Below are 115343 nucleotides of genomic sequence, written 5' to 3'. Positions count from 1 at the left end.
CCCTGGCCATGCTCGGCGCCTGGGCCACAGGCGATCTGCTCACGGCGGCGTTGCTGCCGATCATCATGATCTTCGGTCACGTGCTGGAAGAGCGCAGCGTAATCGGTTCCCAGGAAGCGATTCATGCCCTCGGCAAACTGACTCGCAGCCATGCACGCAAGATTCAGGCTGACGGTTCCGTCGTTGAAGTCGACAACGGCACCCTCAAGTCCGGCGACCTCGTGGAGGTGCGTGCCGGTGATCGCGTGCCGGCGGATGGCCGGGTGTTGTCCGGTCAGGCAAGCCTCGACACCGCCTCGATCACCGGTGAGTCGGTGCCAATAGAAGCCGGCGTGGGCATGCCGGTGTTCGGCGGGGCGATCAATCTCGATGGCCTGCTGCGCATTGAAGTGACCCGCACCGGTAACGAATCGACGCTGGGTAAAGTCATCGCGCTGATGCAAAGCGCCGAACGTTCCAAGCCGCCGATCACCCGTTTGCTCGAACGCTATGCCGGCAGCTACATGGTGTTGGTGTTGTTGCTGGCGGCTGTGACCTGGTTCGTTACCAATGATGCCCAAGCGATGCTTGCAGTGTTGGTCGCGGCTTGCCCTTGCGCGCTGGTGTTGTCGGCACCGGCCACGGCGATTGCCGGGGTGGCGGTGGCGGCTCGGCACGGGATTCTGATTCGCAGCTCGGCGTTCCTCGAAGAGTTGGCTGACCTGACGTCGTTGGTGGTCGACAAGACCGGAACCCTGACGTTCGGCACCTTGCGCCTGCAATCCATCGACAGTCCACTGGAAGATCGCAGTCACGTACTGAAACTCGCCGCCAGCCTCGGTTCCGCCAGCAGCCACCCGGTCAGCCGTGCCTTGGCCGGGTTGGTCACTCAGGAACACTTTCTGCTGCTCTCTGACATTCATGAGCGTCAGGGGCTGGGAGTCGTGGCGATGACCGAGCAGGGCGAAGCGGCCCTCGGTCGTCCGGAGCTGTTCGCGCAACTGGGCATCGCCACATCAGCGGTGCCCGAACACGACGGCCCGATTGCCGGGCTGGCACTCAACGGTGAATTTCTCGCCTGGCTGTTGCTCGCTGACAGTGTCAAACCCGAGGCGCGGTTTGCCCTGAGCGAATTGCGTGAATTGGGTTTGGGTCGTCAGTTGTTGCTCACCGGGGATCGGCAGAGTGTTGCGCACACGCTGGCCCGGGATGTGGGCATCAGTGATGTCGAAGCTCAGGCCTTGCCCGAGGACAAACTCAATCGTGTACTGAAAGAAATCGGCAGCGGTTTCCGGCCAATGGTGGTGGGAGACGGTATCAACGATTCCCTGGCGCTCAAGGCCGGTGTGGTCGGTGTGGCCATGGGCGCAGGCGGTGCGGACATCGCGTTGGCTTCGGCCGATATCGTACTGATCGGCAGCGACCTGCGCCGGCTCGGAACCTGTGTGCGCTTGAGTCGCCAATGTCGGCAGACCTTGCAGGTCAACGTGATTATCGGGTTGGGCTGGACCTTGGCCATCGTTGCGTTCGCCGCATTCGGCTGGCTCGGCGCGGCAGGGGCGATGATTGCCGCGCTGTTGCACAACTTGAGCACGTTATTAGTGCTCGGTAATGCCGGGCGTTTGCTACGCTTTCAGGAACCCCTACTCAAGCTTAAGGATGAGGTGTGAGCGTCTACAACTTTTCAGAACTGAGTGCCGGATTTGTAGTCATCTAGGGTAAGGCGGTCATTTTCAACGATCGCCCGTTGGATGGTTTCAGTGTTGCAGGCAACATCGGGAATAGAAAAAGGCTATTAATTCGATAGCCTGCTATTTTTCAGGGATGGTCTACCCTCAGATTTGACGTCTGAAACAAGGGGGACTTTTCATGCTCGCGCAACTTCCACCGGCCTTACAGAATCTGCAATTACCGCTTCGCTTGCGACTCTGGGACGGCCATGAGTTCAATCTGGGGCCGACGCCCAGCGTCACCATTGTGGTCAAGGACCCCCACATGGTTACCCAGTTCACCCATCCCAGCCTCGACGCGTTGGGGGCGGCGTTTGTCGAAGGCAAGCTAGAGCTGGAAGGCTCCATCAGCGACGTGATTCGTGTCTGCGATGAATGGAGTCAGGCGCTGATCAACGAAGACGAAGATGAGCAACCGGTGCGCTCGGTTCACGATAAGGAAACCGACGCCAAAGCCATCTCCTACCATTACGACCTTTCCAACGCGTTTTACCAACTGTGGCTCGACAGCGACATGGCGTATTCCTGCGCCTATTTCGAAACCGGCAGTGAAACCCTCGAACAAGCTCAACAAGCCAAGTTTCGTCACCTGTGCCGCAAGCTGCGGTTGCAACCAGGCGAGTATCTGCTGGATGTCGGTTGCGGTTGGGGCGGGTTGGCGCGGTATGCGGCTCGTGAGTTCGGCGCGAAGGTGTTCGGGATCACGCTCAGTAAGGAGCAATTGGAACTGGCTCGCGAACGGGTGAAAGCCGAAGGTCTGGAGGATCAGATCGAACTGCAACTGCTCGACTACCGCGATTTGCCTCAGGACGGGCGTTTCGACAAGGTGGTCAGCGTCGGCATGTTCGAACACGTTGGCCATGCGAATCTTGCCGAGTACTGCAAAACCTTGTTCGGCGCGGTGAAAGAGGGTGGCTTGGTGATGAACCACGGGATCACCGCCAAACACATCGACGGTCGTCCGGTCGGGCGCGGTGCCGGTGAGTTCATCGAGAAATACGTGTTCCCCAACGGCGAACTGCCGCACCTGTCGATGATCTCGGCCGAGATCAGCGACGCGGGGTTGGAGATCGTCGACGTCGAGAGCCTGCGCCTGCATTACGCGCGGACCCTGGACCACTGGAGCGAACGCCTGGAGGACAATCTGGAAGCTGCCGGCAAACTGGTGCCAGAACAGGCTTTACGGATCTGGCGGTTGTACCTGGCGGGATGCGCCTATGCCTTCGCCAGAGGCTGGATCAACCTGCATCAAATCCTCGCGGTGAAAGCCCATCCCGATGGCAGCCATGAACTGCCCTGGACCCGCGACGACATTTACAACCCTTAAAGAATCGGTGAAATAAGCCGGGCGATCCGCATGCCGATCTGTTGCAGACGGTGGGTCTCCCGGCTTTCTTCTTTGGCGATTTCGTGAGCCTGGGCGAAGTCATCGTTGAGCATCTGTTCCACTTCGGCAGCAAACGCACTGTCGACCGTCAGCAACATCACTTCGAAATTCAGCCGGAACGAACGGTTGTCCATGTTGGCGCTGCCAATGGCGCTGATTTCGCTGTCGATCAGCACCACTTTCTGATGCATGAACCCCGGCTGGTAACGGAACACGCGCACCCCGGCACGTACTGCTTCGAAAGCATAAAGGCTGGAAGCGGCGTAGACGATCCGGTGATCGGGTCGCGACGGCAACAAAATCCGTACATCCACACCGCGCAACACCGCCAGTCGCAACGCGGCGAATACCGCTTCGTCGGGGATGAAGTAAGGGCTGGTGATCCACACCCGTTCCGTCGCCGCATGGATGGCTTCGACGAAGAACAGCGAACAGGTTTCGTAGGAATCCGCCGGACCGGTGGCCAGCAATTGGCAGAGCACGCCGTCATCCGGATAAACCTCCGGCAGGATCAACGGCGGCAGCGAACGGGCCGCCCAGAACCAGTCTTCGGCAAAGGATTCCTGCATGCAGGCCACCACCGGCCCGCGCACTTGCACATGGGTGTCGCGCCAGGGTGCCAGGGGTGGTTTCTCGCCCATGTATTCGTCGCCGACGTTGAGCCCGCCGACAAAACCGACAATCCCGTCGACCACGACGATCTTGCGGTGGTTACGAAAATTGACCTGAAAGCGGTTGAGCCAGCCGCTGCGGGTAGCGAAGGCTTTGACCTCGATACCGGCATCGCGCAACGGTTGCACGTAACTGTGGGGCAGGGAGTGGCTGCCGATGCGATCGTAGAGCAAGTAAATCGCCACGCCCTCTGCAGCTTTCCTGGTCAGCAAGGTGTGCAGGCGTTGGCCGAGGCGGTCATCGTGGATGATGAAGAACTGGATCAGCACCGCTTGCCGGGCGTTGCTGATGGCGTCGAAAATCGCATCGAAGGTGGCTTGGCCATCGATCAGCAAGCGCACTTCATTATTCGCCAGGCACGGCATGCGTCCCAGTTTCGGCATGGCCCTCAAAGACGCATAGGCGCTGGAGGCACGAGCAGCCAGTGCCTCTTCTACCCAGGGGCGCCAGTTCAGCTCGGAGATGGCCTTGCGCATTTCCTCGTTGGCTTGCCGCCGGGCCTTGATATAGCCATCGAAGGTGCTGCGGCCGAAGACCAGATAAGGGATAAGCGTGAGGTAGGGAATGAACATCAGTGACAGAGCCCAGGCGATCGAGCCCTGAGCGGTCCGAACGGTCAATACGGCATGGATGGCGGCAATCGAACCCAGCGTGTGCAGTATTGCGATCAGATAACCGAAAACATGCGGTCCAAAATAATCCATGGGGCAGCCTTGCTCCTGAAGATTCAATGCTTAACAGACCATGTTCCGGGCAGAATGTCGCTATTTAATTGGCCCATGAACCGAAGCCCGTGGCTGACGTCTAACGGCCACTAATGATCAGGAGTTACTCGATGAACGTTCGTCTGCTGGGTTTGGCCATTGCGTTTGGTTTGACACTTCCTGTGGCTGCTCAGGCGCAGATGTTGCAACCGGGTTTGTGGGAAATGACTTCAAGCAACATGAAGGTCGATGACCAGAACCTGCCCGACCTGCAATTGATCCTCGGTCAGATTCAGAGTCAGATGACCCCTGAACAGCGCGCGCAGCTGGAGAAGCAGGGCATCACCATGGGTGGCAAAGGGATTCGGGCTTGCCTGACTCCTGAGCAGGTGAAGACTGACAACATTCCACTGACGGACCCGCAATCGGGCTGCAAGCAGCAAATTACCGAACGCACCGGCAACCAGTGGAAATTCCGTTTCAGCTGTCCGAAAGCGCAAGGTGCGGGTGTCGCCACATTCCTCAGCGATCGTGAGTTCACGACCAAGGTCAACGGTACCTTCAACGCCACCGGCATTCAGCAGAAGGGTAGCCTCGATACTCGCGCTGTGTGGTTGGGGCAGGATTGCGGGACCGTTAAACCACGGGCCTAAAAGCTTCGCGGGCAAGCCTCGCTCCTACAGGGCATCAATGTCGTTTCGTGATCGTGCGAACACCACAAATCCTGTAGGAGCGAGGCTTGCTCGCGAAAGCGTCCGCTCAGGCACCTCCGGTCTTGGGCGGATTCAACAATTCACACACCGCCTCAATCCTTTTCTCCCCGAAGTTCTCTCCGCTGCCGCTGCGCATACTGACAAACCCGCCTTCCTTTTCCTTCTCACCCACTACCAACAGATACGGCACTTTCTGGCTGTGCTGGCGAATCTTGTGGCTGATTTTCTCGTTACGCAGATCCGAGTTGGCCCTCAGTTCGCGGCGGCGCAGTGCCTGGGTCACTGAGTGCGCATAAGCGGTCTGACGTTCATCGATGTTCACGACCATCACCTGCGGCGGCGCTCGCCAGGTGTCCAGCTCCTGTTGGCTGGACCAGCACGTTCCGTAGATCCGTTGCTGCGACGTGCCGCTGATATGGTCCAGAGTGAACGCTTGCAATACCTTGGTGGTGGGAACATGCGGGCCTGCTGCGAAACTTTCAAAATCCCCCAAGCGATACAGCGATAACCGTTCGGTTGACGTCGCCTGGGGAGCTGGTTCCCGGCGGATCGAATGGTTGGTCGTCGCCAGTGCATGCATGCGCGCTTCGATAACTGGCAGCTCGGCCAGAGTTAAAGAGCGCTGGAAAGCAAACTCATAAAAGAAACCATCACCCAGCGACGATCCGGCTCGCAACTGCGCATTCGGATGGAGCTGTTTGACGGCCATGGCCAGCATCAGCGCGCAGGAACGGCGAAGGATCTCCAGGCCATCGGGTTCCTGGGGCGTGACGATACTGACCCGGGCATCGCCCTCGATCAGGAACCCACAGTCCACCAACACGCCGTCGACGCGACCGGCCACCGCCGCGTTGGCCAACCCGAGACTGATAGTTGCAGCGACTTCATACACAGTCAGCGGCTGATCGTACTCACGCAATGAACCATCGGGCAGGGTGATGTGGATCATGATCGTGTTCTCGAAAGTTTTCGATAACGCGCGCTAGCGCATAAACCGTAGGGCTAAACCCTGGCAGCTGTCATTAAGACGTTGGTCGTGCCAGGCAATTTGCCCCGACACCACCGTGGTTCTGACGCTGTGGCGAAAACGACGGTGGATGAAAGGCGTCCAGCCGCATTGAGAGAGGATCGGTTGCCGGGAAACGGCAAGGCCGTCGGGCTCGGGTTTGATCAATACCAGGTCGGCCCAGTAGCCTTCGCGCAGGTAGCCGCGGTCGGGGATGGCAAACAGATCGGCGACCCGGTGACTGGTCTTGGTCACGAGGGTGGTGATCGGCAGTATCTCATCGGACACCAGCTCCAGCAACGCGGGCAGGGCGTGTTGCACCAACGGCAAACCGGATGGCGCCTGACAGTAGGGCTGCTGCTTTTCGGCCCAGGTATGAGGCGCGTGATCACTGCCGATCACATCCAGTCGATTGCTCAACAATGCTTTGCGCAAGGCATCGCGGTCGGTCTGAGTCTTGATCGCCGGGTTGCACTTGATCAGGTTGCCAAGGCTCGGGTAGTCGCGATCATCGAACAGCAAGTGATGCAGACAGACTTCGGCGGTGATGCGTTTCTGTGCCAGCGGCTGGTCTTCGAACAGCGCCAGTTCGCGGGCCGTGCTCAAGTGTAAAACGTGAAGTCGGGTGCCGTGTTGCCTGGCCAGATCAACGGCCATTGAGGAGGAGCGAAAGCACGCTTCGGCGTTGCGGATCAGCGGGTGAGCGGCGGGCGGAAGGTGCTCGCCGAACAGCTCTCGCAGATTCGCGGCATTGGCTTGGATGCTGGGTGTGTGTTCGCAGTGAGCCAACAGAATGGTCGGCACCTCGGCGAAGAGCCGCTCGAGAATCCGTGGATCGTCCACCAGCATGTTGCCGGTGGAGGCGCCCATGAACACTTTGACTCCGGCCACCTCACAAGGATTGAGCGCGGCGACGGTATCGAGATTGTCGTTGCTCACGCCGAAATGAAAACCGTAATTGGCCACTGAGCTGGTCGCCGCCCGACGCTTCTTGTCGGCCAGCGCGGCGAGGGTCAGGGTGGCCGGGGAGGTGTTGGGCATGTCCATGAAGCTGGTGATTCCGCCAGCCACTGCCGCCCTGGATTCGGTATGGAAGCTGCCCTTGTCCGGCGCTCCGGGATCGCGGAAATGCACCTGGTCATCGATCATGCCCGGCAACAGCCATTGACCGTTGGCGTCGATTTCCACGGCGGCCGTTTCACCTTCGATACTGCTGGCGATCTTGACGATGCGGCCGTGGCTTACCAGCAAATCACCGTCGAATTCACGACCTTCATTGACCAGCCGGGCGTTGCGAATCAACACGCTGCTCATGGTCAGAATTCGTTTTGCAGGGCTTTGTAGCCCCGCACCAAATCAACGTTGGTGCGCGCCACATCCTCGGAAAACTCCGAGGCGCTGACGCTCACCGGTGGGAACTGCGACAGGTCAGTGTTGGGGCCGATGCGCGTGGTGGAGGGCACGTAGAAGTCTTCAGGCAAGTCACGACCGTCGACCACCGAGTTGTGCCGCACCACGCAACCGTCGCCCACCGCGCAGTTGAACAGCACGCTGTTGAACCCGATGAACACGCGGTTACCGACGGTGCAGGGGCCATGCACGATGGAGCGGTGGGCGATAGAGCTGAACTCGCCAATGGTCACCGCGGCACCGGACTTGGAGTGGATCACCACGCCGTCCTGGATGTTCGAATTGGCGCCGATGGTGATCGCTTCCATCTCGCCCGAGTCGTCCACTTCGTCGGCGCGAATCACCGCATAGGGACCGACGAAAACGTTCTCGCCGATCACCACTTTGCCGCAGATGATGGCGGTTTTATCCACGTACGCCGACTCTGCAATCAACGGCAGATCACCCGAAGGATTCTTGCGGATCATGGCTTGCTCAACGCCTCATACAAGGTGTTGAGGTTGTATTCGAACAACCCGGCGAATGTGCTGGCCGGGCCGGTCGCCGCGAGGGCATCGGAGTACAGCGTGCCGCCGATATGCGCGCCGCTTTCATCGGCGATTTGTTTGAGCAGGCGTGCGTCCTTGATGTTTTCCATGAACACCGCTTTGACCTTGGCCTGACGGATCTGCGTGATCAGCGCAGCGACTTCGGCGGCCGACGGTTCACGTTCGGTAGACAGTCCTTGAGGTGCCATGAAGTCGATGCCGTAAGCCTGACCGAGATAGCCGAAGGCGTCATGGGAGGTCACGATTTTGCGATTACCCGGCGGCAGCGAACCGAGCTTGGCTTTGGCCTCGGCGAGCAAGGCATAGATTTTTTTCAGGTAGGCCTGGCTGTTGTGTTCGTAGTCGGTTTTGTTGGCAGGGTCGGCGGCGATCAGCGCTTTGGTGATGTTGCTGATGTACAGCTCGGTGTTCGCCAGGTTGTGCCAGGCGTGTGGATCGGGAATGGTTTCGCCATCTTCATCCAGCGAGCGTGGGATGACACCGTGGCTGGCACTGATGATCGCGGCTTTGGTCTCGGTGCTGGTCACCAGACGGTCCAGCCATGGCTCGAAACCTAGCCCGTTCTTGATGATCAATCTGGCCTTGAGCAATGCCTTGGCATCGTCCGGAGTTGGCTCGTAGGTATGGGCATCGGCGTCCGGCCCGACCATGTTGGTGATCTGGATATGGTCGCCGCCGACCTGATGGGTCATGTCGGCGAGGATGCTGAAGCTGGTGACTACCTGGAGTTTTTCCGCGGCAGACAGCGACATCGACAGCATCAAACTGAACAGCACGAGTAAAGCGCGCATCGGGTAACACCTCATTGGGATGTGAGCAAAGGCGGGCGGCGCAGCAAACCGTGCACCGGACCGAACACCACGGACAGCAAATACAAAGCGCCAGCCACCAGCACGATCGCCGGGCCGCTGGGTAGCGAGTAGTAAAACGACAGCAACAAGCCGAACCAGACCGAGAGGCAGCCGAGCAGCGCGGCGATGACCATCAGTACCGGCAAGCGGCGACTCCAGAAGCGAGAAGCCGCGGCCGGCAACATCATCAAACCGACCACCATCAGGGCACCGATGGCCTGGAAACCGATCACCAGATTCAGTACCACCAGAGTCAGAAATACCCCGTGAGCCAGTGGCCCGAGGCGGCTGACGGTTTGCAGAAAGAGCGGGTCGAGGGTGTCCAGCAACAGGGGTTTGTAGATGAGGGCCATGGCGATCAGGCTGAAACCCGAGACCCAAATCATGCCGGTCAAGGTCGGCCCATCGACCGCGAGCGCCGAGCCGAACAACAGGTGCAACAGGTCCAGTCGCTTACCGGCAATGCCGAGGATCAGCACGCCGCTGGCCAGCGATATCGGGTAGATCGCGGCCAGGCTCGCGTCTTCCCTCAGGCCGGTGCGGCGGGTGATCCAGGCGGCCAGTCCGGCCATGCTCAGGCCAGCGCCGAGGCCACCAATGGTCAACGCGGGCAGACTCAACCCGGCGAACCAGAAGCCCAATGCGGCGCCGGGCAAGATGCCGTGAGCCACCGCGTCACCGATCAGGCTCATGCGCCGTAGAATCAAAAACACCCCAAGCGGTGCCGTGCTGCACGCCAGAACGAGACCACCAAGCAACGCCCGGCGCATGAATACGAATTCGTGGAACGGTTGCCAAAGCTGAGTGGCAGCGATCATCAAGCCACCTGCGTCTGGGGTTGTTGGCGAATCAGATCGGTACTGGGGCCGAGGACGCAGCCGCTGCTTTTGATCAATAGGGCTTGGGGGATGTGTTGGCGCACGGCGGCCAGGTCATGACACACCACGACCAGGGTTCGGCCTTCGGCATGCCAGGCATAGATGTGTTTCCAGAGCAGCGCCTGGCCGAGTTCGTCGAGCGCGGCGTGGGGTTCGTCGAGCAACAACAAGGGGGCCTCGGCGAGACTCAACCGGGCGAGCAGGGCACGTTGCAATTCGCCCCCGGAGAGGGCCATCAATGGGCGATGTTCCAGGCCGGTCAGACACCAGTCTTCCAACGCCGACTTGAGGTGCTGGCTGCGAATCTCCGGAGCATGCTTGCTGCCCCAGAAACCAGCGGCCACTAACTCTTGCAGGCTGATGGGGAATTGCCGGTCCAGGTGTTGTTGCTGAGGCAGGAACGAAAGGCCACCTTTGCGTGGAACATCAATGATGATTTTTCCAGCCAGTGGCTTTTGCAGACCGGCGATGACTTTCAGCAGGCTGCTTTTACCCGAGCCGTTGGCACCGATGACAGCGGTCAGACTTCCTTTGGGTAACTGGCAATCCACCGACGGAGTGAGCGGTTGACCGGGTGCACCCCAGCGCAAGGCTTGGCATTGGATCATGCGGCCTCCCAATTCCAGCGACTTTCGGCGACAGCATCGTGGGCATGAAGACTTTCGGCGTGAACGACTCGCACGTGAAAGGCGTTGATGCCTGGAGAGCGTTTCAGGGCCAGGTTCAAGCGTCGGGCAGCGTCTTCGCAGAACATCAGGTTCTGGCCGTTGGCGAGGGCGAAGGCTTGTTCATCGGCGCGTTTCACGGCGGTTTGCACAGCGGTGCCGAGGGCTGCTTCCGCATCGTTGATCGCGGCGATCAGCGGCAGGTCATCCAGATAGTCGTCCAGACGAAGCTGCAATTGCGCATTGCTGCGTTGGCTATGCGGCGTGGCGACGATGCCTTTCGTGGAGCCGAGCCAAGCCAGAACGTCAGCGTGTTGCAATGACCGATTGGCAAAGTCATCAACGAATTGTTGCTGAATCAACTGCCGCGAAAGTGCTGCTGAGCACGGGCAGGTTGAGGAATAAGCAACGTCGATTTTTAGTTCCACGTGGAACATCGCGTTTTTCAAACTGGCTTCGATGCTCACCGGATAAGTTTTCCAGCCGGCCAGTGGACTGACGAGCGCAGGTCTTTTGAGCAATAGTTCGGTGTGAATTTTCAGGTAAGCGTTGTGGGAAAGCCCTTCATGGGTTTCGAGAAAATTCTGCAAGACTCGCCGCAATAACGCCGGCGAAAGGTTTTCCTGCTCAAGCATTTCCAACGCCAGATACAGCCGCGACATATGGATTCCACGCGCCTCTCCATCGTCGAGACTAACGCCAGCGTCGGCCTTTGCGCTCAGTCGCTGGCCATCGAATAAAACAGGAAGAGCAATGCCGCACATGCCCACCCAATCAAGTGGCAGGGCTTGGCGTGAGGCCTGCGCGGCGATATCCGGCAGAGTCAGCGCATTCATGAGCAGGTCCATCGTGGGAGTTGATTTGGCATGTTATATTATAACAATCAAATCGACGATGCCTTTTTCGTGAGCGGGCCTTCACCATGCACAGACGTCACTTGCTCAACCTGATTCTGGCCAGCGCGGCCTTCGCTTTTCCCTTTAGTGCGTCGGCCACGCAAATTCGCAATGCACGACTGTGGCGTTCGGACGACAAGCTGCGATTGGTGTTCGATCTGAGCGGGCCGGTGCAATACAAGACATTTTCCTTGAGCGCTCCGCAGCGGCTGATCATCGATCTGAGTGGCGCCAATCTCAGCGGCGACCTCAGTCAGTTGGCACTCAGCAACACGGTGATCCGCTCAATTCGCTCCGGACATTTCGGCCAGGGTGATACGCGGATCGTCCTCGACCTCAGCGGCCCGGTGCAGCTCAACAGTTTCCTGCTGGCGCCACAGGACGGGCAGGGGCACCGATTGGTGCTCGATCTGAAGACCGCTGCGCCGCTACAGATCGCGGCGGTGCCGTCGGAAAAACCTGAACCCGTCACCGACAAGGCCCACCCCAAGCGCGACATCATCGTAGTGGTCGACCCGGGTCACGGCGGCAAAGACCCGGGCGCGGTCGGTGCCAAAGGTGAGCGGGAAAAAGACGTGGTGCTGTCGATCGCCCAATTGCTGGCCAAGCGGCTGAAGCGCGAGAAGGGCTTCGACGTGAAACTGGTGCGCAACGACGACTTCTTCGTCCCGCTGCGTAAACGCGTGGAGATCGCCCGCAAGCACAATGCCGACATGTTCATCTCGGTTCATGCGGATGCGGCGCCGCGCCTCACCGCTTCAGGTGCGTCGGTGTACTGCCTGTCCGAAGGTGGCGCGACCTCGGCCACGGCGCGCTTCATGGCGCAACGGGAGAACGGTGCAGACCTGCTGGGTGCCACCAGCCTGCTCAATCTCAAGGATAAGGATCCGATGCTCGCCGGGGTGATTCTCGACATGTCGATGAATGCCACCATCGCCGCCAGCTTGCAGCTGGGCAGCACGGTGCTCGGCAGCCTCGCGGGCATCACCACGCTGCATCAGAAGCGCGTGGAACAAGCGGGATTCGCTGTATTGAAGTCGCCGGATGTGCCGTCGATTCTGGTGGAAACCGGCTTCATCTCAAACGCCCGCGACAGTCAGCGACTGGTGACTGCCCGCCATCAGCAAGCCGTGGCGGATGGTTTGTTCGAAGGTTTGCAGCGCTATTTTCAGAAGAACCCACCGATGAACAGCTACATCGCCTGGCAGCAGGAACAGAAAAAGACGCAGGCCTAGCAGCCGGTCATCCGGCTACACGTGAACTTGCCGCTACTGCCGCCGGAACTGGAAAAACGATTGATGGTTGTCCAGCCAACCCGGCGGTTGTAGCCGACCCAGGCCTCGCCATCGGACGCGATGCCCGTGAAGAATGTCAGTTGCCCGTAGCGGCTGTTGGTTTGCGCCCATTGGCGTTTGCCGGCTACTTCGAAGCCGCGCAGATAGATCGTGCTACCGACGGTGTTAACGCTGTAGGCATTGCCATCGGCATCTACGCAGGCCAGCAGATTGGCGCTACGGGTGCAGTTGGCCAGGCTCGGGATTTGTCCCCAGGCATCGACCGCGATCAGCAGCGAAAGGCTCAACAGCGAGAATTTCAGAGCGTTTCCCATGGCATTTCTCAAGGGGGCGGACGGGCTAAAGCATCGTGCCCTTTGTCGTGGGGAACAAGAGGGGAGTGGCTTATTTGCGTTGTTATACTATAACATAAAAATACACCCGCTCTGATGATCCACCGCCATGACTGAACTAGAACTCCTCGCTCAACCCGCCGCCGATTACATGAATGACGCCCAGCAAGGCTTCTTTCGCGACCTGTTGCTGGCTCAGCGCAGCGACCTGCAGGAGCGCATTAGCGGCGAGTTCGACGCGTTGCGCGAGCAGGAACCCCACAGCGATCCCGCCGACATCGGCAGCGCCGAAGAACAGCGCCAGTGGCAACTGCGCCTGCTGGAGCGGGAAAAGAAGCTCCTGGACAAGATTGACGAAGCCCTCGAGCACCTGGCTCGCGGTGAGTACGGCTGGTGTCGCGAAACCGGTGAGCCGATCGGCCTCAAACGCCTGCTGCTGCGACCCACCGCCACTCTGTGTATTGAAGCCAAAGAACGTGAAGAGCTGCGCGAACGCCATCAACGGGCGATTTGACCGGCCACATCCGATGAGGAATACCTGATGCCCAATCGTCTCCCCGTGACCGTCCTGTCGGGCTTTCTCGGTGCCGGAAAAAGTACACTGCTTAATTACGTACTACGTAATCGCGAAAATTTGCGAGTGGCGGTGATCGTCAATGACATGAGTGAGATCAACATTGATGGCAGCGAAGTTCAACGCGATGTGAGCCTGAACCGGGCCGAAGAAAAACTCGTGGAAATGAGCAACGGCTGCATCTGCTGCACCTTGCGCGAAGATTTGCTCGAAGAGGTCAGCAAACTCGCCAAGGACGGTCGTTTCGATTACCTGTTGATCGAGTCCACAGGCATTTCCGAGCCTCTACCCGTGGCGGAAACCTTCACGTTTCGCGATGAAGAAGGGCAGAGCCTGGCGGACATCGCGCGGCTCGACACTATGGTTACCGTGGTCGACGGCATGAATTTCCTGCTCGACTATCAGGCTGCCGAAAGCCTCGCATCCCGTGGCGAAACGCTGGGGGAGGAGGACGAACGCTCGATCACCGACCTGTTGATCGAGCAGATCGAATTCGCCGACGTGATCCTGATCAGCAAGATCGATTTGATCAGCAGTAGCGAGCGCAAGGAGTTGATCGCGATCCTCGAACGGCTCAACTCCCAGGCGGAAATCATTCCGATGGTCATGGGCGAAGTGCCGCTCAAGAGAATCCTCAATACCGGGCGCTTCGACTTCGAAAAGGCCGCTCAGGCACCGGGATGGTTACAGGAACTGCGCGGTGAACACGTGCCGGAAACCGAGGAATACGGTATCGCCTCCACGGCTTATCGAGCGCGGCGACCGTTTCATCCACAGCGTTTCTTCAGCTTCATCGACCGTCCGTGGGTGAACGGCAAATTGCTGCGTTCCAAAGGCTTTTTCTGGCTGGCCAGCAAACACAGGGACGCTGGCAGCTGGTCCCAGGCCGGCGGCTTGATGCGCCACGGTTTTGCCGGGCGCTGGTGGCGTTTCGTGCCAAAAAACCAGTGGCCGCAAGACGAAGAAAGTACCGCCGGGATCATGGAAAACTGGACGGCGGCCACCGGTGATTGCCGCCAGGAACTGGTGTTTATCGGCCAGAACATCGACTTCGCGCAACTCACCGTCGAACTCGATAACTGCCTGCTGACGGACGATGAAATGGCCTTGGGCGTCGAGGGCTGGCAGTTACTGCCCGATCCGTTCGGTCCTTGGCACGAAGAGGCGGCCGCCTGATGTTGGTGCCCAGTCTTAAGCTGCGACCGGTCATTCGCCAGGTTCAAGGTGATACGCCAAAAGCGCTGACCGGAATTCTGGACGACGGCGTAAACCTCGCCCTCTGGCAACGCCAACTCCCGGCGCACATTGCTGATTTCGGTCGTTTGTTGTTGTCCCTGAACGAGCCGCTGGCCGAGTCGCTGTCCCTGGAAATGCCCGGCGATGACGCCGAACCCAATCTTCACGGTTTAGCCTCAGGCTTCAGCGATCTGGAAGGCTACGAAGGCTTTATCGCCGATGTTTCATGGCTGGTCAGCGCCTTCGCCTGCTTGTTGGGCGCCCAGCGTATCGGCCTGCGCCTGCGGGTTCTGGACACAGCCATGTGCCCGCGTTTCCACGTCGATCATGTGCCGGTGCGGTTGATCACCACCTACGCAGGTATCGGCAGCCAGTGGCTGAAAGAAGGGGCAATCGATCGCCGGCAATTAGGCAAACCTGACGCCGAACCGCAGGACGAGTCGCTGGTCCAGCAAATCACCAGCGGCGAAGTGGCGTTGCTAAAAGGGGAGAAGTGGCACGGCAACGAAGGCTTCGGTTTGATCCACCGTTCGCCGCAACCGGCGCCGGGCGAGCGTCGTTTGATTCTGACCCTCGACTGGCTGAGTTAACGGCTCAAGGTTTGAGCCAGGTTCCCTGGCTCTGCGCTTCGCAAAACGGCTTCAAATATGCCGCATCGGTGGCCACGCCGTAATAGTGAATATCCTGCCGGTAAGGCATATTGGCGACTTGAGCGTTGCTGCACACCCCGAACGCGCCGGCAGGGCATTGGTCGACGTACTGCACCTCGACTTTCTGCCCGGGCAGATTCGGCTGGCAGAAACCATCGGCGAACAGTTTTTCCGGGATGTTGCGGTTTTGCTGGCAAACCTTCACGTCGAGCCGCGCAGCCGTGCTGTGCACCACGCAGGCCTGGGCCAGCGCTTCGCCCGATGTGAGCGCCAGCAGCAACGACCATCCCATCAACCGCATTCTTTACCTCCTCAGAAAACCTCGACCATGTTGCAGAACATTCCCACCCACGTCATTGCCGGCCCGTTGGGGGCCGGCAAGACCAGCCTGATCAAGCACCTGTTGGCGCAACGGCCCGCGGGTGAGCGTTGGGCGGTGTTGATCAATGAGTTCGGCCAGATCGGTCTGGATGCCGCGCTGTTGACCCAGGATGCCGATGGTATCGCACTGGGGGAAGTGGCCGGGGGCTGTTTGTGTTGCGTCAATGGTGCACCGTTTCAGATCGGCCTCGGGCGGTTGCTGCGCAAGGCACGACCGGATCGACTGTTCATCGAACCCTCCGGGCTGGGACATCCGGCGCAGTTACTCCGGCAATTGAGGGAGGCGCCGTGGCAAGGTGTCCTGGCGGTGCAACCGTGCGTGCTGGTGTTGGATGCCCAAGCGCTCGTGGCCGGAAAACCGCTACCTGCGGCGCAGCAGCAAGCGTTGGACAGTGCCGGGTTGCTGTTGCTGAACAAGGCAGAAGGCCTCGACGACAGTGATCGCCAGCGAATCGCCGCGCGGTTGCCGAAACGTCCCTTGTACTGGACGCAGCAAGCCGTCTTGCCATTGAGTGAGTTGCCGGGGCTCGGGGCTCAGGCTGTCGGGGGGGTGGATAACTTTGTCATGCCCAAGGGATTGGCGCAGATGCCGGCCATCTGGACCGACCCCACACTGCCGATTTGCTTGAGTCAGGCGCAAGAGGGCGGCTGGAGTGTTGGATGGCGGTGGCATCCGAGTCAGATATTCGACTCCGTATTGATCGGGGAGTGGCTTGAGCGTCTTGAATGGCGGCGGGCGAAATTGGTTATCCACAGCGTCGAGGGTTGGGTGTCGGCGAATGCGCTGGATAACTCGTTGTTGGATTGGCAACTCAGCGAATGGCGTCGGGATTCGCGTATTGAGCTGATTTTCAGTGAGCAGCAGGCTGTCCCAGAACTGCAGGAAGGTTTGGCGGGGTGCCGCACTTAGGCAAATTAGCGAGTTTTTGTGCCGTTTTTGAAGGCCTCATCGCGGGCAAGCCCGCTCCCACAGGTACAGTGTGAACCTTGTGGGGGCGGGCTTGCTCGCGAATGGATTTAACTGACAACAACTACCTTCAAGGCCGCCACTTGGTGTGTTCTTGCCGCCACTGGCTCAGTTCAATCACCTCGGCTCTGGGCCTCTCGATATCGACCACCGGCGGAGTGTCGTCGAACGGCATCGGGTAGGGTGCGAGCTCGATCTGTGCGCTGTGGGCGCCGAACTGAGTGATGGTGCCGGTGTGGCGGGTTTCGCCGGTCACGGTGAATTCGAAGTTATACACACGGGCCAGGCGCCGACGGCCGTTGGCGTCTTTAATGAAAGCGATCTTCTTCAAGGCTACGTTGCCGTCCAGCAGCTCGATCCGCAGCTTGGCGCAATGCTGCATGGCCCGCTCCAGCGCGCGTTCGCGCAAGCCGTGGTTGTGCCACAACCACGCGCCACCGGTGGCGAGCAGCATCAGCACGAAGATATTTCCGAGGGTCAGCATCAACAGGGTGCTCCAACAAGATAGTGCCAGCTTAACTGCGTCGCCGGTCTGTCGTACAGGCTGTGTTTAGTCGCATACTGCGCGGCTCCAATTTCAATCGTTTGACGGAAAACTCACCGAATGAAGCGTACGCCCCATCTGCTCGCCATCCAGTCCCACGTGGTGTTCGGCCACGCTGGCAACAGCGCCGCGGTTTTCCCGATGCAGCGGGTCGGGGTGAACGTCTGGCCGCTCAATACCGTGCAGTTCTCCAACCACACGCAATATGGCCAGTGGGCGGGTGAAGTGCTGGCCCCGCATCAGATTCCGGAATTGGTGGAAGGCATCGCGGCGATTGGCGAGCTGGGCAACTGCGATGCCGTGTTGTCCGGTTACCTCGGTAGTGCGGCCCAGGGCCGAGCGATTCTCGCGGGCGTGGAACGAATCAAATCGATCAATCCCAAAGCGGTATACCTCTGCGACCCCGTGATGGGGCATCCGGAGAAGGGCTGCACCGTTCCAGCCGAGGTCAGCGATTTTCTGCTGGAAGAGGCGGCAGCGGTGGCCGACTTCATGTGCCCGAACCAGTTGGAGCTGAACAGCTTCTCGGGGCGCAAGGCGCAGTCATTGTTCGATTGCCTGGCCATGGCGCGAGCGCTGCTGGCGCGCGGTCCGAAGGCGGTGCTGGTCAAGCATCTGGACTATCCCGGCAAATTGGCGGATGGCTTCGAGATGTTGCTGGTGACCGCTGAAGGCAGCTGGCACCTGCGTCGGCCGCTGCTGGCGTTTCCGCGTCAGCCGGTGGGCGTTGGCGATCTGACTGCCGGGCTGTTCCTGGCACGCGTGCTGTTGGGTGACAGTCTGGTGAGTGCCTTCGAATTCACCGCGGCGGCGGTGCATGAAGTGATGCTGGAAACCCAGGCCTGCGCCAGCTATGAGCTGGAACTGGTGCGGGCGCAGGACCGGATTGCCCATCCGCGGGTGCGGTTCGAAGCGACGGCGATCAGCCTTTAAAAAGCTTCGCGGGCAAGCCTTGCTCCTACACAGGGATGGCGCATTACCCGTAGGAGCGAGGCTTGCCCGCGAAAGCGATCTAAAGACCGAACACGTCAGGCGTCGCCCTTGATGTCCTGATAACGCTTTTCCAGTTCCTGACGAATCTGCCGACGCTGCTGGGCCTGCATGTACCGACGCTTGTCTTCACTGTTCTGCGGTTGCAGCGGCGGGACTGCGGCCGGTTTGCGCTGGTCATCCACCGCGACCATGGTGAAGAAGCAGCTGTTGGTATGGCGCACCGAGCGCTCGCGGATGTTCTCGGTCACGACCTTGATGCCCACCTCCATCGAGGTGTTGCCGGTGTAGTTGACCGAGGCCAGAAAAGTCACCAGTTCGCCGACGTGAATCGGCTCGCGGAAGATCACCTGATCCACTGACAAGGTCACCACATAGCGACCGGCATAGCGGCTGGCGCAGGCGTAGGCCACTTCATCGAGGTATTTGAGCAGGGTGCCGCCGTGGACATTGCCAGAGAAGTTGGCCATGTCGGGGGTCATCAATACCGTCATCGACAGCTGGGCGTTTCCGGGTTCCATAACGTACTCACGGGTTCAAGGCAGGATTCGGGGTTACACCTCTGTGGGTGCTTGGTTTTTCAAACCAACAGTTATCGGGACGCCGGGCGGATGGTCGCCGTCACGCCCGGATCGATCTGTTTCCATATATTGCACCGCCTTTCTGCCAGAAGTCGCGGTGTTACCCTTCGAAAGGCCACTCCAAGGAGCCTACGCCATGCATGCCATCAGTTTCATTCAGGATCTGGCAGTGATCATGTTGATCGCGGGTGTGGTGACCGTGCTCTTTCATCGTCTCAAACAACCGGTGGTGCTCGGCTACATCGTCGCCGGCTTCATCATCGGCCCGCACACGCCGCCGTTCAGCCTGATCCACGATGAAGCAACCATCAAGACCCTCGCCGAGCTCGGGGTGATTTTCCTGATGTTCTGCCTGGGGCTGGAGTTCAGCCTGCGCAAGCTGTTCAAGGTCGGCGCCACGGCGTTCATCGCAGCGTTCCTGGAAATCGTCCTGATGATCTGGATCGGCTATGAAATCGGCCGCTGGTTCGACTGGAATACCATGGATTCGCTGTTCCTCGGCGCGATCCTGGCGATTTCCTCGACCACCATCATCGTCAAGGCGCTCAACGATCTGAAGATGAAGAACGAGCGTTTTGCACAGCTGATCTTCGGCGTGCTGATCGTCGAAGACATCCTCGGCATTGGCATCATCGCGTTGCTGTCGAGCATCGCGGTCAGCGGCACAGTCAGTTCCGGCGAGGTCTTTTCCACGGTCGGCAAGCTTTCACTGTTCATGATTGTCGCACTGGTTATCGGCATTCTGCTGGTGCCCCGACTGCTGGCCTATGTGGCCAAATTCGACAGCAACGAGATGCTGCTGATCACCGTACTGGGCCTGTGTTTCGGCTTCTGCCTGCTGGTGGTCAAACTTGAATACAGCATGGTCCTCGGCGCGTTCCTGATTGGCGCGATCATGGCTGAATCGCGGCAACTGCTGAAGATCGAGCAGTTGATCGAGCCGGTTCGCGACTTGTTCAGTGCGATTTTCTTCGTCGCCATCGGCCTGATGCTCGACCCGATGATCCTGCTGCAATACGCCTGGCCGATCGCGGTGATCACCGTGGCTGTGGTGCTGGGCAAGATGCTGTCCTGCGGCCTCGGCGCTTTTATCGCCGGCAATGACGGACGCACCTCACTGCGAGTGGGGATGGGGCTTTCACAGATTGGCGAATTCTCTTTCATCATCGCGGCGTTGGGCATGACGCTGCAGGTCACCAGCAACTTTCTCTACCCGGTGGCGGTGGCCGTTTCGGTGATCACCACGCTGTTGACGCCGTATCTGATCCGCGCGGCCGACCCGCTGTCGATCAAGCTTGCTGCGGTGATGCCGCAACGTCTGGGCCGTGTGCTGGGGATGTATGGCGAATGGCTGCGCAGCATTCAGCCTCAGGGCGAGGGTGCACTGCTGGCGTCGATGATTCGGCGGATTCTGTTGCAGGTAGGGGTCAATCTGGCGCTGGTGGTTGCGATCTTTCTCTCGGGCGCGTTCTTCGCCGAGCGCATGTCCGTTTACCTGCAAGCCTGGGTCAGCGACCCGAGCTGGCAGAAAGCGTTGATCTGGGGCGGGGCGTTGCTGTTGTCGCTGCCGTTCCTGATCGCCGCCTATCGCAAGCTCAAGGCGCTGTCTATGCTGCTGGCAGAGATGGGTGTGAAGCCGGAAATGGCCGGTCGCCACACACAACGAGTACGTCGGGTGATCGCCGAAGTGATCCCGATACTCTCATTGTTAGTGATTTTCCTGCTGCTGGCAGCCTTGTCGGCCAGTATTCTGCCGACCAACAAGTTGCTGGTGCTGATCGTCATAGTCGCGGCCGCGGTGGCGGCGCTGCTCTGGCGCTGGTTCATCCGCGTGCATACGCGGATGCAGGTGGCCTTGCTGGAAACGCTGGACAATCACAAGGACTCGTCCGGGCATTGAACACGCGATGCATCAGGGCGGATCAGCTTTCCAGCCAGACGTCCCGCGCCCAGTGCCATACCGATTCCCAGGTTTCTTCGGCGATCAGCTCTTCTTCGGCCAGCCACAGCACCACGGTGCCGTCTTCTTCGACCAGGTAGTAATTGTCACCGTCCTGGCAGATCGGAATCATGCTGCGATCGACGCCAGCATCCCAGGCGTTGGCGGCAACGTCCGGCAGGTAGGTGTGGGACTGCGGATCGGTGACGGTCACCGGCTCCAGGCTGCCGTAGACCACGTCGCTTACGGTCAGCAAAAATTCTCTGAAGACGAACGGGATGTCGATGAACAGTTGCTCTTCGATTTCCACAATCTGATCTTCGTCAGGCAATTCCAAGGGGACCGGTACCGGTTCGTTGGCTTCACGTAGTTGTTCGATGATTTCTTCCACGTCCGGGATCCTCTTGCTTGATGGCGCGGTTTAGTTGGGGCGGTTTATACAGTAGCTCGCTATAGATGCAACCGCGAAATAGAAAACCCCGGCCGAGGCCGGGGTTTTATTACAACAGGTGAAACGCGGGAAGTGATCAGCCGTTCTGGCGGATACCGGCCACCAGCCAAGGCTGGTTTTCGCCCTGTGGACGTTCCATGTTCCAGCTTTCGCTGAAAACTTCGCCTTGATCGAAGCGCGAGGACTTCGACACGCCGCTGAAGGTCAGGGTGGCGATAGTCTTGTCCGCACGGTCATCAACGCCGTCCAGTTGTACCTGGAGGTTATCGATGTAGGTCGACTGGAAGCCGTCACCCAGATCGGCACGTTCGCGTTTGAGGAACTCCAGCAGTTGCGGAGTCACGAACTCGGCGATCTTGTCCATTTCGTTGGCGTCCCAATGCTGCTGCAGGGACTGGAAGTGGTTGCGGGCCGCTTCAATGAAGTTGTGTTCATTGAACCAGGCTGGCGCGTTGATCACCGGACGAGCGGCTACTGGTGCTGCCGAGCCGCCGAAGATCGAACCCATGGCTGTTGGTTTCTGTTCGAACACTTCACGCTGCATCGGTGCGCCGGCTGGAGCCATGTGCTCCTGCTGCTTGCGACGACGGGCGGCGATGAAGCGGAAGACCAGGAAGGCGATGACCGCCATGATCAGGATGTCGAAGATCTGCATGCCCTGGAAGCCGCCGCCCATGAACATGGAGGCCAGCAGGCCACCCGCCGCGATACCGGCCAGAGGGCCGAGCCAGCGCGAAGCACCGCCGGCCTTGGCAGCGGCGCCAGCAGCACCGGCCGCACCCGCAGTGGCAGCAGCGCCGCCAGCAGCAGAAGAAGGAGCCATTTGGCTGGTCTGGTGAGTCGGCGCAGCGCCGGAGCTCTTGCCGCCACCAAAGCGCTTGGCGGCATTGGCGTCGAGGCTCATCGTCAGGCCAATGCACAACGCCATGGCGATGCTAAGAAAACGTTTCATAAAGGGAATTCCCATTTGTGGATGGCACGCGCGCCATGTTGCACAGCTGAAGTGTTGCTGGCTAGCGGCAGAGTGTTTCGGGCTTTTGCCTGACAGGTTGTGTTCAGCTTCAGTCAGCGCAATAAGGCCTGTTGGCTTGGGTCTGTAGGACGAGTGGATGGGTTCTGTAGGAAAAGCGACAAATGCCGCTGCGTGATCAAACTGTGGGAGCGAGCCTGCTCGCGATAGTTGCAGCGCGGAATAGCAGAAACACCGCGTCATCGTTCATCGCGAGCAGGCTCGCTCCCACAGAAATGTCCCTGACGGTCGCTTTTAGATGGCTTCCAGCTTGGCGTAACCCAGCATCAACCACTTGCTGCCTTCGCTGAAGTTCACCTGCACCCGCGCCTGAGCGCCAGCGCCTTCGAAATTCAGGATCACCCCATCGCCGAATACTGAATGCCGCACGGTCTGGCCAAGGCTGAACCCGGTGTCCGGGATCTCGCTGCCGCCGAACAGGCTGCTGGAGCTCTGCTGCTGGCCGCCGCCGAACGGACGGCTGACGCTGTTGGACAGCCGCACTTCCTGAATCAGGCCTTTGGGCACTTCACGTACGAAACGCGACACTTTGTTGTAGGTCTCGCTGCCGTACAAACGTCGGGTTTCCGCATAGGTCAGCACCAGGTTCTGCATTGCCCGGGTGATCCCGACGTAGGCCAGACGGCGTTCCTCTTCAAGACGGCCGGGTTCTTCAAGGCTCATCTTGTGCGGAAACAGGCCTTCTTCCATGCCCACCAGGAACACGTAAGGGAATTCCAGGCCCTTGGCACTGTGCAGGGTCATCAACTGAATGCTGTCTTCGTGTTCGTCGGCCTGGGTATCTCCGGCCTCCAGCGAGGCGTGACCGAGGAACGCCGCCAATGGCGACTGCTCTTCATCCTCTTCCGGGTTTTCGAAGTTACGTGCGGCGCTGACCAGTTCCTCAAGGTTTTCTACCCGGGCCTGGCCTTTCTCGCCTTTTTCCGCCTGGTGGTAGGCGATTAACCCCGACTGCTCGATGACGGTCTGAGTCATCAGGTGCAGCGGCATTTCCAGGCACTTGGCGGCGAGGTTCTCGATCAGCTCGATAAACGCGCCAAGAGCACCGGCAGCACGACCGGTCAGACCCTTGTTGGCCACCAGCTGACGCATGGCTTCCCACATCGACACGTCGCTATGGCGCGCATGATCGCGGATCGCTTCGACGGTTTTTTCGCCGATGCCACGGGCCGGAACGTTAATTACCCGCTCGAGGGCCGCATCGTTGCCACGGCCTTCCAGCAAACGCATGTATGCCATGGCGTTTTTGATTTCAGCCCGTTCGAAGAAGCGCTGACCGCCATAAATGCGGTATGGAATGCGTTCGCGCAGCAAGGCTTCTTCCAAAACGCGCGACTGGGCGTTGGAGCGGTACAAAATCGCGATATCGCTACGAGCCAAGCCGGTTTTCAGCGCGCTTTCAATGGTTTCAACCACGTAGCGTGCTTCGTCGTGTTCGTTGAACGCCGCATACAGATTGATTGCTTCGCCTTCGCCGCCATCGGTCCACAGCTCTTTGCCCATGCGCCCGGTATTGTTGGCGATCAGGGCGTTCGCGGCTTTGAGGATCCCGGCTGTGGAGCGGTAGTTTTGCTCCAGACGAATGATCTGGGCATCCGGGAAGTCGTCGGAATACTGATAAATGTTCTCGATTTTCGCGCCACGCCAGCCATAGATCGACTGATCATCGTCGCCGACCACCATCAGGCTGTCGCCACCCTTGGCCAGCAGACGCAACCAGGCGTACTGCACGGCGTTGGTGTCCTGGAATTCGTCCACCAGAATGTGTCGGAAGCGCTTCTGATAATGGGCGAGCAGGCCCGGGTTATCGCGCCACAGATCGAGGGCGCGCAACAGCAGTTCAGAGAAATCGATGACGCCGGCACGCAGGCACGCGGCCTCGTAGGCTTCATAAATGCTGCGCATGGTCGCCAGGAACAGATCGCCGCTGGCTTGAATATGTTGCGGACGCAGACCTTCGTCTTTCTGCCCGTTGATGAACCACTGGGCCTGTCGGACCGGCCAGCGTTGCTCGTCCAGGCCCAGCTCGCGGATCACCCGCTTGACCAGCCGTTGCTGGTCGTCGCTGTCGAGAATCTGGAAGGTCTGGCTCAGGCCGGCTTCCTGCCAGTGCGCCCGCAATAAGCGGTGCGCGAGGCCGTGGAAGGTGCCAACCCACATGCCGGCCGGGTTGATACCCATCAGCTGCTCGATGCGGTGACGCATCTCGGCTGCGGCCTTGTTGGTGAAGGTCACCGACAGAATGGAGTGGGGCGAAGCGTTTTCGACCTGGATCAACCAGGCGATACGGTGCACCAGCACTCGGGTTTTACCGGAACCAGCACCGGCCAGGACCAACTGACGACCCACGGAGGCAGCTACGGCCTGACGTTGGGCATCGTTGAGGGAGTTCAGCAGAAGGGAGAGATCATCGCGCATCGGGGCATTCTAGGGTGCGCCGTCACACCGGGCAAACCGAGCTTTGCATTAGCCGATGAAAGAAGCACCGATGACGACCGGTCGGTCACTGGCTGCGAGCAGGGGCGGGGCTCGTCTGGATGCTTTTGCGCCGGATGCGGGCGACTAAAACTTTTGTCTATTTTATGACCTGAGGCAGTTTGGTCCGGGCATTTGCTTGTGTATGCTCCGTTCACAATTCGGGCTCGCATGCTCACTAATAAGAACAAGAACACTGCCTATGACCCTCAGCTCCGACCTGTCGGGCCCTTCTGTGGAGCCCCGGGTTATCCGCAAACAGTACGCCATGGAAATGGCGGTCGAACGCACGCGTCTGCTGTACCAGGGCTCGCTATTGCCGACGCTGTTCATGCTGATCAACGGTCTGGTGTGCGCCGGTTTGCTCTGGAGCCCGCAACGTTACTTCGTGGTCAGCGTCTGGCTGATCTGGTTATTGTCGCTGGTGGCGTTGCGGGTGATTCAGGTCGCGGCCTTCGATTCGGCGATTCCCAATCGTCAGGCCCATCCGGTCTGGCGTCGCATGTTCATGCTCGGCTCTGCGATGACTGGCCTGACCCTGGCCGGTGCCGGCATCGCGTTGGTGCCCGCTGACAATTTCATGCAGCAAGCCTGGGTGTTCGGCCTGATCGGCGCCGCAGCCCTCTCGGCCAGCGTCGCTTATGCCGTCAGCCTGCCGGCTTTTCTGTCCTTTACCTTGCCCTGTCTGTTGCCGGCCATCGGCTATCTGTTCTGGGGCGGGGATGAGCAGGAACAGGGCTGGGGCTGGTTCGGGCTGATTCTGCTGGGCTCGTTGAGCGTGGTCGCCTGGCAGGTCAATCGGCTGATCGATCAGGGGCTGCTGCGGCGCTTTCAAAATCAGGCACTGATCGAGCACTTGCAGCAGGCGCAAAGCCGCAGCGACCAGCTCAACCACGAGCTGGCCCGGGAAATCGATCAGCGCCGCCGTGCCGAAGACGAGTTACGCGAAACCCAGGTCGACCTCGAAAACCGGGTCGCCCAACGCAGTCTGGAACTGGACGCCGCCAGCCAGGCCTTGAGCAAGAGCGAAGCGCGACTGGCGCTGGCGTTGAAGGCGAGCGAACTTGGGCTGTGGGACTGGAACCTGCAAACCGACGAAGTCCATCACACTCAGCTTCAGGAGTTGTTCGGGCTGGAGCCGGAATACGTAACGGCGATGCTCCGCCACCTCAAGCCACGGCTGCACCCCGACGACTTGCCAGCGCTGAAGCGGGCGCTGGTCGAACACTTGAAGGGCCGCAGCGAGGATTATCAGATCGAGTATCGGGTACGGCATGGCGATGGCCATTGGGTCTGGATCGAGGACCGTGGCCGAGCGGTTGAGCGCAGCGAAAGCGGCCGGGTGATTCGCATGGTCGGCACCCGCCGCGATATCAGCGCCAGCAAGGGCCTGGAAGAACAGCGCCAACTGGCGGCAACGGTGTTCGAGGCGGCCAGCGAAGGCATTGTGATTTTCGACCCGAATTACGCGCTCATTGCCGTCAATCAAGCCTTCAGTCGGGTGACTGGCTACGACATCGACGACATGCTCGGGCGCAACGTGGTCGATTTGCCCTGCAGCCGCGACGCCCGTCGGCATTACGCGGCGATTCGTCAGGCGCTGGAGCTGCGCGGTAGTTGGCAGGGCGAGCTGGTGGAAACGCGCAAGAATGGCGAGTTGTATCCGCAATGGCTGCAATTGAATGCCGTGCGCGATACGCGGGGAAATGTGAGTCATATTGTCGGCTTCTTCGCCGATCTGTCTGCTCGGCGTGAATCCGAAGAGCGCATGCGCTACCTCACCCATTACGACGAGCTCACAGGATTGGCCAACCGCTCGTTGTTCCACGAACGACTGCGCGAGGCTCATCAGCGGGTGCGTCAGGGCGGTCGGCGCAGCCTGGCATTGCTGCACATCAATCTGGACCGATTCAAGCTGCTCAACGACAGCCTCGGCCACGAAATCGCCGATCAGCTGTTGCAGAAAATGGCTCGGCGCCTGGTCAATGCGCTGCCGGAAGCGGACACCATCGCCCGATTGTCCGGCGATGAATTCGCGGTGCTGTTCGATGCCTATGGCAACTTGTCGAGCCTGGCGCGCGTAGCGACCCGATTGTCGGCCAAGCTGCGTTTGCCAGTCACTGTCGAGGGTCATGAATTGGTGGTCAGTGCGTCCATGGGTATCAGTTTGTTGCCGGACACCGCGCGGGAAATTTCCGCGCTGGTCAGCCAGTCGAACATGGCCATGCAGCATGCCAAACACTTGGGCGGCAACAACTTCCAGTTCTACACCGACAGTCTGCAAGCCAGCACGATTGAGCGTCTACAACTTGAGAACCAGTTGCGCAAAGCCATCGAAGAAAAGCAGCTGAAAGTCTTCTATCAACCGAAACTCTGTCTCGCCACCGGCCGGCTGAATGCCGCCGAGGCGTTGGTACGCTGGAATCACCCGACCCTGGGCCAAGTGCCGCCGGGGAATTTCATCGGCCTGGCCGAGGAAACCGGGCTGATCGGCGCTATCGGCGAGTTCGTTTTGCGCCAGGCCTGTTGGCAAGCCTGCGAGTGGCAACGTCAGGGACTGGAGCCGATTCGGGTGTCGGTCAACCTGTCGGTGCATCAATTGCGTTCAGGGAAACTGGTCAGCCTGGTGCGTCAGGTGCTGGAGGAAACCGGCCTGGCGCCGCACTACCTGGAACTGGAGCTCACCGAAAGCCAGCTGCTGGACAGCGTCGAGCACATCATCGCGACCTTCCAGCAGTTGCGCGATCTTGGCGTGAAACTGGCGATCGACGATTTTGGCACTGGCTATTCGTCACTGAGCTATCTCAAACGCATCCCTGTGGACTACGTGAAAATCGATCAGGCGTTTATCCGTGGTCTGGGGGAGAGCAGCGAGGATGCGGCGATCACCCGGGCGATCATCGCCATGGCCCACGGCCTGTCGTTGAAGGTGGTGGCTGAAGGGGTGGAGCGGCCGGAGCAGTTGGAATTTCTGAGGGCCGAGCGTTGTGATGAAGTGCAGGGGTATTGGGTCAGTCGTCCGGTCGAGGCCGTCGACCTGGCCGAGCTTTTACGTCGCGATGCCGATCCTTTGTAGCCGCTGGCGAAGGCTGCGTTCGGCGGCGAAGCAGTCGTAAAACCTGCTTGCTGGATTTTTCCTGTTAAAGCGTATTCATCTTCACGACGGCTTCGCAGCCGAACGCAGGCTTCGCCAGCCGCTACAAGGACCGAGAGGGCTACATGGAGCGCATGTCGCATGAAATGGGGACATTGAGTTACGCATTGAGCAGGCAAAAAGCCGATTCATGTAGTATAACTACAAGCGTGCTACATCCCCGGCACCTGCCAATAACAAAGAGTCCAGCCCTTTGAATCTGCTGCAACACATCGCCCAGTCACGCCACCTGTTACGCAAGTCGGAGCTCAAGGTCGCCGACCACGTGCTGCTTGATCCTGCGGCGGTGATGCACAGCTCCATGGCCGACCTGGCCCACAGCGTAGGCATCAGCGAACCGACCATCGTGCGCTTTTGCCGCGCCATCGGTTGCTCCGGGTTTCAGGATTTGAAGCTGAAACTGGCGCAGAGCCTGGCGGCTGGCGCGAGCTTCGGGCAATTTGCGATCCATGAAGACGATTCAGTCGCCGATTACAGCCTGAAAATCTTCGACACCACCCTGCATACGCTGATGGAGGTTCGCGAGAAACTCGATCCGGTGGAGTTGCAGAGGGCTGTGTCGCTCATGTCTCAGGCCCAGCGTGTCGAGTTCTATGGATTCGGTGCTTCGGGCGCCGTGGCGGCGGATGCCCAGCATAAATTTTTCCGTTTACTGCTGACTGCGGCGGCGTATTCCGACCCGCACATGCAGGCGATGTCGGCGGTCACTTTGAAGCCGAGCGACGTGGCGATTTGTATTTCCCAATCAGGGCGTTCCAAGGACCTGCTGATCACCGCCAATCTGGTGCGCGAGAGCGGCGCTTCGTTGATCACGTTGTGCCCGAGCCAGACACCGTTGGCCGAGTTGTCGACCGTTAATCTGGCGATCGATGTGCACGAAGACACCGAAATCTATACGCCGCTGACGTCGCGCATTGCGCACCTGGTGGTGATCGATGTGCTGGCGATGGGCGTGGCCATGGCCCGCGGTCCGAGCCTGGTCAATCACCTGAAAAGCGTCAAACGCAGCCTTCGCAGCTTGCGGCTGTCGCCAAAATCGGTGAAAGCGCTGGACGATTGATTCAAGACTGTCACGGACCTTGTGGCGAGGGGGCTTGCCCCCGTTCGGCTGCGCAGCAGTCGCAAACGCTTTGGGGCCGCTACGCGACCCAACGGGGGCAAGCCCCCTCGCCACAGGTACAGTGTCGTCTGATGAATTTCATCAGTCTGTAACCTACAAGCCGCCAAACCGTCATCCCTCGCACCTATCTTGTAACTCCCGTACTCGCCTTGGGAGACTCGAAATGGCTCAGCCCTACGAAGAACGCAACAGCGCCGTCAAAACCCGTCGTCAGCAAGAAGATCAGCGCCGCATGGAATTTCGCCGCGCCATCGAAGATCGCTGCGAACGCCGCCAGCTACAGGCCGAAATTGGCGATTTTCCTGACGATCTCGAACTCAACTACTGGCAGGCGGCACCGGCAACTTCCCGTCGAAACGCTCAACCAGCGCGCTGATCTGCACCCGCTCGCTGCGAATAAACGCAAGGAACGCGTGCGCCACCGGTGACAGCCGTTTCGCCTTGGCTTGCACCAGGCACCAGCTGCGGTACAACGGCAGCTCTTCGACCGGCAACTCGATCAATCCGCCGGTCGCCAACTCAAGGTTCAGGGCGTGACGCGTCAACAGCGCCACGCCCAGACCCGCCAGCACACATTCACGCTGTGCTTCGGCTGACGAGACTTCCTGGGTCTGGTTGAAGTGCACGCGCTTCTCTTTGAAATATTCTTCGCAAGCCAGCCGAGTCCCGGAGCCGGATTCGCGCATCAGCAGTGTGTAGGGTTCAAGATCCTGCAAACGCAGCGGGCCCATGTGGCACAGCGGATGATCCGGTGGCGCCACGGCAACGATCGGGTTGTTGAGGAATGGCAAGAATTCCAGCCCCATGTCCTGCGGCACCATGGACATGATCACCAGGTCGTCGCGGTTGTCCGACAGTCGTCGAATGACCTGCCCGCGATTGACCACCGTCAGTTGCAGGTTTACTTCTGGATGTTGGCGCTTGAACGCGGCAAACAGATGCGGCACGAAATACTTGGCGCTGGATTCCACCGCCAGTTTCAGCTGGCCCTGCAATGAGCCTTGCATGTCCGACAGCTGCATATCGAGGTTTTCCAGGCGCCCGAAAATGTCCCGGCTGGCGCGCTGCAGTGCTTCGGCCGCCTCGGTCATGTAGAGTTTTTTGCCGACATAATCGAACAAGGGTTGGCCGATCAGCTCTTCGAGTTGACGAATCTGTAGGCTCACGGCAGGTTGTGTGAGAGACATTTCGTCGGCAGCGCGGCTGTAGGACCTTAAGTCGCACACCTCATTGAAGATCTGCAATTGACGCAAGGTCATACGCATCAATGACTTACGCATTTTCTAGAGGTCCTGAGCGAAGGCTGATGTCTCAACTATAAGTCTTTGCTTATGTGTAACCCAATTATTATTCATTTTTGTTAATCCCTTGCGAAGGCTAGTGTGGAGCTGCGACTGAATCGAAACATTTGGTCACGCGTCGACCTGGTGTGACAGGTCGTGGGTACCACCGGCTCAAGGGAACCTCCAAGTGATAAAAAAGATCCTGATCGCCAACCGTGGTGAGATTGCCGTACGAATCGTGCGTGCCTGCGCGGAGATGGGCATTCGCTCCGTCGCGATCTATTCCGACGCCGATCGTCATGCGTTGCATGTGAAGCGAGCGGACGAGGCCCACAGCATCGGTGCCGAGCCACTGGCCGGCTACCTGAACCCGCGCAAGCTGGTGAACCTGGCGGTGGAAACCGGTTGCGATGCATTGCACCCTGGCTACGGCTTCCTTTCGGAAAATGCCGAGCTGGCGGACATCTGCGCCGAACGCGGTATCAAATTCATTGGTCCATCGGCTGAAGTGATTCGCCGCATGGGCGACAAGACCGAAGCGCGCCGCAGCATGATCAAGGCTGGCGTACCGGTCACCCCGGGCACCGAGGGCAACGTGTCGGGCATCGAAGAAGCCCTGACCGAAGGTGACCGTATCGGTTACCCGGTGATGCTCAAGGCCACCTCCGGTGGTGGCGGCCGCGGCATTCGTCGTTGCAACAGCCGCGAAGAACTCGAACAAGCCTTTCCACGGGTGATTTCCGAGGCCACCAAGGCTTTCGGTTCGGCGGAAGTGTTCCTGGAAAAATGCATCGTCAATCCGAAACACATCGAAGCGCAGATCCTCGGTGACAGCTTTGGTAACGTGGTGCACCTGTTTGAGCGTGATTGCTCGATCCAGCGGCGCAACCAGAAGCTGATCGAGATCGCTCCGAGCCCGCAACTGACCCCGGAACAGCGTGCCTACATCGGCGACCTGTCGGTGCGTGCGGCCAAGGCCGTGGGTTACGAGAACGCCGGCACTGTGGAGTTCCTGCTCGCCGAGGGCGAGGTGTACTTCATGGAGATGAACACCCGGGTGCAGGTGGAACACACCATCACCGAAGAAATTACCGGCATCGACATTGTTCGCGAGCAGATCCGCATCGCGTCCGGCCTGCCGCTTTCGGTGAAACAGGAAGACATCCAGCACCGCGGTTTCGCGCTGCAGTTCCGGATCAACGCCGAAGACCCGAAAAACAACTTCCTGCCGAGCTTCGGCAAGATCACCCGTTACTACGCGCCCGGCGGCCCCGGCGTGCGCACCGACACAGCGATCTATACCGGCTACACCATTCCGCCGTTCTACGATTCGATGTGCCTGAAACTGGTGGTCTGGGCGCTGACCTGGGAAGAGGCGATGGACCGTGGCTTGCGAGCTTTGGACGACATGCGTCTGCAAGGGGTCAAGACCACCGCCGCGTACTACCAGGAAATCCTGCGTAACCCGGAATTCCGTAGCGGCCAGTTCAACACCAGCTTCGTTGAAAGCCACCCTGAACTGACCAACTACTCGATCAAGCGCAAACCCGAAGAGCTGGCCCTGGCCATCGCCGCCGCCATCGCCGCCCACGCAGGCCTGTGAGGAATAGAACAATGAGCAAGCAAATCCACGTTACCGACACAATCCTGCGCGACGCCCACCAATCGCTGCTCGCCACCCGCATGCGCACCGAAGACATGCTGCCAATCTGCGACAAGCTCGACAAAGTCGGCTACTGGTCGCTGGAATGCTGGGGCGGCGCGACCTTCGACGCCTGCGTACGCTTCCTCAAAGAAGACCCGTGGGAGCGCCTGCGTCAACTGCGCGCGGCCTTGCCTAACACGCGTCTGCAAATGCTCCTGCGTGGCCAGAACCTGCTGGGCTACCGCCATTACAGCGACGACGTGGTCAAAGCCTTCGTTGCCAAGGCGGCAGTCAACGGCATCGACGTGTTCCGCATTTTCGATGCGATGAACGACGTGCGTAACCTGCGAGTCGCCATCGAAGCCGTGAAGGCCGCCGGTAAACACGCCCAGGGCACCATCGCCTACACCACCAGCCCGGTGCACACCATCGAGGCGTTCGTGGCCCAAGCCAAACAAATGGAAGCCATGGGTTGCGACTCCGTGGCGATCAAGGACATGGCCGGCCTGTTGACCCCGTACGCCACTGGCGAGTTGGTCAAGGCTCTGAAAAGCGAGCAATCGCTGCCCGTGTTCATTCACTCCCACGACACCGCCGGTCTGGCCGCGATGTGCCAACTCAAGGCCATCGAAAACGGCGCCGACCACATCGACACCGCAATCTCCAGCTTCGCTTGGGGCACCAGCCACCCGGGTACCGAGTCGATGGTCGCCGCCCTTAAAGGCAGCGAGTTCGACACCGGCTTGAACCTGGAGCTGCTGCAAGAGATCGGTCTGTACTTCTACGCCGTGCGTAAGAAGTACCACCAGTTTGAAAGCGAATTCACCGCCGTCGACACCCGCGTTCAAGTCAACCAGGTACCGGGCGGGATGATTTCCAACCTGGCCAACCAGTTGAAAGAGCAGGGCGCGCTGAACCGCATGAGCGAAGTGCTGGCGGAAATCCCTCGCGTTCGCGAAGACCTCGGCTTCCCGCCGCTGGTGACCCCGACCTCGCAAATCGTCGGCACCCAGGCGTTCTTCAACGTGCTGGCCGGCGAGCGCTACAAGACCATCACCAACGAAGTGAAGCTCTACCTGCAAGGCGGCTACGGCAAAGCGCCGGGCACCGTGAACGAAAAACTGCGTCGCCAGGCGATCGGCAGCGAAGAAGTCATCGACGTCCGTCCAGCTGACCTGCTCAAGCCGGAAATGACCAAGCTGCGTGCCGAAATCGGCGCCGTGGCCAAGTCTGAAGAAGACGTGCTGACCTACGCCATGTTCCCGGACATCGGCCGCAAGTTCCTCGAAGAACGTGCAGCCGGCACCCTCACGCCAGAAGTGCTGTTGCCGATTCCGGAAGCGGGCGGCGTGGCATCGGCCGGCGGCGAAGGCGTGCCGACTGAGTTCGTCATCGACGTTCACGGCGAAACCTACCGCGTCGACATCACCGGTGTCGGCGTCAAGTCGGAAGGCAAGCGCCACTTCTATCTGTCCATCGACGGCATGCCGGAAGAAGTGGTGTTCGAACCGCTCAACGAGTTCGTCAGTGGTGGCAGCAGCAAGCGCAAGCAAGCCACTGCACCGGGCCACGTCAGCACCACCATGCCGGGCAACATCGTCGATGTGCTGGTCAAGGAAGGCGACACCGTGAAAGCCGGCCAGGCCGTGCTGATCACCGAAGCGATGAAGATGGAAACCGAAGTCCAATCGGCCATCGCCGGCAAAGTCACCGCCATCCATGTGGCCAAGGGCGACCGGGTAAACCCGGGCGAGATACTGATCGAGATCGAAGGCTGAGTTAACAGCCTCGATATACCGTTTTAAACCTCGGGGGGGCATGTGCTCCCCTTTTTTTTGCGCGGTATTTGGGAGTGTCACAATCCTTGTGTGGGAGCGGGCTTGCTCGCGAAGAGGGAGTGTCAGTCGACATCAATGTTGCCTGGCACACCGCCTTCGCGAGCAAGCCCGCTCCCACAAAGTACTGTGCTGAGTCAGTGAGAGTGGGGCGGTTTTATCAGAATGCCATCCGCCACTGCCCCATTACGCCATGACTGCGGCTGTCACTGGCGATCTCGCCGGTGAGGCCAACGCCCACTGTATGGTTCGTCGAAACCCCAAGATCCAGTCCCGCATCGAGCATCAAGCTGTTGCGATCCAGCTCCGCACCGTAAACGGTGTAGTCGTTGCCGCCATTAACCAGCTGCTGGCGGGTTTTGGTGTAGACCTCACCGTACGTGTGTTTCCAGCCAGCACTGAATCGCGGCGTCAGTTGCATACCGTTATCCAGCGTGTTGATCTTCGCCAGACGCAGGCCAAAGGTGCTGTTCATGTTGCTTTGGGCTTGCTCATGTACTTTCAGCGCCGCTGCACCGCCTTTTTCGGTATAGCTGTCGCGCTGATAGCGTTGGTAGCCGAGGCTGGCGAACGGTTCGATGCTGACGTTAGCGCGGCCCAGGTTGTAACCTACCTCGGCGAAGGCTTGCTGGGTGCTGGCATCGTAGCTGCCCTTGGGGCGGTCGCTGAAGCCAGCGAAGGCTATCCGGCGTGCGTTGTTGCCGTCGTGGTTGCTGTAAGTCGCGCCAAGGCGCAGTGACATCGGACCATTCTGACGCAACGCATAGACACCCAAGTGCCAGCTGTCGAGATCTCCGTCGAGTTCGCTGCTCTCCAGCCGAGTCCGCGATTTGCCGCCCATCAGCCCCAAGCGCCATTCCTCATCGATTCTCCAATCCGCTCCCAGCAACAGGCCCTCGGTTGTGTGCTGCAGGGGATAAACGTCGCGATCCAGTTTCCCTTTATGCCCAAGCGCTTGTAGCCAGACTCTGCCGTTGTCTTTGCCGCCGCCGGCCAAGCGTGGTGCGTTGCTTCGCCTGCCGGGATTGCTGTAGGCACTGGCGGTATCCAGCTGGCGCATGGCCGAGAGCATGCTCGCGCTGATTGGGCTGTCACTGTTCAGAGTTGCCTTGGCGAGATTGGCGTTCTGGCTGCCATCCAGTTGGTCGATGGCCGGGGAGGCTATTTCGGAGGTGGACGCGGGCGGGGACGTGACTGCGGCATTCGTGGTGCTGGATGGCGTCTGCGCCGCTGGGCTGGCTTTGAGCTCTTCAAGGGCAGGCGGTTTAGTTGTTACAGGCTGAACTGTCTGTCTTTCACTCAACCGGTTTGTGGGCTGGTCAGCGTTTTTATGTGGATCGATAACCTCCTTGGTCGCCGGAAGATCAACGATGCGCTCATTTAGCTTGGGGGTTTTTTTACGAGACTTGGCAGTCGGCGCGTCGGAAATGACTTGAGGCTCCGGTTGTTGCGCCATGGAGGTTTCTATGCAACCCATTGCAAGCGCAATGGCCAGCGCCAGATGTTGTGGTCGGAATTTGTATTGAACGGGCATCGAGTACAGCCTCTTTGACATGAGGCCAAACTCTAAGAGGGAGGCTATAGGTGCCGATGTCAGCTGCGTCCGACGGGCTTGCGGGGAGTGTCAGATGGTTGTGTAGAAAATGGCCAATTATTTGAGGGGGGCTATTTTTACCCGTTTGAGCTGATGCTTTTTCTGACAACGAATCAAGACAAGAGGGCTATCGCATCGCCGCATATTAAAGATCAAAAGATCGCAGCTTTCGGCAGCTCCTAGGGTTGCGAGCCGGCCCAATGGAGCTGCCGAAGGCTGCGATCTTTTGGTTTTTAACCTAGCTACGGCTCAAATACGCCTTCCCATAATGCCGCTCCATCCGCGCCTGAATCAGCTCCAGTCCAATCGACATCAGCCAATAAATAATCGCCGCCGTCGTCAGCATTTCGATATAGCGATAGCTCGAGCGCCCGTACGATTGCGCCAGGAACATCACTTCCCAAACCCCCATCACCGAAATCAGTGACGAGTCTTTGAGCATGGAGATGAACTGGTTGGTGGTGGGCGGGATGATGGTGCGCATGGCCTGGGGCAGGGTGACGCGCCAGAAGATCACGGTTTCGCGCATGCCCAGCGCCAATGATGCTTCGCGTTGGCCATGGGGGACGCCGAGGATGCCGGCGCGGAAGATTTCGCTCAGGTAGGCGCCGTAGTTCAGCGACAGGGCGATGATGCCGGCGGCAATGGCGCCGGGCACGATGCCGAGTTGTGGCAAGCCGAGGTAGATCAGCAGGATCTGGATCAGCAGCGGTGTACCGCGAAAGAACGAGGCATAGAAGCTCGCGATGCCGAACGCCACGGCACTTTTCGACAACCGGGCCAGGGCGGTGATGAAGCCCAGCAGCGATGACGCCACGATCGAGCACAGGCACAAGAACAGCGTCAGCGCTGCGCCTTGCAGAAAGCCGTTGGGCGCCAGGTGCAGGCCTATCAGGTTCGGCAGTTTGTCGAGGATGATCGAGAACTTCAGATCGAAGCTCAGGAAAAAACTCGCAAACAAGCCGAACATCGCTGCCCAGGTCAGGTACAGCCGTGTGCGGAAACCGAAAATCCGTTGCAGCATCGACTCAGCCACCGGTTGCGGCGGCTGAGGTGGTTTGGGGAAAGAAGTCATTTGCTGATGTCGGCGCCGATCCATTTTTGCGACAGCTTGCTCAAGGTGCCGTCCTGTTTCAACTGGGCAAACACATCACGTACTTTGGCGTCCCACTGGGCGTCGCCTTTTTCGATGGCCACCGAGTTCGGCTCCGAGTACAGCGGCTCACCGGCGAGCTTGAAGCGCTTGTCTTCGTTCAGGCGTGGTTGCGCGGTCACCAGGTTGGTGAGAATCGCGTCCAGACGAACGCCAGCGCCCAGGCCCAAATCCTGGAACGCGACGTTGTCGGTGTCATACGGAGCGATCTGCACATTCTCGAACGGGTATTGCAGTTGGGTGTCTTCGGCGCCTTCGATCACCAGGTTTTTGTTCAGGTAGCTTTCATAGCTGGAGGCGCTGGTGAGGCCGACTTTCTTGCCACTAAGGTCCTTGGCTCCGTGAATGCTGTCGTTCTTGGCGTTGACCACAATCACCGCAGGGGAGGCGTAATACTCCACCGGGAAGTCGAAGACTTCGGCGCGAGCTTTGCTCGGGGTCATGGAGCAGATGCAGATGTCGTAACGCCCGCTCCAGCGGCCGGCGGCGATCACGTCCCAGGACGGTGTTTCGAGGCGCAGCTTGACGCCCAGTTTGTTCGCCACGGCCTTGGCCACGTCGACGTCGAAACCGTCGAGCTGGTTTTGATCGTTGAGGAACGAGAAGGGCGGATAGCTTTCCATCAACACGCCCACCAGTTCTTTCTTTTGCTCGATGCGATCCAGAGTAGCGCCCGCAAAGGCTTGGGTAGAGGCAGCCAAAATCGTCAGGCCCAGGGCCAGCAGTGGTTGAAATTTCACAGTTGATCCCTGAAAAAAAAGAGGTTGTTATTAACCGGGTGGTGCGTATTAAATAGTTATAAGAAAGACTCTGATAGTGAGTTATTTTCATAAGCTTATGAGTGAAAAGAATATGGGCGCAGGCAGCACGGTAATTCTGGATGGCGGCATGGGTCGTGAGCTGCAACGCCGAGGGGCGCCGTTCAGGCAGCCTGAATGGTCGGCGCTGGCCTTGAGCGAAGCGCCGCAAGCGGTGGAGGCGGTGCACGCGGCTTATATAGAGAGCGGTGCCAACGTGATCACCAGCAACAGTTACGCGGTGGTGCCGTTCCATATTGGCGAAGAGCGTTTCGCCGCTGAGGGCCAGGCGCTCGCGGCATTGGCCGGTGAGCTGGCTCGGCGTGCAGTCGATGCGGCGGGCAAACCGGTGCGCGTAGCCGGTTCATTGCCGCCGTTGTTCGGCTCCTATCGCCCGGACCTGTTCGATGCCGCGCGGGTGACTGAGCTGCTGACCCCTCTGGTCAATGGCCTGGCACCGCATATCGACCTGTGGCTGGCGGAAACCCAGAGCTCGATCGTCGAGGCACGGGCGATCCATGCCGGTCTGCCGAAGGACGGCAAGCCGTTCTGGCTGTCGTTTACTCTGAAGGATGAAGACACCGACGAAGTGCCGCGTTTGCGCTCCGGTGAGCCTGTGGCTGAGGCCGCTGCGGTGGCGGCGGAGTTGGGTGTCGAGACCTTGCTGTTCAACTGCAGCCAGCCAGAAGTGATCGGCGCGGCGATTGATGCGGCGCGGGAAACCTTCGAACGCTTGGGTGCGAAGATCCACATCGGCGCGTACGCCAACGCCTTCCCGCCGCAACCGAAAGAGGCCACGGCCAACGACGGTCTGGACCCGTTGCGCGACGATCTCGACCCGCCGGGTTATCTGCAATGGGCTGCTGATTGGCAGAAGCGTGGGGCCAGCCATTTGGGCGGTTGCTGCGGGATCGGGCCGGAGCATATTGCGGTGTTGGCCCAGAAATTAGCGTGATGCCAATCGCGAGCAGGCTCGCTCCCACAAGGGTATTGCGTTGATTTTTGATCAACCGAAAACCTGTAGGAGCGAGGCTTGCCCGCGAAGGCGTCCTGCCAGGCGCCGAAGATTACTGGCGGCACTCCACCAACGTTTTCACCTGCCCCGACCCCGTCTGGTTCTCATCAGACAGCCACCGCTCGAACCCCGCGCCAATCGCCGGCCATTCCGAATCCAGAATCGAATACCACGCCGTGTCACGGTTCTGCCCCTTGACCACCATGTGCTGACGGAACACCCCTTCAAAACTGAACCCCAACCGCTGCGCCGCATACTTGGAACGGGCATTGCCGTTGTTGCATTTCCATTCCAGACGCCGGTAACCCAAGGCAAAGGATTCCCTGGCCAGCAGGTAAACCGCTTCGGTGCTTTTTGGCGAGCGCTGCATCGGTGCGCCGAAGGTCACATGGCCGATCTCGATGCGACCCTGAGCAGGGACAATCGACATCAGGCTGAGGATGCCCTGGACGTCGCCGCTGGCACGGTCGATCACCGTGAAGAAATACGGATCGCTGTTGGCCGCGTGATTGTTCAGCCAGTCGTTGAAAGCGCTGCGTTCCGGGAAAGGACCGTAAGGCAAATAATCCCAGAGCTTCGGATCCGCGCCCGGGCCTTCCAGGGCTTCCCACAAACCGTCGGCGTGACGCGCCGGGTCAAGTTTTTCCAGGCGGATGAAACGCCCTTCGATCAGTTGAACCGAGGGTGGCGGAACACCTTTCCAGTCGGCGAGTGAAGTCGACATGCTGCTCTCCTTGAACCTTAAAGGCCTTTGCGGAACTGGATGAAACCGGGGCGTTCGGCGATGCGCTCGTAGAGCTGGATCGCGGTGGCGTTGGTTTCGTGGGTCAGCCAATGAACCTTGCAGCACCCATCGGCCTTGGCCGTGGTGTAGACGAATTCAATCAGTTGCCGACCGACACCGGTGCCGCGGGTTTCTGGCGTCACCAGCAAGTCTTGCAGGTAGCAGGAGTTTTCGATGCTCCAGTTCGAGCGGTGATAGATGAAATGCACCATGCCCACCGCTTTGCCATCGGCCCAGGCCAGCGCCCCATGGGTCGGTTCGCTCGGATCGAGCAGGCGCTGCCAGGTGCTTTGGGTCACCGCCTCGGGCAGTTCGGTGTTGTAGAAACGCAGGTAGGCTTGCCACAGCGGCAGCCAGGCAGCGTGATCGTCGGCGGTGACCTGGCGGATGTCGATCTGACTCATATTGATTCCTTAACGCATCAAGTGGGCGAGGGCCTGGTCGTGCACATCAGGGCTGGCGGCCAGCCCCTCGCGCACACCGGCGATGTCTGCAGCATTGCGGTTCTGGCTGAGCTTGCGCTTGCCCTCCAGACGCTGGATAGGCAGGGCAAAACCGACGATGGCCTTGAGCATGCCATCAATGTAGTCGGTGGGGGCATCAGCGACTTTCCATGGATTGATGCGACCCGCTTCATGACGATCAGTCAGAGCGCTGACCAGATTGCGCAGGCGATCGGCGTCGGTGAAAACTTCGGCCGTGCCATAGGCATGTACGGCGACGTAGTTCCAGGTCGGCACGACTTTGCCGTGCTCGGCTTTGCTCGGGTAAAACCCCGGGCTGACGTAAGCATCGATACCGGCAAAAATCACTAGCGCCTCGGCGCCGTTCTGCAATTCCTTCCATTGCGGATTGGCTTTGGCGAAGTGGCCGTAGAGGGTTCCATGGGTGCCATGGTCGACGTTCAGCAGCAGTGGCAAATGACTGGCTTGCAGGCCTTGCTCACCGTGGGTGACCAAAACGCCAAGGCGAGTGCCGAGTATCTGCTGATGCAGTTCATTCAAATCATCGATGGCGAAATTGCTGGGCGTGTACATGGAAATTTTCCTTGGCGAATGCGTTCATCCTAGGCAGGCTATTGGTCTGTTGTAAGAGCCATTAATGACCAATTTCATAGGTCCATTACCATGCCGAATCCGCCGCTTCCCTCGTCGTTCAATCCGGCGGGTATCGAACTCGACCGCCGTCAGGGCCTGAGTCGTCAGCTCTATCAAGCGCTGCGGGTGCGAGTGCTCGACGGACGATTGGCCAGCGGCACACGACTGCCGGCCAGTCGCGATCTGGCGGCGGCGTTATCGATTTCTCGCAACAGCGTGGTTCGGGCCTACGATCAGCTTTACGCCGAAGGCTTCATCGAGGGGCGTGTTGGCGACGGGACTTACGTCGCGCAATTGCCTCAAGCCGCATTGCCGGTGAAAAAATTATCCACAAAAGTATCCACAGGGTTTTCAACAGGGTTACCCACAGCCTTATCCACAAATTGGCTGGATTTACCTGTGGTTTCATCCAGTAAAGTTATCCACAGCAGCGCTTTGGGGCGCGTTGAAAAGAACCATCTGGCCTTGCCTCCCAGTGGTCCGCCTCGGGCATTTCGGGTCGGCGTTCCAGCCTTCGATCTGTTTCCTTTCGAGGTCTGGGCCAAGCTGAATGCGGCTTTCTGGCGTAAGCCGGATTTACAGCAACTGTGTTATGGCAATCCGGCGGGTGATGAACGCTTGCGCGGATTGATTGCGGCCTATTTGCGCAGCTCGAGGGGCATGCAGTGCACGGCTGAGCAAATTGTGATCACCAGTGGCGCGCAGCAGGGGATCAGCCTTTGTGCACAGTTGCTGGTGGAGCCTGGTGATGGGGTGGGGATCGAAAATCCGGGTTATCGCGCCGCCGGTCATGCCTTTGCGGTAGCCGGTGCACGGTTGCATGGTGTGCCGGTGGACGAGGAGGGAATCGATTGCAACACGCTCGGGCAGTTGAGCGATTGCCGGTTGGCCTACGTCACGCCTTCCCATCAGTACCCGACCGGTGTGGTCATGAGCCTGGCCCGACGTCTGGATTTGCTCGCCTGGGCCGAGCGCAACCAGGGCTGGATCATCGAGGACGATTACGATGGCGAGTACCGTTACAGTGGCGCACCGCTCGCGCCGTTGGCGGCACTCGATCGCCATGGGCGGGTACTGTATGTCGGCACCTTCGGCAAGGTCGCTTTTCCAGCGTTGCGACTGGGTTATCTGGTATTGCCACCGGGGCTGGTGGAGGCGTTCGCCCAACGTCGAGCGGTGGATGTACGGCATTCCGAGGTGAGCACCCAAGCGGTGATGGCCGAGTTCATGGCGGCCGGGCATTTCCAGCGCCATATCCGTCGCATGCGCCGCGCCGCCCTGAGTCGACGCAATTGTCTGTTGGCCCATTGGCCGACGAACATTGAGGGCGTTGGAAGCGTGCCGAGTGTGGCAGCGGGGCTGCATCTGACAGTCCCGGTGAGCAGCGTGGCTCGTGAGCGCGAGTTGATCGATCAAGCTGAAAGCGTCGGGGTCGAGGTCAACGGTTTGAGCAGCTACTGGTTGCCCGACTCGCAGACGCCGCTGGATCAGCGAGCCGGGTTGGTGTTGGGTTTTGCTGCCGTACCAGAGCCGGCGATCGAAGCGGCTCTGGCCCGTTTGCGCAAGGTCTGGGGCGGCTGACTACTCTTGCGGTTCAGGCTTGAGAAACAGATCCAGAACCACCGGACTGACGACCCGGCGCAGCGCGTTGTCCACCGCATCGAACGTGTTCAGTTCCTGACGTGTCTTGGCAGGCAGCTCTTGCAGATACTCATCGGCGAACTTGAGATGGGCCGCCGTGAACTGATCATCCGGATCGGTCAATTTATCGTAGTGAAAGTGCGCGACCCACAACGGTCTGTTGTGGCGTGTCTTGTCGACGATTTTGTATTCCTGGAAGTAGTCCTTGCGCTGTTTGGTCTTGATGCGGCCGCGCTGGTCTTTGATGATCTCGACCTGGCTGTGTTCCTGCAGCCATTTCAGATAAGCCTCCCGGGGTTTGCGCCCCATGAGCATGGTGCCGTAGACGCTGATGCCTTCGCCTCGCACTCTTGTGGCACCCTCGCGTAGTTCGGTGTTCAAGCTCCCCACTGGAAAATCGGCGCGTCTGCGAGCAAATACCGCATCAACGTCATTGGCGGCTTGTTCGAGACGGGACGCCTGTTGATCGAACAGGTCTTTCATGTCCGCCGGAATGCGCGAGGGACGCTGTGCGTCCGTGCGCAGACGTTTGATGAACGCATCGAGTTCAGCGATCAGAGAAAGCCCGTTGGCGACGATACCTTGATCGTCCAGTGCCGCCGGCTGCGCCGCACGCCTGGTCGCCGCCTTGACGATGGGGACCTCTTCGACAGGCTCCGGTTTTTCGGTAGACGGGGTCTTTTGCGCGTCACCCCCCCGTGGCCGGGATTTGCTCACCTTGATGATGGCTCGTGAAGTGGAGGGCGCCGGCTCGAGCCTGGCCATCGCGGTGACCGGTACTTCTTCAGGTTCCGGAAGCAGCTTGAGCAGACGGTTGCGCGCCAGTTGATGTAAGTCTGCGACCAGCGTCTGAATGCGCTTGAATCGGACCGGCTCCAAATGATTGGACCAGGCGAGGGAGAGCTCCTGCAGACGCCGTTCGGAATCTGCCAGGTGATCGACGAGGGCGGTGAGCTGATCTACATTCGCTGCCTCGGAGTCAGCAGACCTCAAGTCATGGCCTGCGTCAGCCGCATTGTCGAAAATCTGTTCGACAAGCTCACGTACCTGACTCATGTCGCTGCCGGGCACTTCACGCAGGCAAAGCTCGGTGGACAGGCCGATTTCATTGGCTTCAAGGTCGTAGCGGGAGAATGACGGCAGTAACTTTCTCAGATCGCCGGCGACCTTGCGGGCAACGCCGGTATTGGTCATCAACCTGTCCAATGAGGTGTGCAGGTGAGCGAGGCAGTCAATCATTTCATCGCTCACGGCGATGGCCTTTTGTGCAGCTTCCATTTGCACGGCCCGAGGCATCACTGTCGCAGTTTCCGACTGGCTGACCAGGGGCACGACGATTTGCGCGTATTCGCGCAACTTCATTCTCAGCCAGCCGCTGAGGTAGCGATGCTGCTCAACGGTGAACCGCATCAGCTGAGACTGATAAAAAATGCCTGCGCCCCCCGCTTCGCGCCACTTTTCGAGGTCTTCCAGTGCCTGGCGATATCCGTTGGCCAGCTCCTCGGACTTTGAGAGGTAAGTGGCTATGGCTTCGTCGGACATCGTGGCCGATACGTCGTTGGTCTCCAAGCGTTTCAGGGCCTCGTCCAGAGTGGCTTTTCGAGTGGCTTCCTGTGCAATGAACTGACGCAGTGCTGCCCATGCAGCATCCCTTCCTTTGGTTTTTTCGCGCTGCAGGGCTGCGATCCGGCCGGTCGGGCCGCCGCCGCGTAAACGCAGTTTCAGATCCCAGTGCCATCGACCTTCGCCCTCGTCGAACCGCACACTAAAGCCGGACCGCAACGGATCGTTCGGGTCAACGATGAGCACCGGTTCGTCCGTTTCGGCACTGACCTGAAACCATCGCTCACCGACCTTGGCGTACAGCTTTCCCGCCAGTTCATGGAGATGATTGGCATTGGGCTGCGCACCGTCCGGCAGATTCGGCGCCGGTACCTGGAATCGATTGATCCGTTGTAGAAATTGCGCCTCTGCATTGATACGGCCCGGCGGGACGGGCGCCAGGCTCGAGAGATGAGTCTCGGGCAGTTCGGCACTCAGCGCAGTCGTGTCATGTATGACCGTCGGCGGCTTTGTGGAGGAGGGTGTAATGAACAAAGGCTCATCCATGGGCAGCCGTTTTGGCGAGGCGTTTTCGCCGAATGGGCTTGAGAGCCGAATGCGCCGTGTCGCGACCCGTTGCGTGAGCAGGATGCCCATAGTCAACAGGACGTCGCCGGTCGAGGACCACTCGATGATGGTGTCGCCGTGCTCATGGGCATCCAGCGCCTGCTGGATCTGATTGATGCTTTGCCAGACCCAGACGGCGCTGCCCGCCGACCCGCTGAGAAAATTGGTGGCTACGCTGAACACCGCCCAGCCGCTGTCGGCCAGCAGCGCCCAGCGACGCTCGGCGTTGGAGGTGGATTGTCGGTCGGCGAGCCTGGTCATGGCCTCGCTGTTGTGGGTGAACAGGGCCGAGAGAATGTTGCCGCTCAGGGGGGTATTCGCCAGGTCGATGGAAGCGGTCAGGTCGAGATGGATAAACGGCTCGAAAGCCAGTTCGGTAATCGTCCAGGGCGAAGGTATTCCGTTGGAAAACACATACTGGGCGTATTCGAAACTCAACGCGCTGGTGGGCAGCCAGGCCAGAATCGAGTCGCGCAGTTCGCCCGACTGGTAAAACGCGTACAGCATGTTCTGCTCGGAAGGGAATTGGCGCAGCGGTTGATCCAGCAAGGGTTGATAAAGCAGGCAAGGGCCGCTCAAGCCCTCGCGCGGGCCGATGATGTACATGTTCGCGACAATGTCCGGCGTGCTGCCGAGACGATAGCGGGGCATGAACGCCAGCGGGCGAATCTGCACCGACCACTCTGCGGATGGCGAGTTGTTTTCGATCGACTCCATCAGTTGGCAGACCTGGCGGTAGCCCTGCTCATCGACACCACACTGACGCTTGAGCTTGTACTCCAGCGCCAGCAACGGCAACAGCAATGGCAGCTGACGGCAGTAGCGGGCCTTGTGGCGCAGGGCCTGCACCGGGTCGTCGATGAGTGTGCGCTTGATCAACTGCGGATAGGTTTCGCCGATGTTGACCTCGTTGGCCATGCGCAACAGAAAAGTGACAGTCATCCAGTCTGGTACAGCTGTGCCATCGGCGTAGGCCACCGTCGCGCTGTACGGTCGGGTATTGCTCAGCGCAAATTCGGCCAGGGTTTCGACGCTGGGGTTGCGCGGGTCGGGCAGGGTAAAGCCACCGGCTTCGAAGCTGTGGGTAATGGTGATCCGAATATCGTTCAGTGGTAGTAAGGCGGCGCCTTCGTCGGTTTTGTCGGCGACGATGGCATCGCGCATTTGCTGCTGGGCGTAAGTATGAATGAGGGGGATGTCTTCGACATTGAAGACGTCACTGTCGGCCTCGCCTCTGAGGGTTCCCAGATCGGTCAGGTAGCGGCCGTAGGCTTGAATATCGTCAAGCGATCCCGTCGATAGCCACTCGGGTATGGCGTTTGTCAGCTGTTCCACATGCGCACGTTCTTTGGCGCTGATAGTGCCACTGGCGTCCTGTCGAGGGGCGGTGTGGGCCAATGGAGAGCGGCTGACCGGGTCGAGTGCATCGATGGCGTCGAGCTGAGAGCCCACCAATGCCCAGACCATGGCATCGAAAATGTTTTCCTCGGGCTCGTAGAGTCGCCACTTCAGGCTCTGGCCTCTCAGATCGATGTCGATTCGCCCGGGGAGGGCTGCGCCCAGTTGCTCCAGGGAGTTGAACGATTCGTAGCCGCCGGTGATGGTGTACATCACGATCAGTTCACGGGTACCAACGGTCGCAGTCAGCACCAGCGCGCCCGGCAGTATCAAGTGCCGGGTGATATTGCCCTCGGCCATCTCGAAGTTGAGGTCGATATCGAGCAGGCAGGCGTGGACAGCTGATAGCCCACTGCCGCTGCTCTGCCGCTGCGCCTTGTCGGGGTATAGCGAAACGAGCCGTCCAAGGGTGCACTGTTCCGCGTCCCAGCCAGTGACCGACTGAACGTCGAGCGCCTCTTTCAGGGTGTCGGACAGAATCTGCCAGCGCGGCAGTGGGCCGACGGTTTTATTCCAGTAGTCCAGCTGGCTTTGTTCGAAGGCCACAAACAGTAACGGCGCGTGTTCATTGAGCAGGCTGGTGATCGCATCCATGCTGACCGGTAAGTGGATGGGGTCGCTGGCATGGGATGTCAGGGTCAGGAAATGTTCGCCTTCGATATAGTTGGCTGTTGTTTTCGTGAAGCCCAAACGTGCCAGTGCGTGGGTCAGCGATTCGAAGTGGTTGCCATGGGTGACCAGAGCCCCTCCGTGTGGGTGCCATACCGGCGACGCGAGCATGGCTTTGTCGGGGTCGAGGTCTTGTTCGGGAAAGCGTTTCTTCAAGGCTTTTTGCAGAAGCTGCGCGGCGGCATCATGGAGTGTAGGACCGCCGCTGGTTTGATCGACCAGGCGACTTTTTTTCAGCAGCGGTGATGAAGTGTTTGTTCGGATGTTTTCAGTCATGGACAGGAACCGGTTGGCGGATGGGGGCAGGTACTGCCGTCTCGAACCGACAGTACCCAGGCGCAAACCGGGCCAGGTGGTAGATAAATATCGCAGACAAAAAAAGACCCGCGATGGTGCGGGTCTTTGGTTTGCGCGGTGTTTCAAGTGCCGGACTTGATCTTGGTCCAGGCGCGGGTGCGCGCACGTTCTGCATCACGAGGCAACGGTTGCAGGGTGTAGAGCGTGCTCATCGCCGTTTCGGTAGGGTACAGGTTAGGGTTGTTGCGGATCGCTGGGTCGACCATTTCCGTGGCGTCCTTGTTCGGGTTCGGGTAGCCGACGAAATCGCTGACCGGCGCGATGACCTGAGGTTGCAGCAGGTAGTTGATGAAGGTGTAGGCGTCTTGCGGGTTCTTCGCGCCTTTGGGGATCGCGAGCATGTCGAACCAGATCGGTGCGCCTTCTTTGGGCAGGCGCATGTCGACGATCACGCCATTCTTGGCTTCCTTGGCGCGGTTGGCAGCCTGGGAGAAGCTGCCGGAGTAACCGACCGCCACGCAGATGTCACCGTTGGCGATGTCGGCCATGTACTTGGACGAATGGAAGTAGGTGATGTACGGACGGATCTTCATCAGCAGCGCTTCAGCCTTGGCGTAGTCCGCCGGCTTCTTGCTGTTGGGGTCCAGGCCCAGGTGTTGCAGGGCCAGCGGCAGGATCTCTGACGGCGAGTCGAGCAGGGCCACGCCGCACTGCTTGAGCTTGCTGATGTTCTCTTCCTTGAAGATCAGGTCCCAGCTGTCCACCGGTGCGTTATCGCCCAGCGCAGCTTTGACCTTGTCCGGGTTGAAGCCGATCAGGATGGTCCCGTACATGTACGGCACGGCGAATTTGTTGCCCGGGTCGTTGGCTTCGATCAACTTCATCAGCTTGGGATCGAGGTGGTTCCAGTTTGGCAGTTTGCTGCGGTCCAGTGGCTGGAACACCCCGGCTTCGATCTGCTTGGCGAGGAACACGTTGGACGGCACCACCACGTCGTAGCCGGAGTTGCCGGTCAGCAACTTGGCTTCCAGGGCTTCGTTGGTGTCGAAGATGTCGTAGACCAGTTTGGTCTGAGTGTTCTGGGCCTTGAAGTCTTCCAGCGCTTTGGGGGTGATGTAGTCGAACCAGTTGTATACCCGCAAAGTCCGTTCTTCAGCGTGAACGGCACCACTGAGCAGCGTGGCGCATAACACTGGAGCGATAAAACGCTTGAGTCGGTTCATTTGTTCTAATTCCTCATTGGGCGCTTTCAAAACCTTCGAGAACGTTCACGGCATTGATGCCGATTTCTTCTACCGCGTAACCGCCTTCCATCACGAACAGCGTCGGCTTGCCGAGGCCCGCGATGCGCGCGCCCATCGCCAGGTAATCCGGGCTGTCGAGTTTGAATTGGGAGATCGGGTCGTCCTTGAACGTATCGACGCCCAAGGACACGACGACGATGTCGGCGCCGTACTGATCGATCTCTTTGCAGGCCTGCTCCAGCGCCGCGCTCCAACGGTCCCAGCCTGACCCGGCGGGCAAAGGGTAGTTGAAGTTGAACCCTTCGCCTGCGCCTTCACCGTGTTCGTCTTCGTAGCCGAGGAAGAACGGAAACTCGGCTTCCGGATGGCCGTGGATCGAGGTGAACAGCACGTCGCTGCGCTCGTAGAAAATCGATTGGGTGCCGTTGCCGTGGTGGTAATCGACATCGAGGATCGCGACCTTTTTGTGGCCCTGATCGAGGAATGCCTGGGCGGCGATGGCAGCGTTGTTGAGGTAGCAATAACCGCCCATCAAATCGCTGGCGGCATGGTGTCCCGGTGGACGGCACAAGGCGAAAGCACTGCGGGCACCGCGCTGAATCACCGCTTGGGCCGTGAGGGCAACTTGCGCCGCGCTATACGCCGCTTGCCAGGTGCCGGCGGTAATCGGTGCGCCGCCGTCGAAGCTGTAATAGCCGAGTTGGCCGTGCAGGCTGGTGGGCATGACCCGGCGTAAGGTGCGGGCCGGCCAGGTGTAGGGCAGCAAGTCGCCGTCGGTATTGAATTCGGTCCAGCGCGCCCAGGCCCCTTTGAAGAAGTCGAGGTAGTCGCGGCTGTGGATGCGCTCGATCGGCCCGAGACCGAAATCCTGCGGCGCCTCGACCGGGCCCAGACGGCGGTACTGTACGCGTGCCAGTACATGGTCGGCCCGCGAGGGCATTTCGAAGCAGGGCATCAATTGCCCGTCCATCAATTCACAACGGCCATGATGCAGGTGGTGATCGTTCGAATAGATCGTCAGCATTCTTGTTCTCCGCAGGCTGATTCGGTTGCACACAGTCTTGCGGCGGGCGGCGTTTGGGAGAACGGCAGGAAAGGCCAAAAGGGGATCGATACGGCCAATAGATTTGACCGAAATTCGCCCCTTAAAGGAACACAGGCGCCCTCGAATGACGCACCTGACCCCTGTAGGAGCAAGGCTTGCCCGCGAAGCTTTTGGCGTATTTGAAGACGCCTTCGCGAGCAAGCCCGCTCCCACAGTGGATTTGCGTCGTGCGTCGATACAGTGTTCGCTGAAGGTCAAATGTGGGAGCGGGCTTGCTCGCGAAGACGGCCTGAAGAACGCCGCCATTCCTTAAGGCCTGAACTGGCTGGGCGCCACGCCACTCCAGCGCACAAACGCATGGCGGAAACTTGCGGTCTCGCTGAACCCCAACGCCTCGGCAATCCGATAGATCGGCAATTGATCTTCGCAGAGCAGGCGCTTGGCCTGCTCGAAGCGCAATTCATCGAGCAGTTCCTGATAGCTGCAGCCCAGGTCCTTCAGATGTCGGCGCAGGGTGCGCGCCGAGCAGTTCAACTGTTTGGCCAGCCCATCCAGGCCCGGCGCCGCGCTCAGTTGCGCAGCGAGTAGTTGGCGGATACGCCCGAGCCAGGCCTGACGCCCGGTGAATTCGGTGTTTTGCTTGCGACAACGCTCGGCCATGGCCTGGTGCGTGATGGCGTCGGCCAGTGGCAGGGGTTGTTCGAGCCAGCGTTTGTCGAAAGCAAAGGCATTGGACACAGCATCGAACTGCAAGGGGCAGTCGAAACGCTCGGCGTAGCGCGCCTGATAATCCGGCGCCGGGTGTTCGAAGCGGGCGCCGAGCAGAGGCAGAGGGTGGCCGAGCAAGTCTTCGCAGGTGACTTTCATCGAGACCAGGCAAAACTCGACATTGAACGGTGCCAGCGCCGGATTCTCCCGATAATCGCCCGCGGTGAGCCAGATGCGCTCGTCCTCTTCCTCCAGGCTCAACTCGAACAGTGTTCCCAATAGCGCCGGATAGTGCAGCGCCAACCGCAAGGCGTCACCTAAAGTGGCGCTGGTGAGTAAGGCGTACCCGAGCATGCCGTAGGAAGAAACGTGCATCCGCCGGCCCAACTCCAGGCCGATATCACGGCGTAGCGCGACAGCGTTGGCACAAACCAGCATCTCTTGATTGGTGGTGATGCGCGTATCCGCCCGGCTCAGATCCGCCGCGCTGATGCCGCTGCCGGCCAGTAACGCCTCGCTGGACAGGCCTTCGGCCTTGAAGGTGTTAAGCACCAGGGAAACGGCATTGAGGGTGGTGAGATGGGAGTGGAGCATGGGTGCTTCCAGCGTTGGGCATACCGGAAGGGGAGCAAGTTATATGCCGGTTATGACCAGCCCTGTAGGAGCGAGGCTTGCCCGCGAAGCTTTTGGCGTACTTGAGGACGCCTTCGCGGGCAAGCCTCGCTCCTACAAGGTTTTGTGTTGTGTCAGCTGAGTTCGCCGCACAGGTCGAGCTCAACCAACCGCCGAACTTCAGCGGTCTCAAGCCCTGCGCCGAGCAGCGCATGCAATTTGCCGAATACCGCCTCGCGGGTCATGCCGCCACCGGACAACACACCGGCGTCACGCAAGCGGCTACCCGCCTCGTACACGTCGAGCTGCACGCCACCTTCATGACATTGCGTGACCGCGACCACCACCACACCTTTGTCCCGCGCCCGTTCCAGGCTGGCGAGAAACGCGGGGTTGTCGCTTGGTCCGGTGCCGCTGCCATAACATTCCAGCACCAGACCCTGAATATCGCTATTGAGCAGGCCATCCAATTGATCGGCACCGATGCCAGGGAACAGCGGCAGCACAGCGACCTTCGCCAACTGCTTAGGCTGGTTGTAGTTCAATTGCGCCGGCACGGAAGTCGCTTTCACGCCGCCGCCCTGACGCTCCAGCCGTTTGAACGGATGGCGGTCGAAACTGCGAACCTTGGCGCAACGGGTCGGGTCGAGCAGTTCACCGTGGAAGTACAGATGAACACCCGGTGCCAGGCCCTGGCCAAGGGCAACCAGCGCGCCGCTGAGGTTTTCCCAGGCATCGCTGTCGGTCACGCCGGCCGGCAGCATGGAGCCGGTGAACACCACGCGGGCATGCAGGCCGAGCAACTGAAAGTTCATGGCCGCGGCGCTGTAGGCCAGGGTATCGGTGCCATGCAGGATCAACACACTGTCGCAGCCCTGGACATCCACGGCGTCGACCACCGCTTCACGCAGTTGCTGCCAGTAGGCGGGCGTCATGTTGGCGCTGTCGATCAGCGGCGACATCTCGCGAAAGCGCCACTGCGGTACCACCAGTTCGGGTTGGCTGTGCAGATACTCGCGCATCCGCGCTTCGAAACCGGACGCCGGCGCCAGGCCGTGGGCACTGGCTTGCATGCCGATGGTGCCGCCGGTGTAGAGCACCATGACGTGCTGGGCGGCAGGAAAAGTCGAGGAATTCATGGAGGTTCTCCGAAAACGATGTGGGAGCGAGCCTGCTCGCGATGGCAGCGATGTGGTCTCAAGCTCGAACCAGAACGGCAGCATCAAAAAAGCTGCCACAACCTACGACCGAGCATGACGCCGGTCGCAAGCTGTGTCACGCCGGGCGCAGGGGATGCGCCCGGTTTTTTACCGATCAGCGTTGCGCTGCGGTCACGCCTTGCGGCTCGGCTGCGGCCGTAGGAGCGGCGGCTTGTGGATTGGCTGGCCAGGCTTTCAGGTCCAGGTCCAGATCCGGGAACTTGCTCGAATCGAACACCGGGGTCTTGATGCCGGCAGCACGCTGGTCATCGTAGTCACGCAGGATGCGCATGCCGACCTTGAACAGCAGGAACAGCGCGATCAGGTTCACGAACGCCAGCAGAGTCATGGTGATGTCAGCGAAGGCGAACACCGTGCTCAGGTTCTCGATGGCACCCCAGAAGATCAATACCAGTACCAATGCGCGGTAGGCGATCAGCGCCTTGCGGTTTTCACCGATCATGAAGCGCAGGTTGTTTTCGCCCAGATAGTAGTTGTAGAGAATCGAGGTGAATACGAACAGCGCCAAGGCGACGGAGATGAACATCCGGCCCCAGTCACCGACCACGGCAGCCAGGGAGTTCTGGGTCAGGGCAATGCCGTCGCCTTCGAAACCCGGGGTGTAGAAGCCCGACAGCAGGATCAGCAACGCGGTGCAGGTGCAAATCACGAAGGTATCGAGGAACACGCTGAACGCTTGAACCACGCCTTGCGAGACAGGGTGCTCGACCGAGGCCACTGCGGCCACGTTCGGCGCACTGCCCAGGCCTGCTTCGTTGGCGAACACGCCGCGCTTCACACCCATGACGATGGCGCTGCCGATCAGGCCGCCGAACGCCTGGTCCAGACCGAAGGCGCTTTTGACGATGGTCATCAACATGCCCGGAACGTGATCGAACTGCAGCACGATCACGTAGATGGTCACGCCGATGTACACCAGGGTTTTCACCGGTACCAGCAGGTCAGCGACCTTGGCGATCCGCTTGATACCGCCGATGAACACCAGACCCAGCAATACCGCCAGGCCCAGCCCGGTGTAAGTGGTGTCGAGGCCGAAGGCATTGTTCAGCGAGTGGGTTACGGCGTGGGCTTGCAGGCCGTTGAAGGCGAAGCCGAAGGTGATCAGCAGCAGGAACGCCATGATCATGCCCAACCAGCGCTTCTGCAGGCCGTGCTGAATGTAAAAGGACGGGCCGCCACGGAACTGGCCTTCGGAGTCGCAGCGCTTGTAGAGCTGGCCGAGGGAGCATTCGAAGAAGCTGCTGGACATGCCGACCAGCGCGGTCACCCACATCCAGAACACGGCACCGGGGCCACCAAGGGTCACGGCGATGCCGACACCGGCGATGTTACCCGCACCGACGCGGCCGGCGAGGCTGAGCATCAGGGCCTGGAACGAGCTGAGTTGACCGGCGCTGCTGCGCAGGCTGTCACGGAACACCGCGAACATGTGGAAGAAATGACGGAACTGGACGAAACGCGAGCGGATCGTGAAGTAGCTACCGAGCCCGACAATGAGCACGATCAGTACTTTCCCTGAGAGGAAGTCGTTGATGACTTCGAGCATGGATTATTCCTCGCTATTTTTTGTGTGTGCGAATGCTGGGTGGTTGACACATCGCGTTACACCCGATTGTGCTCGGCACAACAGGTTAGGCGAAGGTTCGTCCCGGTTCCATTTCGCGGGTTTGTTATTAGTTCGGGTTCGCATGGGTTTGGGCCTCGTTACCGACGACCGCTCACGCGAAGAGGGCCGGCACTATACATAGGAGCGTGCCATCCGTCTGCACGGTTGTGGTGCAAGCGACGAAACGAAGCTTTGAAACACCCGACGTTACCGGCGTCGGGCTTATGTAGAAGCTGTTCTTTTGTGGGAGCGGGCTTGCTCGCGAAGGCGGTCTGATTTCCACACACCGCCTTCGCGAGCAAGCCCGCTCCTACATTTTTCAGCTTCCAGACATTCTGTTTGTGGCTGCCAAAGGGTTAAAAAAAAGGGCTTGGGGGAATAAATCCCCAAGCCCTCAAAAGGTGAGAGGTGTCTAGTCCCTCGACCTGGTGAGCGTGCTCTTCAAAAGAGCCAGCGTTTGGTTAAGCCTTCAAAGGCACCAGACGCGGAGCAATCATGTTTTCCGGGCGCAGGATGTCGGCGAGCATTTCTTCGTCGAGCAAGCCTTCTTCACGCACCAGTTCCAGCACGCCACGGCCGCTTTCGAGGGCGACACGGGCAATGCGGGTGGCGTTTTCATAGCCGATGTACGGGTTCAGTGCGGTGACCAGGCCGATCGAGTGTTCGACCAGCTCACGGCAGCGCTCTTCGTTGGCGGTGATGCCGACGATGCAGTGCTCGCGCAGCATGTCCATGGCGCGCTGCAGCAGGCGGATCGAGTCGAAGATCTTGAAGGCGATCAGCGGCTCCATCACGTTCAGTTGCAGCTGGCCGCCTTCGGCCGCGATGGTCAGGGCCAGGTCGTTGCCGATGATCTGGAACGCAACCTGGTTCACGGCTTCCGGAATTACCGGGTTGACCTTGCCTGGCATGATCGAGCTGCCTGGCTGACGCGCTGGCAGGTTGATTTCGTTGATGCCGGTGCGTGGGCCGCTGGACAGCAGGCGCAGGTCGTTGCAGATCTTCGACAGCTTGACCGCAGTGCGCTTGAGCATGCCGGAGAACAGCACGAAGGCGCCCATGTCGGAGGTGGCTTCGATCAGGTCGGCGGCCGGTACCAGCGGTTGACCGCTGATAGTTGCCAGGCGCTGAACGGCCAGGGCCTGGTAACGCGGGTCGGCGTTGATGCCAGTACCAATCGCGGTGCCGCCCAGGTTCACTTCGGTCAGCAGCTCAGGTGCCAGGGTCTTCAGGCGCGCCAGGTCTTCGCTCAGGGTGGTGGCGAAGGCGCGGAATTCCTGGCCCAGGGTCATCGGCACGGCGTCTTGCAGCTGGGTACGACCCATCTTCAGAACGTGGCTGAACTCTTCACCTTTGGCGGCGAACGACTGGATCAGGCTGTCGAGGCTGGCCAGCAGTGCGTCGTGACCCAGCAGCAGACCCAGGCGGATCGCGGTCGGGTAGGCGTCGTTGGTCGACTGCGCCATGTTCACGTCGTTGTTCGGGTGCAGGTATTGGTATTCGCCTTTGCTGTGGCCCATGGCCTCCAGCGCGATGTTGGCGATGACTTCGTTGGCATTCATGTTGGTCGAAGTGCCAGCGCCGCCTTGAATCATGTCCACCACGAATTCTTCGTGGAAATCGCCGCGGATCAATCGGGCACAGGCTTCGCTGATGGCAGCGTGCTTGGCTTCGCTCAGGTGACCCAGCTCCCGGTTGGCGTCAGCAGCGGCCTGTTTGACCATTGCCAGACCGACAACCAGTTTCGGGTAATGCGAAATCGGAACACCGGAGAGACGGAAGTTGTTCACCGCTCGCAGGGTCTGGATGCCGTAATACGCTTGAGCAGGTACTTCGAGTACGCCAAGCAGGTCTTTTTCTGTGCGGAAAGATGCAGCGGAGGACATGATAGAAATCATCTCGATATGGACCCGGTCTGTGCCGGAACACTGCAAATGCTAGGCTTGTGAAGAATTTTGGGCCAATGCTGTTAAACACTAGCCTATGCACATTCGGCATAATGCCCATGTGACGCCGCGCGCGCGGCGAACGTGTGACCTAAATTGGTGCGTGTCCGGGAGGGCGTGATGAATCTGGAAAGCAAATGGCTCGAGGACTTCAGTGCTCTGGCCGCTACCCGCAGCTTCTCCCAGGCGGCCGAGCGCCGCTTCGTGACCCAGCCGGCATTCAGCCGGCGGATCCGCAGCCTCGAAGCTGCTCTGGGGCTGACCTTGGTCAATCGCTCCCGCACACCGGTCGAGTTGACGGCGGCGGGACAGCTGTTTCTCGTCACCGCGCGAACCGTGGTCGAACAGCTGGGCGAAGTACTGCGTCATCTTCATCACCTGGAAGGCGGGCAGGGCGAGGTGATGCAGGTTGCCGCCGCTCACTCCCTGGCGCTGGGTTTCTTCCCGCGCTGGATTGCGCAATTACGTAATGAAGGGCTGAACATCGCCACGCGACTGGTGGCGACCAACGTTGGTGATGCCGTGCATGCGTTGCGCGAAGGCGGCTGCGATCTGATGCTGGCGTTTTACGACCCGGATGCGGCCATGCAAATGGACCCGGAGATTTTCCCCTCGCTGCATCTGGGGGATACCGAAATGCTCCCGGTCTGCGCCGCCGATGCCGATGGCAAACCGTTGTTCGACCTGGAAGGCGAGGCCAGTGTGCCGCTATTGGCCTACAGCGCCGGTGCGTTTCTTGGACGCTCGGTGAACATGCTGTTGCGCCAGCGGGCGCTGCGATTCACCACTATTTACGAAACCGCCATGGCCGACAGCCTGAAAAGCATGGCGCTGGAAGGCCTGGGCATCGCCTGGGTACCGCAACTGAGCGTGCGCGCCGAACTGGCTCGCGGTGAGTTGGTGGTCTGCGGCGGTCCGCAATGGCATGTGCCACTGGAGATTCGTCTGTATCGCTGCGCGCTGGTGCGCAAGGCCAATGTGCGGTTGCTCTGGCGCAAACTGGAGGGCAGCGCAGCCCAAGGTACGACGGGTATCTGAGATCAATGAAAATCCCCACAGGGGGATTAGTGTTGATCTTTCGCTGACCTTGAAGTCAATAAAACCGGCACTTTGCGCCGTATGACAGATGGTCGCATCGGGGGCTGTTTATCTGCTTCATTGAGGTATACTGCGCGGCCTTCGGCCGGTTTTACCTGGCCTTAATTCGTACAATCAAGCCACGCATTCTGCGTGGCTTGTTGTTTTTTGACGCGCCTGCGGGCGCCCAGAGAGAAGAGGCACGACGATGAGCGCACTGGTTGGCGTGATCATGGGCTCCAAGTCCGATTGGTCCACCCTTAGCCACACCGCCGATATGCTGGAAAAGCTCGGCATTCCTTACGAGGTGAAGGTGGTCTCTGCCCACCGCACCCCGGACCTGCTGTTCCAGTACGCCGAAGAGGCCGAGGCCCGTGGCATCGAGGTGATCATCGCCGGTGCCGGTGGCGCGGCCCACCTGCCAGGCATGTGTGCGGCCAAGACCCACCTGCCGGTGCTGGGCGTGCCGGTGCAGTCTTCGATGCTCTCGGGCGTCGATTCGCTGCTGTCTATCGTGCAGATGCCCGCGGGCATTCCGGTCGCCACCCTGGCCATCGGCAAAGCTGGTGCGATCAACGCAGCGCTGCTCTCGGCGAGCATCCTGGGCGCCAAGCATCCGCAATTTCATACCGTGTTGAAGAAATTCCGCGCTGAGCAGACAGACAGCGTCCTGGACAATCCAGACCCACGCATCGCCTGAGGTTGTTGACGATGAAAATCGGTGTAATCGGTGGCGGCCAGTTGGGTCGCATGTTGGCGCTGGCGGGCACTCCGCTGGGCATGAACTTCGCTTTCCTGGACCCGGCGCCGGATGCTTGCGCAGCCGCGTTGGGCGAACACCTGCGGGCCGATTACGGCGATCAGGATCACCTGCGTCAACTGGCCGATGAAGTCGATCTGGTGACCTTCGAGTTCGAAAGCGTCCCGGCTGAAACCGTGGCATTCCTGTCGCAATTCGTCCCGGTGTACCCGAGCGCCGAAGCGCTGCGCATCGCTCGTGATCGCTGGTTCGAAAAGAGCATGTTCAAGGACCTGGGGATTCCGACTCCCGCGTTCGCCGACATCCAGTCGCAAGCCGACCTGGACGCCGCCGTGGCTTCGATAGGTCTGCCGGCCGTGCTGAAAACCCGCACCCTGGGTTACGACGGCAAGGGCCAGAAAGTCCTGCGCAAGCCTGAAGACGTGGTCGGCACTTTCGCCGAGCTGGGCAGCGTTGCCTGCCTGCTGGAAGGTTTCGTGCCGTTCACTGGCGAAGTCTCGCTGATTGCCGTGCGTGCCCGCGATGGCGAAACCAGGTTCTATCCGCTGGTTCACAACACCCACGACAGCGGCATTCTCAAGCTGTCCGTGGCCAGCACCGATCACCCGCTGCAAGCGTTGGCTGAAGATTACTCCAGCCGGGTACTCAAGCAGCTGGAGTACGTCGGCGTGATGGCGTTCGAGTTCTTTGAAGTCGACGGTGGCCTCAAGGCCAACGAAATCGCCCCGCGCGTGCACAACTCCGGGCACTGGACCACCGAAGGCGCCGAGTGCAGCCAGTTCGAAAACCACCTGCGGGCCGTTGCCGGTTTGCCGCTGGGTTCGACTGCCAAGGTCGGCGAGAGCGCGATGCTCAACTTCATCGGTGTCGTGCCGCCAGTAGAGAAAGTGATTGCGATCGACGATTGCCATCTGCATCACTACGGCAAGGCTTTCAAGGTCGGCCGCAAGGTCGGGCACGCCAACCTGCGTTGTGCAGACCGTGAAACGTTGGCTGCGCAGATCCTCAAGGTCGAAGCGCTCATCGCCGAATAGTTTCATGTGGCAGCGGCGGAACCTTCAGGGGCCGCCGTTCTCTGATGGCAGGATGCCAAAGTCTGTCTAGGCTTTGACATAGCCAACTTAATCAGAGGGAAATGCCATGGGAATTATCGGAACCATCTTTATCGGCTTGATCGTCGGCCTGCTGGCTCGGTTTCTGAAACCGGGCGATGACAGCATGGGCTGGATCATGACCATCCTGCTCGGTATCGGCGGTTCGCTGGCGGCCACTTACGGCGGCCAGGCCCTGGGCATTTACCACGCAGGCGAAGGTGCGGGTTTCATCGGTGCGCTGGTGGGCGCGGTGGTATTGCTGGTGATCTACGGTCTGATCAAAAAAAGAACCTGATTGAAGTGACAAAGCCCTCTCTGCGCCATCGCCGGAGAGGGCTAGAATGCTCGGCGTTGCCATCGTCACATTGTCCTATCCTTTGCCGAGCACTTTCATGCGCCGTCTTCTGTTGACTCTTCTCTTCCTGGGCAGTGGCTTGGCCCATGCCGGCGAACTGCCGGAAACCGACTGGCTCGAACTGATGCCCAAGTCGGACCAGAAAGCCCTCGAGGCCATGCCCGAAATCGACCACAACTCCCCGGAAGCCAACGGCACCTTTACCCAAAAGGGTGGCATGAAGCAGAGCAAGGGCTTGCCGGCGGTGATGTACTCGACCAAAACCGTGCCGTCGATGAACGACAAGCACATCCGTATTGGCGGTTATCCGGTACCGCTGGAATCCGACGCCAAGGGCCGCAGCACGTTGTTCTTCCTCGTGCCGTACCCGGGCGCTTGTATCCACGTGCCGCCACCGCCACCAAACCAGTTGGTGCTGGTGCGTTATCCAAAAGGCTTGAAGCTGAATGATATCTACACGCCGTTGTGGGTGACGGGCACGCTGAAGATCGAGAAGGTCAACAACGACCTGGCGGATGCGGCGTATGCGCTGGATGCAGCGCAGGTGCGGGTGGTCAAAGAGTCTGATCTCTAGCAGCCACCCGAAATAACTGTGGGAGCCAGCCTGCTGGCGATAGCGGTCCGTCAGATACTTTCAATTTGACTGACATGACGCCATCGCCAGCAGGCTGGCTCCCACATTTCGTATTGCGGTATGGCTTAGAGCGGTTTTGCGCCGACACTGACGCCGAGGGTATGACTGGCACCCGGTGCCAGCGTCACCACATCCCCCATCACATTCGCCGTTTCAATGCACAGCATGCGCTGCCAGCCATCGTCGGCCATGTCGCTGAACGCCGCAGCACGGTCGACCCAGGGGTTCCAGATCACCGCCGAACGCGAACCGCTGCTGGTCAGTTCTATGCGTCGTTCCCAGTGTGGGTCAACAATGCTCAGCTTCGGCGGGGTATTGAGATAGATGCGGTCAGTCTCGCCGGTAAAATGCAGATCACCGGTCTGGGTGACGGTTTTCCAGTCGTCCAGGGTTTCGATATAGCTCAAGCCATCCAGCCCTTCGACATGCACGTCGCGCACATCGCTGACCGCGAAATAGCTGTGCAACGCCTGGCTGATGGTGACGTTTTCAGCGCCCTTGTTCTCGCTCGTCAAGCTGATGTGCAACTGCGCATCCAGACGAATGCCCAGCTTCAAGCCCACCTGATGCGGCCAGCCTGGCAGGCCGCCTTCGGGGTAGGGCAGGACGAATTCCACTTTCAGGCTTTCGCCCTCGGTTTCGATGCTGCCCAGCTCCCAGTCCATCGCCCGCACCAGCCCGTGGGCGGTCGGCGGTTCCTGACTGACGCGCATGGCCTGGACACTTTGCGGGTTGCGCGACAGGTTACCGAACCACGGCCAGCACACCGGCACACCGGCGCGGATGCTCTTGCCGGTCTTGAATACCGCCTCGTCGTTGAGCCAGATCAGCGGCGGCTCGCCAGCCAGCTGATAACTGAGGATGTGCGCGCCTTGCTGGGCCACCAGCAATTCGGCCAGACCGTGGCGGATGCGCCAGCAGTTCAGTTCATCCAGTTTCACGGCTTCAACGTTGGGCGTGCTCATGGGGCAACTCTCGATCAGGAACAATGGCTGCAATGGACCGCAAAACGGTCGCCGGGTTTAACGCACCGTTTTTTACCCGCTCTGGTTTAACGAGCTCTAGGCGGAACCGAACGAGTGCGGCCGCTGCCGTCGATGGCGACGAACACGAAGACGGCTTCGGTGACTTTACGCCATTCGCTGGACAGTGGATCGTCGCTCCAGACTTCGACCATCATCTGAATCGAGCTGCGGCCGATTTCCAGGGCCTGGGTATAGAAGGAGAGCTGAGCACCCACCGCTACCGGCACCAGGAACGCCATGCGATCGATCGCAACGGTGGCTACGCGACCACCGGCAACCTTGCTGGCCATTGCGGTACCGGCCAAATCCATCTGCGCCACCAGCCAGCCGCCGAAAATATCGCCAAAGCCATTGGTTTCGCGTGGAAGCGCGGTGATTTGCAGGGCCAGGTCGCCTTGCGGGATTGGATCTTCTTGTTCGAGCTCTATCATGCCGGGGGTGCCTCTGACCCGTGACTCTTCGTAGGTGTAGCGGGTGAATAGCCGTCTTGGAAAAACGATTCAGCCCCGAACATACTACGTTCGTCACGTTTTTCGTAAGGCGCCTAAAGGGAAACTCTGCGAAATCGGCTGACGGATGCCAACGACGGTTTCGCACAGCAACCCCTTACAAGCCGTTGCAATGTTGGGAGTATATCGATCGGTAGACTCCGAGACGACCGTCCGGTTCTCATTTCGACCGTCAAATATGCGCCTCTATGTGCTTTTTCGAACAATTTGCTATCGTGCCGAACCTGCCCAAGCCTCCGCCAGCGTTGTTGAGGTTGCAGATTCGACTATAAGAGAAGCCCTTGCCATGACCACAGCGCCCTCGAGCATCGCGCAGCCTACCCAATCCACACGTCCGCTGACCCGCAACGACTATAAGACGTTATCGCTGTCTGCCTTGGGCGGCGCGCTGGAGTTTTACGACTTCATCATCTTTGTGTTCTTCGCCACGGTGGTCGGCAAACTGTTCTTCCCCGCCGACATGCCCGAGTGGCTGCGCCTGATGCAGACGTTCGGCATCTTCGCCGCCGGCTACCTGGCGCGGCCGCTGGGCGGCATCGTCATGGCGCACTTCGGTGATCTGCTGGGGCGCAAGAAGATGTTCACCTTGAGCATTTTCATGATGGCAGTGCCGACCCTGATCATGGGTTTGCTGCCAACTTATGCGCAGATAGGTATGTGGGCGCCGATCCTGTTGCTGCTGATGCGGGTGATCCAGGGCGCGGCGATCGGCGGTGAGGTGCCTGGTGCTTGGGTATTCGTTTCCGAGCACGTGCCGCAGCGGCACATCGGTTATGCCTGCGGCACGCTGACCTGCGGTCTGACCGCCGGTATTCTTTTGGGCTCATTGGTCGCCACTGCGATCAACAGCATTTACACACCGGTTGAAGTCTCGGATTACGCCTGGCGGATCCCGTTCCTGCTGGGTGGTGTATTCGGCCTGTTCTCGGTCTACCTGCGCCGCTGGCTCCACGAAACCCCGGTGTTCGCCGAGCTGCAATTGCGCAAGGCCCTGGCCGAGGAAGTGCCGCTGCGCGCCGTGTTACGTGACCATCGCGGTGCGATTCTGATTTCCATGCTGCTGACCTGGCTGCTGTCCGCCGGCATCATCGTGGTCATTCTCATGACCCCGACCGTGCTGCAAACCGTTTACCACTTCGCGCCGACTACCGCGTTGCAGGCCAACAGCCTGGCCATCGTGTTCCTGAGCCTGGGCTGTGTGGCCTCCGGTGCATTGGCTGACCGCTTCGGCGCTGGCCGGGTGTTCGTGTTCGGTAGCGCCGCGCTGCTGATCAGTTCGTGGACGTTCTATCACAGCCTGTTCAACCATCCCGACTGGCTGTTCCCGATGTATGCCCTGACCGGTCTGCTGGTCGGCACTATCGGTGCGGTGCCGTACGTGATGGTCAAAGCCTTCCCGGCGGTGGTGCGGTTCAGCGGGTTGTCGTTTTCCTACAACCTGGCTTACGCGATTTTCGGTGGCCTGACGCCGATGGTGGTGACGTTGCTCTTGAAGGAAAGCCCGATGGGGCCGGCCTATTATGTGGCGATCATTTGTGGTGTCGGGATTCTGGTGGGTGGGTATCTCTGGAAGAAGGGGCGCTAAGCCGACCTCTTTTATCGACTGCACTGGCCCCATCGCGAGCAGGCTCGCTCCCACATTGGTTCTGTATTCACCGCAGATCCCCTGTGGGAGCGAGCCTGCTCGCGATGAAGGCGACGCGAATCATCTTGTAAAACCAAATGCTGGCCTTTCATCCAATTGTCATATTTCAGCCATAGAGTGTTCACACGGCCTGCTGATACTTGGCCCCGACTTAACACACCTATCTGCTAGGAGTAAGGCATGAAACTGAAGCGTTTGATGGCGGCAATGACTTTTGTCGCTGCTGGCGTTGCGACTGCCAACGCGGTTGCCGCTGTTGACCCGTCGATCCCGAGCTACACCAAGACCACTGGTGTGTCGGGCAACCTGTCCAGCGTCGGCTCCGATACCCTGGCCAACCTCATGACCCTGTGGGCTGAGAACTACAAAAAAGAATACCCGAACGTAAACATCCAGATTCAGGCCGCTGGCTCCGCCACTGCGCCACCTGCGCTGACTGAAGGCACCTCTAACCTGGGCCCGATGAGCCGCAAGATGAAGGACACCGAACTGGCTGCCTTCGAGCAGAAGTACGGCTACAAGCCAACCGCTATCCCGGTTGCCGTGGACGCCCTGGCTGTGTTCGTACACAAAGACAACCCGATCCAGCACTTGACCATGGAACAAGTCGACGCAATCTTCTCCTCGACTCGTCTGTGTGGCGCCAAAACTGACGTGAAAACCTGGGGCGACCTTGGTGTGACCGGCGACTTGGCCAACAAGCCAGTGCAGCTGTTCGGTCGTAACTCGGTATCCGGCACTTATGGCTACTTCAAAGAAGAAGCCCTGTGCAAAGGCGACTACAAGCCAAACGTCAACGAACAACCAGGCTCGGCTTCGGTCGTGCAGTCGATCAGCTCCTCGCTGAACGGCGTCGGTTACTCGGGCATCGGCTACAAGACCGCCAGCGTGAAAACCGTGGCCCTGGCCAAGAAAGGCACCACTGAGTTCATCGAAGACACCGAAGAGAACGCCCTGAACGGCAAGTATCCTCTGTCGCGTTTCCTCTACGTGTACGTCAACAAGGCCCCGAACAAGCCTCTGGCCCCGCTGGAAGCCGAGTTCGTGAAACTGATTCTGTCCAAACAGGGTCAGGAAGTGGTTGTGAAAGACGGCTACATCCCGCTGCCAGCCAAGGTTGCTGCAAAAGCACTGGCTGACCTGGGTCTGCAAGAAGGCGGCAACGTCGCAAAAAAGTAAAACCCTAGGTCCGGGCTAACCCCCGGACCTGTGTAGGAGCGAGGCTTGCCCGCGAAAGCGGTGGGTCAGTCAACATTGATGTTGAATGTAACGACCCCTTCGCGGGCAAGCCTCGCTCCTACAAATGCCGGTAAATACCGGCCCCCAAATTTCCGATCCACTGCCAGTTCCCGCTGGCGGCGGATTTGTTGCGTCACTGCATTGTCATCTTTCTGTCATACAGGATCGCTAGGGTGTGCGCATGAATGATCTGGCCAACTCCACCATGACTACAAATCCCCCCAAGCGAATTGACTTCAATACGCCTGAGCTGCAACGCAAGCGCCGTATTCGTGCGCTGAAAGATCGCCTGACCCGCTGGTACGTCCTCGTCGGCGGCCTCGCCGTTCTTGGCGCGATCACCCTGATCTTTTTCTTCCTCGGTTATGTCGTCGCGCCGCTGTTCCAGGGTGCCGACCTGACCGCCAAAGACGCCATCACACCCGCCTGGATGCAAGACGCCGGCAAGCCGCTGATGATCTCCCTCGAAGAACAGAACCAGGTCGCCATGCGGGTTTCCGACAAGGGCCAGGCATTGTTCTTTGATATCGATACCGGCGCCGAACTGCGCCGCGTCGACCTGCCGATTCCGGCCGGCACCAGCGTGACCTCCATCGGTGAAGACCAACCCGGTCATCCATTGGTCGCGGTGGGTTTGTCCAACGGTCAGGTCCTGGTGTTCCGTCACACCTATAAAGTCAGCTACCCGGAAGGCAAGAAAACCATCTCGCCGGCCATCGAGTACCCGTACGGTGAAACGCCGGTCGCGCTGAATGAGGCGGGTGGTGCTCTGGAGCACGTCAGCCTCAACGCTACCGATTCGACCCTGATGCTGGCCGGCTCCACCGGTGCGCAGTTGCATGTGATGTCGCTGACCAGCGAAGAAAACATGATGACCGGCGAAGTCACCAACGAGCAGAAACGCATCGAACTGCCGCAAATGACCGAGCCGGTGAAGAACATCTTCGTCGACCCGCGTCAGCAGTGGTTGTACGTGGTCAATGGCCGCGCTCAGGCCGACGTCTTCAGCCTGCGCGACAAGAGCCTCAACGGGCGCTACAAGTTGCTCGAAGATGGCAATGCCGAAGTGACCGCCAGCACTCAATTGCTGGGCGGCATCTCGCTGATCGTCGGCAACTCCAAGGGTGGTCTCGCCCAGTGGTTCATGGCCCGCGACCCGGATGGCGAGCTGCGTCTGAAGCAGATTCGTACCTTCCAGATGGGCACTGCGCCGATCGTTGAAATCACCGCCGAAGAACGTCGTAAAGGCTTCGTTGCCCTCGACGCGTCCGGCAAGCTCGGCGTGTTCCACAGCACCGCCCACCGCACTTTGCTGGTGGATCAGGTGGTCGACGGCCAAGGCCTGTTCGGCCTGTCGCCACGGGCCAACCGCGTGATCGTGGAACAGGGCGGCAAGCTGCAACCATTGCTGCTCGACAACCCGCACCCGGAAGTCTCGTGGAGCGCGTTGTGGAGCAAGGTCTGGTACGAGAACTACGACGAGCCTAAATACGTCTGGCAATCGACCGCGGCCAACACCGACTTCGAACCCAAGCTGAGCCTCTCGCCGTTGACCTTCGGTACCCTGAAAGCTGCGTTCTACGCGATGCTGCTGGCCGCGCCACTGGCCGTCGCCGCGGCGATCTACACCGCGTACTTCATGGCTCCGGGCATGCGTCGCAAAGTCAAACCGGTGATCGAGTTGATGGAAGCGATGCCGACGGTGATCCTCGGTTTCTTCGCCGGCCTGTTCCTGGCGCCGTATGTGGAAGGGCATTTGCCCGGCATCTTCAGCCTGCTGATGCTGCTGCCGATCGGCATTCTGGTGGCGGGTTTCGTCTTCAGTCGCCTGCCTGAGTCCATCCGCCTGAAAGTGCCGGACGGCTGGGAAAGCGCAATCCTGATCCCGGTGATTCTGTTTGTGGGCTGGCTGTCGCTGTACATGAGCCCGTACATGGAAACCTGGTTCTTCGGCGGCGACATGCGCATGTGGATCTCCCACGATCTGGGTATCACCTACGACCAGCGCAACGCCTTGGTGGTTGGTCTGGCCATGGGCTTCGCGGTGATTCCGAACATCTACTCCATCGCCGAAGATGCCGTGTTCAGCGTGCCTCGCGGCCTGACCCTGGGCTCCCTGGCTCTCGGTGCCACACCGTGGCAGACCATGACCCGCGTGGTGATCCTCACCGCCAGCCCGGGCATCTTCTCGGCGCTGATGATCGGCATGGGCCGTGCGGTCGGTGAAACCATGATCGTGCTGATGGCCACCGGTAACACCCCGGTCATGGAAATGAACCTGTTCGAAGGCCTGCGCACCCTGGCGGCCAACGTTGCTGTGGAAATGCCCGAATCGGAAGTCGGCGGCAGCCACTACCGCGTGCTGTTCCTCTCGGCGCTGGTGCTGCTGTTGTTCACCTTCATCATGAACACCCTCGCGGAACTGATTCGTCAGCGTCTGCGCAAGAAATACTCGTCGCTTTAAGAAAGGTAGAAGTCTGTGAAACAGAACTCCCTGAATGGATGGTTCAAGAGCGGCGCCCCCGGCGTCTGGATCAGCGGTGGCGCGGTGTCCATTGCGGTCATCATGACCATTGGCCTGCTGGCGGTGATTGCCGTGCGCGGTCTGGGTCACTTCTGGCCGGCGGACCTGATCCACGCCAGTTACGACGTGCCGGGCCAGGCCAACCACCTCGTCATCGGCGAAGTGGTGCAGAAGGAAGAAGTGCCACGCGAGCGCCTGAAAAGCGCTGGCCTGCCGGTGCCCGATCAGGGCCCGGAGTTTATGACCCGCGAGCTGATCAAGGTCGGCAACCGTGATCTGAACGGCACCGACTTCACCTGGATTGTCGGCGAGTGGCTGACCAATCAGAAAACCCCGCCTGAGCTGATGGCCATCGAGCGTCGCGAGTGGGGCAACTTCTATGGCTACCTGGTCAACGTCAAACAGGACGGCAAGGTCATCGCTGAAGGCGAGGCCGCATGGCCTGAGTTGCAGGCGCGTGTCGATCGTGTCAACCAGCTCGCCGCACAGCTCAAGACCCTGGAAAAGGTCGACATCGGCGCGATCAACGCCGGTCTCGAGCGTATCCGTCTGCAGGGTCGCAAACTGGAACTGGCCGGCCATCTCGACGCGGCCGCTCAAGCGGACCTGGAGTCCGAGCGCGCCGAGCTGAATGCCCGTTATCAGGAAATCGAAACGCGCCTGAATGATCTGCACGCTCAGTTCAACCGCGACAGCCTGACCGCTCGCGACGCGAACGGCAAAGAAGTCGAAATAGGTATCGGTAAAGTGGTTCACGCCTACCAGCCGAACGCGATGGGCACCTTCACCAAGATCGGCTTCTACTTCAGCAAGGTCTGGGAATTCCTCAGTGACGACCCGCGTGAAGCCAACACCGAAGGCGGGATTTTCCCGGCGATTTTCGGCACTGTGATGATGACCCTGATCATGGCGATGATCGTGACGCCGTTCGGCGTGCTGGCGGCGGTCTACCTGCGTGAATATGCACGTCAGGGGCCGATGACTCGCTTGATCCGCATCGCGGTGAACAACCTGGCGGGTGTTCCGGCCATCGTTTACGGCGTGTTCGGTCTGGGCTTCTTCGTCTACGTGCTCGGCGGTTCGGTCGACCGGTTGTTCTTCCCTGAAGCACTGCCGGCGCCGACCTTCGGTACGCCGGGCCTGCTTTGGGCCTCGCTGACCCTGGCGCTGCTGGCTGTGCCGGTGGTGATCGTGGCCACCGAAGAAGGCCTGGCGCGGATTCCTCGCACCGTGCGTGAAGGCTCGTTGGCCCTCGGCGCGACCAAGGCCGAAACCTTGTGGAAGATCGTGCTGCCGATGGCCAGCCCGGCGATGATGACCGGCATGATCCTCGCCGTGGCCCGTGCCGCCGGCGAAGTGGCGCCGCTGATGCTGGTGGGTGTGGTGAAACTGGCGCCGTCGCTGCCGCTGGATGGCAACTACCCGTACTTGCACCTGGACCAGAAGATCATGCACTTGGGCTTCCACATTTATGACGTCGGCTTCCAGAGCCCGAACGTCGAAGCCGCGCGGCCGCTGGTGTACGCCACGGCGCTGCTGCTGGTGCTGGTGATCGCCACGCTCAACTTGTCGGCGGTTTATATCCGTAACCATCTGCGCGAAAAATACAAAGCACTGGATAGCTGATTACCGCCGCTCCCTGTAGGAGCCAGGCTTGCCGGCGAAGGCGATTTCAAGGACGCCTTCGCCGGCAAGCCTGGCTCCTACAGAACGGCGACACCGCTGGCCCAATCTTGTGAGGCCAGCGGCTCACTGAACCGAATTTGTTAGCACAGGGAGCCTCCCATGCAGCACGAAGCACACACTCACGGCATCAACATGTCGGCCTTGGGCCGCGACAAACAGAGCCTGAGCCTCGAGCAGGAAACCGTGGCCATCGAAGTGCCGGGCCTGAGCCTGTTCTACGGCGACAAACAAGCGCTGTTCGACGTCAGCATGAACATCCCGAAACAGCGCGTGACGGCCTTCATCGGCCCGTCCGGCTGCGGCAAGTCCACGCTGCTGCGCACCTTCAACCGCATGAACGACCTGGTGGACGGCTGCCGCGTCGAAGGCGCGATCAACCTCTATGGCAACAACATCTACCGCAAGGGCGAGGACGTGGCCGAGCTGCGTCGCCGGGTCGGCATGGTGTTCCAGAAGCCGAACCCGTTCCCGAAAACCATCTACGAAAACGTGGTTTACGGTCTGCGCATCCAGGGCATCAACAAGAAACGCATTCTCGACGAAGCCGTCGAGTGGGCGTTGAAAGGTGCGGCGCTGTGGGATGAGGTCAAAGACCGTCTGCACGAGTCGGCACTTGGCCTGTCCGGTGGTCAGCAGCAACGTCTGGTGATTGCCCGCACCATCGCCGTGGAGCCGGAAGTGCTGCTGCTCGACGAACCGTGCTCGGCACTCGACCCGATCTCCACGCTGAAAGTCGAAGAGCTGATCTACGAACTGAAATCCAAGTTCACCATTGTTATCGTGACCCACAACATGCAACAGGCCGCGCGGGTTTCCGACTACACGGCGTTCATGTACATGGGCAAACTGGTGGAATTCGGCGACACCGATACTCTGTTCACCAATCCGGCGAAGAAGCAGACCGAAGACTACATTACCGGTCGTTACGGCTAGCAAGCGGTTGTTGCTCACTGAACTGACGCTGCGGTCCACCGCACCTTACCGGACGCTCCAAGGACGCCAACATGATTAGTAAAGAAGGCCTTACCCATCACATCTCCGCGCAGTTCAACGCTGAGCTGGAGGAAGTTCGCAGCCACCTCCTGGCCATGGGCGGGCTGGTCGAGAAGCAGGTCAACGACGCGGTCACCGCGCTGATCGAGGCCGACTCCGGCCTGGCCCAGCAAGTGCGCGAGATCGACGACCAGATCAACCAGATGGAACGCAACATCGACGAAGAATGCCTGCGCATCCTGGCCCGTCGTCAGCCGGCGGCGTCGGACTTGCGTCTGATCATCAGCATCTCCAAGTCGGTGATCGACCTGGAGCGCATTGGTGATGAAGCCACCAAGATCGCCCGTCGTGCCATTCAGTTGTGCGAAGAAGGCGAAGCCCCACGCGGTTACGTCGAGGTTCGCCACATCGGTGACCAAGTGCGCAACATGGTTCGCGATGCCCTGGACGCGTTTGCCCGCTTCGACGCCGACCTGGCGTTGTCGGTGGCGCAGTACGACAAGATCATCGATCGCGAATACAAGACCGCGCTGCGTGAACTTGCCACCTACATGATGGAAGACCCGCGCTCTATCTCGCGGGTCTTGAGCATTATCTGGGTACTGCGTTCCCTGGAGCGGATCGGCGACCATGCGCGCAATATCTCGGAACTGGTGATTTACCTGGTGCGCGGCACCGACGTGCGTCACCTGGGCCTCAAGCGCATGAAAGAAGAAGTTGAAGGCACAAGTGCCGAAACCGCTAATGTTCCGGGCAAAGCTGACGATAAGTAGGATTGCCCCTAGGAAAGCGCCCGGCCCTTTGGCTGGGCGTTTTTGTTTGCGTGGCTTTCGAATTGAAAAGCAGCACCCGCGAACGAAAAGTCCCGGCGTGACTGAAGAGTTTTGGCAAAGTGCCATCAGCCAGCGTTATGCTTGCCGGGATTTTTAAAGGGGTGTTGGATGAGCAAGATTAGTGTGTTGGTCGTGGACGATGCGTCGTTCATTCGTGACCTGGTGAAGAAGTGCCTGCGCAACTACTTCCCGGGGATCCGGACCGAAGATGCAGTCAATGGTAAAAAGGCCCAGGCCATGCTGGCCAAAGAAGCGTTCGACCTGGTTCTGTGCGACTGGGAAATGCCGGAAATGTCCGGTCTGGAACTGCTGACCTGGTGCCGCGAGCAGGACAACCTCAAGACCATGCCGTTCGTGATGGTCACCAGCCGTGGCGACAAAGAGAACGTCGTCCAGGCGATTCAGGCCGGGGTTTCCGGCTACGTCAGCAAACCGTTCACCAATGAACAGTTGCTGACCAAGGTCAAGCAGGCACTGAACAAGGTCGGCAAGCTAGACACTTTGATGAACAGCGCGCCGACCAAAATGAACTCGGCATTCGGCAATGACTCCTTGAGCGCGTTGACGGGTGGCAAGGCCGCTGTGGCCACGCCCTCGGCTGCACCGGTCAACCCGTTCGCCAAACCTGCCGCCGCCGCGCCAGCCCCGGCCGCCGCACCGTCTCGCGGCCTGCTCAACAGCCCGCCGGTCAAGGCACCTGCTGCTTCCGCCGCACCAGCTGGCGGTCGAGGCCAAGGCCAACTGCGTCTGCCGAGCGGCACTCAGCAATGCGTGATCAAGGCCTTGAGCATCAAGGAAGCGTTGCTGGTGGTGAAGCGCACCGACACCCTGCCGCAAGTCCTCGACAGCGCCGTACTCGACCTGGAGCAGGGCGACAACGCCGAAATCGCCCGTCTCAACGGCTATCTGCACGCCATCGTCGCCCACGAGCCGAAGCCCGACAGCGAGTGGCTGCAACTGACCTTCCGCTTTGTCGACCAGGATGCGCAGAAGCTCGACTACATCTCCCGCCTGATCGCCCGTGGCACCGCACAGAAGCATTTCGTACCGGGCGCGTAATCTTCGCCGCCTGACAGTCCGTCTTCGCGGGCAAGCCTCGCTCCTACAGGTTCACCGTTTACCTGTAGGAGCGAGGCTTGCCCGCGAAGGGGCCATCGAATTCACCGCACATCCCCTGAACCGCCCATTTTGAAACATCTGTCGACTACGCTGGTCCATTTCAGCTGCTAGGCTCCTTTCCAGGCCTTACTCGACAGAATCTTGCCCATGCTCGCGCGCCTGCTGTTTTTCTGTGGTCTGTTCATGGCCTCCACCTCGGCTGTGGCCATGACGATTTACCGCTCCACCGACGCCAGTGGCGTGGTCTCTTACAGCGATCGCCCCACCAAAGGCGCGAAGGTGTTCGTTTTTCGCGACCGGATGGTCGAGCGTCTTGAGCGGCAGGTGTACCTCGATATCAAGAAGCAGAGGGGCATGGACAGTGTGTTCGTGCGCAACGATCTGTATGCGCCGGTCGAGATCGAGCTGAGTTTTGCCGGGCTGAGTAACGTCAGCGGCGCGCCGAGCCGACCGATCCGTCGGGTCATGCCGGCGCGCAGCAACCTTCGTCTGGCGTTGCTCAAGGCGACAAAGGCCGGAAAGCCGTTGGTCTACACCCCAAGGTTCGAATATTCACTGGGTGACCCCTCAGGGGCTGCCATGGCCTATCGATACCCGCTGCCTTGGCGTGGCGGGCCGTTTCGGCTGAGTCAGGGCGCCAATGGCCAATACAGCCACTACGGGCCGAAGAACCGTTATGCGATGGACATCGCCATGCCCGAAGGCACGCCGATCATCGCGGCGCGTGGCGGGATGGTGGTGAAAACCGAGAATGGCCAGACCGGGCGCGGCAACGATCCGTCGGGCAATTTCGTGCGGGTATTGCACGATGACGGGACCATGGGCGTGTACCTGCACCTCAAGAAAGGTTCGGTCAGCGTACGGGAAGGTCAGCGAGTGACGGTGGGCAGTGCGCTGGCGCTGTCGGGCAACACCGGCAACAGCAGCGGCCCGCACCTGCACTTCGTGGTGCAGCGCAATACCGGGTTGGGGCTGGTATCGATTCCGTACCAGTTCAACCAACCGGTAGGCGCGTTGCCCAACTTTGCGTTGGGCAAGCAGTGATGGGTTGTCTGGTCTGACGCATTCGCGAGCAAGCCCGCTTGTGTCTTGCGCAGGAATTAGACTGAGGGTGAGAGCGGGCTTGCTCGCGAAGGGATCAACACGGATCCGGTCAGGGATCGCTTAGTCCAGCATCAACACCTTGGCCAAAATGATCTTCGGCCCTTTCATCTTCTTGATGATGATCCGCAAACCTTCGACTTCCAGCACTTCTTCCTCTTCCGGCACCCGTTTCAGGGTTTCGTAGACCAGCCCGGCGAGGGTTTCCGCTTCGATGTGGTCCAGATCGATGCCCAACAGGCGTTCGACCTTGAACAGCGGCGTATCGCCCCGCACCAGCAGTTTGCCCGGCTGATACGCGAGGATCCCGCGTTCGGCCTTGCGGTGTTCGTCCTGAATGTCGCCCACCAGCACTTCCAGCACGTCTTCCATGGTCAGGTAGCCGATGATGTTCCCGTCGGCTTCCTCGACCACAGCGAAATGCGAACCACCCTTGCGGAACTGTTCCAGCAACTGCGACAGCGGCATGTGGCGAGACACGCGCTCCAGCGGCCGGGTCAGCTCGGCGAGGTTGAACGACTCGGGAATGTGATCCAGTGCGGCCAATTCAAGCAGCAAATCCTTGATGTGCAGCAGACCGACGAACTCCTGACGCTCGCTGTCATACACCGGGTAGCGGCTGAACTTGTGGCGACGGAACATCGCCAGAATTTCCTTGAGCGGCGCGTTGAACTCCAGCGTCACCAGGTCTTCCCGGGAGTTGGCCCAGTCGACCACTTCCAGCTCGCCCATTTCCACCGCCGAGGCCAAAACGCGCATGCCTTGATCGCTCGGGTCCTGGCCACGGCTGGAGTGCAGGATCAGTTTCAGTTCTTCACGGCTGTAATGGTGCTCGTGATGCGGGCCGGGTTCACCCTGGCCGGCGATCCGCAGAATCGTGTTGGCGCTGGCGTTGAGCAGGTAAATGGCCGGGTACATGGCCCAGTAGAACAGGTACAGCGGCACGGCCGTCCAGAGCGACAACAGCTCGGGTTTGCGGATGGCCCAGGATTTCGGGGCCAGTTCACCGACCACGATGTGCAAGTACGAAATGATGAAGAACGCCGTGAAGAACGACACGCCTTTGACCACTTCGGCGGACTCAACGCCAACGGCGCTCAGCACCGGCTCGAGAATGTGCGCGAACGCCGGCTCACCAACCCAGCCGAGGCCGAGGGAGGCGAGGGTGATACCCAATTGGCACGCCGACAGGTAAGCATCGAGCTGACTGTGCACGGTGCGCAGGATGTGTCCGCGCCAGCCGTTTTTATCAGCGATGGCTTCGACCCGGGTCGAGCGCAATTTGACCATGGCAAATTCCGCCGCAACGAAAAAGCCGTTGAGCAAAACCAGGATCAGAGCAAAAAGAATCATGCCGAAATCGGCGAAGAGTGTCGCGAGGGTCAAGCCAGGGGAAGGGTCCATGATGGAGTTTTGCGGGTTCCGTGTATTCGAAAGGAAAGAAAAAAGTGCGCCTGAAGGGCAGGCACAAGTCAGCCAATGTAGCGGCTGACCGTGCAATTGCCTAGTGGCGCGTGCCGGCCGGTATCAGTCGGTGGTGCTGATGACCCGGGATTTGGTGACCTGGGCCGGCGCAAAATGGCAGGTAAACGTGCTGCCATGGCCCGGCACACTGCTGATTTCCATACGTGCCCGGTGGCGCAGCAACACATGTTTGACGATGGCCAGCCCAAGTCCGGTGCCGCCGGTGTTGGAGTTGCGGCTGGAGTCGACGCGGTAGAAGCGTTCGGTCAGGCGCGGCAAGTGTTTGCTATCAATGCCAATCCCCGAATCCTGCACACTCAGGTGTGCGCCTTGATCGTCACCCCACCAGCGGATGCGGATATTGCCCTCGGCCGGTGTGTACTTCACTGCGTTGAACACCAGATTGGAGAACGCGCTACGCAATTCCGCTTCGCTACCCTTGAGCAGAATCGTCGGATCGGCTTCCAGGGTGATGTGCTGATTACGTTGACCGGACAGTTGCTGAGCGTCGCCCTTGATCGATTGCAGCAGGCTGTCGATGGACACCGGTTGATTATCCGACGGGTAATCGGTGGCTTCCAGTTTGGCCAGCAGCAGCAAATCGTTAAGCAAGGTCTGCATGCGTCCGCCTTGCTGCTGCATCTGCTGCAGGGCGCGGGTCCAGCGCGGGTTCACTTCCTCGACGTTGTCGAGCAGGGTTTCCAGGTAGCCGCAGATCACCGTCAGCGGTGTGCGCAGCTCATGGGACACGTTGGCGATGAAGTCTTTGCGCATCTGCTCCAGCTGATGGATACGCGTCACGTCGCGTACCAGCATCAAGTGTTCGTTGTTGCCGTAGCGAGTGATGTACAGCTGAATGCGCAGACGATCATTGATCGGCGAAGGGATTTCCAGAGGCTCGGCGTAGCTGTCCTGCTCGAAGTATTCCTTGAAGCGCGGATGGCGCACCAGATTGGTCACGGGCTGACCGCTGTCCTGGGGGGTCTTGAGGCCAAGCAAGGTTTCGGCGGCGCGGTTCCACCATTCCAGGTTGCCGTCGCTGTCGAGCATGATTACCGCGTCTTTCAGCGCAGCGGTGGATTCCTGGACCCGGTCGATCACCGCTTGCAAGCGCCCGCGCACTCGTTGGTCGCGGCGTTGCAGGTGGTAAATGCTGTCGAACACTTCGCCCCACAGGCCATAGCCATCGGGCGGTGCTTCATCGGGTTTGTGCAGGCGTAGCCATTCGTGCAAACGCAGCAACTGCTTGAGGGTCCACGCCAGGTAAAGGCCCAGGCCCACGGCGAGGCTCCAGCCGTAGTAGCCGGAAATCAGGCCGATCACCAGGCAGGCGGTGACCAGCAACAGCATGTGGCGAATCAGGGTGCCATGCCAGTTTTGGTTCACGGAAAATATGCGTCCTTGTCAGCGAGTCTGGCGGTCGGCTCAGGCCTTGGTGGAAAACCGGTAGCCAGTGCCGCGCACGGTTTGTACCAGATTTTCGTAGGCATCGCCGAGGGCTTTGCGCAGGCGACGGATGTGCACATCGACGGTGCGCTCTTCGACATAGACATTGCCGCCCCAGACCTGATCCAGCAACTGGCCGCGGGTGTAGGCACGTTCCTGGTGCGTCATGAAAAATTGCAGCAAACGGTACTCGGTCGGGCCCATCTCGGCGGGTTTGCCGTCGATGGTCACGCGGTGGCTGATCGGGTCCAGCAGCAGGCCGCCGACTTCGATTGGCGATTCGCCATCGGTCGGACCGGCGCGGCGCAGCACGGCTTTCAGGCGCGCCACCAGCTCTCGCGGGGAAAATGGTTTGGTGATGTAGTCATCAGCGCCGACTTCCAGGCCCTGGATCTTGTTGTCCTCTTCGCCCTTGGCGGTGAGCATGATAATCGGGATATCCCCGGTCAGCTCATCGCGCTTGAGACGGCGGGCCAGTTCGATGCCGGAGGTGCCGGGCAGCATCCAGTCGAGCAGGATCAGGTCCGGTTTGCGGTCGACGATAATGGCATGGGCCTGCTGCGAGTTCTCTGCCTCCAGGCAGTCATAGCCGGCCATTTCCAACGCAACGGCGATCATTTCGCGAATGGGCGCTTCGTCGTCGACGATCAGAATGCTCCTGCCAACCATGCGTTAATCCTCTTGTCATTTAACTGTCTTGCGCCGCATTAGATAACGGAATTATTGCAGTCGTGTGACAGTATTTTAGCCGTCCTGCGATTGGCGTGATCCTGAACTAAGCTCTAAGTCCGAATCCTGACAACCACAAGAGGAAGGTTTCCATGAATCACATTGCTCAATCCTGGAAGGCCCTGCTGGTCACGGCTGCGCTAACGCTGCCGTCCCTGGCCTTCGCGGCAGAACCGGCCATGATGAAAGACGGCATGATGGTCGACCACAAAGGCATGACCGTTTACACGTTCGACAAGGACACTGGCGGTAAGTCGATGTGTAACGCCGAGTGCGCCAAGATGTGGCCACCGATGATGGCTCCAGCGGGTGCCAAGGCCGAGGGTGAATGGACGATCATCAAGCGTGATGACGGCACGATGCAATGGGCTTATGACGGCAAGCCGATGTACACCTACAAAATGGACATGAAGCCTGGCGATATGAAGGGCGAAGGTTTCAAAGATATGTGGCACATGCCGAAGCACTGACCCGTGTAATCCGCTCCTCGGACTTGGTCACGGGGAGCGGATCTGCCCTCATTGCCTTCAGCGCAGCGCGTAATCCAGCACAATCCCCACGAAAATCGCCAACCCCGCCCAGTGGTTATGCAAAAACGCCTGGAAGCAGCGCATCCGGTCCTTGCTGCGGGTGTACCAGAACTCCCACGCAAAACAGCCCGCCGCCGCCAGTAACCCGAGGTGGAACCAGCCACCGAGATGGAATTTCGAACCCGCCAGTAGCAGGCAACCCAGCGCCAATCCTTGCAGGGTCAGAATGATCGCCCTGTCGGCGTCGCCAAACAGAATCGCCGTGGATTTCACCCCGATCTTCAGGTCGTCGTCGCGGTCGGTCATGGCGTAATAGGTGTCGTAGCCCACGGTCCACAACAGGTTGGCGATCCACAACAACCAGGCCGCTGCCGGCAGTTCACCGGTTTCGGCGGTGAACGCCATCGGCATGCCCCAGGAAAACGCCGCGCCCAGCACCACTTGCGGGTAGTAGGTGTAGCGCTTCATAAATGGATAACTGAATGCCAGAGCCAAGCCGCCCAGCGACAGCCACACGGTCTTCGCGTTAGTACACAGCACCAGCAGAAAACTCACGCCCATCAGGACCGCGAAGAACACCAGGGCTTCTTTGGAGCTGATCTTGCCGCTTACCAGTGGCCGCTGTTCGGTGCGTTTCACGTGGCCGTCGACCTTACGGTCCGCCCAATCGTTGATCACACAACCGCCGGCGCGGGTCAGTACCACGCCGAGCACGAAAATCACGATATTGGCCAATGAAGGCGAACCTTCACCGGCAATCCAGAGCGCCCACAACGTTGGCCATAGCAGCAAATAAATGCCGATCGGCTTGTCCATGCGGGTCAGCTGAATAAAATCCCAGGCCCGAGGATTCAAGCGGTTCAGGGACTTGAGCAGGCTCTGGTACATCAGCAATTCTCCGGATGGGCGCGGGCGGCGTTCCACAAGGTCGGCAGGAAGATCTCGGCCACCAGCACGCTCAAGGCACCACGGTCGAAGCGCGAACGCCGGCCCCACAGTGCCGGCGCCTGGGCATCCAGCGGCAACCATCCTTGAGGATAGTGACAAACCTCGATGGCCCGGCGCTGAAACGCCTGATCGCAAAACAGCAATTCGCCCAGAGATCGGCTGCCCAACTCATCCATATGCAACCCGTCGCCCTGCAGCGCGCTACGCGCCGCCACGCTGCGGGCAAACACCCAGGCTTCACCGTGACCGCGCAAATACACCTCGCGCACCCAGCCTTCACTGCCTTCGGCCAGCTCCAGCGCTGCACATTCGTCGGCGCGCAGCGATTGCCAGCCTTCGAACAGCGGCGTGACGCTGAAACCGTCATTCGACAAGCGGATCAGGCGCCGGGTCAGCGACCCTTCATCGAACAGCCAATCGAGCGTAGACGTGTCGGGAAGGGGCGTCAGTTGGCTTCGAGGGAGCCAGACCGGTATCGCGGAGGGGGATTTTGAGTGCGGCACAGTGAGTCATTATTGGCAGCAAATGAGGCGGCGAGCTTACCATGTCAGGCGGCGAATTTGATTGGCCCCGCCTGCCGTTGCGCCGAACAGGCTTGCATCTGTCGGGTCCGATCAGTACAAAACGCCCTGAGCCGGACGGCAACGCTTCACCGATCGACCGTTCGCGCCGGCAAAAGCCTGAATCCTGAGGAAGTACCTGAATGAAAAAGTGGCAATGTGTGGTCTGCGGCCTGATCTATAACGAAGCCGAGGGCTGGCCGGACGACGGTATTGCAGCGGGCACGCCGTGGCAGGACGTGCCGGAAGACTGGCTGTGCCCGGACTGCGGCGTGGGCAAGATGGATTTCGAAATGATCGAAATCAACTGAGAACCTGGGAGTAAGGGAATGAACGCACCTGTCGTGATCGTCGGCACTGGGCTGGCTGGCTACAACCTGGCCCGGGAGTTTCGCAAACTCGATGGCGAAACCCCGCTGCTGCTGATTACCGCAGATGACGGACGCTCCTACTCCAAGCCGATGCTATCCACCGGCTTCGGCAAGAATAAAGACGCCGACGGCCTGAGCATGGCCGAACCGGGTGCCATGGCCGAGCAATTGAAAGCCGAAGTGCGTACCCACACGCGCATCAGCGGTATCGATCCGGGCCATAAACGCCTGTGGATCGGCGAAGAAGCGGTGATCTACCGTGACCTGATCCTGGCGTGGGGCGCGGAAACCGTGCGGGTGCCGATCGAAGGCGATGCCGCTGACGCCGTTTTCCCGATCAATGATCTTGAAGACTACGCACGCTTTCGCGCGGCCGCGGCCGGCAAACGTCGGGTGTTGCTGCTGGGTGCCGGTTTGATCGGCTGCGAATTCGCCAACGACCTGATTCTCGGTGGTTACGAGGTGCAACTGGTTGCACCGTGCGAACAGGTCATGCCGACCTTGCTGCACCCGGCAGCGGCCGCAGCAGTCCAGGCCGGCCTGGAAAGCCTGGGCGCGCGCTTCCACCTCGGGCCGGTGCTCAATCGCTTGCAGCGAGTGGCAGACGGCCTGGAAGCGCACCTGTCCGACGGCCAGGTCATCCCGTGCGATGTGGTGGTCTCGGCCATCGGTTTGCGTCCGCGCATCGACCTGGCGGCCGCTGCCGGGGTGCAGGTCAATCGCGGCGTGGTGGTCGACCGTCACCTGAAAACGTCTCACGCCAACATCTATGCCTTGGGCGACTGCGCCGAGGTCGATGGGCTGAATCTGTTGTACGTCATGCCCCTCATGAGTTGTGCGAGAGCGCTGGCCCAGACCCTCGCCGGAAACCCTACCGCGGTGAGTTATGGCCCGATGCCGATCACCGTGAAAACACCGGTCTGCCCATTGGTGGTTTCGCCGCCGCCACGGGGCGCGGAAGGCGTCTGGACGGTCGAAGGGCAGGGCGCGGACATCAAGGTGCTATGCCGCGACAGCGCCGGCCAATTGCTGGGCTATGCCCTGACAGGCGCGGCGGTGATGGAAAAACTCGCCCTGAACAAAGAGCTTCCGGCCTTGCTGGCGTAAATAGCGGTCGTTCTGTCGGAATCACCCCGCTTTTGCCCCCACAAAGGTCGCGGGGAGACTGGCGCCGCTCTAAAGCGCGTGCCATCCTCACTCCCGTCTGCCGCAGAGTAGAGCACCTGCGGCGCCTTAGGCGCTGTTCCAACGAGAACAGCACGGACATAACAACAAAAAACCGTCAAAGGGGCTTCACTAATGCGTAAACCAGAACTCGCCGCTGCAATTGCGGAAAAAGCAGACCTCACCAAAGAACAGGCCAACCGCGTCCTCAACGCCGTTCTCGAAGAAATCACCGGCGCTCTGCACCGCAAAGACAGCGTCACGCTGGTGGGCTTCGGCACCTTCCTGCAACGCCATCGCGGTGCCCGTACGGGCAAGAACCCGCAGACCGGTGAGCCAGTCAAAATCAAGGCCAGCAACACTGTTGCGTTCAAGCCAGGCAAGTCGTTGAAAGACAGCGTTAATCCATAATTGCGGCGAATTCCCTGAAAAACGGGGAGAACCGTATTGAAAAATGGGCACGCCGATTAAGTCGGGTGCCCATTTTTTGTTGAACGCAGAGATCCCTCTACCAGATGCTGAGTGGGACCTAGGCTCTATCAATTGAGCCGACCTTCTCCGTATCGACCACTTCTGCACCTACCAGATTTAGTTCTTTAAGTGCAGTGGCGGCGTGAGGCGAAAGAAATACGAATCCAAGTAAAGTAATTTCATCGATACTAAAAAAATCTGTGCTGACATTTTCTTTGATTGTCAGGCTGATGATATTTTTGATTTCGCCGCTCGCTCGAAAATTAATCTTCGACTGTGTCTGATCGATCACGTCCACAGGCTCCTTGTCTATTCGTTGCTGGCGCATGAAAAAATATGGGCGCTGTGCGACCGAAACGCCCTTCGGGTTGACGATCTCCAGTTCTGCGATCTCCCATCGGGAAGTCTTGAGGGTCTGGAAGGCTTTCAGGAAGCGCTCACTGACAATATGCCCCTCAAAGGCTGTGCAAAAGTCAAAGTCATAGCGCTTGTCCTTGGTAATCAGCACCAGCTTTTTCGGGAGGGGAGCGAGAGCTTCGTCGGGGCCCGCGTCGTGCCAGTCGGCATCCATCGCATCGTCATAGGCGCCAGGGCTGAACGACTCATGAATGACGCCATCAATGAAGGTGGGGCAGTTTTTGTCTTTCTTGAATGCAAGGGTATAGAACATGAAAGCCTCTTGTCAGCAAAGTCGACCGGTACTGGATTTGGTTCGTATTCTTCCTGAAACAGTCTTCTTGCGAAGGCTGCTTTGTAGTGATGAAACCTGTTGCTGTGCCTGTGCCTTGGTAATAAGTTTTGCGTTATAGCGTGCTTTGATCCTGCCCAGTTTTCTGTCCACCAGGTCCGAATAGTCCTTGTGTGAACCATTGTGGTAAACCGGTCTGCCAATGGCCGCGGCCTTTACTTGGCTATCGGGCATCAGCAGGCCGTTGGGGGCTGTGTCCCGTGTGCCGCCCAGACCAATGTTATCCAGAGCGGCTTGCTGTTCGATCCATCTAGGCTTCTATAGGCTGTACAAGATATTGTAAAACGAGGCTGGATTGTCTTTTATCAAGGATAAATCCTGGCCTATGGATATTTTTTCGAATAGTGATTTATTGATTGCCATTCGACGAGTGATTATTGCTTCCAACAGTTTGCTGAACAGCGTTTCATCATTGACGTGTTTTTTCAGTTTTAGAATTTCGCGAGGCTTGCTTTTCAAAATATAGAAGGAGTAATTCATCAAGATAATATTGGAGACAAACAGGTTTTCCGTTGATTGAAGGGGGTTGACCGTATCGATCAAAGCATTAAAGACCTGCTTTTTGTTTTGAGCGTATGCGTGCAAAAATACGTCGGGAAACATGAGTTCGCTGTGGTGATCATTAAGCCTGAAACGGTAATTTGTATCGTCGGGCTCGGTCAATAATGTGACGATGCTTGTTTGATAGCTTTTCAATGTGGTTAGCAACTCATGTTCTTTTCTGCTATCAAACTTGATCGCTTTGTAAACCAAGTCGATAACATCCAGAAAAGCTACTGGCCCCAAGGTGTCGGTAGCCATTACCAGCTGATTATCCTTGATGCTGAACCGACGATATGCTTCGTCGTCAATACTCAATTCGAAAAGCAGGAACCTGAGCATGTAGTTCCTGTGCTGTGCATCTGCGTCGAGAGGACTGTTCTTCAAGCTGATCAACTGAGTCAGATAGAAGAAAATAAAATAGTCTTTGTTTGTTCGTTGGCGGTTGTCGATTTCAAGCAGATAGCCAAAGCGGGACAGAACCAAGAGAAGGGCATAGCAGTCCGATTCCGTGAAACCGTTTTTCGACATGGATTTTTCGAAGGCGCTTATGGAAAATAAATCGTGCCAGCGGCTCACGAAGAAGGTCGAACCGTTGCGTTTTCTGGCGACGACAGACAGCAGTGAGGGCTCGTCTTCTTCGTAAAAAACAGCGTCCAGCTTCGTTGGACACGGCCGGATGTTCAGGAAATTTTCAAGCTTGTATGAAAGTAGATTGAATATGTCCATTTCTTAAGGTTTTCCACATGCTGTCATGATTTACCCGGACCGCTTTCTCACCTTTTGTATTCGGAACCAAACCCCCCTTTACCGCCTTGATAATTGCCCAGTGCGCGGTTTCGGCATCGCCCATCTTCTGGGCTTCGTTAGGCTGAACCCCCTGTGTAATGTGGCTTTTCAGGAAAGTCCATGCTCAGGCAATGCCTGAAAATTTTTATTCTGGCACTTAGCATTATCCTGCCGCATACAAATAAATTGCATCTTCTGAAATGTATATTATTTTTCTGTTTGGGTGTACCTGAACTGGAGTGATTAATAACTCGCGCAGATCGCCTGAAGTCACAGCACCATCAAGAAAACTCAAGAGATCGTTTCTTTCTGCCTTATACAGTTCGCCTTTGAAAATTATTTTTTTGCCTTTGTTAGCAATCAGCTTGTGCGCCACATAATAGTAGTCCGAAGTCATGTGAGGCTCCAGATCTCTAAGTGAGTTGAGTGCTTGAATGAAATCGCCTGAAAGTGTTGGCTGTAACATCAGTGAATAGATAGCTTCTCTGCTTTCATTCGGACCTAATTCAAATTTTTTAAGTTTTTCCAATCGATAGTTGTTTTTCATGCTAGTTCGGAACGTCATAGAAAATATGGCCATCCCCTCCATTGTTGTACCACTTGATATGAGGTGTGTCTCCAAAGCCGCCTTCTGGAGCCATGTGTTGCTCGTAGCCCTTAGAGTGATTTGCGGCACCATCGGAGCCATCACTTTGACACGGGCTATTGCCAAGAGGAAAAATCAGAAATGTATATTTCATTTAGAATCAAATCCAGAGGTATGTCCTCAATACTATAGGCTATCTCATCATAAGGAGCGGGTAATACATAGGAGAATCCGAAGTCATCATCGATAATTACTGAGCCATTAAATATCCGTTGACGCTTGGTAAGTTTTTTTATTTGTCCAAAAGACATTCCTGTAGAAAGTACACCTCTGTAAAGTCCTGGGTAATGTACATTGCAACCAATTGAGAATATTGTTCCATAAGAAAGGGTTGCTATAGTGATGGTGTCATCTACTATATAGCCCACTCTCGTTTCGCCGTCTGGTAGGTTATAGTTCTTCACCTTGATGCTATGTTTTCTATATAGCTCATCTATATAGTTGGAGATGTTTTCCTCTAATATGATGTTTGCTACGGAGTGCTTGGATTTGATATCTGCTGTGAAGTCAATCATATTTAAGCTCCACCATTCATAAGCGTGCCATTAACATAAACTGGAGAGTCAGCGCGAAGCATTCGCGCCGACCTGTTGGGCGGCCCGTGCTCCCGTGCTGAGTGCTGAGTGCTGAGTGCTGTGAGGTATGATGAGAGCTCTTGAGTTTCATACTAAGATAGGTTGGCGAGAGCACGACAGTCAGGACATACGCCATGTTCCGATGCTGCCCTCGCCACAGGGGATCTGCGCTTCTAGCCAAGCCTGCTACTTTTGCGGCGTTGGCTCATTCACTCCTCGTCCAAATCTTCCTCATCAATCAGCCCTTGAACAAACCGGCGGAAGTTCGAGCAGACCAGTTTCTCGGATTGGGCCTGATTCTCTTCAGGGCTTAAGTCGCTATCAAAGCTGTCAGTCGTGAAATAACTAACGGCCTCTGAATCAAGATTCAAGCAAAAGAAGTTGCCACCCCAGTCGTTCGCGAAAGGCAGGAGGTGTGCAGGAAGTACCTGTTTTTTCAGCATCAACTGATAGGTAGACAGCAGCGTGGAGTCGCCACCGGTAATCGGCTTGAACGCGGCCACTTCCAGTGGCTCGTCAAATTCTTCGCTGACCCAATAGGTCCGCTCCGGTTCGCCGCCGTTGTACTTGAGGTAATGGTTTCTAAAGGGCGTCGGTAGCTTCTTGCCAATGGCGGATTCCAGGTGATCCAGATCCGCTGTCGTAATGGCCGCTTCGTCATTTGAGAATGTGTTTTCAAGCATCGTTAATCTCCCGTCATGAGCAGCGGCCAGGTTTGGGTTTAGGAATCTTGTTAGCCAGCCAACCTTTTTTGGAGGCCGCAAGGACTGACTCAGTGCTCTCGTACTTAACCTTGAAGTGTTTTTCATATTGAGCGACCGAACCACCGTGCGGGAACGTAGCCTCATGCGCAGCTGTTTTGACAAGTTGAATCGTGGTTGTCCCTTCGCTCCACTTTTCTATTGCGTCATCTCTGGATCCGGAGCCGGAGTGACCACACTCGCCCAACTGGCCGTACGTTTGCGTTGTGTCAGAGCACGCAATGCTACTGCGTCAGGCTCGCCCTTTTTTGTGAATTTGACAGGTGCCAAAACATAGAGCATCACCTTTTCATCGTCGGGGATCGTCTCTTTTTCAGTTTTCGTATCCCAAGCTTTATCCACGGCCACGAAAGCATCCACTCCGGCTGGCCAAGCCAGGTCTGCATACACGGCATCGGAACGACGAATCAAGAAGCCTTCCGACAAGGGGCCATTATCGAACGTGTGGCGAGCGAGCAGGGACAGCAACTCGACCGGGAAAACCCAAGGACTGTGGGGGGGGAAACCTTGCTGTGGCAAAGGCCAGTCGCCAGGCAAGCATATGAATAATTCGGTATGAGGACTTTTGGCAAAAAGTCCGATGGTGAAGAGCAATTTGAACTTGTTTTTGCCATCGATGCAGCTAACACGCAGCTCCAGACCCTCTTCATTGGTGAAGGGGCTCAATTGGGCGGGTAAAACCCAGCCAGCGGTGTTGTGCACGAAAGTGACTATAGAACCGCCAAACTCCTCAGGTCGGCCTTCCATAATGTCCATGATACTAACCGCGCCCAATTTTCTTAATGTGGACGCAATCTCGGTAAATCCCCAGGTATTGGCGATGTCCAATGGCGAAGTATTCAGCCTGGTGTGCAGTCGATTGATGTTGGCATGGTGTTCTATAAGAAGATTGACGACGTCCTGATGCCCAAAGGTAATCGCGTCAATCAGCGGGGTGGTTATGCTGTTAGGCCACCCATCCACCAAAGCACCGGCCTCAAGAAACCATTGGCATGTTTGTAGATGTCCATTGCCAGCGGCTGCGGCAAGTGGCGTGCTATTGCCGGAACTGACGGCAGGCTGGTCCAGCGCAATACCTAAAAACACCAATAAGCGGCAAATTTCGGTTTGACCCTGTTCGGCAGCCATGTGCAGCAGGGTCTCATGCCCATCAAGGCCATACATGGGCAGGTGCAATAGAACAGAATTTCTCTCTAGGTGCTTTTTTAGTGAGGCTGCATTTCCCGACGCAATGTCTGCGTGAATGGCTAATAAAGTCGTGATGTTCTTTTCATAAATTTCTTCTGGGTTGTTCATTTAAAAAACACCTTTTGTCATTTGTGCACCCATTTTCTGTAATGCATTCTGGACACTGGCCAGCCCGCCGACGTCCGCTTTCTGTAGTACTTCATAGACTTTTTTGGCGCTGGCTATCGAGTGATTGCCTCCCCCATTTTGGGCCCAAGTGAAGTTGCGCGGATCGTTGTTTAGACCAATCTTGTGTTTGGCCAGAATCTTTTGCGAGTCGGTAATGTACTTTTGATTTTGAGCTTTCCAGCTTTTTGGAGCTTTTTCGCGGACGATATGATGGTAATGCGGCTTTACCATACCCTTAGGTGCAGGCCCCATGGCTCTCTTCTGTGAGGCGCTGAGTCGACAAACTTCCCACCCCCACGGATCCACCCACCCAATCGGATTCGGTGCGTATTGATAGAGGTTGAATCCACCCACCAACCCAATCGGATCCGGCGTAGTAAACCGCCCCACATCCGGATCATAAAACCTGAACGTATTGAAATGCAGCCCCGTCTCCCGGTCCAGGTACTGCCCCTGAAACCTCAGGTTCTGCTCTTCAATGTAATACGGCTCACGCACCTCTTCTAACGTGTTGCCCCACACCCGATAAGTCGCCTGCCAGACGTTGTGGCCGTCCGCTTCGGTGAGTTGTTCCGGCAGGCCGTTGAGGTCGTTGTGGTAGTAGCGGATTTTTTGCAGCGGGCCGGTGCCGTCGACGCGGGCCAGGGGTTCGTAGCCTTCGTCTTCGTAGAGGTAAAGGCTGGTCTGTTGATGGCGATGTTCCTGCAACAAGCGCAGGCCGTCCCAGGTGAAGCGGGTTTCTCCCAGTGGATAACCGTTGCTGTCGTGCCCGGTTTTTTCGATGCGCCGGCCCAGCGGGTCGTAGGTCATCCTGACCACGCTGCCGTTGTCATTGCGCACTTCAATCAACCGGCTTTCGGCGTCGTAACCGAAGCGTTGCAGGCCCCGTTTAGCGCTGCGCTTTTCGATCATCCGGCCAAACGCGTCGTAGCGGTAACGCTTGTCCTGGAAGGTCAGCAGTTTGTTGTGCACCACCAGCCCGGCGCCGGGTTGTGGGCCGTCCAGCAGGTTGGCGGCGGCGTCGTAGGCGAAGGTTTCGCGCTGGCCGTGCAGACTGTCCTGACTGGCGATGATGCGGCCGGTGGCGTCGTAGTGCAGCAGTTGCCGGTGTTGCGCGGCGGGTTGTTGGTCGATTTTGCTGATCAGGTTGTCGGCGGGGTCGTACTCGAAATGTTTCTGCACCGCTGCTGGCATCAGCGAGGGTTGGCTGGTGTGTCGGCGTTGGCGTGAGCGTAAACGGCCGTTGCGGTCGTATTCGCTGCGGGTGCTGATCTGGCCTTGGGTGCGCAGCACTTCGCGGTGCAGGCGATCACGCTCGAAGTCGCTGATGACCTGGCCGTCGAGGTTGATCTGGTGCAGGTGGCCGCTGCCGTAGTAGAGGCGATTGATCCAGCGGCCGTCGGGCAGTTGGGTCTGGATCAGGTTGCCGAGTTCGTCGTAGTGGTAGTGCAGGCTCCCGGCCGCGCTTTGTTCTTCGAGCAATTGGCCGAGGGCGTCGTAGGCGAAGCTCAGGGTTTGTGCGTTGCCATGGTGGTCGGTGAAGGTGACGGCGGTGAGCTGGTCCAATGGGTCGTAGGTGTAGTCGGTGCGGCCATCGTCGGTGACTTTGGCGATCAGCCGGCCGACAGCGTCGCGTTTCAGTCGATGAACGATGGGGGCCGGGGGCGTCTCGGGGACGATGGCCAAGCCGTTGCCGTAAGGCGCCGGAACAGCCGCCACCGTCGCGACGTTATCCAGCAGGTCATAGGTGTAGCGCTTGGCGCTGCCATCCAGATCCTGTTGTTCGGTCAGCCGATCGCCGGCATCCCAGGCAAACCGATAACTTTCGCCGTTCTCATTGATCAGCGCTTGCAGCCGCCCGTAGCTGTCGTACCCGAATTGCACCTGTCGGCCGTGGGCGTCGGTGCGCTGGCGCACCTGGCCGCGGCGGTTGTGTTGATAGAGCGTGGTGTGCCCGGCCGGGTCGGTATAACCGGTCAATTGGCCGCTGATGTCGTGCTGGTACTGCTCGGTGCGCCCGTCCGGCAATTGGCTGCTGAGCAGGCGCCCTTGGGCGTCGTAGCTGAACTGGGTGCGTTCGCCGAGGGCATCGATGATGGTTTGCAGATAGCCCCGGTTGGCGTAGCTGAACCGCGTCGGATAACCCGAGCAATCGATGTGCTCAACCAGTTGGCCGAAGGGGTTCCAGCGCAGCTTTTTGCTTTTGCCGGTGGCGTCGATGATCTCGACGACCTGGCCGTGGGTGTCGTAGCGGTAGCGGGTGATGTGGCCCAGCGGATCGGTTTCGACGATGCGGTTGCCGCGCTGATCGTAGCGATACTGCCAGCTGTTGCCAGCGGCGTCGGTTTCCACCAGCGGCAGGGCCCAGAGTTCAAGCCATAGGGTCGATTCGCTGCGGCCCAGCGGGTCGGTTTCGCCGCTCATGTTACCGGCGTCGTCGTAGCTGTATTGATACTGACCGCCCTGTGGGTCGGTAGCGCTGAGCAACTGGCGCTCGTCGTTCCATTCGAACTGCCAGGTCTGGCCGAGGTTGTCGGTGTATTCGGTGATCTGGTGCTGGCTGTTCCAGCGCCGCGTGCTGACGCGCTGCAAGCCATCGGTGATGCGCGTGACACCGACGCCGAGGTCATAGTCGAACTGGTAGGCATCGCCTTCATCGGTCCAGTGCCGGACCACGCGCCATTCCAGGTCTTCAATCAGCGCCCATTCATAGAAGCAGCGCAGCCCGGTGGGCAACTGGTGCTCGACCATCCGCCGTCCGGCGTCGTAGCTGAAGCGCCGTTGTATCTGGTCGGTGGCGTCGCGCACTTCGGCCAGATCGCCCGCTGCGTCGTAGCCATAGCTGGCGAGTACTTCGCGGTGCTGGTCGGGGTACAGGCGTTCAACTCGAGCCACGCGGTCGCGTTCGCGAATCAGCTCGACCTGCACCAGATCAAAGGTGTCCCGCAGTCGTACCAAGCGTCCGGTTTCGTCATAGTCGAGGTAGATGCGGTTGTCGTTGCGGTCGCCGAGCTGACTCAATCGCAGCAGCGCTGCATTCCCCGGTGCCGGATCGAACAAGCGATACATGCCGTCATCGCTTTCAATCAACAACTGCCCATTAAGATGGCGCCGAACACTAAGCCCTTCCCCCGCACTGAACACCGCGCCGCCCAGGGGGATCGACCCCATGTCGATGCGCCGGCCCTGTTCATCGGTGTAGACCAGCGTTTCGCCACCCTCCGAGTGAGGCAGGATTTCAACCCGCACCTCATAGGACACACTCCAACCCGCCCCAAACAACCCGTCGCGACGTTCGTCACGGCTGTTGTAGAAGCGCTGCCAATCCATCGGCAAGATGCCAGGCAACACGAAATCCAGCTCTTCGTCACCGCCCAGCACCTTGGCCCCGGTCGCCGCGTGCACCGGGTTCGACGAGCCCATGGCGGCATTGGCCATGGCGCCCATCGCGCTGCTGACGGCCATCGACGTCGCGCCACCGATCAGCATGCACGGCAATTTGCTGAAGAACTTGCCCTTGCCGCCCTTGAGCATCAGCAACGCGGTGACCGCCAGCCCCACGCCCGGGGTCTTGCCGCTGCGGATCTCACGCACCACCACCGAACCGCCACCGATGGTCACGTTGGAGGAGATCAACCCGGACGACACGACCTTGGCATCGCAGGTGCTGCGATCGCCGCTGCGCACGGCGGGCTGGCCGTTGATGGTGACCTTGTCCGAGCCCTCGGCCATAAACTGCGGCGGCATCGGCGGATGCTTCATGCAGACGAGCAGGTCCAGCGGCTTGGGCACCGCGCCTGGCGCCGGGGTGGCGACGGTGGGGCGCCACATCTGGGAGAAGAAGCTCTCGGCCATGTCCAGGTAGCTGGCTTCTGCTTCGGGCTCGGGTATTGCCAGCTCGGTGCCGGCCGGCGCGACATGGGACGGGATCGCTCCGGCAGCGCGGGCGGCGGGAATGTTGTTGGTGAGGGTGTTGGTGGAACCGGTGAGAATGTTCGCCTGCACCGTGGGCGGAAACAGCGAATTACTGAAACTCTCGCATAAATTGCTCAGGCCCTTATCGGCCCCGGTCTTGCTCATGGCAAGGCCGACGATCGTGCCCACCACCAGGCCGAGCACGAAGCACCCCAACCCGCCAGTGACGACGGTGATGCCAGTGGCCGCGACCACGGCGGCAGTGGCCAGCGCGGTAATCGCGATGTTGGCTGCCACCTCGAGCACGCCGCCGAGGATATCGGCCATCATCGAGGTGTGATCGAGTGCATCGCCCAGTCGGGCAGCCCAGAGCGCGTCAGACATGCAGGGTGCTCATCAGGCCGGAACGTCGAACAACAGCGAACTCTTGATGGTCGCCCAATGCGCGGCTTCGGCATCGCCAAGTTTCTCGGCCTTCACGTAGCTCAGGGCGAGCATTTTGCGGGTGCCGGGCAACACCAGTGCCAACTGGTATTGGAAGACTTTGTCGTTGCCCTTGTTGAACTGGCTGCGCAACTCGATGCCTTCGACTTCCTGGCTGGCGCCCAGACGCACGGCGACGCCCGGTTGAAAACGCAAGTCTTGCACTTGTTTTTCCAGACGCTTGAGCTGGTCGTCGAAGTTGCTTTGCAGGGTTTCGCCCTCGGCCAGCAAGCTGCGGCTGACAATCAGCGAAGTGCCCAGTTCAGGGAACTTGAGGATGTTGATCGACGCGTCTTGCAGTTCGCCTGCCGGCAGTTGGAACTGGAATTCATTGATTCGGTAAGTCATGGAACACAGATCTCGTGATTAGCCCTTGGGCTTGGGAAACGCGGCATTGATGTTGGCGTCGATGCTGGCCTTGACGCCTTGGCCATCAGGCGTGGCGCCAGCGCCGCCGCCGTTGTTCAGGTGCAGCACGCCGCCGGTGTTGAACTCGGCATCACCGCTGGCATAGAAGCTGATTTGCACGCCGGTCAGGTTGATCTGGCCGCTGGCATTGAGCTCCAGGATGCTTTCACCACAGACCAGCCGCAGGTTCTCGCCCACTTCAATGACGTAGCTCTGGCTGATGCTGTCGGTCTTGCGCTGGCCCACCGAAAGAATGTCTTCCTGTTTGACGATACGCAGGCGGTTGTTGCCAATGGTCACCGTCTCGTTATGCCCAATGCTCTTGTTGCGGTCGTGACCTACCGAGTGGCTTTCATCCACCTCGACCACGATGTCCTGATTGCGCTCGGCATGGATGTACAGCTGCTCGGCGCCTTTCTTGTCTTCCATGCGGATTTCGTTGAAATTCGCCGGTGTGCCGCCCTTGCTCGAACGGCTTTTCATGCCGCTTTGGGTGGCGTTTTCCGGCAAGTCGTAGGGCACGGTTTGTTCGGCGTTGTAGACGCGGCCAGTGATGATCGGCCGGTCCGGGTCGCCTTCGAGGAAGCTGACGATCACTTCCTGGCCGATCCGCGGGATCTGCATCGAGCCCCAGTTTTTACCGGCCCAGGATTGCGACACGCGAATCCAGCACGAACTGTTTTCGTTGGACTGGTCGTGACGGTCCCAATAGAAATGCACCTTCACCCGGCCGAACTGGTCGGTCCAGATTTCCTCGCCCTTGGGGCCAACCACCAGTGCGGTCTGCGGGCCTTTGACGATAGGCCGGTGGGTGTTGGGCAGGGGACGGTAGCTTTGTTGCGCGTCGATGCAGGTCAGGCTGCTTTCGAACTGCGCCGAAGCGCCAGCGCCGCCGCTTTCCCCGCTTTCCTGGGAGACGTAGTAACGGGCGCCGGCGATCAGGTATTCGCGGTTCTGGTCCTGGCGGCTGAAACCCGTGAGGCTGAACAAATGACCTGACCCCAGGCCCCGGGCGTTGCCGGCGAACTCGACCTGTTCGTGCAGGGTCTGCAAGGCTTCGATGCGGGTGCGGGCGTAATGTTCGCCGTCTGCGCTTTGCACATAGGTGCCGGGATAGTCGTACAGCGGATAGTCGCCGGCGGTGTGCGGACGAGGCATGGCCGAGCGCACGTCAATTCGCGCGCTGGGGCGCTGGAAGTCATAGTCGTTGAGTTCCAGCGAGCCCGGCTGGACTTCCTGGGCCAGGCGCCAGTCGTGAATGTGATCGCGTTCGCGCTGCTGTTCATTCTTGGGGTAGTAGGGCACCGAAGCGTAGCCGGGCACGTTGGTATGGGCGCCATAGGCATCGGCCAGCACCAGCACATGACGACCCTGTTCATGGCGGAAGAAGTAGTAGATCCCTTCCTGCTCCATCAGGCGGCTGACGAAATCAAAGCTGGTTTCGCGATACTGCACGCAGTATTCCCACTCGCGATAGGGCCGGCTCAGGGCGTCTTCGAAGTCGGAAAAACCCAGGTCGCGAAAAACCTGCTTGATGATCTGCGGGATGGTCAGGTTCTGGAAAATCCGGCAATCGGAGGTGCGGGTCAGCAGCCAAAGCCAAGGCCGCAGTGTGACCTGGTAGCTGGCGAACTGACCCTGGTCGACGTTCTGGCTGCAACGGGCAACGATGCCATGGAAATAGCGCTCGCCACCGCCGTCCAGTTGCAGGCTCAGGCACATGGGTTTGCCCAGCAACTGGTTGAGGTCGATGGCGTTGTCCAGCGAGTGCAGTTGCAGCTCATAGTTGAACAGCCGCCCCAGCTCTTCGCCGCCGCCCATGTCCTTGAGCAACAGCACATCCGGCCCCAGGGGGCTGGTGATTTTTGCCAGGCGTGAGAGTTGCTTGAATAGCATTGGTTATCCCGTAAACGTTTCGTTGCTTTCTTACTGCCGGAACCGGATCCATTGTGGGAGCGAGCCTGCTCGCGATGGCGGACTGACATCCAACATCGATGCTGAATGTCATGGCCTCATCGCGAGCAGGCTCGCTCCCACATTGACCGTGTTCCAGGCCGGTCAGGCCGCGTCGCTGAAGTCGTAGTGCAATTCGTTATCCCGGGCGCTGATCCGCACGCCTGCCAGCGCTTTGCCTTCGAGCATGCGGGTGAGGAATTCGCGGCTCATGTCCGGCAACAGACTGTTGGTCAGGATGGTGTCGATCATCCGCCCACCGCTTTCGGTTTCGGTGCAGCGGGAGACGATCAGGTCGATCACCGCGTCGTCGTAATCGAAGGCCACTTTGTGGGTGTTCTCCACGCGCTTTTTGATGCGGTTGAGTTGCAGGCGGGTAATGGCCTTGAGCATCTCGTCGCTGAGCGGGTAGTACGGAATGGTCACCAAGCGGCCCAGCAATGCCGGCGGGAAAATCTCCAGCAGCGGCTGGCGCAGGGCCTTGGCGATCTCTTCGGGCTCGGGCACGTTTTGCGGGTCTTTGCAGACCTGGGCAATCAGCTCGGTGCCAGCGTTGGTGGTCAGCAGGATCAAGGTGTTCTTGAAGTCGATCACCCGGCCTTCGCCGTCCTCCATCACGCCTTTGTCGAAGACCTGGAAGAAGATCTCATGCACGTCCGGGTGGGCTTTTTCCACCTCGTCCAGCAGCACCACGCTGTAGGGTTTGCGCCGCACGGCTTCGGTCAGCACGCCGCCTTCGCCATAGCCAACGTAGCCCGGTGGCGCGCCCTTGAGGGTGGACACGGTGTGGGCTTCCTGGAATTCGCTCATGTTGATGGTGATGACGTTCTGCTCGCCGCCATACATGGCTTCGGCCAGCGCCAGGGCGGTTTCGGTCTTGCCCACGCCGGAAGTGCCGGCGAGCATGAACACGCCAATCGGCTTGCTCGGGTTGTCGAGGCCGGCGCGGGAGGTTTGGATGCGTTTGGCGATCATCTGCAGGGCGTGATCCTGGCCGATGATGCGTTTCTTCAGGTGCTGGTCGAGGTTGAGCACGGTTTCCAGTTCGTTACGGGCCATGCGACCCACCGGAATACCCGTCCAGTCGGCAACCACCGAGGCCACGGCCTGGTAATCGACCGTCGGCAGAATCAGCGGGGTTTCGCCTTGCAGGGCACTGAGGCGCTGTTGCAGGTCCACCAGTTTCTCGCGCAGGGCGTGGCTGTCGTCACTGCCGACATCGCTGTCTACCACGCCGACGCTTTCGCGCAGGGTGGCGCGGGTGGCGAGCAGTTCGTCCACCAGGGTTTTCTCTTCGACCCAGCGGCTTTCCAGTTCGGCCAGGCGCTCGCGCTCGGCGGCCAGCAGGTTTTCGCTGTTGCTCTGGCGGGCGCCGATGACGATGCCGATGGCGTGCTCGCGGGCGATGATTTGCAGTTCGGTTTCCAGCGCCTCGATGCGACGACGGCTGTCGTCCACTTCGGCCGGCACGGCGTGCAGGCTGATGGCGACCCGGGCGCAAGCGGTGTCCAGCAGGCTCACGGATTTGTCCGGCAACTGGCGCGCCGGGATATAGCGATGGGACAGCTTGACCGAGGCTTCCAGGGCTTCGTCAAGGATCTGCACCTTATGGTGTTTTTCCATGGTCGAGGCCACGCCGCGCATCATCAACAGCGCCTTGTCTTCGGACGGCTCGGCGACTTGCACCACCTGGAAGCGACGGGTCAGGGCCGGGTCTTTTTCGATGTGCTTCTTGTACTCGGCCCAGGTCGTGGCGGCCACGGTACGCAGGGTACCCCGGGCCAAAGCCGGTTTAAGCAGGTTGGCCGCGTCCCCGGTGCCGGCGGCGCCACCGGCACCGACCAGCGTGTGGGCTTCGTCGATAAACAGGATGATCGGTTTTGGCGAGGCCTGGACGTCTTCGATGACCTGGCGCAGGCGCTGTTCGAATTCACCTTTCATGCTCGCGCCGGCCTGCAACAGGCCGACGTCGAGGCTGCGCAGCTCCACATCCTTGAGCGCCGGTGGCACGTCACCGGCGACGATGCGCAGGGCAAAACCTTCGACCACGGCGGTTTTACCGACGCCGGCTTCACCGGTCAGGATCGGGTTGTTCTGCCGACGGCGCATGAGGATGTCCACCAGTTGGCGGATCTCTTCGTCACGCCCGACAATCGGGTCAAGCTTGCCACTGCGGGCCTGCTCGGTGAGGTCGACGGTAAAGCGCTTGAGCGCTTCCTGCTTGCCCATGGCGCTGGGGGCCATGGCGCCGCTGGCTTCACCAGGCACGCTGCCGGCGTTGAAACCATCGCTGGCGCTGAGTGCATTTTCCGGCGAGTCACCGACGTATTCGTCAAAACGCTCGCTCAGGGCCTCGGCCTTGATCTTGTCAAACTCTGCCGACAGCCCCAGTAGCCCATGGCGCAGGCTCGGCGTCTTGAGGATGCCGAGCACCAGGTAACCGGTACGCACTTGGCTTTCGCCAAACATCAGGCTGCCGTAGACCCAGCCACGTTCCACGGCTTCTTCCACATGGGAGGACAAGTCAGTGATTGAAGTCGAGCCGCGTGGCAAACGGTCCAGGGCGTCGGTCAGGTCCCGGGCCAGGCGCGCCGGCTCGATATTGAACTGGCGGATGAGGCGGTGCAGGTCCGAGTCCTGCAATTGCAGCAACTGATGAAACCAGTGGGCCAGTTCCACATAAGGGTTACCGCGCAACTTGCAGAACACGGTGGCGGCTTCGATGGCTTTGTAGGCCACGCTGTTGAGTTTGCCGAACAACGCGGCGCGACTGATTTCACCCATGCTCTTGGTTCCTTGAGGTTTGCGAGGTGTTGGCCTGCTCGGCGTAATGCCGGGCCAGTATTAAGTCCTTGGCATCTTTTTCGGGCTTGCCCAGCCAGGTATTGAAACCCAGGCGGAACTGGCGATTGAGTTGCAGCGCCGGTACTTCGGGCTGTTTCAGAACCAGGTTCAGGTCCCAGTCCAGTTCATGGCCCAGGTATTCGGCCACCCAGGCCACCAGCTCATTGAAGGGTTGGCTACCGGGCAGCATGCTCATGTAGTCATCCAGCTTGAGTGGCCCCAGGCGAATGCGGAATTTGTGCTGGCGATCCCAGACGTAACGGCCCAGGCAAAAATCCACGCCCAATCGATGGGCGCTGATGCCAACGCGGCTGCGTTCCGGCAGTTCCAGCCATTGGCCGACGTACTCTTCGATCTCCACCGGCAGGCCGAAGTATTCGCTGAGAATGGCCTTCAAACCGTCCGGGTAGCGGGTTTGTGCCGACAGATGACCGCTGTAGTGCAACTTCGCCGTATCGGGAATCAGCCCTTGCTTGAGCAGGCTCGGCATGCCCCGGCCGCTCAGTGCTGCCAGGCGTGCCGACCAGTAGTCATCGTCCGGGCGGTCATGGCTGACCGTCGGCCGCGCTTCGGCCCAGGCCCGATAAAACAGGCTCAGCAGCCGGTGATGGAACACATCCAGGAAGCGTTTACTGGTGCTGTCGGCGTTGTTGCGCTGGCGTTCGCGCACATATTCGGTGAGGTGCAGCGGCAATGGGCCGTTGGGGCCGCCGAGGCCGAAAAAGAACTGCTCCAGACGCGCCGGCGAACCGTCGACGCCCGGCTGTACCGAGGCCAGGGTCGCCGGGGCGAAGGTGCAATCGGCCTGTTGCCCAAGGCGCAGCGGATCATCGGCCAGGCGCAACGAATGGCCCAGGCGCGGCAGTTCAGGCGATTCGCACTCGATACGCCGCAACGCCTGGAAGAAGTCGTATTCCCAGGGCTCCTGATGCATCGCGTCCAGAGTATTCACAGGGTCGGACGGCGTCCTGGCTTGGCTTTCCATCGCATGATCTCGCCGCGTTCGGTGGTACGGATCACCGTCTCGGTAAAACTGTTGATCGACACGTAGCGTGCCAGGAAGCGTTCGAACACTGCACCGAGCAAGAAGACCCCAGTGCCGCGAAACGCGTTTTCATCGAATTCCAGAGTGATCTCCAGGCCACGACCAAACACGATCGGGCCGGGCATCGGCAGGCGTCGGGTGCAGGCCTTGCTGCTGACTTCGCGCAGGCCTTCGATCTGCAATTGCAACGCCGCATCGTTGCTGTCGCCGTACAGGCGCAGCAGTTCGCGCAGGGCGGCGGCGCCCTGGCCTTGCTCGCTGAGGGATAAATAATTCAGCGACAGCTGGCTGATCAACCGCCACGCCTTGGCGTCATGGGCATGGCTGGCGCGTGGGCGACTTGGGCCTGCCACGCAGCGCACCGCCGCGACAGGTGCGCTGTCGGCCAGGGTGAAGTCGGTCTTGCTATTACCCACGCTCATGAACAGCGGCAGGTCGCGGTTGGTGCACAACGCTGTTACGCCCAGTTGGCGCAGGTCGTGGCGATAAGGCGCCTGCTGGCTGTCCACCAGGCTGACGAAGGTTTCGCTGCCGATGTACGTCGAGCGCGGGCCGTTGCGCCGCTGGCCGCTGGACAGCACGCGGGGTTCGCGTCGCACCGTGTACCAGGCCTGATCGCGGCCGTAGCGAGATGGATCGCGCACCGCATAGAACGGCAAAAAAGGCTGCTCCGACCCGGTGCCGTGGCCGGTAAGGGTGGTCAGGGAATGAATCTCGAAATCCATCGGCCGGGTGCGGTCGGCGATCACATGGTGTTCATTGACCCGTTCCGACAAGTGAATGCGATCCAGGCGCTTGGGAAACAGGTTGATGGCCGGGGTGCAGAATGGCAGGAACTGCGCGGCTCCGACGCTACCTTCCAGGCTCGGGTCGTGACGGTCGAACAGCACGATCAATTCCAGTTCCTGTCCGTCGCAACGTTTGACCGCCCGGCTCAACTGGGTGAAGTCGACAAACAGAAAGCGGTGGGGCAGGGCGAAGTATTCCTGCAACAGGCGATAGCCCTGGAAGGCCCGCGAGACCACCGGCAGCGCGGCGTCGGTATCGTCGAATCCCTGGGAGCGCAGTGCGTCCTGCGGCAGGCGTTCCACCCAATCACCGCCGGGCTGACGGGCGAACACGGCGCAGACATTGCCCAGCAGCTGTTCGTAAAGGCGGAAGGGCTGCTCGTCTGCTCCATTGAGGTACAGCGGCAGGTTGTCCAGGGCCAGACTGTTGAACGGTAGTTCGGCGCCGGTGCGCAGGGTCAGGCGCAGGCCGGCCTTGGCCTTGGGTTCGCTGGCGGCCAAGCGCCCGAGCATGGCGGACGGGTTGCCGAAGTACTCGGCCTGGCTGACCTGCAACGGCCACAACGTCACCGCGTGGGCGGTGCGGTACTCGCAGCAGGTTTGGGTTTCGCGGCCCAGGGCGGCGCGCAGGACCGTGTCCCGAGGCAGCGGGAAGCCGCTGCTCAGCGAGCCTTCATCAGGGTCGGCCTGCAATTGCACCACGGTCATCGACGGTGTCGGCGCCAGGTAATGGGGGTACGCGATTTCCAGCAGGTTATGAGTAAAGGTCGGGTATTCGGCATCGAGCTTGAGCTGTACCCGCGCCGTCAGATAAGCAAAACCTTCCAGCAAGCGTTCGACGTACGGGTCGGCGCAGTCCATGCCGGACAACGTCAGCCGACTGGCGATTTTCGGGTATTCCTGGGCGAACTCCGCCGCGCTTTCGCGCACGTGGTGCAATTCCTGGTTGTACAGTTCCAGCAGGCGCGGGTTCATGAGCGTCTCCGCTGATCGGCGTTGATCACTCGCACATGGCCGGATTCCAGGTCCAGGTCGGTCTGTAGCATCAGGCGCAGCGGCACTGGCTGCGCCCAAAGGTCGCCTTCGATCTCGAAACTCAGGGCGTTGTGGTTCATTTCGGCGGATGCCCGGGCTCGCACGCGCAAGGTGTTACGCAGAATCCGCGGTTCGAACGTAGCGATGGCCTGGTGGATCAGGGCTTCAAGCGCGGCGATATCGACGTTCGACGCACTGTTGCCGGCCAGCGCCGGCAACCCGAAGTTGACCACCGACGTGCCGGCTGGGGTGTGCAACGTCGCATCGGCGCCGAGCAATGAAGTGGTGTTGAGCAACCACGCCAAGTCACGCAGCACCGAGGCTTTCAGTTGGGTCAGGGATAGCACGCGCTTGTCGGCGCTTTCCTTTGGGTTGCTCGGGTCGTCATCGGTCAACCGGTCCAGCAGGGACGGTTGCAGACGATCGCGGGTGGCGATTTCGGTTACCACGAGAAATGCGCCACGAAACTTTTCTGGTCCATGACGCCGGTCATACAGCCAGCACTATGGGCGACCTTCGACACTTCCATGGGCTGGTCTTTGATTTGGCGGATGGCCTGATACCGAGCGTCACAATCACGGCTCGGAGGGGGCTCAGGCGTGGAGTGCTCCACGATAATGATTTGGGCGTTGTTGAAGGTCTCGACCCGTGGCTGACCTTTTCGGTCGACACTCAGAAAACAAGGCCACGGCATGTCCAGTTTCAAGAGGCTTTGGTCCTGTTTGCGCAAGGCGCATTGTTGATCGTGGTTTTCCAGGGTCAGTGTTTGTCCGGCGACAATTACCTGATTGCCGGGTGCAGCAGATTGTTGCTGTTGCGCCCAGGCATTCAGGCTTAACAGCAGGCAGCCTGACAGCAGCACCAACGGGGTTCGTTTGATCATTTCAACCTCAACCCGACCTGACTTTAGCGATGCGCAGGGGCGTAAACGATCGCATGTGAGGTCGGTTACCAAATGAAAAGACCTGTGTAATCTTTCTGATCGCCGGCACCCCGCAGGCAACTGGCACTGCGCGCGACCACCGAAGGTTCGAGCTGGCCTTTGACCTGGCGTACGGCGCGGTACTCGGACCGGCATTCGCGACTGTTTGCAGGATCAACGCTCACGTGCAGCACGATCACGATCGGTACGTTGTTGAAGGATTCGACGTGAGGTTTGCCCTGTCGGTCGACAGCAAATTGGCAAGGCCATGGCATCTCGAGGGGCAGCACGCTCTGGTCCGGTTTACGCAACACGCATTGCTGCTGATCGTTCCCCAGTGTCAGTCGTTGTTCGCCCAGAGTGACGACCTGGTCCTCGGAAGCAGGGGCAGTCTGTTGGCCGGCGCACGCCCACAGGCTCGACAATACGCAGCACAGAGCCATCAGGTTTCGGCTGGATCTGATCATGTCAGCTCCCAGAACCAGATGGCTTTGGATCGGTAGGCAGGGTCGTTGTAGCGGCCAATGGTCAAGCCGCGATTCCACAGGTCGATATGATCGCCGGTGCGACTATCCGGTGACTCTCCTACCTGCTGAAAACAATCCTTGAAGAAGATGAGCCCGGTCTTGTCTTGCAACTTGCGGCGTTCTTCGGCACTGCCACCGAGGATCTGTGGCCGCCCCAGATGATGCTTCCACAACCAGTTCGCCAGTGATTCGGCACCCCTGGCGTGCTCGTGTGCACATTTGGGTTCGGTATAGGTGGATTTGTTGACCTTGATGGTCAGCTCTGCATTGAGCGTCATGCTCATGCGGATAGCACACTGGTTTGCCCAAGGCCCTTCACAGGGCTTTGCGTCAGGGTACTTAACTAGCAGATCGGAATATGCTTTCCACAAATTAATAAACGAAGGTTTGGCCATGACTCAGACACCGGAGGGAAAAGGATTGGATTCGAGCAAGCACCAAAACACCCCCGGCGCATAACACCGGGGGCATCTTCGATTACACCTTGACGTTCTGGCGGATGTTCCAGCCGAACTTGACCGGCCCGCCTTCCTTGGTGCCGTCGGCTTTTTGCGGCTGGTAGTCCACCAGCACCTTGGCGAAGTTCAGGGTGAGGTTTTCGGTCAGGCGATCATCGCTACCCGAGCCGCCAGTGCTCAGGGACGTGACCAGCACTTCTTCCAGGTTGATGATCATGTACTCGACCTGGCTTTCGCCGCCGGCCTTGCGCACGGTCAGCTTGACCTTGTCGATGTGCTTGCCGCTGGCGCAGTGCATCATCAGGTTCGGTGAGGCTTTGTCGACGTACTTGGTCAGCGACAGGTCCTGGATGTTCACCTTGCCTGCACCACCACCGCTGCCCACGTGCATGTTGCCGGACTGAGACATGCCCCAGCTCCAGTTCAAGACGTCGATTTCGTCCTTGTGGGCCTTGTCCATGGACTCGCCCTTGATGTCGCCGATCTTGATGAAAATATCAACAGCCATGTTTTCTCCCTGTGTGGTCTCTACCACATTGTTTGGTTAACGCCGACCTTGCGAAATCTGTTCAGCTGAAGGGGATTCAAGGTGATCTCCAACCTAATGAAGACCCCTGTGGGAGCGAGCCTGCTCGCGATGGCGGAGTGTCAGGCAACACTGGCAGCGACTGATCCACCGCTATCGCGAGCAGGCTCGCTCCCACATTTTTACCGTGTACCGTTCAGCAGGTTTTTATGCGCCTTTGGCCGAAGGCAGCTTGGATACCAGGCGCAGCGACACGGTCAGACCTTCGAGCTGATAGTGCGGGCGCAGGTAGAACCTGGAGTTGTAGTACCCCGGGTTGCCTTCCACGTCCTCGACGATCACTTCGGCCGCAGCCAATGGGTGCTGGGCCTTGGTGGTTTCGGTGGAGTGCGCCGGGTCACCGTCGACGTAGTTGAGGATCCAGTCCTGCAACCAGCGCTGCATTTCGTCCTTCTCTTTGAAGGAGCCGATCTTGTCGCGCACGATGCACTTCAGGTAATGGGCGAAGCGGCAGGTGGCGAACAGGTACGGCAGGCGCGCGGCCAGGTTGGCGTTGGCGGTGGCGTCCGGATCGTCGTACTCGGCCGGTTTCTGCAACGACTGGGCGCCGATGAACGCGGCGAAGTCAGTGTTTTTCTTGTGCAGCAGCGGCATGAAACCGTTCTTTGCCAGTTCCGCTTCACGGCGGTCGCTGATGGCGATTTCGGTCGGGCATTTCATGTCCACGCCACCATCGTCAGTCGGGAAGGTGTGCGCCGGCAAGTTTTCCACTTCACCGCCAGACTCCACGCCACGGATGCGCGAGCACCAGCCGAAGTGTTTGAACGAGCGGTTGATGTTCACCGCCATTGCGTAAGCGGCGTTGGCCCAGGTGTACTTGGAGCTGTCGGCACCGTCGGTGTTTTCTTCGAAGGCGAAGGCTTCCACCGGATCGGTCTTGGCGCCATACGGCAGACGCGCGAGGAAGCGCGGCATGGTCAGGCCGATGTAGCGCGAGTCTTCCGATTCGCGCAGCGAGCGCCAGCCGGCGTATTCCGGGGTGGTGAAGATTTTGGTCAGATCGCGCGGGTTCGACAGTTCCTGCCACGAGCCCATGCCCATCACGGTCGGCGATGCGGCTGCGATGAACGGCGAGTGCATGGCGGCGCAGACTTTCGACAGTTCGCCCAGCAGTTCCACGTCCGGAGGCGACTGGTCGAAGTAGTAATCGCCCACCAGGCAACCGTAAGGTTCGCCGCCGAACTGGCCGTATTCTTCTTCGTACATCTTCTTGAAGATCGGGCTCTGGTCCCACGCGGTGCCCTTGAATTTCTTCAGGGTCTTGTGCAGGTCGGTCTTGGAGATGTTGAGCACGCGAATCTTCAGTTGCTCATCGCTCTCGGTGTTGTTGACCAGGTAATGCAGGCCACGCCAAGCGCTTTCCAGTTGCTGGAAATCGGGGTGGTGGATGACCTGGTTGACCTGGGCGGTGAGCTTGGCGTCGATAGCGGCGATGATTGATTCGATCGACTTGATGGCGTCGTTGGACACCAGGTCGGTCTGCGCCAGGGCCTGTTCGGCCAAGGTGCGCACGGCGGTCTCGACGGCTTCGCGAGCGCGATCGGTCTTGGGTTTGAATTCTTGCAGCAGCAGGGAGGCGAACTCGCTGGCTTCTTCGGTGGTGCCCAGTGTCTGAGCGTCTGCACGTACTGAATCGGTCATGATCATTCGTCCTGATTAAGCCTGAGGCTCGGCTGGCTTCGGCGCACTGGCAAGCGCCTGGAGCAGCGCCGGATCCTTGATGGCCTTCATGATGATTTCTTCGGCACCGGTCTTGCCGTCCATGTAGGTCAGCAGGTTGGCCAGTTGGGTGCGCGCTTCGAGCAGCTTGTTCAGCGAGTCGACCTTGCGCGCCACGGCGGCCGGGCTGAAGTCGTCCATGCTTTCAAAGGTGATGTCCAGGCTCAGGTTGCCTTCGCCGGTCAGCTCGTTGGGCACGTGGAACGCGACGCGTGGCTGCATGGCCTTGAGGCGCGAGTCGAAGTTGTCGACATCCACTTCAAGAAACTTGCGATCGGCCACAGGCGCCAGAGGCTCGGCGGGCTTGCCGGCGAGGTCCGCCATGACGCCCATGACGAAGGGCAACTGGACCTTTTTCTCGGCGCCGTAGAGCTCGACGTCGTACTCGATCTGCACTCGAGGCGCGCGGTTGCGCGCGATGAATTTCTGAGAACTTTGCTTCGCCACGTTGCTGCTCCTGGTCGCTCAAGCGACGGTGTTGGCGTCATCGGTGGTACCGGTGACGTGACTGCGTGATCCGTTCGCTTTTATTCGCTGTCTGGTCCGCGCAGGTTTTCAAATTGGCTCATGCCGTCGGGAATCAGGTTGCGCACGATGGCCGCAAAGTCGGCGTGCACCAGATTCTTCGCCCGGTTCAACAGCACCGGCAGCGGGCTGGAGGGTTCATGACGGGTGTAGTACGCAAGAATCCGGTCCAGACTGCGCAGCACGTCGTCGCGGTTGTTGATTTCGCCAGTGCTGCGCGGTGTGCTCGGCGCGGTGGGGTGTTCAACCGACGCGGCACTGTCGTCGCTGATGGAATCGGACAGGGGAGTGTCGCCGCTCTGCGGGGCGAACTGGCCGAGAATCTGCAGGGCCATTTTTAGCGGTTGCTTCAACGGGCCAAGGTCAACGCCCTGGGCGGAACCGATTTGTTCGCTGATCTGTTGCTCGATGGCCTCGGCGACGCTACGGGCCTCGTGCAAAGCGGCGCGGGTGATTTCCAACTGTTCGGGATCGCTGTCGAGGAACGCCCCGGCGAGCTGCTCGGCGCCGAGGTTTTCGTCAGGGAAGCTTTGCAGGCCGCTGGCATTGGCGGCGGCGCGCAGGCTGACAGCGCCAAAGGTTCGCGAACGGGCCAGGATGCTTTCGCGTAGCAGGCGAATGGTGGCATCGGACGTCAGGCCGGCGAGGGCATTGATGCGCACGGTGGGGTCGTTGTTGTCTTCGGCATCCAGGCGCGGATGCAGGTCGGCCCAGTATTGCTTGAGCAATTCGCTGATCAGTGTCAGGACGCGGGCCAGGCCGGTGACGCCTTCGAGGGCAAGGGAACTTTGCAAAAGGAAATGGGTGATACGCAGGTCTTTGCTGCGTTGCAACAAATCCAGACTTTGCTGCTGGATGCTGCGCCATTCAGGGGGGGCGGCAGGCAATATCGAATCGCCCATGCTGCGCTCGGGCTGGCCTTGGGAATCGCGTTCCAGGCGCAAAAAATCCGCGTCATATTCCAAATCTTCGCCGCAAGGCGAAGTCGCGGAAACGGCGGCGAGCAGCAAAGGCACTTCCACTGAATTTGATCTCCATATCGCCCGTTCGAGAGTCGGGCCGTTCACATGTAAGTTCCAAATGGAACTTCACATGTTTCCTTGAGGGTAATGGCCTTTTAGATATGCGGTGATCTTAAAGTGCCATCATGTATATTCAAGAAGTTATGCATTTTTGGTGTAGTACTTATGGCTTGTCAAGGTAAGCTATTTCCTCTGTGTGACAGATGTGAGGTGCTTAACAACCTGCGCGACCGATAGGTCGAAGCAGGCACTAATGCAGGTTTTTTGTCACGCAAGCCGGTTAAGATCAGCAATCATGCCGGTAAAAAGCCGTTTCAAGGTTGTTTTTGCAAGGTTGTCGGAGCGAGTCTGGCGGGAGTGAATCCCGATTCGCCCGCGCGCAAAGTGTTCAGCAAGGAGGCAAGATGTCGCTGTGTTTGACTATCACTAGTTATCACAAAATTACCCCTGGCCAGTGCCCTGAGAAATCCATGGATCAGGGCGTGATGGCAATTGGCCGTAATTCTGATAATGACTGGGTATTGCCCGATCCAGAGCGTTTGGTGTCCGGCAAACATTGCGTTGTTCAATATAAAGATGGCCGGTATTACTTAACTGATAACAGCACTAACGGTGTGGAATTGGTCAAGGCCGGTATTCGTCTGCGCAAGGGCAACAGCGAGCCGTTGCAAGATGGCGAAGTTATCCGCATCGGTGATTATGAAATCCAGGCGCGTATCGATTTCAGTCTGCCGGTGACCGACGGCAACCCTTTCGCCAATTCGTCCAGCAGCTTCGAAGCCCTGATGGGGCGTCAGGGCGCCGTCGTGAATACGCCGACGTCGTTGCCCGTGACACCGCCTGCACATTTTCAGGGCGTATCGGCCATGGACACGATGCCGGACCTGTTCGACTTCCTGACACCGACCAGCGTCCCGCCGGCCACCCAGCCCGACCATGTCCCGGCCGAGCAGCATGACTTCCGCCCACCGACCCCTATTCCCGTCCCAACGCCCGTGGCCGGGCCTGCGCCGCTGGTGTCGGCCCCGGTGATTCCGGAAGATTGGGACCTGTTCAGCGACAAGCCTGCACCGGTGGCGATCGCCCCGCTGCCTGTTACAGAGGTTGCGCCGCCATCCGTACCTCACATCAGCGTACCGATCGAACCGGCACCCCTTTGCGAACCACCCGTGGCCGTCGTCGAACGCCTGGTCGATCCGGTCAGCCCGGCCGACAATTCTCAACCCGACCTGTTGCAAGCCTTTCTGCGCGGTGCCGGGCTGGATCAAGTGCGCCTGGACAAGGCGCAGGCCGAGGCACAAATGGAAAGCATCGGCCGCAGTTATCGGCTGATGGTCGAAGGCCTGATCGATGTCTTGCGCGCCCGTAGCAGCCTCAAGGGCGAGTTCCGCATTCAGCAGACGATGATTCAACCGGTGGAAAACAACCCGCTGAAATTCGCTCCCAACGTCGATGAAGCATTGCTGTTGCTGTTGCGCCACAGCAATCAGGCGTTCATGGCGCCGGACCTGGCCGTGCGCGACAGCTTCGATGACTTGCGTGCCCACCAATTGGCGGTGATGGCCGGCGTGGAAGCGGCGATCAAGCACCTGCTGGCGCGCTTCGAGCCGGGGCAACTGGAAGAGCGCATGGGCAAGCCCGGTGGCCTGTCGAGCATTTTCAATGGCTCGCGACAGGCCCAGTACTGGCAGCAGTTTACCGAGCTCTACAGCAATATTTCCCGCGAGGCCCAAGAGGATTTCCAGGACCTGTTCGGTCGTGAATTCAGCCGCGCCTACGAAGAACACAGTACAAGGCAGCGCCGCGGCTGAGCATCGCCATCGCATAGCGCCATTCATAGCAAAGAACGGAACAACGGATAGCTGAAACGTCATTGAGGACGCAGGATGATTCCCAGGTTTTTACTCGCAGTTGCCACCGCGCTTCTGCTGACCGCATGTGCCAAGGATGCGGCCAAACCCCAGCCCGAAGAGGCTGAGGCCGAGGCCGATACGGCCGCCGTCGAGTTGCACTTTCACGCCATTGCCGGGCTCAACCCCGGCGCCACTGGCCAGCCAGCCCCGGTCCGGGTGCGTATTTTCGAATTGAAAAATGCCGCCACCTTCGGCCGTTCCGATTATTTCGCACTGGCCGAACGGGCCCAGGCGACGCTCGGCGCCGATCTGATCGATCAGGACGAAGTGCTGATCCAGCCCGGCCAGCAGTTGAGCCTGCAGCGCGACCTCGACCCGGCCACCCGCCATATCGGCGTGCTGGTGGGGTATCGCGAGCTGGATCAGTCGTTGTGGCGCGCGGTGATGAATGTCCCGCCGCGCCAATACACCGAATACCAGATCAGCCTCGACGTGCGAGCCGTGCGCAGCGCCGTCGTGGTTTCCCCATCCAGCCCTGCCCAATAAGCAATCGGAGCCCCCCATGTCCTGGAACAATCGTGTGGTCTGGTCGGAAGGCATGTTCATTGGAACGCAGCACTTTCAGCAGCATGACCGTTACCTGGAGAACCTCATCGACGCCCGGAGCCGCCCGTTGTCGGCCGGCGCCTGGGGTTTCTCCGAATTGCTGATCGACCAGGGCCTGCTGGCCCAGGGCAAACTGGCGATTATCTCGGCGCGGGGCCTGTTGCCGGACGGCACGCCATTCAACATTCCCCAGGATGACCTGGCGCCGAGCCCGCTGAATGTCGATGACAACCTGCGCGATGGCTTGGTGTACCTGGCCTTGCCACTCAAGCGCGCCGGTGCGCGCGATACCGTTGACGAAGGCGAAGCCTTGGGCGCTGCGCGCTACGTGAGCCAGGTTCGCGAAGTACGGGACGACAACGCGCCGTTCGAAAACCAGGCCCCCGTGGCCGTGGGCTCGAGGGCGCTGCGATTGTTGGTAGCTCAGGATGGCATCAGCGACTACGCCGCCATCGGCCTGGTACGAATCAAGGAGAAACGCGCCGACCGAGCCTTGGTGCTCGACGACACTTACATCCCGCCGCTGCTGGATGTGGTCGCCTCCAATCCCCTGGCCGCGTTTCGCAGCGAACTGCTGGGCCTGCTGCATCAGCGCGGCGAAGCCCTCGCCGGGCGGGTGGTGGCGTCCGGTGCCGGCGGTGCCTCGGAGATTGCCGATTTCATGCTGCTGCAACTGGTCAACCGTGCCCAGCCGTTGATCCAGCACTTGAGCCAATTGAGCCCGTTGCACCCCGAGCGGTTCTACAGCGAGTTGGTGAGTCTGGCCGGCGAGTTCTCGACCTTTACCGCTTCCGGGCGGCGACCCCAGGAATACCCGCAGTACCAGCACGATGACTTGGCGCTGAGTTTCGCGCCGGTGATGCAAGCGCTGCGTGAGGCGCTGTCGATGCTGATCGACAGCAAGGCCACGCCGATTCCGATCGTCGAAAAAGCCTATGGCGTCCACGTCGCGATGCTGGCCGACAAGTCCCTGCTCGACAGCGCCAGCTTCATCCTGGTGGTGCGCGCCGACGTGCCCGCCGAAACCCTGCGCGGCCACTTCGGCCAACAGAGCAAAGTCGGCTCGGTGGAGCACATCCGCAACCTGGTCAACCTGCAATTACCGGGCATTGGCCTGCTGCCGCTGCCGGTGGCGCCACGGCAGATCCCGTATCACGCCGGCTCCACTTATTACGAACTGGACCGGGGCAGCGAGCATTGGCAGCAACTGGCCAACTCCGGCGGTTTTGCGTTCTACATAGCGGGGCAATTCCCGGGGCTGAACCTGGCTTTCTGGGCGATCCGAGGATAAACCGCAATGAGCAACGACGATCGTACCCAATTCATGCCGACACCCGGTGGCCGTGGCGCTGACCCGGTCCGCCCGGAGGCTGGTCGCGCCCAGGCCGCGCCACTTTCGATGCCGGCCGCGCCGCTTTTGATCGGCAAGGCCGAAGGTCTCAACCCCCTGGAGAGCGCCGCTGGCCCGTTGCTGGCTTTGCTGACCCGCTTGCGCAACACCATTGCCCACCCGGCACCGGCGAGCCTGCGCGCGCAATTACTGGCCTACCTGCGCCAGTTCGAGGAGCGCGCCGAGTCTGCCGGCGTGGTGCGCAACGATGTGTTGCTGGCCCGTTACGCCTTGTGCACCGCCCTGGATGAAGCAGTGTTGAGTACACCGTGGGGTGGTGCCAGTGACTGGGGCAAACAGAGCCTGCTGATCACCGTGCACAACGAAGCCTGGGGCGGCGAGAAGGTGTTCCAGCTGTTGGAACATTGCCTGCAAAGCCCCCGCGAACGTTTGTATCTGCTGGAGCTGTTGTACCTGTGCATGTGCCTGGGTTTCGAAGGGCGTTATCGGGTCATGAACGACGGTCGCAGCCAACTGGAAGCCTTGCGTGAACGCACCAGTGCAGTCATCCGCAGCGCCCGTGGCGATTATGAGCGTGAACTGTCGCCCCATTGGCGCGGCGTCACCGTGGCCCGCGACCGGCTGGCGCAATTCATGCCGCCTTGGATCGCCGTGGCCATCGGCGTGGCGTTGCTGCTGGCACTGCTATTCGGCCTGCGCTTGAAACTGGCCGCCGATGCCGAGCCGGTGTTTAAAAATATCCATGCGCTGGGCGAGATCCCGGTGCAGGCCATCGACCGTCCGGTGGTGCAACCGAAACTGATCGAGCGTCCCCGCCTGGCGGGCTTCCTCGCCGATGAAATCAAGGCCGGTCGGGTCGCTGTGGAAGATGCCGTTGACCGTTCAGTGGTGACCATCCGTGGCGATGAGCTGTTCGCCTCGGGCAGCGCCAGCATCGTCGACAATTTCCAGCCGCTGATGCTGCGCATCGCCGATGCCGTTCGCAAGGTCAAGGGCCAGGTCCGGGTGACCGGCCACAGTGACAATCGCCCGATTGCCACCTTGCGGTTTCCATCGAATTGGGCCTTGTCCGAGGCGCGGGCCAATTCGGTACTGCAAATCCTTTCAGCCAAGACCGGCCAGCCCGAACGCTTCAGCGCCGAAGGCCGCAGCGACACCGAACCGTTGGCCTCGAACGCTACAACAGAGGGCCGCGCACGCAACCGTCGGGTCGAAATCACAGTATTGGCGGAGGGGGTCGAGTGAAGGCGTTTTTCAGTTTTATCATCCGCTGGGTCATTCCGTTGCTGGGGCTGATCGCCCTGAGCCTGATCATCTGGTTTGTCGGGCCGCTGCTTGAATTCCTGGTGCCCGAAGGCCGGCGCTGGGCGCTGATCATTCTGGTGTTCGCGGTGTGGATCGCCTACCGGGTGTTTCGCATTATCCAGGCGCGCCGTCAGGCCGCCGAAGTCATGCGCAGCCTGGCGGCGCAAACCCCGCCAGACCCGACCAGCATCGCCACCTCTGAGGAGCTCGAAACCCTGCGCCAGCGCATGGACGAAGCCTTGGCGCTGTTGAAGAAAGCCAAGCTGGGCGGTGACGAGCGCCGTAACCTGTACGAGCTCCCGTGGTACGTGATCATCGGCCCGCCGGGTTCAGGCAAGACCACGGCGCTGGTCAATTCCGGGCTGCATTTTCCGTTGGCGGCGCAGTTGGGCGCCGGGGCGGTACGCGGCGTTGGTGGCACGCGCAATTGCGATTGGTGGTTTACCGATCAGGCCGTGCTGCTCGACACCGCAGGGCGCTACACCACCCAGGACAGCGACGCGACAGTCGATAAAGCCGCGTGGCTGGGTTTTCTCGGCCTGTTGAAAAAACAGCGGGCCCGGCGTCCGATCGATGGCGCGTTTATCGCCATCAGCCTCTCCGACCTGCTGCTGGGCAGCGACGCCGAGCGCGCTGCCCATGCCGCCGCGATCCGCCTGCGTATCCAGGAGCTGTACACGCAACTGGGCGTGCGCTTTCCGATCTACCTGATGCTGACCAAGCTCGATCTGGTGCCTGGGTTCATGGAGTATTTCGATACCCTGAGCAAGGAAGAGCGAGCGCAGGTCTGGGGTATGACCTTTGCCCTGGACGACGGTAAAAACAATGACAGCCCACTGGCTCATCTGCAAAGCGAATTCACTGGCCTGGAACAGCGCCTCAACGATCGTTTGGTGGAGCGTTTGCAACAGGAACGCGACCCGGCGCGGCGCGATCTGATCTACGGCTTCCCGCAACAGTTCGGCGCGTTGAAAGATTGCCTGCAAAGCTTCCTTGAGGGCGTATTCAAACCCAACGCCTTTGAAGAGCGGGTGCTGTTGCGCGGGGTGTATTTCACCAGCGGCACCCAGGAAGGCAGCCCTATTGACCGGCTGATCGGCTCCATGGCCCAGAGCATGAACCTGGACCGCCAGCACCTGGCGCGCCAGAACGGCACCGGGCGCAGTTACTTCATCGAAAAACTCTTCAGCGCCGTGGCCTTTGCCGAGCGTGGACTGGTGGGGGTTAACCCGAAAGTCGAACGCCGACGCAAGTGGATTGCCCGGGGCGTGCTGGCCTCGACCGTGGTGCTGGTACTGGTGGTCGGGACCTTGTGGTGGGTCAGTTACCGCGCCAACCAGGCGTATATCGCGCAAGTCGATCAGAAAGTTGCACCCCTGGGCCAGTCCGTGCAGAACCTCAGCCCGGCACAACGGGACGTGCTTGCAGTGTTGCCTTTGCTCAACGCGGTAAAGCACCTGGCCGACGATTCGCCGAACTGGGCCGAAGGCCTGGGCCTGTATCAGGGCGACATGCTTGAAGCCGAGTCTGGCAGCGTCTATCGCAAGTTGTTGATCGCGGTCTTCGCGCCACGCTTGCTCACGCGCATCGAAGAGCAACTGCACGGCGGCGGCAATTCGGACTTCCTTTACGAAGGCTTGAAGGCCTACCTGATGCTCGCCGACAGCGAGCATTACGATGCCGACTTCATCAAGGCGTGGATCGCCCTGGATTGGGATCGCAGCCTGCCGCGCGACTTGCCGGCCGAGCAGCGTCTGGCCCTGGAGGAGCACTTGCAGGCGCTGTTCGAGCGCCATCCGCCCACCGCACGTCTGGACCCGCGCCTGATCGACGATCTGCGTCGGCAGTTGCAGCAGCTGCCGGTGGCCCAGCGCGTCTATGACCGGGTCAAGCGGCAGAAACTGCCGGACGGCATCCCGGACTTTCGTATCAACGAAGCGGCCGGGCGTGATGCCGCGCTGGTGTTCAGCCGCAAGAGCGGCAAGCCGCTGGGCGAACCCTTGAGCGGCTTCTTCACGGCCAAGGGTTACCGCCAAGGGTTTTTGCTGACCAGCCTGAACCAGACCGGCACTCTGGCCGAGGAGCAGTGGGTGCTCGGTCGCGACCAGGCAGAACAACAGAACGTCGTCAGCCTGGCCGCCGACGTGCGCCGCCTGTACTTCCAGGATTACCAGCGCCAGTGGGACGCCTTGCTGGCTGATATCGACTTCGTGCCGATCACCAGCGTGGCCCAGGCCGCCGATGTGTTGCGGGTGATTTCCGGCCCGACCTCGCCGTTGAAAAAACTGCTGGTAGCGGTGGCGAAGGAAACCGACCTGCAACAGGAAGAACGCCTGCTGGCCGCCAAGGGCGCGCCGGTGGAGGGCGGGGTCGACAAGCTCAAGGAGCGCTTGGGCACTTTGCTCGGCCAGGAGCAGGCGACGCAAAACACAGCGGATGCCAGTGAAGATCCAATCACCGCGCATTTTGCCGAACTCAACCGCATCGTCAGCAAAAACGAAGGCGAACCGGCGGCCATTGACGGCCTGCTGGCCGACATGAACGCCCTGTATGTGCAGGTCAGTGCCATGGTCGGCGCCAGCGGCGACGCCTTGCTCGGCGAAGCCAAGAACCAGGCCGCAGCGGCCGCGACACGGGTCAGCCTCAACGCCGAACGTCAGCCGCCACTGGTGCAGGGCCTAGTCAAATCGGTGGTCAACTCCACCACCAACAGCATGATGGGCGGGGTACGCAATCAACTGAACGCGGCCTGGACCAGTGAAGTGGTGAACATCTATCGCCAGTCGCTAGCCGGGCGCTATCCGATGTCGCCGGGCAGTGCGCGGGACGCGACCCTGGATGATTTTGGCCAGTTCTTCGGCGTGGGCGGGGTGATGGACAACTATTTCCGCAAATACCTGCAGCCGTACGTGGATACCTCGACCCAGGCCTGGCGTTGGCAACCGGGCGCCGCACAGAAGCTCGGCATCGCCCCGGGCGTGCTGCAAACCTTCCAGCGGGCAGCGACCATCCGGGATGCGTTTTTCCGTTCCGGCGGCACCCAGCCGATGGTGCGCTTCGAACTCAAGCCAGTGGCGATGGACGCCACCATCACCCAGTTTTTGCTCGACCTCGACGGCCAGCAATTGAGCTACGACCACGGCCCGAGTCGCCCCACCTCCATGCAATGGCCCAACCCCGGCAGCATCGGCGTGGTGCGGATCTCGATCATGCCGCCCTCGTCCAGCGGTCGATCGGGCATCACCCTGGACGGGCCCTGGGCCTGGTTCCGCCTGTTGGAACAATCGGACCTGACCGCCGGCAACTCGCCGGATCGCTTCAACCTGCGGTTGCGGGTCGACGGCGCCAGCGTCTCTTATGAGCTGCGGGCCAACAGTGCCTTCAACCCGTTCAAGAGCCGTGTGCTCAGCGGTTTCAGCCTGCCGGAGCGTTTATGAGCACGCCAGGCTTCTATGGAAAGTTGGCCAGTCGCGGGGACTTTGTCAGCCGTGGCTTGCCGCAGAGTTTTATCGGCCCCTGGGATTCGTGGCTGGCGGCGGGCCTGCTCGCCAGCCAGAGCCTCGGGGACCGTTGGCTGGATGCCTATCTGGTCAGTCCGCTGTGGCGCTTCATGCTCGGGCCCGGTGTGTGTGGGCCGCAGGCCGCCGTTGGGGTGGTGATGCCGAGCATCGATCGGGTTGGCCGGTATTTTCCGCTGACCGTCGCGGTGCTGCTGGATCACGACGCTGATCCGGCGTCGGTGGTGGGCGGCTCGGATGTCTGGTTTGAGCAAGTCGAGCAATTGCTGTTGAGCACGTTGAGCGTGGAGGCGAGCTTCGAAGCCTTCGGTGCAGGGCTGGAGACGCTGGGCAGCCCGGCTTGCCTGTCACGCGCGCCAAGCAGCCGTTTTGCCGGCCTGCATCGTTTTGATGCCACCGACCCGAAGGCGCGAATGACCGCGCTTGCCGAACTGGCCTGCGAAGGCGCAAGCCTGTGGTGGGGCCAGGGTTCGGAGCGTATCGCCCCTGCTTTATTGCGGTGCCAGGGCCTGCCGGCCGCCGCTGATTTTGCGCAATTTTTGCTCGGCCAAGAAGGTGTTGTGTAGATGTGTTCACGCGTTGGAAAGACGTTCAAGTCCGCAAGCAAGAGCCATGTCGGCATGGTCCGCCAGGTTAACGAAGACGCTTGCCTGGACCGGCCGGAAAACGGCCTGTGGGTGGTCGCCGATGGCATGGGCGGGCACGCGGCGGGCGACTACGTCAGCAGCCTGATCGTCGATAGCCTGCGCAACGTTGCCGTAGGCCGTTCGCTGGATGAATACGTCGCGGCGCTGAAAACCGACCTGCTGCGGGTCAACGCCGCCGTGCGTGAAGAAACCGCCAACCGCGGCGTGACCATGATGGGCAGCACCGTGGTGGCGTTGGTGACGCGTGACTTGCGCGGAGTGTGCTTGTGGGCGGGTGACAGCCGTTTGTATCGCCTGCGTGACGGCCTGCTCGAAGGCATCTCGCGGGACCACAGTTACGTTCAGGATCTGCAGGACAGCGGCCTGCTCAGCGAAGCTGAAGCCCGGGTGCATCCACGGTCCAATATTGTCACCCGCGCTGTTGGGGTAGGGGCGCAACTGGAGCTGGCGAAGGTCGATCTGCTGTTGATGCCTGGCGACAGTTACCTGCTGTGCAGCGATGGGCTGACCAAGACCGTCGAGGACCATGAAATCAGCGAGGTGCTGAGCCACGACGAACCCGGTGAAATCGCCAGCAGCCTGGTGTCCCTGGGCCTGATGCGTGGTGCTCCGGACAACATCACCGTCATCGTCGTGAAGGTGCCTTCATGAACCCCACCGTGAACATTCTGATCCCCGGCTATGACATCGACGGCGAGATCGGCGAAGGCGCCATGGCCAGCGTTTACCTGGCGACCCAGCGCTCGCTGGAGCGCAAGGTGGCCTTGAAGGTCATGGCCGCCGCGCTGGCGGCCGACCCGAGTTTCTGCGAGCGCTTCCTGCGCGAAGGTAAAACCCTGGCGCGCCTGTCTCACCCGCATACGGTCACCATCCATGACATCGGCCATGTCGGTGAACTGTATTACATGGCCATGGAATTCCTGCCCAACGGCACGCTCAAGGAGCGCATCGCCGCCGGCCTGACGCCGGAACAGGGCCTGATCTACATCCGTCATATCGCTTCGGCCCTGGGCTATGCCCATGGGCTGGGGCTGGTTCATCGCGACGTCAAACCGGCAAACATTCTGTTCCGCGCCGATGGCACGGCGGTGCTCTCCGACTTTGGCATCGCCAAGTCCATGGACGACCGCACCCAGTTCACCCAGGCCGGTTTCGCTGTCGGTACTCCCAGCTACATGAGCCCCGAACAGGCGCGCGGCCAGGATATCGATGGCCGAGCCGATCTTTATGCCCTGGGCGTGGTGCTCTACGAAATCCTCGTTGGCAAACTGCCGTATACCGGCAACGACGCACTCTCAACGGCCCTGGCGCATTTGACAGAACCGTTGCCGGAGCTGCCAGTGCACCACGGTCGCTATCAAGAGGTGCTGCGCAAGCTGTTGGCCAAGGATCCGGCCGACCGTTTCGCGGATGCAGCGGCGCTGTTGCAGGCGCTGGATAATCTGCCTCGGGAATCGGTTGAAGCGACCACGATCCGGCCGTTGCCAATTCCGGTAGTACCGATTGCGGTGAGCAATGACCTGGCGGGACTGACTCCAGTGTCCATCGATATACCGACCGGCCCCGCGCAGCCACAACCTCGATCCAATCCTGTTGCGCCGACTGTGAAGCCGACGCCGTCGTCCACGGTCTCGGAGCAGCGAAAGGGGCCGGTGTTCGCACTCGCCGCCGTCGCGGTGGCCGTGGCGCTGGTCTTGGGTGGCGCGGGTTATTGGTGGCTGTCCGGTGACGTCGAAGCCGAGGCCGACGCCAAGGTGCCGGTGGTTTCGGCACCGCCGGGCAGCCCGCCGCCGACCGTGGCGCCACCCGTAAACCCTCCCGTGGCGACGGAGGTCGATGGCGGACAGCGGCCGCTGCTGATGGCCGGCAAAAAAACCTTGTTCCAGCGGGTACTCAGCAAGCCGGGGGCGAAACTCGCCAGCGAACCGGGGGCCACCCCTGACAAGGCCTTGCCGGCGTTTTCCGTGCTTTACGTCTATCAGCGCAAAGAGGTTGATGGCAGCCCGTGGCTGCGTGTCGGCGCCGCCACCGACGGGCGCAGTGACGGCTGGTTGCCGGCCGCGCAAGTCAGCGACTGGAAGCAAAGCCTGGTGCTCAAGTTCACCGAACGCTCCGGCCGCGCGCCGGTGATGTTCCTGCGTCAGCCCGGCGAAGTGGAGAGGCTGCTGGCAGATCCGTCGGCGGCAAAAAACCTGTTGCTCAAGGCCCAGCAGAATCACGAAGACAACCAGCAGGTACTGGCCCTGGAACCGGCCGCCAGTGCGGTGCCGCAGAATCAGTTTTACCTGTTACCGATCTTCGATTCACGTGAGAGCTTCGATGAGAACGGCCAGCCGGTGCAGTTGCTGAACGTGGCGTCCATCGACCCCGGTGATGCTCCGAAGGTCACTGCCAACAACACGCCAATGACTACCGCTAACGCCGACGCGTTCCGCACCGCCGTGGTGTTGGTCGTTGACACCACCGTGTCCATGCAGCCCTACATCGATCAGGTCCGCGACGTAGTACACCAACTGCAAACCCGCATCGCCGAGCGGGGCGAGCAGGACAGTGTCAGTTTCGGCCTGGTGGGGTTTCGCAGCAGCACCCAGAAAACCCCGGGCCTGGAATACGTCGCCAAGACCTTGATCACCCTGGACCAAGGCCGCGACCCACAGCGCTTCATGGACCTGGCGCGGCAGGTCAAGGCGTCCACGGTCTCGAGCCATTCGTTCAACGAAGATGCGTTTGCCGGTGTGATGGAAGCAGTCGAGGGCATGGACTGGTCCGGCTATGGCGGGCGCCTGATCCTGTTGGTCACCGATGCCGGTGCCTTGCGCAAGAACGACCCGTATGCCGCCACGCAAATGAACGAGGCCGAAGTGCGCCAGGCTGCGCTGGGCAAGCAGATCAAGATCTACGCCTTGCACCTGCTCAGCGATGCCGGCAAGAAAACCCACAGCGGTGCGCAAAGCCAATACCGCACCCTGACCGCCGACGCCAACCCGCAGATCGGCGACCTGTACATTCCGGTGCCGGGCGCCGATGTACGCAAGTTCGGTGAGCGGGTGGACGAGATCGGTTCGGTGTTTGCCGACCTGGTGCATCAGGTGCGTAGCGACAAGCCGCAAACCGTGCCGCTGCTGAGCGCCGCGCCGAGCCTGAGCGACAAATCGGCGGCCGTCGGCTATGCGATGCACATGGACTTCCTGGGGCGTAAAGCCGCCAGCCAGGCGCCGCAACTGG

The 115343-nt window shown here is 59.8% G+C and carries 101 protein-coding genes (2 of these 101 only partly in view); 43 read left to right on the top strand and 58 right to left on the bottom strand.

What is annotated here, in order from left to right; all coding sequences use genetic code 11:
• Positions 1–1649: the 3' portion of a cation-translocating P-type ATPase gene (locus tag PMI30_RS21205; protein ID WP_008007844.1), read on the top strand. The gene continues 262 nt to the left of window position 1, outside the view; only the last 1649 of its 1911 coding nucleotides appear in the window; the start codon falls outside the window, past its left edge; it ends in the stop codon at positions 1647–1649.
• Between the two features lie 199 nt (positions 1650–1848).
• Complete coding sequence (gene cfaB, locus PMI30_RS21210) at positions 1849–3036, top strand: C17 cyclopropane fatty acid synthase CfaB (RefSeq protein WP_008007842.1); 1188 nt, start codon at positions 1849–1851, stop codon at positions 3034–3036.
• Here cfaB and cls read toward each other — a convergent pair.
• Entirely contained in the window at positions 3033–4472 is a 1440-nt protein-coding gene (gene cls / locus PMI30_RS21215) for a cardiolipin synthase (RefSeq protein ID WP_008007841.1), read from the bottom strand. The two genes, cfaB and cls, sit on opposite strands and share 4 nt — an antisense overlap.
• 131 nt (positions 4473–4603) lie before the next feature.
• Here cls and PMI30_RS21220 point away from each other — a divergent pair, with 131 nt between their 5' ends.
• Positions 4604–5125 (top strand): DUF3617 domain-containing protein, encoded by a 522-nt coding sequence (locus PMI30_RS21220; protein WP_008007839.1) that lies wholly within the window; start codon positions 4604–4606, stop codon positions 5123–5125.
• Between the two features lie 106 nt (positions 5126–5231).
• Here PMI30_RS21220 and PMI30_RS21225 read toward each other — a convergent pair whose 3' ends face one another.
• The 7 genes from PMI30_RS21225 to folE2 are packed head-to-tail and all read right to left on the bottom strand — an operon-like array spanning position 5232 to position 11379.
• The gene (locus PMI30_RS21225; RefSeq protein WP_008007837.1) at positions 5232–6134 is read right to left on the bottom strand and encodes a His/Gly/Thr/Pro-type tRNA ligase C-terminal domain-containing protein; all 903 of its coding nucleotides are present in this window, start codon (positions 6132–6134) and stop codon (positions 5232–5234) included.
• Positions 6135–6167: 33 nt separating this feature from the next.
• On the bottom strand, positions 6168–7505 hold the full coding sequence (locus PMI30_RS21230; RefSeq protein WP_008007835.1) for a dihydroorotase: 1338 nt from the start codon (positions 7503–7505) through the stop codon (positions 6168–6170).
• Between the two features lie 2 nt (positions 7506–7507).
• Complete coding sequence (locus PMI30_RS21235; RefSeq protein WP_008007834.1) at positions 7508–8068, bottom strand: gamma carbonic anhydrase family protein; 561 nt, start codon at positions 8066–8068, stop codon at positions 7508–7510.
• On the bottom strand, positions 8065–8940 hold the full coding sequence (locus tag PMI30_RS21240) for a metal ABC transporter substrate-binding protein (protein WP_008007832.1): 876 nt from the start codon (positions 8938–8940) through the stop codon (positions 8065–8067). The genes PMI30_RS21235 and PMI30_RS21240 overlap by 4 nt, the downstream gene beginning before the upstream one ends.
• Positions 8941–8951: 11 nt before the next feature.
• Positions 8952–9818, bottom strand: a complete 867-nt coding sequence (locus PMI30_RS21245) for a metal ABC transporter permease (RefSeq protein WP_008007830.1) — start codon at positions 9816–9818, stop codon at positions 8952–8954.
• A complete protein-coding gene (locus PMI30_RS21250) occupies positions 9818–10486 on the bottom strand; it encodes a metal ABC transporter ATP-binding protein (RefSeq protein WP_008007827.1) in 669 nt (222 codons plus the stop codon). Before PMI30_RS21250 ends, PMI30_RS21245 begins: the two co-directional genes overlap by 1 nt.
• Positions 10483–11379, bottom strand: a complete 897-nt coding sequence (gene folE2, locus PMI30_RS21255; protein WP_008007825.1) for a GTP cyclohydrolase FolE2 — start codon at positions 11377–11379, stop codon at positions 10483–10485. The genes PMI30_RS21250 and folE2 overlap by 4 nt, the downstream gene beginning before the upstream one ends.
• 86 nt (positions 11380–11465) lie before the next feature.
• On the opposite strand from folE2, the gene PMI30_RS21260 reads away from it, so the two are divergent.
• On the top strand, positions 11466–12674 hold the full coding sequence (locus PMI30_RS21260; RefSeq protein ID WP_008007823.1) for an N-acetylmuramoyl-L-alanine amidase: 1209 nt from the start codon (positions 11466–11468) through the stop codon (positions 12672–12674).
• Here the strand turns inward: PMI30_RS21260 and PMI30_RS21265 are convergent.
• Positions 12671–13048, bottom strand: a complete 378-nt coding sequence (locus tag PMI30_RS21265; RefSeq protein ID WP_008007820.1) for a hypothetical protein — start codon at positions 13046–13048, stop codon at positions 12671–12673. The two genes, PMI30_RS21260 and PMI30_RS21265, sit on opposite strands and share 4 nt — an antisense overlap.
• A gap of 127 nt (positions 13049–13175) precedes the next feature.
• On the opposite strand from PMI30_RS21265, the gene dksA reads away from it, so the two are divergent.
• From dksA to PMI30_RS21280, 3 genes are read left to right on the top strand one after another with little or no spacing between them, the layout of a single operon-like run.
• On the top strand, positions 13176–13580 hold the full coding sequence (gene dksA, locus PMI30_RS21270) for an RNA polymerase-binding protein DksA (protein WP_008007817.1): 405 nt from the start codon (positions 13176–13178) through the stop codon (positions 13578–13580).
• Positions 13581–13607: 27 nt separating this feature from the next.
• Positions 13608–14816 (top strand): zinc metallochaperone GTPase ZigA, encoded by a 1209-nt coding sequence (zigA, locus tag PMI30_RS21275; protein WP_008007815.1) that lies wholly within the window; start codon positions 13608–13610, stop codon positions 14814–14816.
• Positions 14816–15466, top strand: coding sequence for a DUF1826 domain-containing protein (locus tag PMI30_RS21280; protein ID WP_008007812.1), 651 nt, complete (start codon positions 14816–14818; stop codon positions 15464–15466). The genes zigA and PMI30_RS21280 overlap by 1 nt, the downstream gene beginning before the upstream one ends.
• Positions 15467–15470: 4 nt before the next feature.
• Here the strand turns inward: PMI30_RS21280 and PMI30_RS21285 are convergent, their stop codons facing one another.
• The gene (locus PMI30_RS21285; protein WP_008007810.1) at positions 15471–15827 is read right to left on the bottom strand and encodes a hypothetical protein; all 357 of its coding nucleotides are present in this window, start codon (positions 15825–15827) and stop codon (positions 15471–15473) included.
• A 27-nt stretch (positions 15828–15854) separates the two neighbouring features.
• Here PMI30_RS21285 and PMI30_RS21290 point away from each other — a divergent pair, with 27 nt between their 5' ends.
• Positions 15855–16817, top strand: coding sequence for a CobW family GTP-binding protein (locus PMI30_RS21290; RefSeq protein WP_008007809.1), 963 nt, complete (start codon positions 15855–15857; stop codon positions 16815–16817).
• Positions 16818–16944: 127 nt separating this feature from the next.
• Here the strand turns inward: PMI30_RS21290 and PMI30_RS21295 are convergent, their stop codons facing one another.
• Positions 16945–17358, bottom strand: coding sequence for a DUF3301 domain-containing protein (locus PMI30_RS21295; RefSeq protein WP_008007807.1), 414 nt, complete (start codon positions 17356–17358; stop codon positions 16945–16947).
• Between the two features lie 120 nt (positions 17359–17478).
• Here PMI30_RS21295 and pdxY point away from each other — a divergent pair, with 120 nt between their 5' ends.
• On the top strand, positions 17479–18351 hold the full coding sequence (gene pdxY / locus PMI30_RS21300; protein ID WP_007896534.1) for a pyridoxal kinase PdxY: 873 nt from the start codon (positions 17479–17481) through the stop codon (positions 18349–18351).
• A 95-nt stretch (positions 18352–18446) separates the two neighbouring features.
• Here the strand turns inward: pdxY and PMI30_RS21305 are convergent, their stop codons facing one another.
• Positions 18447–18929 carry an acyl-CoA thioesterase gene (locus tag PMI30_RS21305; protein WP_007896533.1) on the bottom strand — a complete coding sequence of 161 codons (483 nt, stop codon included), beginning with the start codon at positions 18927–18929 and terminating at the stop codon, positions 18447–18449.
• Positions 18930–19125: 196 nt separating this feature from the next.
• On the opposite strand from PMI30_RS21305, the gene PMI30_RS21310 reads away from it, so the two are divergent.
• The gene (locus PMI30_RS21310; protein ID WP_008007805.1) at positions 19126–20889 is read left to right on the top strand and encodes a cation:proton antiporter; all 1764 of its coding nucleotides are present in this window, start codon (positions 19126–19128) and stop codon (positions 20887–20889) included.
• 22 nt (positions 20890–20911) lie between these two features.
• On the opposite strand, the gene PMI30_RS21315 is transcribed toward PMI30_RS21310, so the two are convergent.
• From PMI30_RS21315 to uvrD, 3 genes are all read right to left on the bottom strand, one after another.
• Positions 20912–21319 (bottom strand): SMI1/KNR4 family protein, encoded by a 408-nt coding sequence (locus PMI30_RS21315; protein WP_008007803.1) that lies wholly within the window; start codon positions 21317–21319, stop codon positions 20912–20914.
• Positions 21320–21455: 136 nt separating this feature from the next.
• Positions 21456–22331, bottom strand: a complete 876-nt coding sequence (locus tag PMI30_RS21320; RefSeq protein WP_008007801.1) for a Tim44 domain-containing protein — start codon at positions 22329–22331, stop codon at positions 21456–21458.
• A gap of 312 nt (positions 22332–22643) precedes the next feature.
• Positions 22644–24827: a DNA helicase II gene (uvrD, locus tag PMI30_RS21325; RefSeq protein WP_008007799.1), complete on the bottom strand. Its 2184-nt coding sequence runs from the start codon at positions 24825–24827 to the stop codon at positions 22644–22646.
• A 259-nt stretch (positions 24828–25086) separates the two neighbouring features.
• Between uvrD and PMI30_RS21330 the strand changes: the two genes are divergently transcribed.
• From PMI30_RS21330 to PMI30_RS21340, 3 genes are all read left to right on the top strand, one after another.
• Positions 25087–27960 (top strand): EAL domain-containing protein, encoded by a 2874-nt coding sequence (locus PMI30_RS21330; RefSeq protein WP_008007797.1) that lies wholly within the window; start codon positions 25087–25089, stop codon positions 27958–27960.
• A gap of 271 nt (positions 27961–28231) precedes the next feature.
• Positions 28232–29098: a transcriptional regulator HexR gene (gene hexR / locus PMI30_RS21335; RefSeq protein ID WP_007896526.1), complete on the top strand. Its 867-nt coding sequence runs from the start codon at positions 28232–28234 to the stop codon at positions 29096–29098.
• A gap of 223 nt (positions 29099–29321) precedes the next feature.
• Positions 29322–29534 (top strand): PA3496 family putative envelope integrity protein, encoded by a 213-nt coding sequence (locus PMI30_RS21340; protein ID WP_008007795.1) that lies wholly within the window; start codon positions 29322–29324, stop codon positions 29532–29534.
• Here PMI30_RS21340 and PMI30_RS21345 read toward each other — a convergent pair.
• On the bottom strand, positions 29476–30438 hold the full coding sequence (locus PMI30_RS21345; protein WP_008007793.1) for a LysR family transcriptional regulator: 963 nt from the start codon (positions 30436–30438) through the stop codon (positions 29476–29478). The genes PMI30_RS21340 and PMI30_RS21345 overlap by 59 nt on opposite strands.
• 190 nt (positions 30439–30628) lie before the next feature.
• Between PMI30_RS21345 and PMI30_RS21350 the strand changes: the two genes are divergently transcribed.
• Positions 30629–32044 (top strand): acetyl-CoA carboxylase biotin carboxylase subunit, encoded by a 1416-nt coding sequence (locus tag PMI30_RS21350; RefSeq protein WP_007896523.1) that lies wholly within the window; start codon positions 30629–30631, stop codon positions 32042–32044.
• Positions 32045–32055: 11 nt separating this feature from the next.
• The gene (gene oadA / locus PMI30_RS21355; protein WP_007896522.1) at positions 32056–33864 is read left to right on the top strand and encodes a sodium-extruding oxaloacetate decarboxylase subunit alpha; all 1809 of its coding nucleotides are present in this window, start codon (positions 32056–32058) and stop codon (positions 33862–33864) included.
• 217 nt (positions 33865–34081) lie between these two features.
• Here oadA and PMI30_RS21360 read toward each other — a convergent pair whose 3' ends face one another.
• The 3 genes from PMI30_RS21360 to PMI30_RS21370 form a co-directional block, all read right to left on the bottom strand.
• A complete protein-coding gene (locus tag PMI30_RS21360) occupies positions 34082–35455 on the bottom strand; it encodes an autotransporter outer membrane beta-barrel domain-containing protein (RefSeq protein ID WP_008007790.1) in 1374 nt (457 codons plus the stop codon).
• Between the two features lie 298 nt (positions 35456–35753).
• Entirely contained in the window at positions 35754–36590 is an 837-nt protein-coding gene (locus PMI30_RS21365) for an amino acid ABC transporter permease (RefSeq protein WP_008007789.1), read from the bottom strand.
• On the bottom strand, positions 36587–37408 hold the full coding sequence (locus PMI30_RS21370) for an ABC transporter substrate-binding protein (protein WP_008007786.1): 822 nt from the start codon (positions 37406–37408) through the stop codon (positions 36587–36589). The genes PMI30_RS21365 and PMI30_RS21370 overlap by 4 nt, the downstream gene beginning before the upstream one ends.
• A gap of 112 nt (positions 37409–37520) precedes the next feature.
• Between PMI30_RS21370 and PMI30_RS21375 the strand changes: the two genes are divergently transcribed.
• Positions 37521–38420, top strand: coding sequence for a homocysteine S-methyltransferase family protein (locus tag PMI30_RS21375; RefSeq protein ID WP_008007784.1), 900 nt, complete (start codon positions 37521–37523; stop codon positions 38418–38420).
• Positions 38421–38532: 112 nt separating this feature from the next.
• On the opposite strand, the gene PMI30_RS21380 is transcribed toward PMI30_RS21375, so the two are convergent.
• The 3 genes from PMI30_RS21380 to PMI30_RS21390 are packed head-to-tail and all read right to left on the bottom strand — an operon-like array spanning position 38533 to position 40301.
• Positions 38533–39204 carry a GNAT family N-acetyltransferase gene (locus PMI30_RS21380; protein WP_008007781.1) on the bottom strand — a complete coding sequence of 224 codons (672 nt, stop codon included), beginning with the start codon at positions 39202–39204 and terminating at the stop codon, positions 38533–38535.
• Positions 39205–39221: 17 nt separating this feature from the next.
• Positions 39222–39668, bottom strand: a complete 447-nt coding sequence (locus PMI30_RS21385; RefSeq protein ID WP_007896516.1) for a GNAT family N-acetyltransferase — start codon at positions 39666–39668, stop codon at positions 39222–39224.
• A gap of 9 nt (positions 39669–39677) precedes the next feature.
• Positions 39678–40301, bottom strand: coding sequence for an FMN-binding negative transcriptional regulator (locus PMI30_RS21390; protein WP_008007779.1), 624 nt, complete (start codon positions 40299–40301; stop codon positions 39678–39680).
• 90 nt (positions 40302–40391) lie between these two features.
• Here PMI30_RS21390 and pdxR point away from each other — a divergent pair, with 90 nt between their 5' ends.
• Positions 40392–41942 (top strand): MocR-like pyridoxine biosynthesis transcription factor PdxR, encoded by a 1551-nt coding sequence (gene pdxR / locus PMI30_RS21395; protein ID WP_008007776.1) that lies wholly within the window; start codon positions 40392–40394, stop codon positions 41940–41942.
• Here the strand turns inward: pdxR and PMI30_RS21400 are convergent, their stop codons facing one another.
• The 3 genes from PMI30_RS21400 to PMI30_RS21410 form a co-directional block, all read right to left on the bottom strand.
• Complete coding sequence (locus PMI30_RS21400) at positions 41943–46514, bottom strand: dermonecrotic toxin domain-containing protein (RefSeq protein ID WP_008007774.1); 4572 nt, start codon at positions 46512–46514, stop codon at positions 41943–41945.
• A 143-nt stretch (positions 46515–46657) separates the two neighbouring features.
• Positions 46658–47758, bottom strand: a complete 1101-nt coding sequence (locus tag PMI30_RS21405) for a polyamine ABC transporter substrate-binding protein (protein ID WP_008007772.1) — start codon at positions 47756–47758, stop codon at positions 46658–46660.
• Between the two features lie 13 nt (positions 47759–47771).
• On the bottom strand, positions 47772–48803 hold the full coding sequence (locus tag PMI30_RS21410; protein WP_008007770.1) for a histone deacetylase family protein: 1032 nt from the start codon (positions 48801–48803) through the stop codon (positions 47772–47774).
• A 145-nt stretch (positions 48804–48948) separates the two neighbouring features.
• Here PMI30_RS21410 and PMI30_RS21415 point away from each other — a divergent pair, with 145 nt between their 5' ends.
• Positions 48949–49137, top strand: coding sequence for a hypothetical protein (locus PMI30_RS21415; RefSeq protein ID WP_008007769.1), 189 nt, complete (start codon positions 48949–48951; stop codon positions 49135–49137).
• On the opposite strand, the gene PMI30_RS21420 is transcribed toward PMI30_RS21415, so the two are convergent.
• From PMI30_RS21420 to aspA, 4 genes are all read right to left on the bottom strand, one after another.
• Positions 49134–50126: an AraC family transcriptional regulator gene (locus PMI30_RS21420; protein WP_008007767.1), complete on the bottom strand. Its 993-nt coding sequence runs from the start codon at positions 50124–50126 to the stop codon at positions 49134–49136. The two genes, PMI30_RS21415 and PMI30_RS21420, sit on opposite strands and share 4 nt — an antisense overlap.
• Positions 50127–50278: 152 nt before the next feature.
• Positions 50279–51283 carry an asparaginase gene (locus PMI30_RS21425; protein ID WP_008007766.1) on the bottom strand — a complete coding sequence of 335 codons (1005 nt, stop codon included), beginning with the start codon at positions 51281–51283 and terminating at the stop codon, positions 50279–50281.
• A 175-nt stretch (positions 51284–51458) separates the two neighbouring features.
• Entirely contained in the window at positions 51459–52910 is a 1452-nt protein-coding gene (locus PMI30_RS21430; RefSeq protein ID WP_007896504.1) for an alanine/glycine:cation symporter family protein, read from the bottom strand.
• Positions 52911–53431: 521 nt separating this feature from the next.
• Positions 53432–54856, bottom strand: a complete 1425-nt coding sequence (gene aspA / locus PMI30_RS21435; protein ID WP_007896503.1) for an aspartate ammonia-lyase — start codon at positions 54854–54856, stop codon at positions 53432–53434.
• A gap of 180 nt (positions 54857–55036) precedes the next feature.
• Between aspA and PMI30_RS21440 the strand changes: the two genes are divergently transcribed.
• From PMI30_RS21440 to PMI30_RS21460, 5 genes are all read left to right on the top strand, one after another.
• The gene (locus PMI30_RS21440) at positions 55037–55954 is read left to right on the top strand and encodes a LysR substrate-binding domain-containing protein (RefSeq protein ID WP_008007763.1); all 918 of its coding nucleotides are present in this window, start codon (positions 55037–55039) and stop codon (positions 55952–55954) included.
• 247 nt (positions 55955–56201) lie between these two features.
• Positions 56202–56693, top strand: coding sequence for a 5-(carboxyamino)imidazole ribonucleotide mutase (purE, locus tag PMI30_RS21445; protein ID WP_003196369.1), 492 nt, complete (start codon positions 56202–56204; stop codon positions 56691–56693).
• An 11-nt stretch (positions 56694–56704) separates the two neighbouring features.
• A complete protein-coding gene (locus tag PMI30_RS21450; RefSeq protein WP_008007760.1) occupies positions 56705–57787 on the top strand; it encodes a 5-(carboxyamino)imidazole ribonucleotide synthase in 1083 nt (360 codons plus the stop codon).
• Between the two features lie 106 nt (positions 57788–57893).
• The gene (locus tag PMI30_RS21455; RefSeq protein ID WP_008007758.1) at positions 57894–58142 is read left to right on the top strand and encodes a GlsB/YeaQ/YmgE family stress response membrane protein; all 249 of its coding nucleotides are present in this window, start codon (positions 57894–57896) and stop codon (positions 58140–58142) included.
• Positions 58143–58239: 97 nt separating this feature from the next.
• The gene (locus tag PMI30_RS21460) at positions 58240–58776 is read left to right on the top strand and encodes a DUF3299 domain-containing protein (RefSeq protein ID WP_032835091.1); all 537 of its coding nucleotides are present in this window, start codon (positions 58240–58242) and stop codon (positions 58774–58776) included.
• 125 nt (positions 58777–58901) lie between these two features.
• Here PMI30_RS21460 and PMI30_RS21465 read toward each other — a convergent pair whose 3' ends face one another.
• Entirely contained in the window at positions 58902–59801 is a 900-nt protein-coding gene (locus tag PMI30_RS21465) for a D-hexose-6-phosphate mutarotase (RefSeq protein ID WP_008007755.1), read from the bottom strand.
• 86 nt (positions 59802–59887) lie between these two features.
• Positions 59888–60292 carry an acyl-CoA thioesterase gene (locus tag PMI30_RS21470; protein ID WP_007896491.1) on the bottom strand — a complete coding sequence of 135 codons (405 nt, stop codon included), beginning with the start codon at positions 60290–60292 and terminating at the stop codon, positions 59888–59890.
• Positions 60293–60656: 364 nt separating this feature from the next.
• Here PMI30_RS21470 and PMI30_RS21475 point away from each other — a divergent pair, with 364 nt between their 5' ends.
• The 8 genes from PMI30_RS21475 (at position 60657) to PMI30_RS21510 (ending at position 71453) form a co-directional block, all read left to right on the top strand.
• Positions 60657–61955 carry an MFS transporter gene (locus PMI30_RS21475; RefSeq protein WP_008007753.1) on the top strand — a complete coding sequence of 433 codons (1299 nt, stop codon included), beginning with the start codon at positions 60657–60659 and terminating at the stop codon, positions 61953–61955.
• 240 nt (positions 61956–62195) lie between these two features.
• Entirely contained in the window at positions 62196–63194 is a 999-nt protein-coding gene (locus PMI30_RS21480) for a phosphate ABC transporter substrate-binding protein PstS family protein (protein WP_008007751.1), read from the top strand.
• 490 nt (positions 63195–63684) lie between these two features.
• A complete protein-coding gene (locus tag PMI30_RS21485) occupies positions 63685–65718 on the top strand; it encodes an ABC transporter permease subunit (RefSeq protein ID WP_177318837.1) in 2034 nt (677 codons plus the stop codon).
• 15 nt (positions 65719–65733) lie between these two features.
• Entirely contained in the window at positions 65734–67404 is a 1671-nt protein-coding gene (pstA, locus tag PMI30_RS21490; RefSeq protein ID WP_008007747.1) for a phosphate ABC transporter permease PstA, read from the top strand.
• A gap of 159 nt (positions 67405–67563) precedes the next feature.
• Positions 67564–68397 (top strand): phosphate ABC transporter ATP-binding protein PstB, encoded by an 834-nt coding sequence (pstB, locus tag PMI30_RS21495; protein WP_007896484.1) that lies wholly within the window; start codon positions 67564–67566, stop codon positions 68395–68397.
• A gap of 71 nt (positions 68398–68468) precedes the next feature.
• The gene (gene phoU, locus PMI30_RS21500) at positions 68469–69230 is read left to right on the top strand and encodes a phosphate signaling complex protein PhoU (RefSeq protein ID WP_007896483.1); all 762 of its coding nucleotides are present in this window, start codon (positions 68469–68471) and stop codon (positions 69228–69230) included.
• Between the two features lie 168 nt (positions 69231–69398).
• Positions 69399–70349 (top strand): response regulator, encoded by a 951-nt coding sequence (locus PMI30_RS21505; protein ID WP_008007743.1) that lies wholly within the window; start codon positions 69399–69401, stop codon positions 70347–70349.
• A 207-nt stretch (positions 70350–70556) separates the two neighbouring features.
• The gene (locus PMI30_RS21510) at positions 70557–71453 is read left to right on the top strand and encodes a peptidoglycan DD-metalloendopeptidase family protein (RefSeq protein ID WP_008007740.1); all 897 of its coding nucleotides are present in this window, start codon (positions 70557–70559) and stop codon (positions 71451–71453) included.
• 120 nt (positions 71454–71573) lie between these two features.
• Here the strand turns inward: PMI30_RS21510 and PMI30_RS21515 are convergent, their stop codons facing one another.
• The 3 genes from PMI30_RS21515 to phoB form a co-directional block, all read right to left on the bottom strand.
• Entirely contained in the window at positions 71574–72914 is a 1341-nt protein-coding gene (locus PMI30_RS21515; protein ID WP_008007739.1) for a hemolysin family protein, read from the bottom strand.
• Between the two features lie 123 nt (positions 72915–73037).
• Positions 73038–74360, bottom strand: a complete 1323-nt coding sequence (gene phoR / locus PMI30_RS21520; protein WP_008007737.1) for a phosphate regulon sensor histidine kinase PhoR — start codon at positions 74358–74360, stop codon at positions 73038–73040.
• Between the two features lie 39 nt (positions 74361–74399).
• Positions 74400–75089 carry a phosphate regulon transcriptional regulator PhoB gene (gene phoB / locus PMI30_RS21525; RefSeq protein ID WP_008007735.1) on the bottom strand — a complete coding sequence of 230 codons (690 nt, stop codon included), beginning with the start codon at positions 75087–75089 and terminating at the stop codon, positions 74400–74402.
• 152 nt (positions 75090–75241) lie between these two features.
• On the opposite strand from phoB, the gene PMI30_RS21530 reads away from it, so the two are divergent.
• On the top strand, positions 75242–75619 hold the full coding sequence (locus PMI30_RS21530; protein ID WP_008007733.1) for a COG4315 family predicted lipoprotein: 378 nt from the start codon (positions 75242–75244) through the stop codon (positions 75617–75619).
• Positions 75620–75676: 57 nt separating this feature from the next.
• On the opposite strand, the gene ubiA is transcribed toward PMI30_RS21530, so the two are convergent.
• Both ubiA and PMI30_RS21540 read right to left on the bottom strand, forming a co-directional pair.
• On the bottom strand, positions 75677–76567 hold the full coding sequence (gene ubiA, locus PMI30_RS21535; RefSeq protein ID WP_008007731.1) for a 4-hydroxybenzoate octaprenyltransferase: 891 nt from the start codon (positions 76565–76567) through the stop codon (positions 75677–75679).
• Positions 76567–77130 carry a chorismate--pyruvate lyase family protein gene (locus PMI30_RS21540; RefSeq protein WP_008007729.1) on the bottom strand — a complete coding sequence of 188 codons (564 nt, stop codon included), beginning with the start codon at positions 77128–77130 and terminating at the stop codon, positions 76567–76569. The genes ubiA and PMI30_RS21540 overlap by 1 nt, the downstream gene beginning before the upstream one ends.
• A 200-nt stretch (positions 77131–77330) precedes the next feature.
• Between PMI30_RS21540 and PMI30_RS21545 the strand changes: the two genes are divergently transcribed.
• The 3 genes from PMI30_RS21545 to PMI30_RS21555 all read left to right on the top strand — a co-directional run bounded on the left by PMI30_RS21545 (position 77331) and on the right by PMI30_RS21555 (position 79133).
• Positions 77331–77498: a rubredoxin gene (locus PMI30_RS21545; protein ID WP_007896465.1), complete on the top strand. Its 168-nt coding sequence runs from the start codon at positions 77331–77333 to the stop codon at positions 77496–77498.
• An 18-nt stretch (positions 77499–77516) separates the two neighbouring features.
• Positions 77517–78665 (top strand): NAD(P)/FAD-dependent oxidoreductase, encoded by a 1149-nt coding sequence (locus PMI30_RS21550; protein ID WP_008007728.1) that lies wholly within the window; start codon positions 77517–77519, stop codon positions 78663–78665.
• Between the two features lie 192 nt (positions 78666–78857).
• Positions 78858–79133 (top strand): HU family DNA-binding protein, encoded by a 276-nt coding sequence (locus tag PMI30_RS21555; RefSeq protein ID WP_003213368.1) that lies wholly within the window; start codon positions 78858–78860, stop codon positions 79131–79133.
• Positions 79134–79251: 118 nt separating this feature from the next.
• Here the strand turns inward: PMI30_RS21555 and PMI30_RS21560 are convergent, their stop codons facing one another.
• From PMI30_RS21560 to tssA, 22 genes are all read right to left on the bottom strand, one after another.
• Complete coding sequence (locus tag PMI30_RS21560) at positions 79252–79863, bottom strand: Imm43 family immunity protein (RefSeq protein WP_008007727.1); 612 nt, start codon at positions 79861–79863, stop codon at positions 79252–79254.
• A 12-nt stretch (positions 79864–79875) separates the two neighbouring features.
• Positions 79876–80154, bottom strand: coding sequence for an AHH domain-containing protein (locus PMI30_RS32075; protein WP_443216289.1), 279 nt, complete (start codon positions 80152–80154; stop codon positions 79876–79878).
• Between the two features lie 45 nt (positions 80155–80199).
• Entirely contained in the window at positions 80200–81210 is a 1011-nt protein-coding gene (locus PMI30_RS21565; protein ID WP_008007726.1) for a hypothetical protein, read from the bottom strand.
• Between the two features lie 223 nt (positions 81211–81433).
• The gene (locus PMI30_RS0129535) at positions 81434–81817 is read right to left on the bottom strand and encodes a hypothetical protein (RefSeq protein ID WP_238541977.1); all 384 of its coding nucleotides are present in this window, start codon (positions 81815–81817) and stop codon (positions 81434–81436) included.
• A gap of 155 nt (positions 81818–81972) precedes the next feature.
• Positions 81973–82431, bottom strand: coding sequence for a hypothetical protein (locus PMI30_RS21570; protein WP_008007723.1), 459 nt, complete (start codon positions 82429–82431; stop codon positions 81973–81975).
• A 269-nt stretch (positions 82432–82700) separates the two neighbouring features.
• Positions 82701–83174: an SMI1/KNR4 family protein gene (locus PMI30_RS21575; protein WP_008007722.1), complete on the bottom strand. Its 474-nt coding sequence runs from the start codon at positions 83172–83174 to the stop codon at positions 82701–82703.
• Positions 83175–83187: 13 nt separating this feature from the next.
• The gene (locus PMI30_RS32070; protein WP_202949719.1) at positions 83188–83439 is read right to left on the bottom strand and encodes an HNH endonuclease; all 252 of its coding nucleotides are present in this window, start codon (positions 83437–83439) and stop codon (positions 83188–83190) included.
• Positions 83391–84548, bottom strand: a complete 1158-nt coding sequence (locus PMI30_RS21580) for an ankyrin repeat domain-containing protein (protein ID WP_008007721.1) — start codon at positions 84546–84548, stop codon at positions 83391–83393. Before PMI30_RS21580 ends, PMI30_RS32070 begins: the two co-directional genes overlap by 49 nt.
• Complete coding sequence (locus PMI30_RS21585) at positions 84549–88907, bottom strand: RHS repeat-associated core domain-containing protein (RefSeq protein ID WP_008007720.1); 4359 nt, start codon at positions 88905–88907, stop codon at positions 84549–84551. It abuts the gene before it with no gap.
• 12 nt (positions 88908–88919) lie between these two features.
• Positions 88920–89354, bottom strand: a complete 435-nt coding sequence (locus PMI30_RS21590) for a DcrB-related protein (RefSeq protein WP_008007718.1) — start codon at positions 89352–89354, stop codon at positions 88920–88922.
• Between the two features lie 18 nt (positions 89355–89372).
• Positions 89373–91310: a type VI secretion system Vgr family protein gene (locus PMI30_RS21595; RefSeq protein WP_008007717.1), complete on the bottom strand. Its 1938-nt coding sequence runs from the start codon at positions 91308–91310 to the stop codon at positions 89373–89375.
• A 162-nt stretch (positions 91311–91472) separates the two neighbouring features.
• Entirely contained in the window at positions 91473–94151 is a 2679-nt protein-coding gene (gene tssH, locus PMI30_RS21600; protein ID WP_008007715.1) for a type VI secretion system ATPase TssH, read from the bottom strand.
• Positions 94144–95196: a type VI secretion system baseplate subunit TssG gene (gene tssG, locus PMI30_RS21605; RefSeq protein ID WP_008007713.1), complete on the bottom strand. Its 1053-nt coding sequence runs from the start codon at positions 95194–95196 to the stop codon at positions 94144–94146. The genes tssH and tssG overlap by 8 nt, the downstream gene beginning before the upstream one ends.
• Positions 95160–97019, bottom strand: coding sequence for a type VI secretion system baseplate subunit TssF (gene tssF / locus PMI30_RS21610; protein WP_008007711.1), 1860 nt, complete (start codon positions 97017–97019; stop codon positions 95160–95162). The genes tssG and tssF overlap by 37 nt, the downstream gene beginning before the upstream one ends.
• On the bottom strand, positions 97016–97528 hold the full coding sequence (gene tssE, locus PMI30_RS21615) for a type VI secretion system baseplate subunit TssE (RefSeq protein WP_008007710.1): 513 nt from the start codon (positions 97526–97528) through the stop codon (positions 97016–97018). The genes tssF and tssE overlap by 4 nt, the downstream gene beginning before the upstream one ends.
• Positions 97522–97962, bottom strand: a complete 441-nt coding sequence (locus PMI30_RS21620; protein ID WP_008007708.1) for a hypothetical protein — start codon at positions 97960–97962, stop codon at positions 97522–97524. Before PMI30_RS21620 ends, tssE begins: the two co-directional genes overlap by 7 nt.
• A 65-nt stretch (positions 97963–98027) precedes the next feature.
• Positions 98028–98468 (bottom strand): hypothetical protein, encoded by a 441-nt coding sequence (locus tag PMI30_RS21625; protein ID WP_008007706.1) that lies wholly within the window; start codon positions 98466–98468, stop codon positions 98028–98030.
• Positions 98465–98923 (bottom strand): T6SS effector amidase Tae4 family protein, encoded by a 459-nt coding sequence (locus PMI30_RS21630; protein WP_008007704.1) that lies wholly within the window; start codon positions 98921–98923, stop codon positions 98465–98467. The genes PMI30_RS21625 and PMI30_RS21630 overlap by 4 nt, the downstream gene beginning before the upstream one ends.
• A gap of 82 nt (positions 98924–99005) precedes the next feature.
• Positions 99006–99494, bottom strand: coding sequence for an Hcp family type VI secretion system effector (locus PMI30_RS21635; protein WP_007894494.1), 489 nt, complete (start codon positions 99492–99494; stop codon positions 99006–99008).
• A gap of 225 nt (positions 99495–99719) precedes the next feature.
• The gene (tssC, locus tag PMI30_RS21640) at positions 99720–101213 is read right to left on the bottom strand and encodes a type VI secretion system contractile sheath large subunit (RefSeq protein ID WP_008007702.1); all 1494 of its coding nucleotides are present in this window, start codon (positions 101211–101213) and stop codon (positions 99720–99722) included.
• A gap of 15 nt (positions 101214–101228) precedes the next feature.
• The gene (gene tssB / locus PMI30_RS21645) at positions 101229–101738 is read right to left on the bottom strand and encodes a type VI secretion system contractile sheath small subunit (RefSeq protein ID WP_007894500.1); all 510 of its coding nucleotides are present in this window, start codon (positions 101736–101738) and stop codon (positions 101229–101231) included.
• 80 nt (positions 101739–101818) lie between these two features.
• Positions 101819–102838, bottom strand: a complete 1020-nt coding sequence (gene tssA / locus PMI30_RS21650; RefSeq protein ID WP_008007699.1) for a type VI secretion system protein TssA — start codon at positions 102836–102838, stop codon at positions 101819–101821.
• A gap of 404 nt (positions 102839–103242) precedes the next feature.
• On the opposite strand from tssA, the gene tagH reads away from it, so the two are divergent.
• The 8 genes from tagH to PMI30_RS21690 form a co-directional block, all read left to right on the top strand.
• Positions 103243–104649 carry a type VI secretion system-associated FHA domain protein TagH gene (gene tagH / locus PMI30_RS21655; RefSeq protein WP_008007696.1) on the top strand — a complete coding sequence of 469 codons (1407 nt, stop codon included), beginning with the start codon at positions 103243–103245 and terminating at the stop codon, positions 104647–104649.
• Between the two features lie 75 nt (positions 104650–104724).
• Positions 104725–105237, top strand: a complete 513-nt coding sequence (tssJ, locus tag PMI30_RS21660; protein WP_007894506.1) for a type VI secretion system lipoprotein TssJ — start codon at positions 104725–104727, stop codon at positions 105235–105237.
• A gap of 16 nt (positions 105238–105253) precedes the next feature.
• Positions 105254–106588: a type VI secretion system baseplate subunit TssK gene (gene tssK / locus PMI30_RS21665; protein ID WP_007894507.1), complete on the top strand. Its 1335-nt coding sequence runs from the start codon at positions 105254–105256 to the stop codon at positions 106586–106588.
• A gap of 6 nt (positions 106589–106594) precedes the next feature.
• Positions 106595–107893, top strand: a complete 1299-nt coding sequence (locus PMI30_RS21670) for a DotU family type VI secretion system protein (RefSeq protein ID WP_008007693.1) — start codon at positions 106595–106597, stop codon at positions 107891–107893.
• Complete coding sequence (tssM, locus tag PMI30_RS21675) at positions 107890–111390, top strand: type VI secretion system membrane subunit TssM (RefSeq protein ID WP_008007690.1); 3501 nt, start codon at positions 107890–107892, stop codon at positions 111388–111390. The genes PMI30_RS21670 and tssM overlap by 4 nt, the downstream gene beginning before the upstream one ends.
• A complete protein-coding gene (gene tagF, locus PMI30_RS21680) occupies positions 111387–112037 on the top strand; it encodes a type VI secretion system-associated protein TagF (protein WP_008007688.1) in 651 nt (216 codons plus the stop codon). The genes tssM and tagF overlap by 4 nt, the downstream gene beginning before the upstream one ends.
• A complete protein-coding gene (locus tag PMI30_RS21685; RefSeq protein WP_008007686.1) occupies positions 112038–112769 on the top strand; it encodes a PP2C family protein-serine/threonine phosphatase in 732 nt (243 codons plus the stop codon).
• Positions 112766–115343, top strand: the 5' portion of a protein-coding gene (locus PMI30_RS21690; protein ID WP_008007684.1) for a serine/threonine-protein kinase. Its footprint extends 473 nt past the window's final position; 2578 of the gene's 3051 nt are visible here — the first part of the coding sequence; its start codon is at positions 112766–112768; its stop codon lies beyond the right edge, outside the window. The genes PMI30_RS21685 and PMI30_RS21690 overlap by 4 nt, the downstream gene beginning before the upstream one ends.

Source organism: Pseudomonas sp. GM50 (assembly GCF_000282375.1).
Classification (GTDB): Bacteria; Pseudomonadota; Gammaproteobacteria; order Pseudomonadales; family Pseudomonadaceae; genus Aquipseudomonas.
This window is presented reverse-complemented; position numbering and strand designations above follow the sequence as displayed.

Coding starts and splice junctions, on each gene's coding strand:
- phoB (WP_008007735.1), bottom strand. CDS start 75,089: ATGGTTGGCAGGAGCATTCTGATCGTCGACGACGAAGCGCCCATTCGC.
- tssJ (WP_007894506.1), top strand. CDS start 104,725: ATGATTCCCAGGTTTTTACTCGCAGTTGCCACCGCGCTTCTGCTGACC.
- PMI30_RS21230 (WP_008007835.1), bottom strand. CDS start 7,505: ATGAGCAGCGTGTTGATTCGCAACGCCCGGCTGGTCAATGAAGGTCGT.
- PMI30_RS21480 (WP_008007751.1), top strand. CDS start 62,196: ATGAAACTGAAGCGTTTGATGGCGGCAATGACTTTTGTCGCTGCTGGC.
- tssF (WP_008007711.1), bottom strand. CDS start 97,019: ATGAACCCGCGCCTGCTGGAACTGTACAACCAGGAATTGCACCACGTG.
- dksA (WP_008007817.1), top strand. CDS start 13,176: ATGACTGAACTAGAACTCCTCGCTCAACCCGCCGCCGATTACATGAAT.
- cls (WP_008007841.1), bottom strand. CDS start 4,472: ATGGATTATTTTGGACCGCATGTTTTCGGTTATCTGATCGCAATACTG.
- PMI30_RS21235 (WP_008007834.1), bottom strand. CDS start 8,068: ATGATCCGCAAGAATCCTTCGGGTGATCTGCCGTTGATTGCAGAGTCG.
- uvrD (WP_008007799.1), bottom strand. CDS start 24,827: ATGCGCGATGATCTCTCCCTTCTGCTGAACTCCCTCAACGATGCCCAA.
- PMI30_RS21560 (WP_008007727.1), bottom strand. CDS start 79,863: ATGTTCTATACCCTTGCATTCAAGAAAGACAAAAACTGCCCCACCTTC.
- PMI30_RS21455 (WP_008007758.1), top strand. CDS start 57,894: ATGGGAATTATCGGAACCATCTTTATCGGCTTGATCGTCGGCCTGCTG.
- PMI30_RS21575 (WP_008007722.1), bottom strand. CDS start 83,174: ATGCTTGAAAACACATTCTCAAATGACGAAGCGGCCATTACGACAGCG.
- tagF (WP_008007688.1), top strand. CDS start 111,387: ATGAGCACGCCAGGCTTCTATGGAAAGTTGGCCAGTCGCGGGGACTTT.
- PMI30_RS21470 (WP_007896491.1), bottom strand. CDS start 60,292: ATGATAGAGCTCGAACAAGAAGATCCAATCCCGCAAGGCGACCTGGCC.
- PMI30_RS21310 (WP_008007805.1), top strand. CDS start 19,126: ATGCATGCCATCAGTTTCATTCAGGATCTGGCAGTGATCATGTTGATC.
- tagH (WP_008007696.1), top strand. CDS start 103,243: ATGTCGCTGTGTTTGACTATCACTAGTTATCACAAAATTACCCCTGGC.
- PMI30_RS21400 (WP_008007774.1), bottom strand. CDS start 46,514: ATGACTGAAAACATCCGAACAAACACTTCATCACCGCTGCTGAAAAAA.
- PMI30_RS21625 (WP_008007706.1), bottom strand. CDS start 98,468: ATGATCAGATCCAGCCGAAACCTGATGGCTCTGTGCTGCGTATTGTCG.
- PMI30_RS21570 (WP_008007723.1), bottom strand. CDS start 82,431: ATGATTGACTTCACAGCAGATATCAAATCCAAGCACTCCGTAGCAAAC.
- PMI30_RS21555 (WP_003213368.1), top strand. CDS start 78,858: ATGCGTAAACCAGAACTCGCCGCTGCAATTGCGGAAAAAGCAGACCTC.
- PMI30_RS21225 (WP_008007837.1), bottom strand. CDS start 6,134: ATGATCCACATCACCCTGCCCGATGGTTCATTGCGTGAGTACGATCAG.
- aspA (WP_007896503.1), bottom strand. CDS start 54,856: ATGTCCTCCGCTGCATCTTTCCGCACAGAAAAAGACCTGCTTGGCGTA.
- PMI30_RS21635 (WP_007894494.1), bottom strand. CDS start 99,494: ATGGCTGTTGATATTTTCATCAAGATCGGCGACATCAAGGGCGAGTCC.
- PMI30_RS21530 (WP_008007733.1), top strand. CDS start 75,242: ATGAATCACATTGCTCAATCCTGGAAGGCCCTGCTGGTCACGGCTGCG.
- oadA (WP_007896522.1), top strand. CDS start 32,056: ATGAGCAAGCAAATCCACGTTACCGACACAATCCTGCGCGACGCCCAC.
- PMI30_RS21460 (WP_032835091.1), top strand. CDS start 58,240: ATGCGCCGTCTTCTGTTGACTCTTCTCTTCCTGGGCAGTGGCTTGGCC.
- pdxY (WP_007896534.1), top strand. CDS start 17,479: ATGAAGCGTACGCCCCATCTGCTCGCCATCCAGTCCCACGTGGTGTTC.
- tssG (WP_008007713.1), bottom strand. CDS start 95,196: ATGGAAAGCCAAGCCAGGACGCCGTCCGACCCTGTGAATACTCTGGAC.
- PMI30_RS21305 (WP_007896533.1), bottom strand. CDS start 18,929: ATGGAACCCGGAAACGCCCAGCTGTCGATGACGGTATTGATGACCCCC.
- phoU (WP_007896483.1), top strand. CDS start 68,469: ATGATTAGTAAAGAAGGCCTTACCCATCACATCTCCGCGCAGTTCAAC.
- PMI30_RS21685 (WP_008007686.1), top strand. CDS start 112,038: ATGTGTTCACGCGTTGGAAAGACGTTCAAGTCCGCAAGCAAGAGCCAT.
- PMI30_RS21320 (WP_008007801.1), bottom strand. CDS start 22,331: ATGAAACGTTTTCTTAGCATCGCCATGGCGTTGTGCATTGGCCTGACG.
- PMI30_RS21280 (WP_008007812.1), top strand. CDS start 14,816: ATGTTGGTGCCCAGTCTTAAGCTGCGACCGGTCATTCGCCAGGTTCAA.
- PMI30_RS21565 (WP_008007726.1), bottom strand. CDS start 81,210: ATGGACATATTCAATCTACTTTCATACAAGCTTGAAAATTTCCTGAAC.
- PMI30_RS21590 (WP_008007718.1), bottom strand. CDS start 89,354: ATGACTTACCGAATCAATGAATTCCAGTTCCAACTGCCGGCAGGCGAA.
- zigA (WP_008007815.1), top strand. CDS start 13,608: ATGCCCAATCGTCTCCCCGTGACCGTCCTGTCGGGCTTTCTCGGTGCC.
- PMI30_RS21450 (WP_008007760.1), top strand. CDS start 56,705: ATGAAAATCGGTGTAATCGGTGGCGGCCAGTTGGGTCGCATGTTGGCG.
- PMI30_RS21340 (WP_008007795.1), top strand. CDS start 29,322: ATGGCTCAGCCCTACGAAGAACGCAACAGCGCCGTCAAAACCCGTCGT.
- tssC (WP_008007702.1), bottom strand. CDS start 101,213: ATGACCGATTCAGTACGTGCAGACGCTCAGACACTGGGCACCACCGAA.
- PMI30_RS21505 (WP_008007743.1), top strand. CDS start 69,399: ATGAGCAAGATTAGTGTGTTGGTCGTGGACGATGCGTCGTTCATTCGT.
- PMI30_RS21265 (WP_008007820.1), bottom strand. CDS start 13,048: ATGGGAAACGCTCTGAAATTCTCGCTGTTGAGCCTTTCGCTGCTGATC.
- pstB (WP_007896484.1), top strand. CDS start 67,564: ATGCAGCACGAAGCACACACTCACGGCATCAACATGTCGGCCTTGGGC.
- PMI30_RS21260 (WP_008007823.1), top strand. CDS start 11,466: ATGCACAGACGTCACTTGCTCAACCTGATTCTGGCCAGCGCGGCCTTC.
- PMI30_RS21415 (WP_008007769.1), top strand. CDS start 48,949: ATGACGCACCTGACCCCTGTAGGAGCAAGGCTTGCCCGCGAAGCTTTT.
- PMI30_RS21330 (WP_008007797.1), top strand. CDS start 25,087: ATGACCCTCAGCTCCGACCTGTCGGGCCCTTCTGTGGAGCCCCGGGTT.
- PMI30_RS21250 (WP_008007827.1), bottom strand. CDS start 10,486: ATGATCCAATGCCAAGCCTTGCGCTGGGGTGCACCCGGTCAACCGCTC.
- PMI30_RS21295 (WP_008007807.1), bottom strand. CDS start 17,358: ATGCTGACCCTCGGAAATATCTTCGTGCTGATGCTGCTCGCCACCGGT.
- PMI30_RS21580 (WP_008007721.1), bottom strand. CDS start 84,548: ATGAACAACCCAGAAGAAATTTATGAAAAGAACATCACGACTTTATTA.
- PMI30_RS21345 (WP_008007793.1), bottom strand. CDS start 30,438: ATGCGTAAGTCATTGATGCGTATGACCTTGCGTCAATTGCAGATCTTC.
- PMI30_RS21545 (WP_007896465.1), top strand. CDS start 77,331: ATGAAAAAGTGGCAATGTGTGGTCTGCGGCCTGATCTATAACGAAGCC.
- tssK (WP_007894507.1), top strand. CDS start 105,254: ATGTCCTGGAACAATCGTGTGGTCTGGTCGGAAGGCATGTTCATTGGA.
- PMI30_RS21440 (WP_008007763.1), top strand. CDS start 55,037: ATGAATCTGGAAAGCAAATGGCTCGAGGACTTCAGTGCTCTGGCCGCT.
- PMI30_RS21240 (WP_008007832.1), bottom strand. CDS start 8,940: ATGCGCGCTTTACTCGTGCTGTTCAGTTTGATGCTGTCGATGTCGCTG.
- PMI30_RS21420 (WP_008007767.1), bottom strand. CDS start 50,126: ATGCTCCACTCCCATCTCACCACCCTCAATGCCGTTTCCCTGGTGCTT.
- PMI30_RS21550 (WP_008007728.1), top strand. CDS start 77,517: ATGAACGCACCTGTCGTGATCGTCGGCACTGGGCTGGCTGGCTACAAC.
- PMI30_RS21245 (WP_008007830.1), bottom strand. CDS start 9,818: ATGATCGCTGCCACTCAGCTTTGGCAACCGTTCCACGAATTCGTATTC.
- PMI30_RS21510 (WP_008007740.1), top strand. CDS start 70,557: ATGCTCGCGCGCCTGCTGTTTTTCTGTGGTCTGTTCATGGCCTCCACC.
- PMI30_RS21290 (WP_008007809.1), top strand. CDS start 15,855: ATGTTGCAGAACATTCCCACCCACGTCATTGCCGGCCCGTTGGGGGCC.
- PMI30_RS21360 (WP_008007790.1), bottom strand. CDS start 35,455: ATGCCCGTTCAATACAAATTCCGACCACAACATCTGGCGCTGGCCATT.
- PMI30_RS21405 (WP_008007772.1), bottom strand. CDS start 47,758: ATGAACCGACTCAAGCGTTTTATCGCTCCAGTGTTATGCGCCACGCTG.
- PMI30_RS21220 (WP_008007839.1), top strand. CDS start 4,604: ATGAACGTTCGTCTGCTGGGTTTGGCCATTGCGTTTGGTTTGACACTT.
- folE2 (WP_008007825.1), bottom strand. CDS start 11,379: ATGAATGCGCTGACTCTGCCGGATATCGCCGCGCAGGCCTCACGCCAA.
- PMI30_RS21475 (WP_008007753.1), top strand. CDS start 60,657: ATGACCACAGCGCCCTCGAGCATCGCGCAGCCTACCCAATCCACACGT.
- PMI30_RS21670 (WP_008007693.1), top strand. CDS start 106,595: ATGAGCAACGACGATCGTACCCAATTCATGCCGACACCCGGTGGCCGT.
- PMI30_RS21365 (WP_008007789.1), bottom strand. CDS start 36,590: ATGACTTCTTTCCCCAAACCACCTCAGCCGCCGCAACCGGTGGCTGAG.
- pdxR (WP_008007776.1), top strand. CDS start 40,392: ATGCCGAATCCGCCGCTTCCCTCGTCGTTCAATCCGGCGGGTATCGAA.
- PMI30_RS21485 (WP_177318837.1), top strand. CDS start 63,685: ATGCAAGACGCCGGCAAGCCGCTGATGATCTCCCTCGAAGAACAGAAC.
- PMI30_RS21375 (WP_008007784.1), top strand. CDS start 37,521: ATGGGCGCAGGCAGCACGGTAATTCTGGATGGCGGCATGGGTCGTGAG.
- purE (WP_003196369.1), top strand. CDS start 56,202: ATGAGCGCACTGGTTGGCGTGATCATGGGCTCCAAGTCCGATTGGTCC.
- PMI30_RS21380 (WP_008007781.1), bottom strand. CDS start 39,204: ATGTCGACTTCACTCGCCGACTGGAAAGGTGTTCCGCCACCCTCGGTT.
- PMI30_RS21585 (WP_008007720.1), bottom strand. CDS start 88,907: ATGTCTGACGCGCTCTGGGCTGCCCGACTGGGCGATGCACTCGATCAC.
- PMI30_RS21630 (WP_008007704.1), bottom strand. CDS start 98,923: ATGGCCAAACCTTCGTTTATTAATTTGTGGAAAGCATATTCCGATCTG.
- PMI30_RS21425 (WP_008007766.1), bottom strand. CDS start 51,283: ATGAATTCCTCGACTTTTCCTGCCGCCCAGCACGTCATGGTGCTCTAC.
- PMI30_RS0129535 (WP_238541977.1), bottom strand. CDS start 81,817: ATGAAAAACAACTATCGATTGGAAAAACTTAAAAAATTTGAATTAGGT.
- PMI30_RS21465 (WP_008007755.1), bottom strand. CDS start 59,801: ATGAGCACGCCCAACGTTGAAGCCGTGAAACTGGATGAACTGAACTGC.
- PMI30_RS21285 (WP_008007810.1), bottom strand. CDS start 15,827: ATGCGGTTGATGGGATGGTCGTTGCTGCTGGCGCTCACATCGGGCGAA.
- PMI30_RS21620 (WP_008007708.1), bottom strand. CDS start 97,962: ATGATCAAACGAACCCCGTTGGTGCTGCTGTCAGGCTGCCTGCTGTTA.
- tssH (WP_008007715.1), bottom strand. CDS start 94,151: ATGGGTGAAATCAGTCGCGCCGCGTTGTTCGGCAAACTCAACAGCGTG.
- PMI30_RS21385 (WP_007896516.1), bottom strand. CDS start 39,668: ATGAGTCAGATCGACATCCGCCAGGTCACCGCCGACGATCACGCTGCC.
- PMI30_RS21410 (WP_008007770.1), bottom strand. CDS start 48,803: ATGCTGACGATCTATTCGAACGATCACCACCTGCATCATGGCCGTTGT.
- cfaB (WP_008007842.1), top strand. CDS start 1,849: ATGCTCGCGCAACTTCCACCGGCCTTACAGAATCTGCAATTACCGCTT.
- PMI30_RS21515 (WP_008007739.1), bottom strand. CDS start 72,914: ATGGACCCTTCCCCTGGCTTGACCCTCGCGACACTCTTCGCCGATTTC.
- PMI30_RS21430 (WP_007896504.1), bottom strand. CDS start 52,910: ATGCTCGAAGTCATCAACGACTTCCTCTCAGGGAAAGTACTGATCGTG.
- PMI30_RS21390 (WP_008007779.1), bottom strand. CDS start 40,301: ATGTACACGCCCAGCAATTTCGCCATCGATGATTTGAATGAACTGCAT.
- PMI30_RS21595 (WP_008007717.1), bottom strand. CDS start 91,310: ATGCTATTCAAGCAACTCTCACGCCTGGCAAAAATCACCAGCCCCCTG.
- ubiA (WP_008007731.1), bottom strand. CDS start 76,567: ATGTACCAGAGCCTGCTCAAGTCCCTGAACCGCTTGAATCCTCGGGCC.